This is a genomic window from Rhizorhabdus sp. P4_G6, from assembly GCF_056401045.1.
Window position 1 is genome coordinate 113,591 of the sequence record NZ_JBFUKC010000001.1, and the last position, 113,567, is coordinate 227,157.

General features: G+C 64.6%; 110 protein-coding genes, 3 tRNA genes and 1 pseudogene (2 of these 114 running past the window's edge). 59 read left to right on the forward strand and 55 right to left on the reverse strand.

Going from position 1 to position 113,567, the window contains the following annotated elements:
* The 6 genes from metG to AC1DPF_RS00540 form a co-directional block, all read right to left on the reverse strand.
* Positions 1-92, reverse strand: the beginning of a protein-coding gene (gene metG, locus AC1DPF_RS00515; protein ID WP_477866484.1) for a methionine--tRNA ligase. The gene continues 1,468 nt to the left of window position 1, outside the view; only the first 92 of its 1,560 coding nucleotides appear in the window; it begins with the start codon at positions 90-92; the stop codon falls past the left edge of the window.
* A 100-nt stretch (positions 93-192) separates the two neighbouring features.
* Positions 193-1,164 carry an AAA family ATPase gene (locus tag AC1DPF_RS00520; RefSeq protein WP_477959167.1) on the reverse strand — a complete coding sequence of 324 codons (972 nt, stop codon included), beginning with the start codon at positions 1,162-1,164 and terminating at the stop codon, positions 193-195.
* Complete coding sequence (gene tmk / locus AC1DPF_RS00525) at positions 1,161-1,787, reverse strand: dTMP kinase (RefSeq protein WP_477959169.1); 627 nt, start codon at positions 1,785-1,787, stop codon at positions 1,161-1,163. The genes AC1DPF_RS00520 and tmk overlap by 4 nt, the downstream gene beginning before the upstream one ends.
* A 4-nt stretch (positions 1,788-1,791) precedes the next feature.
* Positions 1,792-2,970 (reverse strand): D-alanyl-D-alanine carboxypeptidase family protein, encoded by a 1,179-nt coding sequence (locus tag AC1DPF_RS00530; protein WP_477959171.1) that lies wholly within the window; start codon positions 2,968-2,970, stop codon positions 1,792-1,794.
* Positions 2,967-3,887 carry a septal ring lytic transglycosylase RlpA family protein gene (locus AC1DPF_RS00535; RefSeq protein WP_477866476.1) on the reverse strand — a complete coding sequence of 307 codons (921 nt, stop codon included), beginning with the start codon at positions 3,885-3,887 and terminating at the stop codon, positions 2,967-2,969. Before AC1DPF_RS00535 ends, AC1DPF_RS00530 begins: the two co-directional genes overlap by 4 nt.
* Entirely contained in the window at positions 3,871-4,986 is a 1,116-nt protein-coding gene (locus AC1DPF_RS00540) for a lytic murein transglycosylase (RefSeq protein WP_477959173.1), read from the reverse strand. Before AC1DPF_RS00540 ends, AC1DPF_RS00535 begins: the two co-directional genes overlap by 17 nt.
* Positions 4,987-5,111: 125 nt before the next feature.
* On the opposite strand from AC1DPF_RS00540, the gene AC1DPF_RS00545 reads away from it, so the two are divergent.
* Positions 5,112-5,201, forward strand: a tRNA-Ser gene (locus AC1DPF_RS00545).
* Here AC1DPF_RS00545 and AC1DPF_RS00550 read toward each other — a convergent pair.
* The 14 genes from AC1DPF_RS00550 to rpsB all read right to left on the reverse strand — a co-directional run bounded on the left by AC1DPF_RS00550 (position 5,168) and on the right by rpsB (position 17,776).
* Positions 5,168-5,995, reverse strand: a complete 828-nt coding sequence (locus AC1DPF_RS00550; RefSeq protein WP_477959175.1) for a class I SAM-dependent methyltransferase — start codon at positions 5,993-5,995, stop codon at positions 5,168-5,170. The two genes, AC1DPF_RS00545 and AC1DPF_RS00550, sit on opposite strands and share 34 nt — an antisense overlap.
* Positions 5,992-6,360: a VanZ family protein gene (locus tag AC1DPF_RS00555; protein WP_477959177.1), complete on the reverse strand. Its 369-nt coding sequence runs from the start codon at positions 6,358-6,360 to the stop codon at positions 5,992-5,994. The genes AC1DPF_RS00550 and AC1DPF_RS00555 overlap by 4 nt, the downstream gene beginning before the upstream one ends.
* Before the next feature lie 70 nt (positions 6,361-6,430).
* Positions 6,431-6,661, reverse strand: coding sequence for a 50S ribosomal protein L31 (rpmE, locus tag AC1DPF_RS00560; RefSeq protein WP_340315886.1), 231 nt, complete (start codon positions 6,659-6,661; stop codon positions 6,431-6,433).
* A 103-nt stretch (positions 6,662-6,764) separates the two neighbouring features.
* Positions 6,765-7,238 carry a 3-hydroxyacyl-ACP dehydratase FabZ gene (fabZ, locus tag AC1DPF_RS00565; RefSeq protein WP_477959179.1) on the reverse strand — a complete coding sequence of 158 codons (474 nt, stop codon included), beginning with the start codon at positions 7,236-7,238 and terminating at the stop codon, positions 6,765-6,767.
* A 10-nt stretch (positions 7,239-7,248) separates the two neighbouring features.
* Positions 7,249-7,887, reverse strand: a complete 639-nt coding sequence (locus AC1DPF_RS00570) for an OmpH family outer membrane protein (protein WP_477866466.1) — start codon at positions 7,885-7,887, stop codon at positions 7,249-7,251.
* Complete coding sequence (gene bamA, locus AC1DPF_RS00575) at positions 7,887-10,541, reverse strand: outer membrane protein assembly factor BamA (RefSeq protein ID WP_477866969.1); 2,655 nt, start codon at positions 10,539-10,541, stop codon at positions 7,887-7,889. Before bamA ends, AC1DPF_RS00570 begins: the two co-directional genes overlap by 1 nt.
* Positions 10,542-10,667: 126 nt before the next feature.
* Positions 10,668-11,801, reverse strand: a complete 1,134-nt coding sequence (gene rseP / locus AC1DPF_RS00580; RefSeq protein WP_477959181.1) for an RIP metalloprotease RseP — start codon at positions 11,799-11,801, stop codon at positions 10,668-10,670.
* Positions 11,798-12,961: a 1-deoxy-D-xylulose-5-phosphate reductoisomerase gene (locus AC1DPF_RS00585; RefSeq protein WP_477959183.1), complete on the reverse strand. Its 1,164-nt coding sequence runs from the start codon at positions 12,959-12,961 to the stop codon at positions 11,798-11,800. The genes rseP and AC1DPF_RS00585 overlap by 4 nt, the downstream gene beginning before the upstream one ends.
* On the reverse strand, positions 12,958-13,764 hold the full coding sequence (locus AC1DPF_RS00590) for a phosphatidate cytidylyltransferase (protein WP_477959185.1): 807 nt from the start codon (positions 13,762-13,764) through the stop codon (positions 12,958-12,960). Before AC1DPF_RS00590 ends, AC1DPF_RS00585 begins: the two co-directional genes overlap by 4 nt.
* Before the next feature lie 6 nt (positions 13,765-13,770).
* A complete protein-coding gene (locus AC1DPF_RS00595; protein WP_477866458.1) occupies positions 13,771-14,517 on the reverse strand; it encodes an isoprenyl transferase in 747 nt (248 codons plus the stop codon).
* A complete protein-coding gene (gene frr, locus AC1DPF_RS00600) occupies positions 14,514-15,071 on the reverse strand; it encodes a ribosome recycling factor (RefSeq protein ID WP_477866456.1) in 558 nt (185 codons plus the stop codon). Before frr ends, AC1DPF_RS00595 begins: the two co-directional genes overlap by 4 nt.
* A gap of 2 nt (positions 15,072-15,073) precedes the next feature.
* Positions 15,074-15,796 carry a UMP kinase gene (pyrH, locus tag AC1DPF_RS00605; RefSeq protein ID WP_477866454.1) on the reverse strand — a complete coding sequence of 241 codons (723 nt, stop codon included), beginning with the start codon at positions 15,794-15,796 and terminating at the stop codon, positions 15,074-15,076.
* Between the two features lie 184 nt (positions 15,797-15,980).
* The gene (tsf, locus tag AC1DPF_RS00610; RefSeq protein ID WP_477959187.1) at positions 15,981-16,904 is read right to left on the reverse strand and encodes a translation elongation factor Ts; all 924 of its coding nucleotides are present in this window, start codon (positions 16,902-16,904) and stop codon (positions 15,981-15,983) included.
* A 116-nt stretch (positions 16,905-17,020) separates the two neighbouring features.
* Positions 17,021-17,776: a 30S ribosomal protein S2 gene (gene rpsB / locus AC1DPF_RS00615; protein WP_340315899.1), complete on the reverse strand. Its 756-nt coding sequence runs from the start codon at positions 17,774-17,776 to the stop codon at positions 17,021-17,023.
* Positions 17,777-18,000: 224 nt separating this feature from the next.
* Here rpsB and AC1DPF_RS00620 point away from each other — a divergent pair, with 224 nt between their 5' ends.
* Positions 18,001-18,222, forward strand: a complete 222-nt coding sequence (locus tag AC1DPF_RS00620; RefSeq protein WP_477959189.1) for a hypothetical protein — start codon at positions 18,001-18,003, stop codon at positions 18,220-18,222.
* Here AC1DPF_RS00620 and AC1DPF_RS00625 read toward each other — a convergent pair.
* Positions 18,170-18,958, reverse strand: coding sequence for a CDP-alcohol phosphatidyltransferase family protein (locus AC1DPF_RS00625; protein WP_477866448.1), 789 nt, complete (start codon positions 18,956-18,958; stop codon positions 18,170-18,172). The genes AC1DPF_RS00620 and AC1DPF_RS00625 overlap by 53 nt on opposite strands.
* Before the next feature lie 31 nt (positions 18,959-18,989).
* Complete coding sequence (locus AC1DPF_RS00630; RefSeq protein WP_477959191.1) at positions 18,990-19,724, reverse strand: phosphatidylserine decarboxylase; 735 nt, start codon at positions 19,722-19,724, stop codon at positions 18,990-18,992.
* Between the two features lie 164 nt (positions 19,725-19,888).
* Here AC1DPF_RS00630 and AC1DPF_RS00635 point away from each other — a divergent pair, with 164 nt between their 5' ends.
* A complete protein-coding gene (locus AC1DPF_RS00635; protein ID WP_477959193.1) occupies positions 19,889-21,109 on the forward strand; it encodes an NADP-dependent isocitrate dehydrogenase in 1,221 nt (406 codons plus the stop codon).
* A gap of 66 nt (positions 21,110-21,175) precedes the next feature.
* Here the strand turns inward: AC1DPF_RS00635 and AC1DPF_RS00640 are convergent, their stop codons facing one another.
* On the reverse strand, positions 21,176-22,432 hold the full coding sequence (locus AC1DPF_RS00640) for an FAD-dependent oxidoreductase (RefSeq protein WP_477959195.1): 1,257 nt from the start codon (positions 22,430-22,432) through the stop codon (positions 21,176-21,178).
* A 59-nt stretch (positions 22,433-22,491) separates the two neighbouring features.
* Between AC1DPF_RS00640 and AC1DPF_RS00645 the strand changes: the two genes are divergently transcribed.
* The 3 genes from AC1DPF_RS00645 to AC1DPF_RS00655 all read left to right on the forward strand — a co-directional run bounded on the left by AC1DPF_RS00645 (position 22,492) and on the right by AC1DPF_RS00655 (position 28,771).
* A complete protein-coding gene (locus AC1DPF_RS00645; RefSeq protein WP_477866440.1) occupies positions 22,492-24,249 on the forward strand; it encodes a cation:proton antiporter domain-containing protein in 1,758 nt (585 codons plus the stop codon).
* A 248-nt stretch (positions 24,250-24,497) separates the two neighbouring features.
* A complete protein-coding gene (gene polA / locus AC1DPF_RS00650) occupies positions 24,498-27,287 on the forward strand; it encodes a DNA polymerase I (RefSeq protein WP_477866438.1) in 2,790 nt (929 codons plus the stop codon).
* On the forward strand, positions 27,284-28,771 hold the full coding sequence (locus AC1DPF_RS00655; RefSeq protein ID WP_477959197.1) for a lipopolysaccharide biosynthesis protein: 1,488 nt from the start codon (positions 27,284-27,286) through the stop codon (positions 28,769-28,771). Before polA ends, AC1DPF_RS00655 begins: the two co-directional genes overlap by 4 nt.
* A gap of 29 nt (positions 28,772-28,800) precedes the next feature.
* Here the strand turns inward: AC1DPF_RS00655 and AC1DPF_RS00660 are convergent, their stop codons facing one another.
* From AC1DPF_RS00660 to eno, 3 genes are all read right to left on the reverse strand, one after another.
* The gene (locus AC1DPF_RS00660) at positions 28,801-30,465 is read right to left on the reverse strand and encodes an MFS transporter (protein WP_477959199.1); all 1,665 of its coding nucleotides are present in this window, start codon (positions 30,463-30,465) and stop codon (positions 28,801-28,803) included.
* A 47-nt stretch (positions 30,466-30,512) separates the two neighbouring features.
* Positions 30,513-32,114: a bifunctional phosphoribosylaminoimidazolecarboxamide formyltransferase/IMP cyclohydrolase gene (gene purH, locus AC1DPF_RS00665; protein WP_477866432.1), complete on the reverse strand. Its 1,602-nt coding sequence runs from the start codon at positions 32,112-32,114 to the stop codon at positions 30,513-30,515.
* Between the two features lie 111 nt (positions 32,115-32,225).
* Positions 32,226-33,509: a phosphopyruvate hydratase gene (gene eno / locus AC1DPF_RS00670; protein ID WP_477866430.1), complete on the reverse strand. Its 1,284-nt coding sequence runs from the start codon at positions 33,507-33,509 to the stop codon at positions 32,226-32,228.
* Positions 33,510-33,663: 154 nt separating this feature from the next.
* Between eno and AC1DPF_RS00675 the strand changes: the two genes are divergently transcribed.
* The 5 genes from AC1DPF_RS00675 (at position 33,664) to AC1DPF_RS00695 (ending at position 36,483) form a co-directional block, all read left to right on the forward strand.
* Positions 33,664-34,206: a hypothetical protein gene (locus tag AC1DPF_RS00675; protein WP_477959201.1), complete on the forward strand. Its 543-nt coding sequence runs from the start codon at positions 33,664-33,666 to the stop codon at positions 34,204-34,206.
* Positions 34,207-34,213: 7 nt separating this feature from the next.
* Positions 34,214-34,942 (forward strand): DUF3618 domain-containing protein, encoded by a 729-nt coding sequence (locus tag AC1DPF_RS00680; RefSeq protein WP_477959203.1) that lies wholly within the window; start codon positions 34,214-34,216, stop codon positions 34,940-34,942.
* Complete coding sequence (locus tag AC1DPF_RS00685) at positions 34,939-35,442, forward strand: hypothetical protein (protein ID WP_477866424.1); 504 nt, start codon at positions 34,939-34,941, stop codon at positions 35,440-35,442. The genes AC1DPF_RS00680 and AC1DPF_RS00685 overlap by 4 nt, the downstream gene beginning before the upstream one ends.
* Positions 35,443-35,544: 102 nt before the next feature.
* Positions 35,545-36,141 (forward strand): MlaC/ttg2D family ABC transporter substrate-binding protein, encoded by a 597-nt coding sequence (locus tag AC1DPF_RS00690; RefSeq protein ID WP_477959205.1) that lies wholly within the window; start codon positions 35,545-35,547, stop codon positions 36,139-36,141.
* Positions 36,142-36,267: 126 nt separating this feature from the next.
* Positions 36,268-36,483 (forward strand): DUF4170 domain-containing protein, encoded by a 216-nt coding sequence (locus AC1DPF_RS00695; protein WP_477866420.1) that lies wholly within the window; start codon positions 36,268-36,270, stop codon positions 36,481-36,483.
* A gap of 8 nt (positions 36,484-36,491) precedes the next feature.
* Here the strand turns inward: AC1DPF_RS00695 and AC1DPF_RS00700 are convergent, their stop codons facing one another.
* The 5 genes from AC1DPF_RS00700 to carA form a co-directional block, all read right to left on the reverse strand.
* Positions 36,492-37,118 carry a rhomboid family intramembrane serine protease gene (locus tag AC1DPF_RS00700; protein ID WP_477866418.1) on the reverse strand — a complete coding sequence of 209 codons (627 nt, stop codon included), beginning with the start codon at positions 37,116-37,118 and terminating at the stop codon, positions 36,492-36,494.
* 17 nt (positions 37,119-37,135) lie between these two features.
* The gene (greA, locus tag AC1DPF_RS00705) at positions 37,136-37,612 is read right to left on the reverse strand and encodes a transcription elongation factor GreA (protein WP_477866416.1); all 477 of its coding nucleotides are present in this window, start codon (positions 37,610-37,612) and stop codon (positions 37,136-37,138) included.
* Positions 37,613-37,695: 83 nt separating this feature from the next.
* A complete protein-coding gene (gene carB, locus AC1DPF_RS00710) occupies positions 37,696-41,028 on the reverse strand; it encodes a carbamoyl-phosphate synthase large subunit (protein ID WP_477959207.1) in 3,333 nt (1,110 codons plus the stop codon).
* Positions 41,028-41,294, reverse strand: a complete 267-nt coding sequence (locus tag AC1DPF_RS00715) for a hypothetical protein (protein ID WP_477866412.1) — start codon at positions 41,292-41,294, stop codon at positions 41,028-41,030. The genes carB and AC1DPF_RS00715 overlap by 1 nt, the downstream gene beginning before the upstream one ends.
* 17 nt (positions 41,295-41,311) lie before the next feature.
* A complete protein-coding gene (gene carA, locus AC1DPF_RS00720; protein ID WP_477866410.1) occupies positions 41,312-42,481 on the reverse strand; it encodes a glutamine-hydrolyzing carbamoyl-phosphate synthase small subunit in 1,170 nt (389 codons plus the stop codon).
* A 141-nt stretch (positions 42,482-42,622) separates the two neighbouring features.
* Here carA and AC1DPF_RS00725 point away from each other — a divergent pair, with 141 nt between their 5' ends.
* The 11 genes from AC1DPF_RS00725 to AC1DPF_RS00775 all read left to right on the forward strand — a co-directional run bounded on the left by AC1DPF_RS00725 (position 42,623) and on the right by AC1DPF_RS00775 (position 52,070).
* Positions 42,623-43,078, forward strand: a complete 456-nt coding sequence (locus tag AC1DPF_RS00725) for a GatB/YqeY domain-containing protein (RefSeq protein ID WP_477959209.1) — start codon at positions 42,623-42,625, stop codon at positions 43,076-43,078.
* 127 nt (positions 43,079-43,205) lie between these two features.
* Positions 43,206-43,556, forward strand: a complete 351-nt coding sequence (locus AC1DPF_RS00730) for a GIY-YIG nuclease family protein (RefSeq protein WP_477959211.1) — start codon at positions 43,206-43,208, stop codon at positions 43,554-43,556.
* On the forward strand, positions 43,553-45,439 hold the full coding sequence (dnaG, locus tag AC1DPF_RS00735; RefSeq protein ID WP_477959213.1) for a DNA primase: 1,887 nt from the start codon (positions 43,553-43,555) through the stop codon (positions 45,437-45,439). The genes AC1DPF_RS00730 and dnaG overlap by 4 nt, the downstream gene beginning before the upstream one ends.
* Before the next feature lie 53 nt (positions 45,440-45,492).
* Positions 45,493-47,517, forward strand: a complete 2,025-nt coding sequence (rpoD, locus tag AC1DPF_RS00740; RefSeq protein ID WP_477866403.1) for an RNA polymerase sigma factor RpoD — start codon at positions 45,493-45,495, stop codon at positions 47,515-47,517.
* Between the two features lie 164 nt (positions 47,518-47,681).
* Positions 47,682-48,350, forward strand: coding sequence for a PepSY-associated TM helix domain-containing protein (locus tag AC1DPF_RS00745; RefSeq protein ID WP_477866401.1), 669 nt, complete (start codon positions 47,682-47,684; stop codon positions 48,348-48,350).
* 10 nt (positions 48,351-48,360) lie between these two features.
* Positions 48,361-48,843, forward strand: a complete 483-nt coding sequence (locus AC1DPF_RS00750; protein ID WP_477866399.1) for a DUF2271 domain-containing protein — start codon at positions 48,361-48,363, stop codon at positions 48,841-48,843.
* 11 nt (positions 48,844-48,854) lie between these two features.
* A complete protein-coding gene (locus tag AC1DPF_RS00755) occupies positions 48,855-49,721 on the forward strand; it encodes a DUF4198 domain-containing protein (RefSeq protein ID WP_477959215.1) in 867 nt (288 codons plus the stop codon).
* Positions 49,722-49,816: 95 nt separating this feature from the next.
* Entirely contained in the window at positions 49,817-50,680 is an 864-nt protein-coding gene (locus AC1DPF_RS00760) for an FAD:protein FMN transferase (protein ID WP_477866967.1), read from the forward strand.
* Between the two features lie 68 nt (positions 50,681-50,748).
* Positions 50,749-50,979 carry a phosphoribosylformylglycinamidine synthase subunit PurS gene (gene purS, locus AC1DPF_RS00765; RefSeq protein ID WP_477866395.1) on the forward strand — a complete coding sequence of 77 codons (231 nt, stop codon included), beginning with the start codon at positions 50,749-50,751 and terminating at the stop codon, positions 50,977-50,979.
* A gap of 15 nt (positions 50,980-50,994) precedes the next feature.
* On the forward strand, positions 50,995-51,660 hold the full coding sequence (gene purQ / locus AC1DPF_RS00770; RefSeq protein ID WP_477866393.1) for a phosphoribosylformylglycinamidine synthase subunit PurQ: 666 nt from the start codon (positions 50,995-50,997) through the stop codon (positions 51,658-51,660).
* Positions 51,657-52,070 carry a GFA family protein gene (locus AC1DPF_RS00775; protein WP_477866391.1) on the forward strand — a complete coding sequence of 138 codons (414 nt, stop codon included), beginning with the start codon at positions 51,657-51,659 and terminating at the stop codon, positions 52,068-52,070. The genes purQ and AC1DPF_RS00775 overlap by 4 nt, the downstream gene beginning before the upstream one ends.
* A 6-nt stretch (positions 52,071-52,076) precedes the next feature.
* On the opposite strand, the gene AC1DPF_RS00780 is transcribed toward AC1DPF_RS00775, so the two are convergent.
* Complete coding sequence (locus AC1DPF_RS00780; protein ID WP_477866389.1) at positions 52,077-52,835, reverse strand: queuosine precursor transporter; 759 nt, start codon at positions 52,833-52,835, stop codon at positions 52,077-52,079.
* Between the two features lie 59 nt (positions 52,836-52,894).
* Here AC1DPF_RS00780 and AC1DPF_RS00785 point away from each other — a divergent pair.
* From AC1DPF_RS00785 to AC1DPF_RS00805, 5 genes are all read left to right on the forward strand, one after another.
* A tRNA-Arg gene (locus tag AC1DPF_RS00785) sits at positions 52,895-52,971 on the forward strand.
* Between the two features lie 85 nt (positions 52,972-53,056).
* Complete coding sequence (gene cofE, locus AC1DPF_RS00790; RefSeq protein ID WP_477866387.1) at positions 53,057-53,830, forward strand: coenzyme F420-0:L-glutamate ligase; 774 nt, start codon at positions 53,057-53,059, stop codon at positions 53,828-53,830.
* Positions 53,827-54,750, forward strand: coding sequence for a 2-phospho-L-lactate transferase (gene cofD, locus AC1DPF_RS00795; protein ID WP_477866385.1), 924 nt, complete (start codon positions 53,827-53,829; stop codon positions 54,748-54,750). The genes cofE and cofD overlap by 4 nt, the downstream gene beginning before the upstream one ends.
* Before the next feature lies 1 nt (position 54,751).
* Entirely contained in the window at positions 54,752-55,333 is a 582-nt protein-coding gene (gene cofC / locus AC1DPF_RS00800) for a 2-phospho-L-lactate guanylyltransferase (protein WP_477866383.1), read from the forward strand.
* Between the two features lie 243 nt (positions 55,334-55,576).
* A complete protein-coding gene (locus AC1DPF_RS00805; RefSeq protein ID WP_477866381.1) occupies positions 55,577-56,080 on the forward strand; it encodes an energy transducer TonB family protein in 504 nt (167 codons plus the stop codon).
* Between the two features lie 110 nt (positions 56,081-56,190).
* Here AC1DPF_RS00805 and AC1DPF_RS00810 read toward each other — a convergent pair whose 3' ends face one another.
* Positions 56,191-57,660 (reverse strand): leucyl aminopeptidase, encoded by a 1,470-nt coding sequence (locus AC1DPF_RS00810; RefSeq protein ID WP_477959217.1) that lies wholly within the window; start codon positions 57,658-57,660, stop codon positions 56,191-56,193.
* 48 nt (positions 57,661-57,708) lie between these two features.
* On the reverse strand, positions 57,709-57,900 hold the full coding sequence (locus tag AC1DPF_RS00815) for a hypothetical protein (RefSeq protein WP_477866991.1): 192 nt from the start codon (positions 57,898-57,900) through the stop codon (positions 57,709-57,711).
* On the opposite strand from AC1DPF_RS00815, the gene AC1DPF_RS00820 reads away from it, so the two are divergent.
* From AC1DPF_RS00820 to rsmA, 4 genes are all read left to right on the forward strand, one after another.
* The gene (locus AC1DPF_RS00820) at positions 57,833-60,079 is read left to right on the forward strand and encodes an LPS-assembly protein LptD (RefSeq protein WP_477866965.1); all 2,247 of its coding nucleotides are present in this window, start codon (positions 57,833-57,835) and stop codon (positions 60,077-60,079) included. The two genes, AC1DPF_RS00815 and AC1DPF_RS00820, sit on opposite strands and share 68 nt — an antisense overlap.
* A 71-nt stretch (positions 60,080-60,150) precedes the next feature.
* Positions 60,151-61,497, forward strand: a complete 1,347-nt coding sequence (locus AC1DPF_RS00825) for a peptidylprolyl isomerase (protein ID WP_477959219.1) — start codon at positions 60,151-60,153, stop codon at positions 61,495-61,497.
* 4 nt (positions 61,498-61,501) lie between these two features.
* The gene (gene pdxA / locus AC1DPF_RS00830) at positions 61,502-62,497 is read left to right on the forward strand and encodes a 4-hydroxythreonine-4-phosphate dehydrogenase PdxA (RefSeq protein WP_477866375.1); all 996 of its coding nucleotides are present in this window, start codon (positions 61,502-61,504) and stop codon (positions 62,495-62,497) included.
* The gene (gene rsmA / locus AC1DPF_RS00835; protein WP_477959221.1) at positions 62,494-63,327 is read left to right on the forward strand and encodes a 16S rRNA (adenine(1518)-N(6)/adenine(1519)-N(6))-dimethyltransferase RsmA; all 834 of its coding nucleotides are present in this window, start codon (positions 62,494-62,496) and stop codon (positions 63,325-63,327) included. The genes pdxA and rsmA overlap by 4 nt, the downstream gene beginning before the upstream one ends.
* A gap of 28 nt (positions 63,328-63,355) precedes the next feature.
* On the opposite strand, the gene AC1DPF_RS00840 is transcribed toward rsmA, so the two are convergent.
* The 6 genes from AC1DPF_RS00840 to AC1DPF_RS00865 form a co-directional block, all read right to left on the reverse strand.
* Complete coding sequence (locus AC1DPF_RS00840; protein ID WP_477866371.1) at positions 63,356-63,886, reverse strand: hypothetical protein; 531 nt, start codon at positions 63,884-63,886, stop codon at positions 63,356-63,358.
* A gap of 35 nt (positions 63,887-63,921) precedes the next feature.
* Positions 63,922-65,091 (reverse strand): RsmB/NOP family class I SAM-dependent RNA methyltransferase, encoded by a 1,170-nt coding sequence (locus tag AC1DPF_RS00845; protein ID WP_477959223.1) that lies wholly within the window; start codon positions 65,089-65,091, stop codon positions 63,922-63,924.
* A 6-nt stretch (positions 65,092-65,097) separates the two neighbouring features.
* On the reverse strand, positions 65,098-66,555 hold the full coding sequence (gene guaB, locus AC1DPF_RS00850; RefSeq protein ID WP_477866963.1) for an IMP dehydrogenase: 1,458 nt from the start codon (positions 66,553-66,555) through the stop codon (positions 65,098-65,100).
* Positions 66,556-66,706: 151 nt separating this feature from the next.
* The gene (locus AC1DPF_RS00855) at positions 66,707-67,837 is read right to left on the reverse strand and encodes a GGDEF domain-containing protein (RefSeq protein WP_477866367.1); all 1,131 of its coding nucleotides are present in this window, start codon (positions 67,835-67,837) and stop codon (positions 66,707-66,709) included.
* A gap of 64 nt (positions 67,838-67,901) precedes the next feature.
* Positions 67,902-68,342, reverse strand: coding sequence for a hypothetical protein (locus AC1DPF_RS00860; RefSeq protein ID WP_477866365.1), 441 nt, complete (start codon positions 68,340-68,342; stop codon positions 67,902-67,904).
* A gap of 90 nt (positions 68,343-68,432) precedes the next feature.
* Positions 68,433-70,031 (reverse strand): phosphoenolpyruvate carboxykinase, encoded by a 1,599-nt coding sequence (locus AC1DPF_RS00865; RefSeq protein WP_477866363.1) that lies wholly within the window; start codon positions 70,029-70,031, stop codon positions 68,433-68,435.
* Between the two features lie 267 nt (positions 70,032-70,298).
* On the opposite strand from AC1DPF_RS00865, the gene AC1DPF_RS00870 reads away from it, so the two are divergent.
* From AC1DPF_RS00870 to AC1DPF_RS00925, 12 genes are all read left to right on the forward strand, one after another.
* Positions 70,299-71,006, forward strand: coding sequence for a response regulator transcription factor (locus AC1DPF_RS00870; protein WP_477866361.1), 708 nt, complete (start codon positions 70,299-70,301; stop codon positions 71,004-71,006).
* Entirely contained in the window at positions 70,975-72,582 is a 1,608-nt protein-coding gene (locus tag AC1DPF_RS00875; protein WP_477866359.1) for a sensor histidine kinase, read from the forward strand. Before AC1DPF_RS00870 ends, AC1DPF_RS00875 begins: the two co-directional genes overlap by 32 nt.
* A gap of 3 nt (positions 72,583-72,585) precedes the next feature.
* Positions 72,586-73,023: an HPr kinase/phosphorylase gene (locus AC1DPF_RS00880; RefSeq protein WP_477866357.1), complete on the forward strand. Its 438-nt coding sequence runs from the start codon at positions 72,586-72,588 to the stop codon at positions 73,021-73,023.
* Entirely contained in the window at positions 73,020-73,946 is a 927-nt protein-coding gene (gene rapZ, locus AC1DPF_RS00885; protein WP_477866355.1) for an RNase adapter RapZ, read from the forward strand. Before AC1DPF_RS00880 ends, rapZ begins: the two co-directional genes overlap by 4 nt.
* Before the next feature lie 19 nt (positions 73,947-73,965).
* Positions 73,966-74,373, forward strand: coding sequence for a PTS sugar transporter subunit IIA (locus tag AC1DPF_RS00890; protein WP_477959226.1), 408 nt, complete (start codon positions 73,966-73,968; stop codon positions 74,371-74,373).
* The gene (locus AC1DPF_RS00895; RefSeq protein ID WP_477866351.1) at positions 74,370-74,639 is read left to right on the forward strand and encodes an HPr family phosphocarrier protein; all 270 of its coding nucleotides are present in this window, start codon (positions 74,370-74,372) and stop codon (positions 74,637-74,639) included. The genes AC1DPF_RS00890 and AC1DPF_RS00895 overlap by 4 nt, the downstream gene beginning before the upstream one ends.
* Positions 74,640-74,745: 106 nt before the next feature.
* A complete protein-coding gene (locus AC1DPF_RS00900; protein WP_477959479.1) occupies positions 74,746-75,549 on the forward strand; it encodes a TrmH family RNA methyltransferase in 804 nt (267 codons plus the stop codon).
* On the forward strand, positions 75,546-76,034 hold the full coding sequence (locus AC1DPF_RS00905) for a GreA/GreB family elongation factor (RefSeq protein WP_477866349.1): 489 nt from the start codon (positions 75,546-75,548) through the stop codon (positions 76,032-76,034). Before AC1DPF_RS00900 ends, AC1DPF_RS00905 begins: the two co-directional genes overlap by 4 nt.
* 116 nt (positions 76,035-76,150) lie before the next feature.
* A complete protein-coding gene (locus AC1DPF_RS00910) occupies positions 76,151-76,690 on the forward strand; it encodes a LuxR C-terminal-related transcriptional regulator (RefSeq protein ID WP_477866347.1) in 540 nt (179 codons plus the stop codon).
* 50 nt (positions 76,691-76,740) lie between these two features.
* Positions 76,741-77,085: a hypothetical protein gene (locus AC1DPF_RS00915; RefSeq protein ID WP_477866345.1), complete on the forward strand. Its 345-nt coding sequence runs from the start codon at positions 76,741-76,743 to the stop codon at positions 77,083-77,085.
* 52 nt (positions 77,086-77,137) lie between these two features.
* A complete protein-coding gene (locus AC1DPF_RS00920; RefSeq protein WP_477866343.1) occupies positions 77,138-77,566 on the forward strand; it encodes a hypothetical protein in 429 nt (142 codons plus the stop codon).
* The gene (locus tag AC1DPF_RS00925) at positions 77,563-78,138 is read left to right on the forward strand and encodes a JAB domain-containing protein (RefSeq protein WP_477866341.1); all 576 of its coding nucleotides are present in this window, start codon (positions 77,563-77,565) and stop codon (positions 78,136-78,138) included. Before AC1DPF_RS00920 ends, AC1DPF_RS00925 begins: the two co-directional genes overlap by 4 nt.
* 51 nt (positions 78,139-78,189) lie before the next feature.
* Here AC1DPF_RS00925 and lon read toward each other — a convergent pair whose 3' ends face one another.
* Positions 78,190-80,592 (reverse strand): endopeptidase La, encoded by a 2,403-nt coding sequence (gene lon / locus AC1DPF_RS00930; RefSeq protein WP_477959228.1) that lies wholly within the window; start codon positions 80,590-80,592, stop codon positions 78,190-78,192.
* 133 nt (positions 80,593-80,725) lie between these two features.
* Here lon and opgC point away from each other — a divergent pair, with 133 nt between their 5' ends.
* Together opgC and AC1DPF_RS00940 are read left to right on the forward strand one after the other, a co-directional pair.
* Positions 80,726-81,847: an OpgC domain-containing protein gene (gene opgC, locus AC1DPF_RS00935; RefSeq protein ID WP_477959229.1), complete on the forward strand. Its 1,122-nt coding sequence runs from the start codon at positions 80,726-80,728 to the stop codon at positions 81,845-81,847.
* Positions 81,848-81,965: 118 nt separating this feature from the next.
* The gene (locus AC1DPF_RS00940; RefSeq protein ID WP_477866335.1) at positions 81,966-83,339 is read left to right on the forward strand and encodes a class II 3-deoxy-7-phosphoheptulonate synthase; all 1,374 of its coding nucleotides are present in this window, start codon (positions 81,966-81,968) and stop codon (positions 83,337-83,339) included.
* Positions 83,340-83,462: 123 nt separating this feature from the next.
* Here the strand turns inward: AC1DPF_RS00940 and AC1DPF_RS00945 are convergent, their stop codons facing one another.
* Positions 83,463-83,669 (reverse strand): hypothetical protein, encoded by a 207-nt coding sequence (locus AC1DPF_RS00945; protein WP_477866333.1) that lies wholly within the window; start codon positions 83,667-83,669, stop codon positions 83,463-83,465.
* A gap of 158 nt (positions 83,670-83,827) precedes the next feature.
* On the opposite strand from AC1DPF_RS00945, the gene AC1DPF_RS00950 reads away from it, so the two are divergent.
* From AC1DPF_RS00950 to AC1DPF_RS00960, 3 genes are all read left to right on the forward strand, one after another.
* A tRNA-Glu gene (locus tag AC1DPF_RS00950) sits at positions 83,828-83,903 on the forward strand.
* Between the two features lie 86 nt (positions 83,904-83,989).
* Positions 83,990-84,349 carry a hypothetical protein gene (locus AC1DPF_RS00955; RefSeq protein WP_477866331.1) on the forward strand — a complete coding sequence of 120 codons (360 nt, stop codon included), beginning with the start codon at positions 83,990-83,992 and terminating at the stop codon, positions 84,347-84,349.
* Positions 84,256-84,456, forward strand: a complete 201-nt coding sequence (locus AC1DPF_RS00960) for a helix-turn-helix domain-containing protein (protein WP_477866959.1) — start codon at positions 84,256-84,258, stop codon at positions 84,454-84,456. Before AC1DPF_RS00955 ends, AC1DPF_RS00960 begins: the two co-directional genes overlap by 94 nt.
* Here AC1DPF_RS00960 and AC1DPF_RS00965 read toward each other — a convergent pair.
* From AC1DPF_RS00965 to AC1DPF_RS00975, 3 genes are all read right to left on the reverse strand, one after another.
* Positions 84,449-86,311: a M10 family metallopeptidase C-terminal domain-containing protein gene (locus tag AC1DPF_RS00965; protein WP_477959231.1), complete on the reverse strand. Its 1,863-nt coding sequence runs from the start codon at positions 86,309-86,311 to the stop codon at positions 84,449-84,451. The two genes, AC1DPF_RS00960 and AC1DPF_RS00965, sit on opposite strands and share 8 nt — an antisense overlap.
* Before the next feature lie 162 nt (positions 86,312-86,473).
* Positions 86,474-86,791: a PilZ domain-containing protein gene (locus AC1DPF_RS00970; RefSeq protein ID WP_477866327.1), complete on the reverse strand. Its 318-nt coding sequence runs from the start codon at positions 86,789-86,791 to the stop codon at positions 86,474-86,476.
* Between the two features lie 90 nt (positions 86,792-86,881).
* Positions 86,882-87,439 carry an acyloxyacyl hydrolase gene (locus tag AC1DPF_RS00975; protein ID WP_477959233.1) on the reverse strand — a complete coding sequence of 186 codons (558 nt, stop codon included), beginning with the start codon at positions 87,437-87,439 and terminating at the stop codon, positions 86,882-86,884.
* A gap of 126 nt (positions 87,440-87,565) precedes the next feature.
* Here AC1DPF_RS00975 and AC1DPF_RS00980 point away from each other — a divergent pair.
* Positions 87,566-87,754 (forward strand): annotated as a pseudogene (locus AC1DPF_RS00980) (30S ribosomal protein S4); the annotation flags it as partial.
* A 244-nt stretch (positions 87,755-87,998) separates the two neighbouring features.
* Positions 87,999-88,673 carry a protein-L-isoaspartate(D-aspartate) O-methyltransferase gene (locus AC1DPF_RS00985; protein WP_477866323.1) on the forward strand — a complete coding sequence of 225 codons (675 nt, stop codon included), beginning with the start codon at positions 87,999-88,001 and terminating at the stop codon, positions 88,671-88,673.
* A gap of 30 nt (positions 88,674-88,703) precedes the next feature.
* On the opposite strand, the gene AC1DPF_RS00990 is transcribed toward AC1DPF_RS00985, so the two are convergent.
* Positions 88,704-89,003, reverse strand: a complete 300-nt coding sequence (locus AC1DPF_RS00990; protein WP_477959235.1) for a hypothetical protein — start codon at positions 89,001-89,003, stop codon at positions 88,704-88,706.
* 487 nt (positions 89,004-89,490) lie between these two features.
* On the opposite strand from AC1DPF_RS00990, the gene gltB reads away from it, so the two are divergent.
* The 3 genes from gltB to AC1DPF_RS01005 all read left to right on the forward strand — a co-directional run bounded on the left by gltB (position 89,491) and on the right by AC1DPF_RS01005 (position 96,171).
* The gene (gene gltB / locus AC1DPF_RS00995) at positions 89,491-94,134 is read left to right on the forward strand and encodes a glutamate synthase large subunit (protein WP_477959237.1); all 4,644 of its coding nucleotides are present in this window, start codon (positions 89,491-89,493) and stop codon (positions 94,132-94,134) included.
* Between the two features lie 13 nt (positions 94,135-94,147).
* A complete protein-coding gene (locus AC1DPF_RS01000) occupies positions 94,148-95,584 on the forward strand; it encodes a glutamate synthase subunit beta (protein ID WP_477866317.1) in 1,437 nt (478 codons plus the stop codon).
* Positions 95,585-95,907: 323 nt separating this feature from the next.
* The gene (locus AC1DPF_RS01005; RefSeq protein WP_477866957.1) at positions 95,908-96,171 is read left to right on the forward strand and encodes a TFIIB-type zinc ribbon-containing protein; all 264 of its coding nucleotides are present in this window, start codon (positions 95,908-95,910) and stop codon (positions 96,169-96,171) included.
* A 106-nt stretch (positions 96,172-96,277) separates the two neighbouring features.
* On the opposite strand, the gene typA is transcribed toward AC1DPF_RS01005, so the two are convergent.
* The gene (gene typA, locus AC1DPF_RS01010) at positions 96,278-98,101 is read right to left on the reverse strand and encodes a translational GTPase TypA (RefSeq protein ID WP_477866315.1); all 1,824 of its coding nucleotides are present in this window, start codon (positions 98,099-98,101) and stop codon (positions 96,278-96,280) included.
* Positions 98,102-98,484: 383 nt separating this feature from the next.
* On the opposite strand from typA, the gene AC1DPF_RS01015 reads away from it, so the two are divergent.
* Positions 98,485-99,672, forward strand: a complete 1,188-nt coding sequence (locus AC1DPF_RS01015) for a toxic anion resistance protein (RefSeq protein ID WP_477959239.1) — start codon at positions 98,485-98,487, stop codon at positions 99,670-99,672.
* A 5-nt stretch (positions 99,673-99,677) separates the two neighbouring features.
* Positions 99,678-100,391 carry a hypothetical protein gene (locus AC1DPF_RS01020; RefSeq protein ID WP_477866311.1) on the forward strand — a complete coding sequence of 238 codons (714 nt, stop codon included), beginning with the start codon at positions 99,678-99,680 and terminating at the stop codon, positions 100,389-100,391.
* Between the two features lie 43 nt (positions 100,392-100,434).
* On the opposite strand, the gene AC1DPF_RS01025 is transcribed toward AC1DPF_RS01020, so the two are convergent.
* Positions 100,435-101,310 carry an ABC transporter substrate-binding protein gene (locus tag AC1DPF_RS01025; protein ID WP_477959241.1) on the reverse strand — a complete coding sequence of 292 codons (876 nt, stop codon included), beginning with the start codon at positions 101,308-101,310 and terminating at the stop codon, positions 100,435-100,437.
* A gap of 45 nt (positions 101,311-101,355) precedes the next feature.
* On the opposite strand from AC1DPF_RS01025, the gene AC1DPF_RS01030 reads away from it, so the two are divergent.
* Entirely contained in the window at positions 101,356-102,360 is a 1,005-nt protein-coding gene (locus AC1DPF_RS01030; protein WP_477866307.1) for a FecCD family ABC transporter permease, read from the forward strand.
* Positions 102,354-103,127, forward strand: coding sequence for an ABC transporter ATP-binding protein (locus AC1DPF_RS01035; protein WP_477959243.1), 774 nt, complete (start codon positions 102,354-102,356; stop codon positions 103,125-103,127). Before AC1DPF_RS01030 ends, AC1DPF_RS01035 begins: the two co-directional genes overlap by 7 nt.
* Here AC1DPF_RS01035 and AC1DPF_RS01040 read toward each other — a convergent pair.
* A complete protein-coding gene (locus AC1DPF_RS01040) occupies positions 103,094-104,068 on the reverse strand; it encodes a glycosyltransferase family 2 protein (protein WP_477959245.1) in 975 nt (324 codons plus the stop codon). The genes AC1DPF_RS01035 and AC1DPF_RS01040 overlap by 34 nt on opposite strands.
* 21 nt (positions 104,069-104,089) lie before the next feature.
* Positions 104,090-105,196, reverse strand: a complete 1,107-nt coding sequence (locus AC1DPF_RS01045; protein WP_477959247.1) for an acyltransferase family protein — start codon at positions 105,194-105,196, stop codon at positions 104,090-104,092.
* A 144-nt stretch (positions 105,197-105,340) separates the two neighbouring features.
* On the opposite strand from AC1DPF_RS01045, the gene AC1DPF_RS01050 reads away from it, so the two are divergent.
* On the forward strand, positions 105,341-106,231 hold the full coding sequence (locus tag AC1DPF_RS01050; protein ID WP_477866299.1) for a LysR family transcriptional regulator: 891 nt from the start codon (positions 105,341-105,343) through the stop codon (positions 106,229-106,231).
* A gap of 5 nt (positions 106,232-106,236) precedes the next feature.
* On the forward strand, positions 106,237-106,968 hold the full coding sequence (gene mazG / locus AC1DPF_RS01055; protein WP_477866297.1) for a nucleoside triphosphate pyrophosphohydrolase: 732 nt from the start codon (positions 106,237-106,239) through the stop codon (positions 106,966-106,968).
* A 32-nt stretch (positions 106,969-107,000) separates the two neighbouring features.
* On the opposite strand, the gene hflX is transcribed toward mazG, so the two are convergent.
* From hflX to ntrC, 5 genes are all read right to left on the reverse strand, one after another.
* The gene (hflX, locus tag AC1DPF_RS01060; protein WP_477959249.1) at positions 107,001-108,317 is read right to left on the reverse strand and encodes a GTPase HflX; all 1,317 of its coding nucleotides are present in this window, start codon (positions 108,315-108,317) and stop codon (positions 107,001-107,003) included.
* Positions 108,314-108,835: an RNA chaperone Hfq gene (gene hfq / locus AC1DPF_RS01065; protein ID WP_477866293.1), complete on the reverse strand. Its 522-nt coding sequence runs from the start codon at positions 108,833-108,835 to the stop codon at positions 108,314-108,316. Before hfq ends, hflX begins: the two co-directional genes overlap by 4 nt.
* Before the next feature lie 141 nt (positions 108,836-108,976).
* Complete coding sequence (gene ntrX, locus AC1DPF_RS01070; RefSeq protein ID WP_477866291.1) at positions 108,977-110,365, reverse strand: nitrogen assimilation response regulator NtrX; 1,389 nt, start codon at positions 110,363-110,365, stop codon at positions 108,977-108,979.
* A gap of 3 nt (positions 110,366-110,368) precedes the next feature.
* Positions 110,369-112,621: a sensor histidine kinase gene (locus AC1DPF_RS01075; protein ID WP_477866955.1), complete on the reverse strand. Its 2,253-nt coding sequence runs from the start codon at positions 112,619-112,621 to the stop codon at positions 110,369-110,371.
* 92 nt (positions 112,622-112,713) lie between these two features.
* Positions 112,714-113,567: the 3' portion of a nitrogen regulation protein NR(I) gene (ntrC, locus tag AC1DPF_RS01080; protein ID WP_477866289.1), read on the reverse strand. It continues 604 nt past the right edge of the window; 854 of the gene's 1,458 nt are visible here — the last part of the coding sequence; the start codon falls outside the window, past its right edge; the stop codon is at positions 112,714-112,716.

The following is a 113,567-nucleotide window of genomic DNA, read 5'->3' on the forward strand; positions in this document are numbered from 1 at the left end:
GCATCGGCGGCGATCGCCTCATAGGCATGGCCGATATGCGGCCGGCCATTCGGATAGCTGATCGCCGTGGTGATATAATAGGGTGTCGACATGCGCTCAGCCATTAGGGACGCCAGCTACTATCCGCAACGGCGGTGATCGTTCCCTGTCGATCGAGCGACGGCGGAGTTCCGGCCTTCGCCGGAATGGCGATTATTTGTCCGGTGCCAGTTTCGCCAGCAGCGTCGCCAGCTCGAACACGGTCGTCGATGGATCGAGCGACAGATGGACCGCGCTTTCGCCGACGCGGCGCGCCTCCTCCCATAGCGCGATGGCATTTGCCAGCGCCGGCCCCTCGCGGCCCCGCGCCTCGGCGGCGATGCGGGCCGGAACGCGGCCGAGATAGGCTTCGTAGCGAGCCTGCGCCGCTTTGATACCGAGTTGCTTCGCCAGCGCCGAGCGGATCGCGTTGGTGGGGTCGCCCTCCCCCACCAGCCGGTCTATCGCCGCATCGAGCGTTCCGATGTCCAGGCCGGCAAAACCCAGCGCGCGACCGGGCGATCCTTCGCCCACCGCCACCAGCGCTTCGATCTCGTCGCGAGGCTCCTCCGGAAGCAGGCGCTGGAGCGCGAGCAGCATCTGATCGCCGCTCAACGCGCCGAAGCGCAGTAGCCGACAGCGCGAGCGGATCGTCGGCAGCAGCTTGCCGGGAGCATGGCTGATCAGCAGGAAGACCGTGCCCGCGGGCGGTTCCTCGAGATTCTTGAGCAGCGCATTGGCGCCGTTGCGCTCCAGGTCGTCGATCGCATCGATGATCACCACCCGGCGCGGCGACAGGCTGGGCGTTGTCGCGAACAGGCCCTGGAGCGACCGCACCTGCTCGATGTTGATCGACCGCGCCAGATCGTCGGATTTGTCCTTGGTCAACCGGGCGAGGATGCGCAGGTCGGGATGGCTGCCGGCGCGGATATAGCGTGCGACGGGATGATCGTCGGGCGTTTCGAAGCCGGGCAGATGCACGAGCGGCCCGGCGGCATCGGCGAGAAGCCGGGTGGCCGCCTGAAGCGCGAAGCTCGCCTTGCCGACACCCTCCGGGCCGGTCAGCAGCCAGGCATGATGGAGCCGCCCGGAGTCGGCCGCAGCGCGGAAGGCGGCGATCTGGCTGTCATGGCCGACCAGCTTCACGGCAGCAGGTCCGATAGCTCGGCCATCAGCCGTGCTGTCACCTCTTCGGGCTTGCCTTCCGCCGATATCAGCCTGATCCGCTCCGGCGCGGCCTGCGCCAACTCGCGAAATGCCGCCGCCACGCGGTCGTGGAAGCCGCCATCCCTCTTCTCGAAACGATCGCTCAGTCCGATGCCGGCGGCCGCCTGGCGGAAGCCGGCGTCGTAAACGGGCATATCCAGCAATAGCGTCCGATCCGGCAGGAAGTCCTTGCTGCCAATCTGGTGAAGCGTCTGGATCGCGTCGGCGCCCAGCCCGTCGGCGCCCCCCTGATAGGCCAGCGAGCTATCGAGAAATCGGTCGCAGATCACCCATTTTCCGACCTCTATGGCTGGCAGGATTGTCTTCTCGAGGTGATCGGCACGCGCCGCCGCGAACAGCAGCGCCTCCGCCCGCGCGCTCCAGCGGTCGCCGGCGCCTTCGAGCAGCAGTGCCCGGATCGCCTCGGCGCCGGGACTGCCGCCCGGCTCGCGGGTTTCGACCACGTCCAGGCCGCAGTCCCGCAGGGCCGCGGCGAGCGCGCGCGCCTGCGTCGACTTGCCGACCCCTTCTCCGCCCTCCAGCGTTATGAACTTGCCGGCCACGGCCTCAGGCGAGGCCGAACAGCCAGCGCAGCCCGGCCATGATCCGGTCGAAGAAGCCGGCCGTGCCGACATCCTTGTCGGCGACCAGCGGAAGCTTCTGCGGCACCATGTCCGGCCCGGTGACGACGAGGTCGGCGATATGATCGCCCGCCTTGAACGGCGCCTTGATCGGCCCCTGATAGACCACCTTGGTCTTCAGGTCCGATCCCAGGCCTGCCGGAATGGTAACGGTCAGGTTTTTCGGCGCGACCAGGCCGACCTCGCGCTCGTCGCCGAGCTGAACCTCGGCGGTCTGGACCTTGCGGCCCTTGGCGACGAGCGGCTTGGCCTGCCAGGCCCGGAAGCCCCAGTTCATGAAGGTGACCGACTGGTCGATCCGCTCGTTGAACGCGTGCAGCCCGGACAGCACCATCACCAGCCGGCGGCCATTCTGCTCGGCCGAGCCGGTAAAACCATAGCCGGCCTCCTCGGTGTGGCCGGTCTTGAGCCCGTCGGCGCCGGCGACACGGCCGAGCAATGGATCGCGGTTCGCTTGGGTGATCGCGGTGCCGCTGCCCATCGTCTTGCCCCAGGTGAAGTTCGGGCGGCTGTAGAAGGTCTTGTAGAGCTTCGGATGCTCCTCGATGGTCTTTTCGGCCAAGGTGGCGAGATCGCGTGCGGTGACATAGGTGACGCCCGCGTCGGGCCAGCCGTTCGAGTTGCCGAAATGGCTGTTGGTCAGGCCCATTTCCTGCGCGCGCCGGTTCATCAGCGCGGCGAAAGCCTGTTCGGTGCCCGAGATATGCTCGGCAAGCACGACGCAGGCGTCGTTGCCGGAGAGCGTCACGATCCCGAACAGCAGGTTGGCGATGCTGACCTGCTCGCCCGGGGACAGGAACATGGTCGAGCCGGCTGCAGGGCCGTGCCACTGCTTCCAGGTCTCGGGCCTGACCGTGGCCATCGCATCGAGCTTCAACTCGCCCTTCTCGATCAGGTCGAAGGCGACATAGACGGTCATCATCTTGGCCATCGATGCCGGCGGCATGCGCTGATCCGGGTTCTTGGCATAGAGAATCGCGCCCGACGACAGGTCCTTCATGAAGGCGACCGGTGCCGGCGTGTCGAAGACCGGAGCGGCGGCTTGGGCAGGCAGGCCGGCGAGCAGGAAAAGCGCGGGCATCAAGGCGATCGGGCGGCGCATCATTGTGGAATCGTTCCCTCTGGAATCTTGCTGTTGCTGGAGATCAGGACCAGCCTGGCATCCTGATAGCCGTCCGACCGGACCTGCGCCAGCGCGCTTGTCGCCTCGTCTTCGCTCTTATAGGGGCCCGTCCGCACCCGCCACAATGCGCCCACCGGCTCGATGCGGCCAGCGACCATTTCAGCGATCTCCTCGGCCCGGCTACGCAGGCCGACGGCCGTCACCTGGACGAACCAGCCGCCGACCGGCACGGCCGCATCGGGTATGGCGGCGGCGACCCGCGGCGGCGCAACCGGATCGGGCGCACGGGCCGCGAAGCGCTGGTTGAGGAGGGCAAGTTCACCGCCGTTGGCATTGGGCCTTGCCGAGGCGGGACGCCCCCAGCGCAGCGCCAGTCGGTCCGAATCGCCCGGGAAGACGCGACGGACGCGGACGCGCGATACGCCGGTGCGCTCGATGCCCAGCAACTGGGCCGAGCGGCGCGAGAGATCGATGATGCGATTGGTGACGAACGGGCCGCGATCGTTGATGCGGACGACAATGGTGCGGCCGGTGTCGAGCGCTGTCACCTCGACATAGCAAGGCAAGGGCAAGGTCTTGTGCGCCGCACCGACGCGATCCATGTCGAAAACTTCGCCATTGGCGGTCTGCCCGCCATGGAATTGCGCCCCATACCAGGAGGCCAGCCCGACTTCGTCATAGCCGACGGCATCGGCAGGATAATACCATATGCCGCCGACCTCATAGGGCTTGCCGAGCTTGACTGGGGTGTCGGAGGCGGGGCCGCTTGGCTTGGGTTGCGGGACGACACGGCCCGGCTTGTGGCGCGGCCGGCCGGAGGGATGCTCGGGCGGGGACAGTCCGCAACTCGCCAGCAGCAGGGTCAGCGCCAGCGCGGCAAGTCTACTGGACGATCGCATCGCCAAGCAGGCCCACCGACAGCGCGTAGAAATTCGAGCAGTTATAATCGAGGATCGAGCGGTAGTTGGTCGTGAGCAGATAGCCGGTTCGCCCGTTGCCGTCCGGCTCGATCAGGGTCGCCAGCTCATCCTCCGCCGGCACCCGGCCGCTGAGCATCGTCAGCCCCTTGTCGCGCCATTCCGAGATGGTGAGCCAGCGGCTTTGGCGTGCGAACACGCGCGGGCAGCGCGGCGACGATAGCGGCGAGCGGATCGCGGCCCGGTCGATCCCATCCGGTACGCGCACGGCCACGCCCCAGGGCACGCCGGGCTTCCACCCCGCATCCTTCAGATAATTGCCGATCGACGCCAGCGCATCCGGTTCGCTGCGCCAGATATCGACCTTGCCGTCGCGATCGCCATCGGTGCCGAGCCGCAGATAGACGCTCGGCAGGAACTGCGGATAGCCGGTCGCGCCCGCCCAGCTCCCTTTCAGTTGCGCGCGCGGCACCCCCTGCTGGAGCAGCAACAAGGCATTGAGGAACTCGTCGGCAAACAGCTCGCGGCGGCGGCCTTCGAAAGCGAGCGTGGCGAGCGAGCTCAGCAGGTCGAAATTGCCGGTGAAGGTGCCATAGCCGGTCTCGTGACCATAGATTGCGAGCATGATCTGCTCGGGGACGCCGCTATTCTGTTCGATCGACAGCAGCAGCGGGCGCAGCGATCCATAGCGCGAACGGCCCATGCCGATCCGCACCGCATCGACATGGCTGGCGAGGTATGGCGCGAAATCCGGCGGATTGACGACCGTGGCAGGCGTCGCCCCGGGCTGCGCGCGATCGAGCCGAACCACCCGCGCGCTGAAGTTCAGCGTCGGCAGGGTCGCGTCGAACAGCGCCGGGCTGACCCCCATCGCCAGCGCGCGCGGGCGCAGGCCCGCGACGTAGGTGCGCATCAGGCTGTCCTGCGACGGCGCGGCCGGCGCGGGGGCGTCGACGACCTGCGCAGCGTCGTCGGGCGCCTGCCCCTCCCCCGCGATCGTCTGCGCGATCGAAGGCGCTTCCATGGCGGCGAGCGCCATCATTGTCATGGCCGCGGCCGCGATACGCAACAGGCTTGGCATTACATCCCCTTTGTTCGCAATCTGCTTGCCACAGCTTGGACCGGTGGTGAAATGCTTTGATCGCGCCGCTTGCACGAAAGGCCGCACCGACGATATGGAGCCCTTCCGCTCGGACGTTCCGATGCGGAGAGGTGGCCGAGTGGTTTAAGGCAGCGGTCTTGAAAACCGCCGATGGTGCAAGCTATCCGTGGGTTCGAATCCCACCCTCTCCGCCATTGTGCGATTTGCGCAGCAGCAATTCGATATAGGGTGCGATCAAGCCCGGAGGGCAGTTTGCCAGCTTGCCGAGCGATGCGTATATCCTGCCTGCGATAGAATCACCGCCGTGGATCGCATGCCGTGCCGCCAGCCAGTTTGCGTCTCCATCCATGCTGAAACGCCCGCGCAGTGCGCGCATCAGCCGCCATGGAGACAGGCCGCGCTGCAAGACGCGGCCGGTGAGGCGATCTGCCGCGCGCGGCAGGTAGTTGACCAGCCATCGTCCCGAATGGCGCTCCCGCAGCGCGATGCGGCTTGCCGTGCCGCAGATGAAGAGGTGGCCGCCCGGCCGCAATGTCCGGTGCAGTTCGGCGAGCACGGCATCCAGCCGTACCGGATCGACATATTCGAGAACGCTGTTGGCGATGATGAGGTCGAAGCTCGCGTCCACCAGCGGAAGGCCCTGCCCCGCTGCAACATGGCGAACGGTTCCGGCCAGGCCGTGCCGCTGCAGATTGGTCTCGGCGACCGCTATGAGCGCCGGATCGATATCGACGGCTGTCACCCGCGCGCCGAGGGCGGCCAGCACCACGGCGGAGCCCCCGACGTTGCAGCCGAACTCAAGCACGTCGCGGTTCGCCGCCTCGATCCGGTAAGCCCGGAGCGCAGGGCGGAGATGTTCCCATTCATAATCGGCATAGCCGCCTACCCAGCGGTCTGCAGGGTCGAGGCCGGCGGCGCAGGCTGCCTGTTCGAAACGCCGCTGGGCCGCACCTTCGGGATCGAAGGTGGGACGCGGCGGAACGGTCATGCGGCGAACAGGATCGGGAAGCGCTTCTCGAGCAGTGCGGCCACGCCCATGGCGACGAGGATCGCCGCGCTGTCGGCGACCCAGTCCCACACGCTTGCATCGCGGCCGATGAACGGTATCGCCTGGCTGATCTCGATGAACGCGCCGAACAGCGACAGCCCCGTCACCAGCAGCCAGCCGGGGCGCGCCCGATAGGCGATCCGTCCGAGCAGGGTCAGCACCAGGAAGGCGGCGATATGATCGGTCTTGTCGCTGCCGCCCAGCGATGGCGCTTCATCGCGTGGCGCGATGGCGAACAGATAGACGATCAGCAGCACCGTCCAGAAGATCGGCAACCGATAGCGGCGGTAAAGCGTCAGAACCATGACAGCCCCAAAATGAAAATGGCCGGGCGATGCCCAGCCATGTCCATTGGTCCGAAGGAGGACGCCAGGCTCATTTCTTGCCGAGCGTCAGTCCACCGAAGCGCTTGTTGAAGCGAGCCACCTGGCCGCCGGTGTCGAGCAGGCCGGACTTGCCACCAGTCCAGGCCGGATGCACCGAAGGATCGATGTCGAGCTGGAGGGTGTCGCCTTCCTTGCCGTAGGTCGAGCGGCTGTCATAGACGGTGCCGTCAACGAGTTGCACCTTGATCCGATGATAATCGGGATGAATGTCTTTCTTCATGTCTTCTGGCTCCGAGAGAAAGGCTGGTTTCCGACCAGCCGGAGAAGCGAAGCGCGGCCTCTACAGGCTGAGGCGCTATATGGCAAGGGTCCGGCTGTGCGCCTTATTCCTTTGGTGGATCGGCGATCATGGCGGTGAAGTTCGCCTGGGCAGCAAGCTTGTCGCCGACATAGGCCTTGCCCTCGAACTTGCAGACGCTGGCACGTTTCTGGACAAAAGCGACCTCGAGGCGGAGCAGCACGCCCGGCTCAACCGGTGCGCGGAACTTCGCCTCGTCGATCGCCATGAAATAGACCAGCTTGCCCGACCCGGCGAGCCCGAACGTCTCCACCGCCAGCACGCCGGCAGCCTGTGCCAGCGCCTCGACGATCAGCACGCCCGGCATGATTGGGCGGCCCGGAAAATGCCCCTGGAAGAAGCTCTCGTTGATCGTGACCGCTTTCACCGCGGAAATCCGCTCGTCGACCACCAGTTCCTCGACGCGATCGACGAGGAGCATGGGGTAGCGATGCGGCAAAGCCGCCATGACCCGCCGGATATCCAGCGGGCCAAGCGTGGTGCTTACGGATTCGCTCATAGACTGGCGATCAGCGTCCCGTGGCGGCGGCGGCGGGCTGCTCGGCCTGGCCCGGCTGCCAGTTGGCCGGCGGCGTGATCGACGCGCTGGGGACGAGCGCGTTGAGCTGGGTCACGACATCAAGCGTCATGTCCGATCCGCCCTGCACCGCAACCACGGCGTCGGGAGAGAGCACGATACCGACGCGCTTGGCCGCCATCGCCGCCTTCAGCGCCTGCTCGACCTTGCTGCCGATCTGCTCCTTCACATAGGCTTCCGGGCGCGCGAAGGGCATCGTCATGCGCTGCAGCTCATTCTGCGCAGCCTGCCCGCGCGCCTGGAAGGCATTGATCTTGGCTTCCAGCGTCGCCTTGGGCGTCGCTGGGTTGCGCTGCAGTGTCTCGATCTCGGTCCGCAGCGGCGTCAGCTCGCTCTGGATCGCAGTCTGGCGGGTCTGGAAAGCGGTGATCTGTGCCTTGTAGGTGGTCTGGATCTGGCCGACGGCTGCCTTATAGGCTGCCGAATTGGCAACGGCTGCGTCCAGATTGACCACCGCAACGCCGGTATTCACCGTGGCAGCGGCGGGCGCAGCAGCAGCCTGAGCGTGCGCCGCCATCGGCATGAACGCAACGCCAGCCGCAAGCGCGGTCATCTTCAGAAGCGATTTCATCAGAACTGTGTCCCTACGTTGAAAGTGAAGAGTTTGGTGTTGTCGCCCTTTTCCTTCAGCAGGACCTTGGCGATATCTAGGCGGAACGGTCCGAACGGCGAGTTCCAGTTCACTCCGAAGCCCACCGACAGGCGCGGCTTGGGGGAGTCGCCGAGGAAATCCTCCCTGAAGGGCTGGATCGGGCTGGACGCCGGCGTATTCGCCAAGTTCCCGACGCACGGCCCGTTTGCGGTGTTCGAATAGCCGGTTTGGCACAAGGTCTGCGCCCCTGCATTTGGCGCGCCTACCGGAACCTGATAGATTTGCCGGCCCTTGCTGTCCACGATGTTCCGCAGGGAGGGCTCATAGGTACCGTCGGCATTCTGCTGGAAAGGATAGCCGGGGAGTCCTGGCGCCGTGAGCGGTGGACGGCTCACGCCGAATACCGCACCGACATCCATGAAGATCGAAGGCCTCAGCCCGAGTTCCCGGGCGCCGTTGCCCAGCGGCAACTCAAGCTCCAGTCGACCCTTGTAATAGGTGTCGCCGCCGAGCGCGTCGTCGACCGAATGATCCTTGTCGCTCAGGAAGGACTTGGTGGCCGTGTCGTATAGCGAACGCCTCACGCGTGGACCGACGCCGCGGATTCCGAACCCGCGCATTTCCGGCTCGCCAAGATAGAAACGATCGGTCAGGCGAACGTTCTGCCCGAGGCCCTTGATATAGCCACCCTCGATGCCGGCTGAGAAAACGAAGCCGCCGCCGAAACCCCAATATTTCGTCGCCTCGACAGACGTCTTGATATAGCGGACCTCGCCGCCCAGACCGGCGAAATCCTGGCTCAGCACGGCACGCTGGCCTCGAGTTGGGCGTAGGCGGTTGTTCAGGTTGTCGAACACCAGCGAATAACCGACCGACGAGGTCAGCCGCTTGCCGATCGCCTCGCACAGATAGCGGCCGGCAACGAGCGGATCGCAGGCGCCGTTCGTGTAGAAGGTGAACTTGTTCAGCGAAACATCGTCATAGCTGAGGCCGTAGCGCATCGCCATGGTGATGAACTCGGTCAGCGGCACGCCCGCACGCAGCTGGAAACCGGTGGTCGCCTGCTTGTAGGTGGTGTCGCGATCGCCGCTATTGAAATTGAACGAATTATAGTCGCGCCGGAACAGGTCGACGCCGACAGCGATATTCTTGTCGAACACATAAGGCTCGGTGAAGCCGAGCTCGACCGACTTCGAATAGGTCGAGTAGCTGACGCCGGCGCGGATCTCCTGGCCCTTGCCCATGAAGTTGCGTTCGCGGATCGACAGGTCGACGATGAATTTCTCGAGGCTGGAATAGCCCGCCGAAACCTGGAGTTCGCCGGTCGACTTTTCTTCGACATTGGCTTCCAGCACGACGCGATCGGGCGCCGAACCCGGCTTCTGCTCGACTTCGAACTTGTCCTGGAAGAAGCCCAGCGACTGGATGCGATCGCGCGACCGCTTGACCTTGAAGCTGTTGAACGCGTCGCCCTCGGCGAGGCGGAACTCGCGGCGGACGACCTTGTCCTTGGTGTGCGTATTGCCGTTGATGTCGATCCGTTCGACATAGACGCGAGGCGCCTGGTTGATCTTGAAGACGACGCCCATCGTCTTGCTGTCCTTGTCACGATTGAAATCGGGACGGACATCGGGGGTGAAGCCGAACAGACCGGTCACTTCGGTGATCGAGTCCACCGTATCCTCGACCTGCTTGGCGTTGTACCAGTCGCCCTTCTTCATCGGCAGCAGATATTTGAACTTGTCCGCCTTGATGTCGCGGATCTCGCTCTCGAGATCGACGTCGCCGAATTTGTAGCGATCGCCTTCCTCGACGACATAGGTGATGATGAAGTCCTTGCGGTCCGGCGTCAGCTCGGCGACCGCCGAAACCACGCGGAAATCGGCATAGCCATTGGTCAGGTAGAACTGCCGCAGCTTCTGCTGGTCATAGGACATGCGGTCGGGATCGTAGCTGGTGCCCGACGAGAAGATCTTGGTGATGCCGGTCTGCTTGGTCACCATCTCGCCGCGAAGGCGGCCATCGGAGAATTTCTCGTTGCCGATGATGTTGATCTTGCGGACCTTGGACTTGTCGCCCTCGTGGATCTCGAAAATGATGTCGACGCGGTTCTGGTCGAGCAGCACCATCTTCGGCTCGATCGTCGCGGCGAAGCGGCCTTGGCGGCGGTAGAGCTCGATGATCCGGTTGACGTCGGCGCGCACCTTCGAGCGGGTGAAGATCTGCCGCGGCGCCAGCTTGATCTCGGGATTGATCTTCTCGGCCTTGAGCCGCTTGTTGCCCTCCAGCACGATCCGGTTGATCACCGGGTTCTCGCGCACCTGCAGGATGATATTGCCGGCACCGTCATCGCGGATCTGAACATCCGCAAACAATTCGGTCTCGTAGAGATCCTTCAGCGCCTGATCGAGCGATTCGCGGGTATAAGGCTCACCAGGCGTCAGCTTGACGTAGGATCGTACCGTATCCGGCTCGAGGCGCTCCGAGCCGGCGACATTGACGGTCTTGATGATGCCCGATCCGGCAGGCGCCGCTGTGACGGCAGGTGGCTGAGCGGCGGGAAGTGACGGCGCAGATGCAGCGGGCTCTCCCACCGTCTGGGCCAGTACCGGTTGTGCCATGCCGCCGAGCATCGTGCCGACGAGGAGCGCCGGCACGAGCCGCGCCCGATTGATGTTCGCCGTCGCCGTCACGCGTTCCCCGCTTCATAGAATCCGTCCGCTCGTCAGGGAGCGTGCGCCTGCACTGCCCCAACAAGCTCAGCCGATCAACCCGGCAAGCCTCTTGAGGGCACCCAGCGACAGAATATCATTAAGCGTTACGAAGATCATGAAGGACAGAAGCACCGCCAATCCCGATCGGAACGCCCATTCCATCGCCCGCTCCGGCACCGGCCGACGCGCAATCCCCTCGAAAAGGTAGAAGACCAGATGTCCTCCATCGAGCATGGGGATTGGCAACAGGTTGATGAATCCCAGATTAATCGAAATGAGCGCCATCAGCATGACGAAGTTGAGCAGGCCGAGCGACGCCTGCTGGCCCGAAACCTGCGCGATCTTGATCGGACCGCCCAGTTCCTTGACCGAACGCCGCCCGGTCACGATCTGGCCGAGCGTGTCGACCATGGTCCGGACGATGCCGAAAGTCTGGCGGGTCGCCTCGACAGGCAGTTGCATCAACGGGACGGGCTCGATCACCTGCTGCCCCGACATCACGCCGATCGAGCCCTTGCGGAACTCGTTCCCGAACCGGTCCCGCTCGATGGTAGCCGCGGTGGTGACATAGACCGTCCGCCGCTCGTGATCGCGCGCGATCCGCAGCCGCAAGCGTTCGTCCGGGCGGAACCGGATCATTTCGGCGAGTTCGTCGAAGGTGTGAACCGGGCGGCCAGCGATCGATACCACGCGGTCGCCTGGCTGCAATCCCGCCTTGGCAGCCGGTGAGTTGGCCATGACCGCGGAGATCACGGATGGCGTCCTCGGCACGCCATAGACCGCGAAAAACGCCATGAAGATGCCGATCGCCACGAGGAAATTCGTCAGCGGGCCGGCAAAGACGATGAAGAAGCGCTGCCAGACCGACTTGGCCTGAAAAGTCTGCGCCCGCTCCTCGGGCGGTAGCGCAAGCCACTCGGCTGTCGGCTGGCTCGCCGGATTCATGTCGCCGGCAAATTTCACATAGCCGCCCATCGGCATCCAGCCGAGTTTCCAGCGGGTGCCGCGCGAATCAGTATAACCGGCGATCTCCCGGCCGAAACCGATCGAGAAGGCGTCGGCCTTCACCCCGCAGAGGCGTCCGGCGAGATAATGGCCGAGTTCGTGGACGAAGATCAGCGGGCCTATGACCAGCAGAAAAGCGAGTACAGTGAACAGGATGCCTGGGTTATCTGTCACGCTGTGATAATCTCCATCGCGGCCCGCGCGGTGGCGCGGGCACCGGCATCGATCGCAAAAACATCGTCGAGCGATACGGGCATCGGCGGATCGTAGCGCTCCAAGGCTTTGCGCACGATTAACGCAATATCGAGAAAGCCGATCCGCCCTTCCAGAAATGCTGCGACCGCAACCTCGTTGGCCGCATTCAGGATTGCGGGACGCGCGCCGCCGGCGGCAAGCACCTCGCGCGCGAGGGCAAGCGCGGGGAAGCGATCGAGATCGGGCGCGCTGAAATCGAGCCGCCCGACCATGGCCAGGTCGAGCGGCTTGCACGGCGTCGCCATCCGTTGCGGCCAGGCGAGGCTATGCGCGATCGGCGTGCGCATGTCGGGCGTACCGAGCTGGGCCAGCACCGAGCCGTCGATATAGTCGACCAGGGCATGAACCACCGACTGCGGATGTATGATCGCGTCGAAGCCGTCCGCCGGCAACGGGAACAGCTGATAGGCCTCGATGAGTTCGAGCCCCTTGTTCATCAGCGTCGCGCTATCGACCGAAATCTTCGCGCCCATCGACCAGTTGGGATGTTTTACCGCCTGGGCCGGCGTCGCGGCGCGCATCGCCTCGATGCTCCAGTCGCGAAACGGGCCGCCGCTGGCAGTGAGCGTTACCTTCCGGATGCTGCCTGGTGCGGCATGGTCGAAGCATTGGAATACGGCATTATGCTCAGAATCCACCGGAAGCAGCGTTGCGCCATGGACCTGCGCGGCTTTGGTCATCAGCGCGCCGGCAGAGACGAGCGATTCCTTATTGGCGAGCGCTACCGTCCCACCCGCGCTGAGCGCCGCCATCGCCGATCTCAGGCCGGCGATCCCGACGATCGCCGCCATCGTCCAGTCTGCGCCGAGCGACGCCGCGTCGATAATTGCCTGCTCCCCGGCCGCGACGCGCGTCGCGGTGCCCGAAAGAGCCTCCTTCAGCGCCGGGTACAGCGACGTATCGCCGATCACGGCCAGTCCGGCATTCGTGCGCCGCGCGGCATCGGCCAGGCCAGCAACGTCACGTTGGGCCGTCAGCGCCGCTACCGCGAAGCGCTCGGGCTCACGTTCGATCAGGTCGAGCGTCGAGGTGCCGATCGAGCCTGTCGCGCCGAGGATCGAGACGCTGCGAACCGTCATAACAGGCCCGCCGCGACGCCCGCAGCCACCAGCACGGCGACCGGCACCACGCCATCGAGGCGGTCGAGCACGCCGCCATGGCCGGGCAGCAGCTTGCCGCTGTCCTTGACGCCCGAGCGACGCTTGAGCCAGCTTTCGAACAGATCGCCCATCTGGGCGGCGATGGCCAGCGGAGCGCCGGCGATCCAGCAGAACAGCGGAAGATTTCCGGCCGAGGCGGTGCCCGCCCCGGCGAGCAGCGCGGCGGCCATGCCGCCGACCAGCCCGGCCCAGGTCTTGTTCGGGCTCAGCGCAGGCGCAAGCTTCGGGCCGCCGATCGCCCGTCCTGCGAAATAGGCGCCGATGTCGGTCGCCCAGACGATCACCAGCGTCCACAGCGCGAGCATCAGCCCCTGCCCAGGCTGCTCGCGCAGGAAAACCAGAGCAATCGCCGGGATTACGGCATAGAGCAATCCTGCGCCGAGCCGTGCCCGGAAGGTGATGACCGCGAGCAGGATCGCGCCGAGCCCGACAAGATCCAGCGTCTGCGCAATGATGCGATCCTCATAGGCGGCGAGCTGCGTCGCATTGGTGAAAGCCAGCGCCACGCCCATGATGGCAGCTGCGAGCGCCGCCCCAAGAACGGTCTGCCACCGGGCCGCCTTGGCCATTGCGGCCCATTCGATCATCATGAGGACCGCGAACAGCGAGGCGAGCCCCCAAAAAGCGACGCCGCCCAGCCAGAGCGCTGCCAGCGCGATGGTGATCATCACCATGCCCGACAGGACGCGGAGCTTCAGTTCGGAGGCCGCAGCCTGTGCCATGGCAGCTTATCGTCCGCCGAAGCGGCGCTCGCGCGTGCCGAAATCGGCGATGGCGGCGGCAAGTGCCTTGCCATCGAAGTCGGGCCAGAGCGTGTCGACGAACAGCAATTCGGCGTAGGCGGCCTGCCACAGCAGGAAATTGGAGAGCCGCCGCTCGCCCGAGGTCCGGATCAGCAGATCGAGCGGCGGAAGATCGCTGGTGTCGAGGCGCGCCTCGATCGCGGCGGCATCGATGTCGCCCGGGCAAAGCCTTCCGGCGCCGACCTCCATGGCGATCTCGCGCATGGCGCGAACCATCTCGTCCTGGGCGCCGTAGTTGAGCGCCAACACGAAATCGAGCCGGCGATTGTCCTTGGTGCGTTCGACGCCCTCGCGAACCAGATCGATCAGGTCGCCCTCGAGCCCGTTGATATCGCCGATAGTGCGCAGGCGGATGCCATTGCGATCGAGTTCGTCGACCTCCTTGCGGAGATAATGGCGCAGCAGCCCCATCAGGTCCGACACTTCCTCGGTCGAGCGCCGCCAGTTCTCCGACGAGAAAGCGTAAAGGGTGAGCGCCTGCAGCCCGAGATCGGCCGCAGCCTTCACGGTCGTGCGGACAGCCTCCGCGCCTGCCCTATGGCCTGCCACGCGGGGCAGGAAGCGGCGCTTCGCCCAACGCCCATTGCCATCCATGATGATCGCGACATGGCGCGGCCCGCTGCTCGTGGCGGCGACCGCATTGGCGACAGGGCTGGCCGAGAGGCCTTTCACTTGCCGAGGATTTCCTTTTCCTTGGCGCCCGCTGCGGCGTCGATCTCTGCGATGGTACTATCGGTCAGCTTCTGCACCTCGACCTCACGGCGCTTGCGGTCGTCCTCGCTGATGACGCCCTTCTTCTCGTCGACCTTGAGGCTGTCCATGCCGTCGCGGCGGACGTTGCGGGCAGCGACGCGGGCTTTTTCGGCATATTGGCTGGCGAGCTTGGCCAGCTCCTTGCGGCGCTCCTCGGTAAGGTCAGGGATCGGGATGCGCAGCGTCTGGCCGTCCATGATCGGGTTGAGTCCGAGCCCCGCCGAACGGATCGCCTTGTCGACGGGCCCGACATTGGACTTGTCCCACACCTGCACCGACAGCATGCGCGGTTCCGGGGCGGTGACCGTGGCGGCCTGGTTGAGCGGCATATGGCTGCCATATATCTCGACCGTCACCGGATCGAGCAGGTTCACCGAAGCCCGGCCGGTGCGCAGGCCGACCAGATCGCTCTTCAGCGATTCCACGGCTCCGTGCATGCGGCGTTCGAGATCGGCCTTGTCGTATGCGGGCATGTTTACCTCTCCTGGTTCTGGACGATCGTGGCAGTGCCCGAACCAGCAAGCACCTTGGCCAGATTGCCCTGCTCGCGGATGTTGAATACCACGATCGGAATGTTGTTGTCGCGGCACAGCGCGACGGCGCTTGCATCCATCACTTTCAGATTGTCGGCAAGGACGCGATCGAAGGTCACCGTGTCGTACCGCTTGGCGGTCGCGACCTTCTTCGGATCGGCGTCATAGACGCCATCGACCGAAGTGCCCTTGATCAGGGCATCGCAGCCCATTTCGGCGGCGCGCAGCGCTGCGGCGCTGTCGGTGGTGAAATAGGGATTGCCGGTGCCGGCGGCGAATATGACGATCCGGCCCTTCTGGAGGTGCCGTTCGGCGCGGCGGCGGATGAACGGTTCACACACCGTGCTCATCGGTATCGCCGACTGGACCCGGGTATCGACGCCGATCTGCTCGAGCGCATTCTGCACCGCCAGCGCGTTCATCACCGTGGCGAGCATGCCCATATAATCGGCGCTGGTCCGGTCGAAACCCTTTGCGGCAGCCGCCAGCCCGCGAAAGATATTGCCGCCGCCGACGACGAGACAGAGTTCGTAATTCGCGGCGACATCGGCGATCTCTCTGGCGACGCGGGCGACGGTATCGGGATCGATGCCGAAGTTCCCCTGCCCCATCAACACCTCGCCCGACAGCTTCAGCAGGATACGGTTGAAGCGTGGTCGGTCCATAGATTGGGATCTCATGCGTTACAGGAAGCGATGGGCACCTTAGGGGCAGCTTACAAGCCTGCCAAGCGCCAGCGCGCTTTCAAGGCGGAGGATGACATCCGCCGACTCGGAAAGCGGCTCATCCAAGACAAAAAGGCCCGCCCTCCGGCTTGAAAAGCAGGAAGGCGGGCCTCGCTGGAGAGGGTCAGCCCTTGGCCGCTGCGGCGACTTCCGCGGCGAAGTCGCTGGTTTCCTTCTCGATGCCTTCACCGAGCTGGAAGCGGACATAATCCTTGAGCGTGATCGAGCCGCCGGCGGCTTTCGCCGCATTGGCCACGACCTGTGCGATCGGGGTCTTGTTGTCGATCACGAAGACCTGGCTGAGCAGCGCATTTTCCTTGCGGAACTTGGCGACCGCGCCCTGGACCATCTTTTCCACGATCTCGGCCGGCTTGCCCGATTCGGCGGCCTTCTCGGCAGCGATCGCGCGCTCACGCTCGATCACGGCCGGGTCCAGTCCGTCCTCGGTCAGCGCATGCGGGAAAGCGGCGGCGATGTGCATCGCGATCTGCTTGCCCAGGGCTTCCATGGCGTCGACCGGGGCATCGCCCTCGAGCGCGACGAGCACGCCGATCTTGCCGAGGCCCGGCGATACCGCGTTGTGCATGTAGGACACGATCGCGCCCTTCGACACTTCGACGATCTTCGCGCGGCGCAGCGTCTGGTTCTCGCCGATGGTGGCGATGTTCGAGGTCAGCTTCTCGCTGACGCTGCCGCCGCCGGGATAGCCCGCTGCGCCGAGCGCCGCGACATCCTCACCGGTGGCAAGCGCAAGCTTCGAAACGGTGCGGACGAAATCCTGGAACTGCTCGTTCTTGGCGACGAAATCGGTTTCCGAATTGACCTCTACGGCAGCGCCGCGGGTACCTTCGACGGCCACGCCGACCAGACCCTCGGCCGCAGTACGGCTCGACTTCTTCGCAGCGGTGGCAAGGCCCTTGGTGCGGAGCCAGTCGATCGCGGCGTCCATGTCGCCGTTGTTCTCGGTCAGCGCCTTCTTGCAGTCCATCATGCCGGCACCCGACTTCTCGCGCAGGTCCTTCACGGCAGCAGCGGTGATCTCCGCCATATTCTCTTCCTTCTTGCTTACGGGACGGGGGAAGGAGCGTTGCCACCCCTACCCCCGCGCGTTCTCGGCTTGAGCCGAGACATGTTCATGACAGCAGCCCAGCAGGCCGTGCCGGATCAGTTCGCCAGAGCCTGCTCGACGGGTGGCTCGGCAGCAGCGCCGAAGTCTTCGCCGCGCGACTGGCGCGCGTCGTTGCCGCCACGGGTCGCCGCTTCGGCAATCGACTCGCAGTAAAGGCGAATCGCGCGAGCGGCGTCGTCATTGGCCGGCACCGGGAAGGCGATGCCGTCCGGGCTGACGTTCGAATCCAGGATCGCGACGACCGGGATGCCGAGCGTGTTCGCTTCCTTGATCGCCAGCTCTTCCTTGTTGGCGTCGATCACGAACATTACGTCCGGAATGCCGCCCATGTCGCGGATGCCGCCAAGCGAAAGCTCGAACTTGTCGCGCTCACGGGTGAGCTGGAGGACTTCCTTCTTGGTCAGGCCATGGGTGTCGCCCGACAGCTGCTCCTCGAGCGCCTTGAAGCGCTTGATCGACATCGAGATGGTCTTCCAGTTGGTGAGCATGCCGCCAAGCCAGCGATGGTTGACATAATGCTGGCCCGAACGGCGCGCTGCTTCTGCGATCGGCTCCTGCGCCTGGCGCTTGGTGCCGACGAACAAAACCTTGCCGCCATTCTGGACGGTCTGGGCGACGAATTCGAGCGCGCGTGCGAACAGCGGCACGGTCTGCGAGAGATCGATGATGTGAACACCGTTGCGGTCTCCGAAGAGATACGGCTTCATCTTCGGATTCCAGCGGTGAGTCTGGTGACCGAAATGTGCGCCGGCATCGAGCAATGCCTGCATGGAGACGGTGGGAGCCGCCATAGGATTTTCTCCTTACCCGGTTGAACCTCTGTGGAGCGGTAACCGGGAAACCCGGCACCGGATTATGTGCCCCACATGTGGAATGCCCGCGCCTTTATGCGAGCCGACACGCAAAATCAAGGCTTGACACGATAGAACAAATCATGAACATGTGGAACGGCACACCGTTTCAGGCGCTTTCGGCTATCCCCCGGTTCGAAGGAAACGGACGACAAAGGACGAACATGATGCTTCAGCTTCTTTCCTTCGCGTTGTTCAGCACGGTCCTGCTGGTTTCGATCGCGGCGATCGTCGCCACCGTCCAGGCGGAGATGGCCCATATTCTTCGTGCCCTCGGCATCGCCCCGGCGCCTGTACCGCCGCTGCGCTCCACCGGCGAGCGACGCGTGCGCGTCATATCCCAGGCGGCGCCGGCTGGTCCAAAGGCGCTCCGCGCTGCCGCCTGATGCGGCTATAGGCGATCACGCTAAATGGTATGGTGCTCAGGTAGAACAGCATCAGGAAACTGAGGGTATGCCAGGGCGCCGTGAACAGGGCCGCTCCGGCCATTGCGACCAGCAACAGCGCCGGCAAGCGCCAGGCGCGTGAGATGTGGAGCGACGACCAGCTATAGGTCGCCAGGTCCGAGATCATCAGGAAGCCGATGAGCGATGACCAGCCGCAGATGAAATAGGGATCGCGGAAGACGTCGAGCCCGCTCCACAGCCACATCGCCACCGGCACCAGCATCATGCCGGCACCGGTGGGCGCCGGAACGCCGGTCAGGAAGCCCGCTGCCTTGCGCGGATGTTCGGCGCTGTCGATCGAAGCGTTGAAGCGCGCAAGCCTGAGCGCCGCGCACACCGCATAGCCCAACGCGAAGATCCAGCCGAAGCGCGGAATCGCGTTGAGCGACCACAGGAACATGATGATCGCGGGCGACACCCCGAACGCAATGACGTCCGAGAGCGAGTCGAGCTCCGCGCCGAAGCGGCTTTCACCCTTGAGCAGGCGGGCAATGCGACCGTCGAGCCCATCCAATATGCCGGCGATCAGGATGGCGAACAGCGCGCGTTCCCAGTCCCCGGCAAGGGCGAAGCGCACCCCGGTGAGGCCCGAGCACAGCGCCAGCGCCGTCACGGCGTTGGGCGCCACCGCCCGCGCGGGTATGCCCCGCCTTATATTCTGGCGACGACCGCGCATCAGTTCCGCCCCTTCGCCCGTGACGCCCTTGTCATTGCGCCGCGCCGACAGTCCGCTCGGGCTCGCCGATCCTGGCGATGACGGTTTCGCCGGCGATGGTACGCTGGCCCAGCGCGACGCGATGCCCGGTTCCAGCAGGCAGATAGACGTCCACCCGGCTGCCGAAGCGGATCAGGCCGACGCGCTGGCCAAGCCCGACGATATCGCCGGCCTTGACGAACGGTACGATGCGCCGCGCCACCAGCCCGGCGATCTGGGTGAAGCCGATCCGGGTGCCGTCAGCGCCCTCGACCAATATATGCTGGCGCTCATTCTCCTCGCTCGCCTTGTCAAGATCGGCGTTGAGGAAGCTCCCGGCGATATAGGCCACCTTGCGGATCGTGCCGGGGATCGGCGTGCGATTGATATGGACGTCGAACACCGACATGAAGATCGAGACGCGGGTCATCGGCGCATCGCCAAGCCCGTCCTCGCCGGCCATCTCGCGCGGCGGCGGGACGGTGGTGATCATCGTAACGAGGCCATCGGCCGGCGCGATCACCAGCCCCTCGCCAGTCGGCGTGCTGCGGACAGGATCGCGGAAGAACGCGGCCACCCAGACGGTGATGCCTGCCATCGGCCAGGCGAGCGTCTCCCAGGCGAGCAACGCGAAGATCAGCGCGATCACCGCGGAGATGAGGACGAATTTGCGGCCTTCGGGATGAACGCTGGGCCAGCGCCACTTGACCGAAGTGGTTCCAATATCGGGCTTATCGATTGAAGTCATCGCACCTTCCTAGGGCCGAGGGGCGGGGCTGACAATCGTTGCCGCCGTAGCGGGGTTCCGCCAAGGCCTCCCGGAACGTCAAGAAAACCATGCCCGAACGGTTGATCCCACCGATTTCGTAGCATAGGGACGGCCGCAATATTCCTCCCCGGAGACAGAAAAGCATGGCGAAGATCAAGGTGAAGACCCCGATCGTCGAACTCGACGGCGACGAGATGACCCGCATCATCTGGCAGTGGATTCGCGAACGCCTGATCCTCCCTTATCTCGATATCGACCTCAAATATTATGACCTCTCGGTCGAGAAGCGTGACGAGACCGGTGACCAGATCACCATCGATAGCGCCAAGGCGATCCAGCAATATGGCGTTGGCGTAAAATGCGCGACGATCACGCCCGATGAGGCCCGCGTCGAAGAGTTCAAGCTCAAGAAGATGTGGAAGTCGCCGAACGGCACCATCCGCAACATCCTCGGCGGCGTAGTCTTCCGCGAACCGATCGTGATCAAGAACGTGCCCAGGCTGGTGCCGGGGTGGACCGATCCGATCGTGGTCGGCCGCCACGCCTTCGGCGATCAGTATCGCGCCACCGACTTCCGCGTGCCCGGCCCGGGCAAGCTGCGGATGATCTGGGAAGGCGAAAATGGCGAGAAGATCGAGCATGAAGTGTTCGATTACCCGTCCGCAGGCGTCGCGATGGGCATGTACAACCTCGATGATTCGATCCGCGATTTCGCCCGTGCGAGCATGAACTATGCGCTCGACCGCGGATGGCCGCTCTACCTGTCGACCAAGAACACGATCCTCAAGGCCTATGACGGCCGCTTCAAGGATCTGTTTCAGGAAGTCTTCGACGCCGAATTCGCCGCCAAGTTCAAGGCACGCAACATCGTCTATGAGCATCGTCTGATCGACGACATGGTCGCCTCGGCGCTCAAATGGAGTGGAAAGTTCGTGTGGGCCTGCAAGAATTACGACGGCGACGTCCAGTCGGACACCGTCGCGCAGGGCTTCGGATCGCTTGGTCTTATGACCTCGGTGCTGATGTCGCCCGACGGCAAGACGATCGAGGCCGAGGCGGCGCACGGCACCGTCACTCGCCATTACCGCATGCACCAGCAGGGCAAGCAGACCTCGACCAATCCGATCGCCTCGATCTTCGCCTGGACCCAGGGCCTGATGTTCCGCGGCAAGTTCGACGATACCCCGGACGTCATCAGGTTCGCCGAAACGCTCGAGCGGATATGCATCGAAACCGTCGAGAAGGGCGGCATGACCAAGGATCTCGCGATCCTGATCGGTCCGGATCAGCCCTGGATGACCACCGAGCAGTTCTTCGAGGAAATCCGCATCAACCTCGAAAAGGAAATGGCCAGTTGGGCATAAGCCCGGCTACGGCAATCATGATATCGTCGCGGCGGAGGCCGGGATCTCGGGAGGCAAATGCGCATGCTATTCTCCTGGGATTCCGGTCTCCGCCGGAATGACGCTGGAGGCCGCGCGCGAGACCTCCACCGCCGGCGAGCGGATATGCTCGCGCCTCACACCGAGGCCGACGATCCGCGCCGGGATACGCTGCAGCACCGGAAAGCGATCCAGCATCCTGAGCGCGAACGGCGCTTCCATCTGCACGGTAGCGCCGAGCGTCGGCCCGAGCACATTGGCATGAACGGCGCGCTGCATCGCCTGGATGACCCGCACCGGAAAGAAGCGACGGTCCTGTACGCTGGCGAGCAGCCGATCGACAGCCTCGCCCCGCGCCAACGGCGCCGCCAGAATGTTCGCCGCGGCGACCGCATCCTGTATTGCCAGGTTGATGCCGACCCCGCCGACGGGGGACATCGCATGTGCCGCATCGCCGATCGCCAGCAGGCCGGGACGGTGCCACCGCTTCAGCCGATTGAGCGATACCGACAGCAGCTTCACATCGTCCCATGAGCTGATCGCTTCCAGGCCATTCGCGATCCCCGGCACAGTGCCGGCCACCCTTGCCTTGAATGCGGCGATACCTTCGCTGCGGATCCGCTCGGCGCCGCCCTTGGCGAACACGAAAGCGCATTGCCAATAATCGCCGCGATCAATCATCGCGATCACGGTGCCCGGCGCAAACTGGCCGGCCGTGCGATTCTCCGGTGTCCGCGGCTTGGGCACTCGAAACCAGAACACGTCGATCGGAGCGCCGAGATCCTCTCGCGGCAGTTGCGCGGCCTCCCGCAGCACGGAGCCGCGCCCATCGGCGGCAATGACCAGATCGGCCGCGATGGTCGTGGCATCGGCCAGGCGAACGCCGGTCACCCTGCCCGCCTGCTCGACAAGGCCGGCCACCTCGGCGTCCATGCGCAGCGAGAAACCGGGCCATCGGCTTGCCTCGTCACGAACGAAGTCGAGAAACTCCCACTGCGGCATCATCATCATGAATTTGTGACGCACCGGCAGGTGGCGCAGATCGGCAACGCCATATTCGCTTCCGCCGACGCGCGCCTTGATCGCGGTCACCCGATCATGCGGCCGGGCCAGCAACGCGTCGGCGAGACCGAGTTCATCGAACAGGGCGACGGTCGACGGGTGAACGGTATCGCCGCGAAAGTCGCGCAGGAAATCGCCATGCTTCTCCAGCACCAGCGTTTCGATGCCCGCCCGTGCGAACAGCAGCCCCGCCATCATCCCGGCTGGTCCTCCGCCGGCGATCACCAATGCTTTGTGTGTCATGATCAGTTATCCCCTCCCGCCGGGTGGCATTTATACGCCGTTGCCGCCACTATCCCGCCATGGCCTTTTCACTCACCTCGGCAGCCTTCAGCGACACGCTTGTCATCCTCGGCACCGCCGGGCTCGTAATTCCGGCTTTTACCCGGTTTCGGATCACCCCTGTTATCGGATTCATCCTGGTCGGTGCGCTGATCGGGCCGAACGCGCTTGGCCATCTGATTGCCGATTTCCCCTGGCTGTATTTCGTCACGATCAGCGATCCGCATGCGATCGAACCCTTCGCCGAATTCGGCATCATCCTGCTGCTGTTCTCGATCGGACTGGAGCTGAGCTTCCGCCGATTATGGGGGATGCGGCGCGCGGTATTTGGGCTGGGCTCGTCGAAGCTCATATTGTCGGCACTGATCATCGGCGGCGGCCTGCTGCTCTTCGGCGAACGGCCGGGCGGCGCGCTGGGGCTCGGCCTCGCGCTCGCGCTGTCGTCGACTGCGCTGGTGCTGCCGATGGTCGGCACGACCGGTGCCGTCGGCAAACGCGCCTTCGCGATCCTGCTGTTCGAGGATCTGGCGCTGGTGCCGATCATCTTCATCCTCGGCGCACTGGCGCCTTATGGCGACAATGCCGGCTGGGATGGCCTGCTCCGGACATTGGGCCTCGGTGCGCTGGTGATCGGCGCGATGATGATCGGCGGCCGCTATCTGCTCCCCAAGCTGTTCGCACAGGCCGCCCGCGCCAAGAATCCCGAGTTGTTCCTGTCGGCAAGCCTGCTGGTCGTGATCCTGGCGAGCATCGCAACGACCGCAGCCGGGCTATCGCCGATCGTCGGCGCGCTGATCGCGGGGCTGCTCATCGCCGAAACCGACTATCATGCCGAAGTCGAGCTGGTGATCGCGCCGTTCAAAGGGCTCGCGCTGGGCGTCTTCCTGATCACGGTGGGAATGTCGCTCGATCCGGCGATGCTCCTGGAAAATTGGCACGAACTCGCTCTCGCCGTTATCGCCGTGGTGGTAGCCAAGGCACTTCTGACGGCGCTGCTGCTGCGCTTCTGGGGCGCGAAGCGCGCGGTTTCGGCCGAGACCGGCCTGCTGATGTCCTCACCCTCGGAAACCACGCTGATCGTGCTGGGGACGGCGGCGCAGGCGCGGCTGATCGGCGCGGATACCGCCGCGTTCTGGCAGGTGGTCACCGCGATCGGGCTGACCATCACGCCTATCCTCGCAAAGGTCGGCCACGATATCGCGCGCAAGTTCGACGAAGGCGAGCACAAGTCCGACGCCAAGATCCCGGCCACCGCCCAGGGCCGGGCGATCATCGCCGGTTTCGGCCGTGTGGGCCGGCTCGTCGCGCAGATGCTCGATGCCCATGGCCAGAATTATCTTGCCGTCGATGCCGACATCGATGCGGTCATCAGCGCGCGGCGGCGCGGCTATGAGATCATGTATGGCGACATCGCCCGGCCGGGGATGATCGAGCTGCTCGACCTTTCGAAAGCTACCGCGCTGGTCCTGACGATGGACGATCCGGTCCAGGTGGTGCGCATCACCCGTTATGCCCGCGAACACCATCCCGGCCTGACCATCGTCGCCCGTGCGCGAGACCCGAACCACGCGGCCGAGCTATATCGGGCAGGCGCTACCGATGCGGTGCCGGAGACCCTCGAATCCTCGCTACAGCTGTCGGAAGCGGTGCTGGTCGATCTCGGCATCGCCATGGGCCCGGTCATCGCCTCGATCCACGAGAAGCGCGCGGAATTGCGCGCCAAGATCATGGAGATGGGCGAAATCGACAAGGAGCCGCGCCTCGGCCGCCTGCGCTGACCCAGACCTTGATCGGTTCAGGCTGAATCACGCTTCCGGTGGAAGCGCGTAGCGCTTCGACAAAATGAGATAGGCGGCAGCGCCGAAGGCGAGCAACAGAGTGCGGCTCAAGGCATCCCCCTTGTCCTGCGCGGACGATAGTAGATTCGCGCCCGCGGACAAAGGCTGGCCGGGCCGGCGGCGATATCGTGCAATGTCCGCGCTACACCGGTTTCCCCCTGCCCCGACGCCTGCTATCCACCCGTCCCATGTCATCCAAGCATCTCTATCTGGTCGACGGTTCGGGCTATATTTTCCGCGCCTATCATCGCCTGCCGCCGCTCACCAACCGTCACGGTATCCCTGCCGGAGCAGTCTATGGCTTCACCACGATGTTGTGGAAGCTGATCAATGAGCTGCACCATGCCGACGGTCCCACGCATCTTGCCGTGATTCTCGACGCGTCGTCCAAAACCTTTCGCAACGACATGTACGACCTGTACAAGGCGCACCGCCCGCCACCGCCCGAGGATCTCGTCCCGCAGTTTCCGTTGATCCGCGACGCGGTCCGGGCCTTTTCGGTGCCCTGCATCGAAGAGATCGGGCTCGAGGCCGACGACATCATCGCCTGCTATTCCGAAGCCGCGATGGCGGCAGGCTGGCAGGTGACCATCGTCTCGTCCGACAAGGATCTGATGCAGCTGATCCGGCCGGGGCTGGACCTGCTCGACACGATGAACAACCGCCGGCTGGGCCGCGAGCATGTTCTGGAAAAGTTCGGCGTGGAGCCGGAGGCGCTGGGCGACGTGCTCGCGCTGATGGGCGACAGCGTCGACAATGTTCCCGGCGTTCCGGGCATCGGACCCAAGACGGCGAGCGAGCTCATCCGCCAGTTCGGCGATCTCGAGACGGTGCTCGCCAGCACCGACCAGATCAAGAAGCCGAAGCTCAAGCAGTCGCTGATCGACCATGCCGACAATGCGCGGCTGTCGCGCGAGCTGGTGCGACTGAAATGCGACTCGCCATTGCCGGAGCCGCTCGATGGCCTGGAGCTGAAGGGCCTGCCGCCCGAGCCGTTGCGCGCCTTCCTGGAAGACCAGGGTTTCAAGTCGCTGCTCGCCAAGGTCGGCGGCGGCAATGGCCCGGCCACGCTTCCCAATGGCGGTCCGACCATGCTCGCGCTGGCGCCCGGGCCGGAGGAGAAGCCCGCGCCGGTGGTTGAGAATATACCGTTCAATCACAAGGACTATGAGACGGTTGTCGAAGAAGCAGATCTAGACCGCTGGATTGCCGACGCTTTTTCCTGTGGACGAGTCGCTGTCGATACCGAAACCGATTCGGTGGACCCGGTACGCGCCGGGCTGGTCGGTGTCAGCCTGGCGATCGCGCCGGGCAAAGCCTGCTATATCCCGCTCGCGCATGTCGGCGACGGGCTGTTGTCGGAAACGCCAAAGCAATTGCCGCTGGCGCTGGCACTGGCCAAGCTGAAGCCGCTGCTGGAGGCGCCCGATATCCTCAAGATCGGCCAGAATATTAAATATGACATGGTCGTGCTCGCGCGGAACGGTATCCGGGTAGGGCCCTATGACGATACGATGCTGCTTTCCTACGATCTAGACGCCGGGCTCGGCGGTCATGGCATGGACGAACTCGCCAGGCGCCACTTCGAACATGCCTGCATCGAGTTCAAGACGGTCTGCGGTACCGGCAAGGCGCAGATCAGCTTTGACAAGGTGATGCTCGACACCGCCACCGAATATGCCGCCGAAGACGCCGACGTTACCTTCCGGCTGTGGCAGCGGCTCAAGGGTCGCCTCGCCGCCGAAGCCGCAACGCGCGTCTACGAATTGGTCGATCGACCGCTGGTGCCGGTTCTCGCCGACATGGAAATGGCCGGGATTCGGGTCGACCGCGAGGAACTGGCACGGCTGTCGCACGAGTTCGCGGGCGAAGCCGCTCGTCTGGAGGCGCTTATCCACGCCGAGGCGGGTACGCCGTTCACAGTCGGCAGCCCCAAGCAGCTCGGCGACATATTGTTCGACAAGATGGGCCTGAAGGGCGGCCGCAAGGGAAAGACGGGGGTCTATTCAACCGACGTCACCGAGCTCGAACGGCTTGCCGGCGACAATGTGGCGATCGCCCGACTGGTGCTCGACTGGCGCCAGATCACCAAGCTCAAGTCGACCTATACCGATGCCCTGCAGAGCCAGATCAATCCCCGGACCGGCCGCGTCCATACCTGCTTCTCGATGGCGGTGGCGCAGACCGGCCGGCTCTCCTCGACCGATCCCAATCTGCAGAACATCCCCATCCGGACCGACCACGGCCGGCGGATCCGCGACGCCTTCGTCGCCGAGCCCGGCAAGATCATCCTGTCGGCCGACTATTCGCAGATCGAATTGCGCCTCGCCGCCCATATGGCCGATGTCCCGGCGCTCAAGGAAGCGTTCGCCAACGGCGACGACATCCACTCGCTGACCGCGCAGGAGGTGTTCGGCGAGGTCAACCGCGACACCCGCGCTCGCGCAAAGACGATAAATTTCTCGATCCTCTACGGCATATCGGCCTGGGGCTTGGCTGGCCGGCTCGAAGTCTCGCGCGAGGAAGCGCAGGGAATGATCGACCGCTATTTTGCCCGCTTCCCCGGCATCAACCACTATATCGCGGCCACGCTGGGCCAAGTTCGCGAACAGGGCTTCGTGACGACCCTGTTCGGCCGCAAGACTCATTTGCCGTGGATCCGCAGCGCCAAACAGGGCGAACGGCAGTCGGCCGAGCGCCAGGCGATCAACGCGCCGATCCAGGGCACCTCCGCCGACATCATCAAGCGGGCGATGATCCGAATGAATCCCGCACTCGCGGCTGCCGGGTTGGGCGACGTCAAGATGCTGCTGCAGGTCCACGACGAACTGGTGTTCGAACTCGCGCCCGACCAGGCCGAGGCCGCGTCGGCAGTGATCCACGACGTCATGGCCAGGGCTGCGGAGCCTCTGGTCACCTTGTCGGTTCCGCTCGGCGTGGAGATCGGCACCGGCCAAAGCTGGGGCGCGGCGCATTGACGCCAGTTCCTGAGCCGCCGGAGGCAGGCGACGACATCAAGGCCCTGGCGAAGGGCGGCCGGACGAATTTCTTCGGCTTCCTGCTGCGCCTGGCCGCGCGCCTGCCCTTCCTGTTCATCGCCGGACGCTGGTACGGCGCCGACGCTCTCGGCCGCTTTGCCTATGCCGTGATCATCGTCGAATTCGTTGCGACGCTCGCCACGCTCGGCCTGAAGCGCGGCCTGGCGGCGCAACTCTCGGCGACCGATCGGCCCCATGTCCATGTCGTATGGGACGCGTTGCTCGTTGCGGCGGTCGCTTCGGCCATCGCCGCGACGGTGCTCGGCACGCTGCCTGAACTCATGTTCCCCAATAGCGGCATCAACGGCCTGGAATGGCTGCTGCCGCTGACGATATTCGCGCTCGCCTGGTCGGATATCTCGCTCGCGGCGCTGGCCTATCGCCTGGACATCGCCGCCACCGTGCGTGCGCGGTCGGTCATCGAGCCATGGACGATCAGCATCGCCGCCTTCGCATTGGCCTTCTACTCGCTCCGCGATGGTTTGATCATCGCCTATGTCATCTCAATGGCGGCAGCGCTGGTCGCCTCGATCTGGCCGCTGCTGAAAAGTTTCGGCCGGCCGCGCGGCTGGCGTCCCCGCCCCGCATCGCTGTTCTCGCTTGCTCGGCGCAACGTCCCGCTGGCCGCCGCCGATGCCATAGAATGGGGATCGCGCCGCCTCGACATCGCGATCCTGGGACTGTTCTTTTCCCCGGCGATCGTCGGCATCTATTATGTCGCGCAACAGGTCGCGTCGCTGCCGCAAAAGCTCAAGACGAGCTTCGATCCCATCCTCGGGCCGGTGATCACCCGCAATCTGGAGATCGGCAACCGCCAGGCAGTTGCGAAACAGGTCGCGCAGGTCGGCTTCTGGATCATCGCGGCACAGGCGGCGATCGGGCTGGCGCTCGGTATTCCGGGCGAGGGCGTCATGGGCCTGGTCGGCCCCAACTTCGTCGGGGGAACGGGCGCTCTCGCCTTCCTGTTGCTCGCCGAAGTGGTGGCGGCGACCGCGGCGGTGTCCGAAGCCGCGCTGATCTATGTCGCGCGCCACCTCAACCTGTGGATCTCGATCGGCATGATCGGCATCCAGATCATGCTCAGCTTCGCCATCGTGCTGATCTTGCGCGACGAACTCGGCGTGCCGCCGCTCTGGCAGGCGGCAGGTCCGGCGATAGCGCTGGCCATGGCATTGGGAATCGCCTCGATCATGAAGGCGCGGCTGCTCTCATTCCTGCTGCAGGCCCCGGTCTCGGGCTGGCGCTGGCCGCTGATCTGGGCTGCGCTAGCGGCCGGCATCACCGGAACTCTCGCGACGCACCTCCCCGAATGGCTCGAGCTTTCGCTGGGCATCCCCGCGATCCTGCTGACCTTCGGCATCGTGATCTGGCGCTTCGGCTTCACCAGCGAAGACCGCATGCTGTTCCGCCTGAAGCAAGCCTGAGCGCCTGAAACTACGCCGAGTGTCTAGGGCTAGCTGCCCTGAGGTGGGAGCGGCAGCAATATGCCCCGGTCAGGCACATCCTCGCTCCAGCGAACCGAGCCATAAGGCCGCTCCAGCATGCGGCGGATGGTCACCTCTCCCCCCTCGTGGAAGGCAAGGGCGCGGTCCCAGAGGGCGACATCCGCGGCGGTAAGGCGGCTGCGTTGACGCAGATAATCATGCCAGGTCGGGATGTGATAGCGCTCGATCCAAAGTTCCGGATCGCCAACGTCCCGCGACAGCGACCATGCATAGGCACCGGTGCGATGCCGGATCGGCTCCATGTCGAGCATCGCCGTATAGAATGCGCGCGCGCGATTGGCGCGAACTCGGTATTCGATGGTCAATATGACCGGCCCGCTGCGGCCGCTGACCTCCAATTGGACGTCCGGCTCGCTCGGAACGAGATCGGGATCGCGCTGCTCCTCGATTTCCGGCATCCGCAGCACCAGCCCCACGGTAGCCGAAAGGATCATCGTGCTACCGGACAACATCATCGCAAAACCGGTACCATGATCGGCTGCGACATGGCCCCAGACCCAGCCACCGATCGAGAGGCCGGCGCAGATGGCAGTGCTAAAGGCCGCGAGCGCTCTCGCGGTAACCCAGCGCGGCGACGACACCTGAATGCTGATGTTGCTGATCGCCATCAGGATCATCCACCCGGCCCCGGCGCCGAGCAGCAGCAGGCCAGTCATCAGGCGATCGCGGCTGAGCCCGATTCCAAACATGCACAGCCCGACGAGAACGAGGCAGGCCGCGGCGGTCTGTTCCTCGCTCAGCCGATCCTTGACCCGCGCCATCACCAGCGCGCCCAGCACCGCGCCGATACCGAAGCAGCCGAGCAATATCCCGTATAACGATGCGCCGCCGCGGAGCAGTTCGCGGCTGACGAGCGGCATCAGGGCGGAGATCGACGCACCGATCATGCCGACCATCAAGGTCCGCAGAAACACCGTCCGGATCGGCGGAGAATGGATCGCGAACCGCACGCCGGAAATGATGGCGCGTCCCAGCGCTTCGGGTGGCAGCCGCGATGTTTCCGGCGGCCGCCGCCACAAAAACATCACGATGATCATGGGAAGATAGGCAAGCGCGTTGAACACGAAAGCCGCCAGGACCCCGGCGATCGCCACCAGCAGCCCGCCAATGGCCGGACCGAAGCTGCGCGCGATATTATAGCTGATCGAGTTGAGCGTGATAGCCTGGGGAAGCGCACTAGGCGGCACCTGCTCGCCGACGGAAGCCTGCCACGCCGGCGACAGCAGAGCCGTGCCCGTGCCGACGATGAAGCAGAACAGCAGCAGCAAGCCCGGCGTGAGAAGTCCCAGGACGGTCACCAGGCTTAGACCGATCGCACCGAGAAAGGCGATGCCGAGCGCGACCAGCGCGATCTTGCGGCGATCATAGCTGTCTGCGATCGCCCCCGAGGGAAGAGAGATCAGCATCAACGGAGCGAAGGTGGCCGACTGTACCAGCGCAACCATATCCGCCCGTCCCGTCAGCTGCGTCATCGCCCAGGCGGCGCCTACGCCTTGGATCAGCGTGCCGAAGTTTGAAAACAGGCTGGCGGTCCAGATCCGGCGGAACAGCGGCTCACGCAGCGGCCCGAACGTCCCTTGGCGCTGGTTCGCTTCGCTATAGTCCTCGGCCATGTCCAACGCTCCCTGCCCTCTCCTAAAGGCAGGCGGCGTCGCCCGGGTCAATGCCGGAAGTGGCGCATCCCGGTGAAGACCATTGCCAGCCCAGCCTCGTCCGCGGCGGCGATCACCTCGGCATCACGGATCGACCCGCCGGGCTGGATGACGGCCGTGGCGCCCGCGTCCACTGCCGCCAGCAAGCCGTCCGCGAAAGGGAAGAATGCGTCGGAGGCGACCGCAGAGCCAATGGTCCGCGGTTCGCGCCATCCCGCCTTGTCGGCGGCGTCCTTCGCCTTCCAGGCGGCAATGCGGGCGGATTCGAGGCGGTTCATCTGGCCGGCTCCCACGCCTGCGGTCGAGCCGTCCTTGGCGTAGACGATGGCGTTGGACTTTACATGCTTGGCGACCGTCCAGGCGAACAGGCAATCCTTGAGCTCCTGCGCGCTGGGTTCCCGCTTCGTAACGACCTTGAGATCCGCTTCGGCGATCCGGCCATTGTCGCGCGACTGGAACAACATACCGCCAGCGATGGTCTTCATCGCAAGCCCAGGGCGCGCGGGATCGGGAAGCTCGCCGGTCAGCAACAGCCGGAGATTCTTCTTCTTGGCGAACACCGCCCTGGCGTCCTGATCGGCGTCGGGTGCTGCGACCACCTCGGTAAAGATGCCGCTGATCGCTTCGGCAGTCTTGCCGTCCAGCGGCCGGTTGACCGCGATGATGCCGCCGAAGGCCGACACGCTGTCGCAAGCCAGCGCAGCCTCATAGGCTTCGATGAGCGTCTCGCCGGTGGCAACGCCGCACGGGTTGGCGTGCTTGACGATCACCACCGTTGGCGGTCCGTCGCGAAACTCGCTCACCAGCTCGAGCGCGGCGTCGGCATCGTTGTAGTTATTGTAGCTGAGCGCCTTGCCCTGGACCTGGGTTGCCTGGGCGATGCCGCGCGCGCCCGGGCCGACCGGAACATAGAGCGCGGCCTGCTGGTGCGGGTTCTCGCCGTAACGCAGCTCTTCCGCCTTGCGGACTGGCACCGACAGCGTGTCGGGGAAGAACTGGCCCTGATCGGCATGCGCGAACCAGGAGGAGATCATGGCGTCATAGGTCGCAGTCGCGGCGAAGGCCTTGGCAGCGAAACGCTTGCGCATGTCGAAGCTGACCGTGCCGCCGCTCGCAATGATTTCCGCATAGTCGGCGGGATCGGTCGCGATCGTGACATAGGCATGGTTCTTGGCCGCAGAGCGCACCATGGACGGGCCGCCTATGTCGATATTCTCGATGATCTCGTCGCGCCCGGCGCCCTTGGCCACCGTCTGCGCGAAGGGATAGAGGTTGACCACCACCAGGTCGATCGCGCCGATGCCGTGCTCGGCCATCGCACGGGCGTGCTCGGGATCGTCGCGCACGCTGAGCAGTCCGCCATGAACCATCGGATGAAGGGTCTTGACGCGGCCATCCATCATCTCGGGAAAACCGGTGATGTCGGACACGTCCTTCACCTCCAGGCCGGCGTCCCGCAGCGCCTTGGCGGTGCCGCCGGTCGAAACGAGTTCGACCCCCCACCCGGCCAGAGCCCGGCCCAGTTCGACGAGCCCGCTCTTGTCGGACACCGATAGCAGCGCGCGCTTCAAGGTAACGATGTCGGGAGCGGCTGTGGTGGGGGTTTTCATGCGAAGATCCTGGTTGGGATGTTTGATATCGTCATCCCAGCGAAAGCTGGGATCTCACTCCATCTGTAGCGAGAAAGAGAGATTTCAGCTTTCGCTGGAATGACGTCGAAATCAGCGAAGCGCCTTGATCGCCCCGCGGCCGGCATAGGTCGCGATTGTGCCGAGTTCTTCCTCGATGCGGATGAGCTGGTTGTACTTGGCAAGCCGATCGGAGCGCGCCAGGCTGCCGGTCTTGATCTGTCCGCAGTTGGTGGCCACGGCGAGGTCGGCGATCGTCGAATCCTCGGTCTCGCCGGAGCGGTGCGACATCACTGCGGTATAGCCCGCGCGCTGCGCCATGTTGACCGCCTCGAGCGTCTCGGTCAGCGTGCCGATCTGGTTGACTTTGACGAGCAGCGAGTTGGCCAGGCCATCCTTGATCCCCTGCGCGAGCCGTTTGGGGTTTGTTACGAACAGGTCGTCGCCGACCAACTGGCATTTGTGGCCGATCTTGTCGGTCAGGATCTTCCAGCCCTCGAAATCATCTTCGCCCATGCCATCCTCGATCGACACGATCGGATAACGCGCGGCGAGATCTGCGAGATAGTCGGCCATTTCGGCCGGGGAGCGCTTCACGCCCTCGCCGTGGAAATCGTAGACGCCGTTCTTGAAGAACTCGGTTGCTGCGCAATCGAGCGCCAGCACGACATCGTCCCCGGGCCGATAACCCGCCTTCTCGATCGACTGCATGATGAAGTCGAGCGCATCGGGTGCCGAGGCGAGATTGGGCGCGAAGCCGCCCTCGTCTCCGACCGCGGTCGCCAGGCCCTTGTCGTGCAGCGCCTTCTTCAGGGTGTGGAAGATTTCCGAACCGCAGCGAACCGCATCGAACAGCGTCGGCGCACCGACCGGCATGATCATGAATTCCTGGAAATCGATCGGATTGTCGGCATGCGCGCCACCGTTGATGATGTTCATCATCGGTACCGGCAGCACCGACGCCGAAACCCCGCCGACATAGCGGTAGAGCGGTAGCGCGCGTGCTTCGGCAGCCGCACGGGCCACCGCGAGGCTCGCGCCCAGGATGGCATTGGCGCCGAGTCGGCTCTTGTTGGGGGTGCCGTCGAGTTCGATCATCCGGGCATCGATTTCGCCTTGGTCCTCGGCTTCCATGCCGATGATGGCGTCGGCGATATCGTCGTTGACGGCATCGACCGCAGTTTCGACGCCCTTGCCGAGCCACTTCTTCTTGTCGCCGTCGCGCTTCTCCACCGCCTCATAGGCGCCGGTCGAAGCGCCGGACGGTACCGCTGCACGGCCGAAACTGCCATCCTCCAGGGTCACGTCGACTTCGACGGTGGGATTACCCCGGCTATCGATGATCTGGCGGGCATGGACGTCGACGATGGCGGTCATGTGCGCGAATACCTTTGCTGGTGGACGGTAGGTTGCGCGCGCTCTATCCGCGCGGCTTGAGATAGGCAAATATGAAGTCGTTTCGGATCTGGAAAAGGAACGCTATTCTCCCCACGTGGTTGATGGACTGACTTCCCAAATGGAGACGATCGACATGGCGACCGACAATCTGAACGAGGGCAGCGGCAGCGCTGCCGAAAGCCCGTTCGAAAGCGCCCGCAAGGCGTTCGGCGACACCGCATCGAGCTTCACCGAGCAGGCCGCTTCCCGGGCGCGGGACTATGCCGGCCAAGGCAAGGACCGTGCGGTCGAGGCGCTCGACAATGTAGCGAGCCTCGTCGGCGACGCGGCGAACCAGGTCAGCGGCAAGCTCGGCGATCAATATGGCGGATATGTCCAGCAGGCTGCCGATGCGGTCAGTGGCCTCGCCAACACGCTGCGCGACAAGGATGCCGACGAACTGATCGACGATGCCCGCAACGCTGTCCGCAGCTCGCCTGCCATCGCGATCGCCGCGGCGGCGGCGGTCGGTTTCCTGGCGGCCAGGGTGGTGAAGTCGGGCTTTACGCCCAAGGCCGCGAAGGCAGCGCCCGAAGATGCTGCTGTCGCGCCGCGCAAGAACGCGCCGGAGACGGTCCACACGGGCGATCCCGTGTCAACGCCGGGCGCGCCGGACTTCATACCGCCGATCAGCTGATCCTTTGTTGCCGGGGCCAGAGCAGGAACAGGAAACGATCGGCGCGCTGCTCGCGCGGCTGTTCGACGACGCGCGCACGGTTGCCAAGGCCGAGCTCACCTTGTTCCGGACCGATTTCTATAGGCGCATCGGCCGCGCGCGCACTGGCGCGCTGCTGTGCCTGATCGGCGCGATCATGGGCCAGGCGGCGGCCGTGACCTTCCTTGTCACCCTGTCCTTCGTGCTGACGCCCTGGATCGGGCGCCTCGGGGGGGCAGCGGTGTCGGTGGCGCTGGGTGTCGGCCTCGCCGTCTTCCTGGTCCGTGCCGGCGTGAAGAAGTTGATGCTCGTCGTCGAGGATATCGACGACGAGCAGAATGACGACGGCAAGGGGGTAAGCCGGCTCGAAGAGCTCTTCGCCAGCATGCGGGAACGCTCGCACCTGGCGCGCGCCGAACTGGCCGAAACCGTGGGAGCAGCCCAGGCGCGACTGCATCCGCAGGCTCTGCTCGCCGATCTCGCCGACGAGGTGGTGGATCGGGCGCAGGCTTTGACTCACGCTGCGCTCGCCGCCGTCCGCCGTCGGCCCGCAAGGGCAACCGCTGTGGCCGTCACCATCTTGCTGCTGCTGGTGCGCCCGCCCATCTATCGGTTCGTGACCGGGCTTGGCCGTGCAACCCGGCGAAGCGCGGCGAGTTTGAAACGCCAACAAGCTGCGCGATCGTCCCGATCGCAAGACGAGGAGACAGGCTCATGAAGACGCCAGGCAAGGGTGAGCAGGGCAAGACCGGCCGGGGCAAGGCTGCCTCCGGCACGGAAAGCCGGAATAATCGGGCCAGGCCGGCAGCGAAAGGCGCAGCCGGCATCAAGGCGCGCGCCACCCGCGTTACGGCGGTTGCGGGCGAGAAGCTCAAAGGCAGCAGCGCCGCCGCACGCGCGGCGAGCCGGAAGGCCGTCGAGGGCGTCGACGCCTTTCCGGTGGCAGCGCTGGTGGGAGGCGTGGCGCTAGGCGCGGTGATCGGAGCGCTGCTGCCGCGCACGCGCCAGGAAGAGCAGTTGCTCGGATCAATCGGTGGCTCGATCAACGACAAGGCCAAGGGCGCGGTCACCGCGGCTCGGGAGGCCGGACAGGCGAAGCTGGACGAGCTCGGCATCAGCAGCAATTCGGCCGGCAAGACCGTCGGCAAGCTGATCGACTCGATCGCTCAGGTCGCGGAAACCGCCGGCAGCGCGGCCGTCGACGCCGTTCGCCGCTGATCGCTTCGGAACGGCCACGGTTCAATCAGGGTTCATGGCGCCGCTTCTAGGGCGGTCCCCAACGGCGCGCCTATGGCGAGCCCATGCAGAAGAAGGCACATAATGAAGACCATTTTGTATATTGCCGGCGCGGCGCTGATGTCCGGCACGATGATGACGGCCCCGATCGCGCCCGCACGGGCGGCCGTGGTCGCCAACCAGGACGCCGGCACGTTCATATCGTCGCTCGGCACCGAAGCTTTCGCAGTGCTCAAGACCGGGAACAAGACCGCCGTGCGCGCCAAGTTCCGCGATCTTCTGTCACAGCATTTCGCCATCGATGCGATTGGTGAGCGTCTCATCCGTCGCTGGTCCAGCCAGATCACGCCGGCCCAGAAGGCATCCTATAAGCAGGCAATCCCGACCTTCATCATCGGCACTTATTCCGATAATCTGTACGACTATGCCAATGCGTCGATGAAGGTGATCCGCACGGCGCCGGCAGGAAGCGGCTTCAACGTCACCACGCAGGTCCAGAAGCCCGGTGCCCAGCCGATTACTGCCGTATGGTCGGTCGCCAACGTCGGCGGCGCGTTCAAGGTTACCAACCTGACCGTCGCCAATATCAACCTGGCGGTAACCCAGGGGCAGGATTTCGACGCGATCATCCAACGCAAAGGCATCAATGGCCTGATCACCATGATGAAGGCGCGCGGCTGACCTCCGCTTGGTGACGGCAAGCTCGCGGCGCGCCGTCACCTTGCATAACGACCTTCCAATTGCGGCTGTTTTTCGACAGGAGGTGGCGGATGGCTTCGCCCCTGTGGCGATCAACGGAGTATCGGCATGAGCAAGATCCACCTGGTTTTCGGCGGGCGCGTCAAGGATCCGCGGGGCCTCGATTTCGAAGACCTGTCCAAGATCGACGTCGTCGGCTTCTTCGAGGACTATAAGAGCGCCGAGAAGGCCTGGCGCGGCGCCGCTCAGCGCACGGTGGATGACGCCGAGATGAAATATGTTGTGGTCCACCTCCACAAGCTGCTGGAGCCGGACCTGGCGTAGCTCTCACTTCAGGCTGGGCGCCGTTCCATTGCCAGCAGCGGCCGGATCAACGCCAGGCCTGCGATAAATCCGCCGACATGCGCGGCCGTCGCGATCGCCATGCCCATGATCCCCAATGCCATCCCCATCAGGAACTGCACGCCGACCCAGGCCACCGCCAGCCAGAGGATGTTGACGGCAAGCCCGATCCGCGGATGGGCCGCAAAGCCGCGCGGTCGGCCATAGAGCAGCGCATAGGCGCCGAACACCGCCGAAACGGCGCCACTCGCCCCGATCATCGGTGCCATGTCATAAGGGCCAACGAGATATTGCGCGCCCGCCGCCGCATAAGCGCCCACGACATATAGGATGGCGAGTCCGAGCGGCCCGATGACCGCCTCCACCATCCGCCCGCAGAAGACGAACATCAGCAGGTTGAAGCCGATATGGAACAGCCCGCCATGCAGCAAGGTGGCGGTCAGCGGGGTGATCCAGACCGGAAGCGCACCGGGCAGTTCGAAGCCGCTCACCCGCGCGGGCACGAAACCGCCGAGCAAATCGGCGCTGTCAGCCCAACCGGACAGCATCAACAACACATAGCTCGCCACCGTCGCGGCAGCGATCAAGCCGGTGGCGCGCGTTGGCGGCAATCGCATCGCTGCCGCCGTTCGGTTCAGATGAACTCGATCTTCGACACGACGTAGAAACGGTCACCCGACGGCACCGTCACCTCGACCTCGTCGTCCACGCGCTTACCGATGAGGGCGCGGCCGAGCGGCGAATTATAGGAGATCTTGCCCGATTTGGCGTCCGCCTCGGTCTGTCCGACAATCTGGTAGCGGACCGGCTTCTCGTCGTCGTCGAGCAGGGTGACGGTCGCGCCGAACACGATCTTGTCACCCGACAGATCGCGCGGATCGATCACCTGGGCACGGCTCAGCCGGTCCTCGATGTCCGCGATTGACGCTTCGATCTGTCCCTGGCGTTCCTTGGCCGCATGATATTCGGCATTTTCCGACAGATCGCCGTGCGCACGAGCTTCCTCGATCGCATCGATGATCGTCGGCCGTTCGGCCTTGAGGCGCGCGAGCTCTTCGGTGAGCATCTTCTGCCCCTCCGCCAGCATCGGCATCTTCTCAACGCTCGCCATCGTCCTCAAACCCCTTCGTCAAAAGCCGCAATCCCCGGCCGGCCCCATTCGGGCCGCCCGCACCGTCTCCTGCAATGTGGGGATCAGGCGTGCGATGCTGAATAATAGGATTGAAGCGCGCGTACTTCAAGCTTGCGCTCCCTGAGCGCCTCTATCGCCTGCGCCGCAGCGACGCTGGCCGCCGCGGTGGTGAAATAGGGCACCCGCCCATAGAGTGCCGACGTGCGGATCGCCTTGGAATCGAGCAGCGACTGCCAGCCTTCGGTCGTGTTGAAGATCAGGTCGACATCGCCGTCGACGATCCGGTCGACGATGTTGGGCCTGCCCTCGCGCTTTTTCAGGACCGTTTCGACCTCCAGCCCCTGCGCGCGCAGATAGGCGGCGGTGCCGCTGGTCGCGAGGATCGTGAAGTCCATCGCGATCAATTTCTGAACCGCCGGCAAGATCGGGCCCTTGTCACTCTCCTTTACCGAGACGAAGGCCGTGCCGCCGAGCGGAAGCTTGGTGCCTGCTCCCAACTGCGCCTTGGCGAAGGCGGTGGCGAAATCGCTGTCGATGCCCATCACCTCGCCCGTCGATTTCATCTCGGGGCTCAGCACCGGATCGACGCCGGGGAAGCGCGCGAACGGAAAGACCGCTTCCTTCACCGCGATATGGGCGATGTCGAGGCTGATCTTCGGCAGGTCCTTCAGCTTCTCGCCGGCCATCACCCGCGCCGCGAACTTGGCGATCGGCTCGCCGATTGCCTTGGCGACGAAGGGCACGGTGCGGCTCGCCCGCGGGTTCACCTCTATCAGGTAGACCGAACCATCCTTCACCGCGAACTGCACGTTCATCAGCCCGCGCACCGACAGCGCCCGCGCCAGTGCATCGGTCTGCTTCTCGATCTCGTCGACGATGTCGCGCGACAGGCTGTAGGGCGGCAGCGAGCAGGCGCTGTCACCCGAATGCACGCCGGCTTCCTCGATATGCTGGAGAACGCCGGCGACCACGACATCGTCACCGTCGCAGATCGCATCGACGTCCACCTCGATCGCATCACGCAGATACTGATCGATCAAAACTGGCGAATCACCAGATACTTGCACCGCAGTGTTAATATATTGATCGAGCTGCACCGGATCCTCGACGATCTCCATGGCGCGGCCACCCAGCACATAGGACGGGCGCATCAGCACGGGATAGCCGACCCGCTCGGCGACGGCGAGCGCCTCCTCGCGGCTGCGGGCAAGGCCATTGCGCGGCTGCTTTAGCCCCAGCTTGCCAACCAGATCAGCGAAGCGCTCGCGATCCTCGGCGAGGTCGATCGCGTCGGGCGAGGTGCCGAGAATCGGGATGCCCGCATCCTCGAGTTCCTGTGCGAGCTTGAGCGGAGTCTGGCCGCCGAACTGGACGATCACGCCCTTCAGCGTCCCGTTCGACTGCTCGACATGCAGGATCTCCAGCACGTCCTCGGCGGTCAACGGTTCGAAATAGAGCCGGTCGGACGTGTCGTAATCGGTCGAGACGGTCTCGGGATTGCAGTTGACCATGATCGTCTCATAACCTGCATCGGCCAGCGCGAAGCAGGCGTGGCAGCAGCAATAATCGAACTCGATGCCCTGCCCGATCCGGTTGGGACCGCCGCCGAGAATGACGATCTTCTCACGGTTCGTCGGCATGCTCTCGCACTCGGGCGTGCCGAAGCTCGGCGCCTCATAGGTCGAGTACATATAGGGCGTCTTCGCCTCGAACTCGGCCGCGCAGGTATCGATCCGCTTGAACACCGGGCGCACGCCGAGCCGGTGGCGCAGCGCGCGCACCTCCTTTTCGGTGATGCCGCCGGTCAACGCCTTCGCCGCATCGTGGACTATGCCCGATCCGCGCGCCTGCTCGCGCGCCATGCCCGCGAGATTGGCCGATTGCAGCGCCAGCCAGGCGAGCCGCTTGTCCGAGAAGCCCATCGCCTTGAGACGGCGCATCCCGGCGGCATCCCGCGGCAATCCATCGCGGCAGACCCGCTCTTCGGCAGCGACGATCTCGGCGAGCCGTTCGAGAAACCAGGGATCGAACTTGGAGATGCGGTGGATCTCCTCGACGGTCATCCCCTCGCGCAGGGCCTGGGCCGCGACGAGGAAGCGATCGGGCGTCGGCCGGGCGAGCTCCTCCTCGATCGCCGACCTGGACGCACCGCACAGGCTTTCGACGATGTTGAAGCCGGCAAGGCCCGTCTCCAGGCCGCGCAGCGCCTTCTGCATCGATTCGTGGATGTTGCGGCCGATCGCCATCGTCTCGCCGACCGATTTCATCGCCGTCGACAGCAGCGGCTCGGCCCCCTTGAACTTCTCGAAGGCGAAGCGCGGGATCTTGGTGACGACATAATCGATCGTCGGCTCGAACGAGGCCGGGGTCGCCCCGGTGATGTCGTTCATGATCTCGTCGAGCGTATAGCCCACGGCAAGCTTGGCGGCGACCTTGGCGATCGGGAAGCCCGTCGCCTTGGAGGCCAGCGCCGAGGAGCGCGACACGCGCGGGTTCATCTCGATCACGACGAGCCGCCCGTCCACCGGGTTCACCGCGAACTGGACGTTCGATCCGCCGGTTTCGACGCCGATCTCGCGCAGCACCGCGATGCTCGCGTTGCGCATGATCTGATATTCCTTGTCGGTCAGCGTCAGCGCTGGGGCGACGGTGATGGAATCGCCGGTATGAACGCCCATCGGGTCGATATTCTCGATCGAACAGATGATGATGCAGTTGTCGTTGCGATCCCGCACGACCTCCATCTCATATTCCTTCCACCCGAGCACCGATTCCTCGATCAGCACTTCGGTGGTCGGCGAGGCATCGAGCCCGCCGGTCACGATCTTGAGGAATTCGTCCTTGTTATAGGCGATGCCGCCGCCGGTGCCGCCCATGGTGAAGCTGGGCCGGATGATCGCCGGCAACCCGACATTGTCGAGTGCACGCAGCGCCTCGTCGAGTGTGTGGGCGACGTCCGAGCGCGGGCTTTCGAGGCCGATCTTGTCCATCGCCTGACGGAACTTCATCCGATCCTCGGCCTTGTCGATCGCCTCGGCATCGGCGCCGATCATCTGGCAGCCATATTTCTCGAGCGTGCCGTCGTTGAACAGCGCGAGCGCGGTGTTGAGCGCGGTCTGGCCGCCCATCGTCGGCAGGACCGCGTCGGGCCGCTCCTTCTCGATGATCTTGGCGACGATCTCCGGCGTGATCGGCTCGACATAAGTGGCGTCGGCCATGTCCGGATCGGTCATGATCGTCGCAGGATTCGAATTGACGAGGATGATGCGATAGCCCTCCTCGCGCAGCGCCTTGCAGGCCTGCGTTCCCGAATAATCGAACTCGCACGCCTGCCCGATCACGATGGGGCCCGCGCCGATGATCAGAATGGAGGATATGTCGGTGCGTTTTGGCATTATCGGGCTTTCGAACGAGGCGCTTTGTCGGGGAAGATGATCCGCGTACCGGGATGGTCCTGCACGATCCTGGTCAGCAGGCAGCCGGTCGTCTTGCGGCGAGCAACCTTTCGCGACTTGAACTTTATATTACCTGTTTTCAATAACTTGTAGGACAATCTATCCACGGCGCAGAGATCGGCCATGGTGTCGAGCTCGCCCTGGGTGATGCGGCTCGCGCTACGCTCAACCGCTCCCGCCGGCATGGCGATGCCGACCAGCGCCACTGCTGCAAGCCACGCCTTCACCTGAGCTGGCTCACGAACTGCTCGAACAGATAGTGGCTGTCCTGGGGCCCAGGGCTGGCCTCGGGGTGGTACTGCACGCTGAACGCCGGCTTGTCGGTGAGCCGAAGCCCCGCCAGCGAACCGTCGAACAGCGACACATGGGTCGCCTCGGCATTGGCCGGCAGCGTCTCCGCGTCGACCGCGAAGCCGTGGTTCATCGATGTGATCTCGACCTTGCCGTCCTGGGCGCGCTTGACGGGATGGTTCGCGCCGCGGTGGCCCTGGTGCATCTTGAAGGTCTTCGCGCCCACCGCCAGGCCCAGCATCTGGTGGCCCAGGCAGATGCCGAAGATCGGCTTGCCGATCTCGAGCAGCTGGCGGATCACCGGCACCGCATATTCGCCGGTGGCGGCCGGATCGCCCGGCCCGTTGGACAGGAACACGCCGTCCGGTTCGTGCGCCATCACCTCCTCGAAGGTCGCGGTGGCGGGCACGACGGTGACACGGGCGCCGGCGGCGACGAGATTGCGCAGGATGTTGCGCTTCAGGCCGAAATCTATCGCGACGACATGGGGAGCATCGGGCTGTGCGGCGTCGACGTCATAGCCCTCGCCCAACGCCCACAATCCGTCAGACCATTTGTAGCTCTGGGTGGATGAGACCTGTTTCGCGAGATCCATGCCTTCGAGGCCCGGCCAATCGCGGGCCTTCTTCTGCAGGGCGGCGATGTCGAACCTGCCGCTCGGGCTGTGCGCGATGACGCCGTTCGGCGCGCCGCCGATCCGGATCGCCCGGGTCAATGCGCGGGTGTCGACCCCCGACAGGCCGATCCGGCCATTGGCTTTCAACCATGCGTCGAGATGCTGGGTCGAGCGGAAATTGGCGGGGTCGGTGACATCCTCACGCACCACCATGCCCAGCGCATGCGGGTTGATCGCCTCGATATCCTCGACGTTGGTGCCGACATTGCCGATATGCGGGAAGGTGAAGGTGATGATCTGCCCGGCATAGGAGGGATCGGTCATCACCTCCTGATATCCGGTCATCGCGGTATTGAAGCAGACCTCGCCAACCGCGTCGCCGGTTGCGCCGAATCCCCTGCCCCAGATTAAAGTGCCGTCTCCCAACACCAAAACGCCCGTTGCGCCCTCGGGGGGTGTCAGACGCGCGTGATCGGTTTCGGCCACGATCGGGCTCTCCTCTTGGCAACAGGGTGCGGGGCAAACGGCGGCGTAACTAGGCACCGGTCCCGGCAGGGTCAATTCTATTAAAATAAGAATCTCTGTGCTAGCACTCCGCCTTTCCGATCCAGCTGCGACAGGCCCCCCATGATTCGAGACGATATCAAGACGGCGCTCGTCGTCGCAATGAAGGCGCGCGACGCCTCGACGACCGCGGCGATCCGGCTGATCCAGTCGTCGATCAAGAACCGCGACATCGAGCTGCGCACCGCCGCCAGCCAGCCCGACGACGATCTGCTGATCACCGAAGTGCTGCAGAAGATGATCAAGCAGCGCCGCGAATCGATCGACATGTACGAGAAGGGCAACCGCCCCGAACTGGCCGCCGCCGAAGCCGCCGAGGTCGCGGTGATCGAACGCTTCCTGCCGCAGCAGATGAGCGAAGCGGAAGCGACGGCCGCCGTCGACGCGATCGCCACCGAGCTGGGGGCGGCGTCGGTCAAGGACATGGGCCGGGTAATGGCGGCGCTGAAGGAACGCCACGCCGGCCAGATGGACATGGCGAAGGCCAGCGGCCTGGTGAAGGCGCGACTGGCGGGGTAAGCGAACAAAGGTAGGACGCCGATCCTCCCCTCCCGCTTGCGGAGAGTCCATTTTTCCGTTCGTCCCGAGCGAAGTCGAGGGACGTTGTCGGCTCGACAGGCCCGTAGCGCTGTAGCAGATTCACCCGATGGCGTTCTGGGTCTACATCCTGCAATGTGACGATGGCCGCTTTTATACCGGCCATACGGATGATCTGGATAGACGTGTGGCGGAGCATCAGGCAGGCGGATTCTGCGGGTTTACGAGCAGGCGGCGCCCGGTTCGATTGATGTGGTTTGAGAATTTCCAGACGCGGATAGAGGCGCTGGAGGCGGAGCGGCGTATCAAGCCGTGGTCGCGAGCCAAAAAGGACGCGTTGATTCGGGGCGATTGGGCATCTCTCTCCCACTTCGCGCGTCCCCCTCGCGAACGTCCCTCGACTTCGCTCGGGACGAACGGGCTTCAGGATGTCCCCGTTGGCGGGAAGGAGGAGCGTTGAGCCTCTCCCCGCAATTCCTTGACGAACTACGCCAGCGCACCACGCTCTCGACGCTGATCGGGAGGTCGGTGAAGCTCGTCAAGGCGGGTCGCGAGTTCAAGGCCTGCTGCCCGTTTCATAACGAGAAGTCGCCCAGCTTCTACGTCAACGACGACAAGGGCTTCTACCACTGCTTCGGCTGCAGCGCGCATGGCGACGCGATCCGCTTCCTGACCGAGGCAAAGGGCCTGCCGTTCATGGATGCAGTCAAGGAGCTCGCCCAGGCAGCGGGAATGGAGGTTCCTGCCCCCGATCCCCGCGCAGCCGAGCGCAACGACCATCATGCCGGGCTGCATGAAGTGATGGCCGGTGCCGCTACGTGGTTCGAGGAACAGCTTGCCGGCGTGGAGGGTGCGGAAGCGCGTGCCTATCTGAAGCGGCGCGGCATCGATGATCGGCTGGCGAAGGCCTTCCATATCGGCTTTGCGCCCGATTCGCGCGGCAAGCTCAAGAGCGCTCTCAAAGCGTTCGGCGAGAGCAAACTGATCGAGACCGGCCTGCTGATCCTGGTCGAGGAGAAGGAGCCCTATGACCGGTTCCGCGGCCGGTTGATGATCCCGATCCGCGATCAGCGCGGCCGGGTGATCGCGTTCGGCGGCCGCATCCTCGACAGCGGCGAGCCGAAATATCTGAACTCTCCCGACACACCGCTGTTCGATAAGGGCCGTACCCTGTTCAACATCGATCGCGCTGGCCCGGCCTCCCGCAAGGCGGGACGGATCGTCGCAGTCGAGGGCTATATGGACGTGATCGCGCTCGCCAGGGCCGGCATCGAGGAAGCGGTCGCTCCGCTCGGTACCGCGTTGACCGAGATGCAGCTCGAACGGCTCTGGCGGATGGCGGAGGTGCCGATCCTGTGCTTCGACGGCGACAAGGCCGGGCAGAAGGCGGCGATCCGCGCCGCCCAGCGCGCACTGCCGATGATCGCGCCAGGCCGCACGCTGCGCTTCGCATTGCTGCCGGGCGGACAGGATCCCGACGATCTGGTCAAGACCGGCGGCGCTTCCGCGGTCGAGGCGGTGTTCGGCCAGGCGATCAGCCTCGACGAGCTGCTGTGGCGCAGCGAATATGAAGCGCAGCCGCTCGACACGCCCGAGGCGCGGGCGGGCCTGCGCAAAAGGCTGGGCGAACTGGCCGGCACGATCCAGGACCGCGATGTCCGCGAACAATATCAGGGCGAGTTCCGCCGTCGCTTCGACGACCTGTTCGCCGCCCCGCCGCGTCGTCCGTTCGAGCGTCAGTTTCAGCCCCGCGGTGGCGGTGCGGGTGGCGGTGCCGCTGGCCGCCGTCCCGGCAAGCCCTGGAAGCCCGAATCACTGCCGCCGTCGCGCGCCGCCCATGCCGTCAACCTGTCGGGCATCGACCGGATGCTCGTCCGCGCGATCCTGTCCGGCTTGTTGCGCTATCCCGCGCTGTTCGCCACCGATATCGAGGCGATCGGCCGGCTCGAGTTGGGCGATGAGCGGCTGGAGCGCCTCCGTTCCGCCGCTTTCGAGGCCAGCCTCGCCGGAGCCCCGCTTGAAAAGGACCGTCTTGAAACCATATTGCGTGAGGCGGGGTTTGGGGTCGTGATCGAGGAGCTCAAGGCAACGAACGCTCTTGCCTTTTCCTTCTTGCGCGGCAATGCCGATCCTGACCGTGCTGTGCGCGATCTTTCGGCGGCAATCGAGGCCCTGGCGGCGCGTCCCATGCTGGATGCGGCGCTGCGGGAGGCGACCGAGAGATTGGGTATGGCAACCGACGAGGCGGGACTGGACGAGCAGCATAGACTGCTTATGGCCCGTGACGCGGCGGATCGCGCGCTCACCGATCTCGCCCAGGGCGGGGACGGCGAGGGCGCTTAAACTTGTTTGGGCCGGGTTCGGCCTGGGTTATTCGAATTTGAGGGCTGGTCTTAATGGCGAAGACGAACGGGAGCGATGGTGGCGATCGGACTGATGGCGATGCCCCGCTCATCGATCTCAACGAAGGGTCGCTGAAGAAGCTGATCGCCCGCGCGAAGCGCAAGGGCTACATCACCTATGAGCAGCTCAACGAAGCGCTGCCGCAGGATCAGATGACTTCCGACCAGCTCGAGGACGTCATGTCCGCGCTCAACGAGATGGGCGTGAACATCGTCGAGAACGAAGAAGGCGGCGAGGACGAGCAGCCCGAGGACGATAGCGCCGACGAGGCTGCCGCGTCCGAGGAGGCCGACGCCGGTCCTACCCTTACCACCACCGTCAAGAAGGAAACCGTCGATCGTACCGACGATCCCGTGCGGATGTATCTGCGCGAGATGGGCGCCGTCGAGCTGCTCAGCCGCGAGGGCGAAATCGCCATCGCCAAGCGCATCGAGGCCGGCCGCGACACGATGATCCTGGGGCTGTGCGAGAGCCCGATCACCTTCAACGCGATCATCGACTGGTCGAACGCGCTCAACGAAGGCACGATGCAGCTGCGCGAGATTCTTGATCTCGACGCCATGCTGTCGAAGGGCCCGACCGCCGAGCAGGTCGAGAACGAGGACGAAGGGGGCGAGATATCCGCCGAGACCGCCGGGCCGACCTTCAAGGAGGAGGAAGAGCCCGAGGAGGAGCCCGCCGCCGACGAGGACGAGGAATCGATGACCGAACGGCGCGCGCCGCGCCCGCAGGAAGACGATGACGAGGACAACACGCTCAGCCTCGCCCAGATGGAGGAGCAGCTCAAGCCACTGGCGCTCGAGCGGTTCGCGACGATCACCGATCTCTACAAGTCCTTTTCCGCCGTTCAGGCGGCGCGCGTCGCCGCGCTCAGCGTCGGCGACGATTTCCCGTCGTCCGAAGAAGATCGCTACCAGGAACTGCGCGAACAGCTGACCGCCGAGGTCGAGAGCGTCCAGTTCCACGGTGCCAAGATCGAATATCTCGTTGATCAGCTCTACTCGTTCAACCGCCGGCTCACCACGCTGGGCGGCCAGATGCTCCGCCTCGCGGAGCGCCACAAGGTGCCGCGCAAGGACTTCCTCGACGCCTATATCAACCACGAGATGGAAGAAGGCTGGCTGGAGCGGGTCGCCAAGATCGACAAGAAGTGGGCGAATTTCGCGGTCACCGAGGCCGACTCTGTCGAGCGGATTCGCAATGAGATCAACGAGATCGCCCAGGCGACCGGCATGGCGCTCAGCGAGTTCCGCCGCATCGTCAACATGGTCCAGAAGGGCGAGCGCGAAGCACGCATCGCCAAGAAGGAGATGGTCGAGGCGAATCTGCGGCTCGTGATCTCGATCGCTAAGAAATATACCAACCGCGGATTGCAGTTCCTGGATCTGATCCAGGAGGGCAATATCGGACTGATGAAGGCCGTCGATAAATTCGAATATCGGCGCGGCTATAAGTTCAGCACTTATGCGACCTGGTGGATCCGGCAGGCGATCACCCGCTCGATCGCGGATCAGGCGCGGACTATCCGCATCCCGGTCCACATGATCGAGACGATCAACAAGCTCGTTCGTACGAGCCGCCAGATCCTCCACGAGATCGGCCGCGAGCCGACGCCCGAAGAACTGGCCGAACGGTTGTCGATGCCGCTCGAGAAGGTCCGCAAGGTGATGAAGATCGCCAAGGAGCCGATCAGCCTCGAGACCCCGATCGGCGACGAGGAAGATTCACATCTCGGCGACTTCATCGAAGACAAGAACGCGATCATTCCAGTCGACGCGGCGATCCAGGCAAACCTCAAGGAGACGGTTACCCGCGTCCTGGCGAGTCTCACCCCGCGCGAGGAGCGCGTGCTGCGGATGCGCTTCGGCATCGGCATGAACACCGATCACACGCTCGAGGAAGTCGGCCAGCAATTCTCGGTGACGCGCGAGCGCATCCGCCAGATCGAGGCGAAGGCGCTGCGCAAGCTCAAGCACCCGAGCCGCAGCCGCAAGATGCGCAGCTTCCTGGATCAATAGCGAAGCGATCCCGCTCAACCGGAGGAGACCAAGCTTCGGCGAGTGGTTCCCGAGGATAAACGGTCGAGACGATCGGTAGCGGCACGCACTCATCGCCTGTCCTGTATTGCGAATTATTCGCATTAGCTATTGCGGCGCGCCAGCCTTCGCGTTACTCGGCGGTGGTGAACCGGTCGCCCGATCCCGCCACCTTCGTCGAGAGGCGCAAGCCTATAGCGCGGCCCTGGTATCGGTCGCGGGGCTGGTGGCTCAAGCAGCTGCACAAATGGCATTGGATGAGCGCAGCCGTGTCGATGATCGGCATGCTGCTGTTCGCCGCAACCGGCATCACCCTCAACCACGCGGCGACGATCAACGCGGTCCCGCAGACGCGCGCGCTCAAGGGCCAGCTTGCTGCCCCCCTGCTGTCCCGGCTGGCCAAGCCTGCCTCGGACGCGGCCAGCCTGCCCGCTCCCGTAGCGGATGAACTCCGCAGCAGCACAGGACTGGACGCCAGCGGCAAGGCCGGCGAATGGTCCGAAGGCGAAGTCTATATCGCACTCCCTCGCCCGGGCGGGGATGCGTGGGTCAGCATCGATCGGCGCAGCGGCGCGATAACAGCCGAAGTCACCGACCGCGGCTGGATCAGCTGGGCAAATGATCTCCACAAGGGACGCAATACCGGCGCCGCGTGGAGCTGGTTTATCGACATCTTCGCGGGCGCCTGCATCCTCTTCACGCTCAGCGGGCTGTTCCTGCTCTACATGCATTCGAAGCCGCGCCCTCTGACCTGGCCGCTGATCGGCCTCGGCATGGTCGCGCCGCTGCTGCTCATCCTCCTCTTCGTCCATTGAGAGTATATCGATGCGTTATACGTCCTTCCTGACTTTGAGCGGCATGGTTGCGGCACCTGCCATGGCGGCCGGCACCGTCAACGTCACCATCCCTCGCCTGAACGTCGCCGAATATCACAAGCCCTATATGGCGGTGTGGATCGAGCCGGCCGGTGGCGGCGCGCCGCGCACAGTGGCGATCTGGTATGATCTCAAGAAGGGCGGCAACGAGCCAGGCACCAAATGGCTGTCCGAACTGCGCGCATGGTGGCGCAAGGGCGGCAAGAGCCTGAACATGCCCGCCGACGGTATCAGCGGCGCGACCCGCGCACCCGGCAGCTATGCCATCCCCCTGCCCGCCGATCTCAAGCCCGGCGCCTATGTCCTCAATGTCGAGGCTGCGCGGGAGACCGGTGGCCGCGAGGTCGTATCGATGCCGATCAGCATACCCGCCAAGGCCGCCAAGGCGGGGGGCAAGAGCGAACTCGGCACCATCACCCTCTCCGCCCGCTGATAGGAACGGCCATGAAGCGCCTCGCCGCCCGCCTGCTTGCCGCAGCCGCCCTGTTGTCGCTGCCGGTCGCCGCCTCGGCGCATCGCCAGTGGCTGCTCCCCAGCGCCACGATCTTCTCCGGGACCGACAGCTGGGTCACCGTCGACGCCGCCGCCTCGAACGACCTGTTCTTCGCCGACCATCAGCCGATGCGGCTTGACGGGCTCAAGGCCTGGGCTCCGGACGGCAGCGAGGCCAGGATCGAGAACGCGTCGACCGGCCGCTACCGATCGACGTTCGACGTCAAGCTCGACAAGCCGGGCACCTGGAAGATCGGCACCCAGGGCACCAACGTGATGGGCAGCTTCAAGCTGAATGGCGAAGAGCGCCGCGTCGGCGGGCGGCCCGGCGGCGCGCCGGCCATGGCTGCAGGTGCGCCGGGCGCCCCTCCCCGCGCGCCTGCGGTATCGGTCACGGAAATCCCGCCCGAGGCAACCGATGTGAAGCTGATCGAGGTGGTCAGCCGCAACGAGATCTTCGTGACCGCCGATGCGCCGAGCACGACGGTTTTCAAGCCGATCGGCAAGGGTCTCGAGCTCGAGCCGATCACCCACCCCGACGAACTGGTGACCGGCGAGACGGCGAGCTTTCGCTTCCTGGTCGACGGCAAGCCCGCCGCGGGCCTCAAGGTAACCGTCGTGCCGGGCGGCAAGCGCTATCGCAACGACGATGGCGCGCGCGAGCTGACCGCTGGCGCCGATGGTGTCGTTCGGATCGACTGGCCGGCGGCGGGGATGTACTGGATCAACGCCACGGCCACCGACGACAGGACCTCCGAACCGCGGGCCAGCCAGCGCCGGCTCACCTACATGACGACCGTCGAGGTGCTGCTCCCCTGAGCCAGCCGCGCATTGCCCTGCCCAGCGAGATAGCGATCGGCGCCTTTGCCGATCGCGATCCGTCGCGTCCCGTGAGGACATTGGGGGGCGAGACGATGGGGACGCGCTGGTCGGTTCTTTTCGCCGCACCTGCCGCTTGCGATATCGCCATGGTCGAGGCTGCGCTCCTGGAGCGGCTCGAGCGGATCATCGCGGAGATGAGCCATTGGCGCCCGGACTCGGTGATCTCCGCCTACAACCGCGCGGCACCCGGAACATGGGTCGAACTCCCACCGGATTTCGTCGCCGTCATCGACGCCGCTCTGGACATCGCCCGGCGCAGCCGGGGCGCGTTCGATCCCGCGATCGGCCGGCTCGTCGATCTGCGCGGCTTCGGTCCCGAACCGGCGAACCGGAGCGACGACGCGCGCATGATCGAAGCGGCCCGCGCCGCGGCGGGTTGGCAGCGCCTGCGCCGGGACGGTGGGCGCCTGCTCCAGCCAGGCGGCCTCGCGCTTGACCTTTCGGGCATCGCCAAAGGCTATGCCGTCGACGCGCTCGTCGCTCAGCTGGCCGAGCAGGGCATCGGCCATGCACTGGTCGAGATCGGCGGCGAACTGGCCGGACGCGGCGTGCGCCCGGACGGCGACCCCTGGTGGGTCGAGCTGGAAGATCCGCCGGGCCTCGCCCTTCCCCGCCTGCGGATAGCGTTGCATGGCCTGGCCGTCGCGACATCGGGCGACTATCGGCGCGGGGCGCACAGCATCGACCCACGCACGGGCAGGTCGATCGACAACGGTATCCGCTCGGTCAGCGTCATTCACGAAAGCGCCATGCTGGCCGACGCCTGGGCGACCGCGCTGACCGTACTGGGGGAGGAACAAGGTCTGGCGCTGGCGGCGCGCGAGGGGCTGGCGGCCCGGATCATAAGCGATATCGAGCTTCTCAGCCCCGCGCTCGCGGCGATGCTCGATTATTAGCCGACGCCCCTTGCCCGCTGCCGCCTTCGTCGTCATAGGGGCGGCACATTCCAGATTATGAGGCCGCGATGAAAACCCGCGTCTATGTGACCCTGAAGGGCGGCGTGCTCGATCCGCAGGGCAAGGCGATCCACCACGCGCTGGGCTCGCTCGGTTTCTCGGGCGTGAACGATGTCCGTGCCGGCAAGCTGATCGAACTCGACCATGACGAGGGTGTCAGCGACACCGATATCGAGGCGATGTGCAAGAAGCTCCTTGCCAACACCGTCATCGAGAATTTCCGGATCGAACGCAGCTAAAGCGGAGACCAGGCCATGAAGAGCGCCGTCATCGTCTTTCCCGGATCGAACTGCGACCGCGACCTCGCCGTCGCGATCCGCGACGTCACCGGCCACGCGCCGGAGATGCTGTGGCATGGCGAAAGCGAACTGCCGGACGGCATCGGCCTGATCGCGGTGCCCGGCGGCTTTTCCTATGGCGATTACCTGCGTTCGGGCGCCATGGCGGCGCGCTCCCGCATCATGCGCGCGATCGTCGAGGCGGCCGGCCGGGGCGTACCCGTTCTGGGCATCTGCAACGGCTTCCAGATCCTGACCGAGGCGGGGCTGCTGCCCGGCGCGCTGATGCGCAACGAGGGGCTGAACTTCGTCTGCCGCGATGTCGCCCTGACCGTCGAGAACAGCCAGTCGACCTTCACCGCGCGCTACGACGCGGGCGAGACGATCCACCTGCCGGTGGCGCATCATGACGGCAACTTCACGGCGGACAGCGGAACGCTCGATCGCATCGAAGGCGAAGGCCGCGTCGCCTTCCGCTATGCCGAGGCTGTCAACGGCTCGGCGCGCAATATTGCCGGCATCCTCAACGATTCCGGCAATGTCCTGGGCATGATGCCGCATCCCGAGCGCGTCATCGAAACCGCGCATGGCAAGACGGACGGCCGTCGGCTGTTCGAAGGGCTGCTCGAGACCGTGGCGTGAGCCACGGGGCCGGCTGCCTCTGCGGCGCCGTCCGCTTCACGATCGAGGCCGAGCCGATGGCGGCCCGCACATGCTGGTGCCGGCTGTGCCAATATCTCGGCGGCGGCACTGCGACCGCGAATATCTGCTTTCCGTCTGACAAGGTCAGCTCAAGCGGCGAAATCCGATATTTCGACCGCATCGCCGACAGCGGCAACCTGATGCGCCGCGGCTTCTGCCCGACCTGCGGCACGCCGTTGACCAGCCAGGCGCTCAGCCGCCCGACCCTGATCTTCCTGCGCATCGGAACCCTCGACGACCCGAACCTGATGGGTCCGCAGATAACGATCTGGACCTCGCAGGCGCCCGACTGGGCCTGCATCTCAGCCGATATACCGAGCATCGAGAAACAGCCCCTGCCGGTTGGCTGATGCTCGTCAGATCGCCGCTTTGAACGGCGTGAAGTCGGTCTTTCCATCGAAGATGTCGATGCCCTCGCGCCGCTTGAGGAAGTTGACGACGGCATAGGTCGCCGGGGTCAAAATCACTTCCCAGCTCACCTTGAGCACCCATTGCGTGACGAGCACCTTGAACACCAGCCCGGTCGTCCAGCCCTGCGCACCGAGGAAGGCGAGAGGATAGAAAATGATGCTGTCGACCGCCTGCCCAACCACCGTCGAGCCGATCGTCCGCGTCCAAAGATGCTTGCCCTGCGTCATCACCTTCATCTTGGCGAGTACGAAGCTGTTCGCGAACTCGCCTGACCAGAAAGCGACGATCGACGCGAAAACGATGCGCGGCACCTGTCCGAAGACCTGCTCATAGGCCGCCTGGCCGCCCCAATCCGCGGCGGGAGGCAGGGCCACGACCACCCAGCTCATGAACGCCATGAACAGCAGCGCCACCGTTCCCGCCCAGATGCAGCGGCGCGCGCGGGCATAGCCATAGACCTCGGTCAGGATATCGCCGAGCACGTAGCCGATCGGGAAGAACAATATGCCGGCGCCGAATGGCCAGGCGCCGATCCCCGGCAGGTCGACGGTTGCGACCTTGCCCGCACCCAGCACGTTCGACAGCAGCAGGATCGTGACGAACGCCGCCATCACGAAATCGAAATAGCGTAGCGGGCGTCCCTTCAGGGCTTCGGCGTCGATCGCGGTGAGCGTTCCGGGTGTAACGTCGTGCAAATCCTTCATCGGGGCTGACTAACCTCGTTCCATCGCGGCGCAAACCACGCTATCTGGCGGCCTTATGCGCGCCCGTAGCTCAGTTGGATAGAGCACGAGCCTTCTAAGCTTGGGGTCACAGGTTCGAATCCTGTCGGGCGCGCCATTTCTCGCATGCTGATCCGTCCTGGGCGCGCTGGCTCGCGCCCACTGATGTTGCGCCGCTCCGCGGTGGACCCTAAGGCGCTCGCATGACGGACCATTGCACTGCGCTCACGCTCTTCGCCCTCGGCGACGTACCGATGATCGACGAGGGCGCCGATCTCGCGGAGATCGTCCTGGCAGCGGTCGGGCATGACGGGCAGGTGCTCATCGACGGCGATGTCATTATCCTCGCGCAGAAGATCGTCTCCAAGGCCGAGGGCCGGTTGGTTGATCTCGCCACGATTGCGGTATCACCCCGGGCGGTCGATCTCGGGGAAGAGTCCGACAAGGATCCGCGGCTCGTCGAACTTATCCTGCGGGAATCGCAGGAAGTCATGAGGGTGCGCAAGGGCGCGCTGATCGTGCGCCACAGGCTGGGACTGGTGCTGGCCAACGCCGGTATCGACCAGTCCAACATCGATCATGGCGGCGCAACCTTCGCCTTGCTGCTGCCTGAGGATCCCGATGCCAGCGCGCAACGGATCCGCCGGGCGCTGGTGGAGCGCACCGGCGCAGACGTTGCGGTGCTGATCATCGACAGTCTCGGCCGCGCCTGGCGAACCGGGACCATCGGTACCGCGATCGGCGTGGCCGGCATGCCCGGGCTGGTCGATCTGCGCGGCCAGCCCGATCTTCACGGCCGCACGCTTGCGACCAGCGAGCTTGGTCTCGCCGATGAGGTTGCCGCCGCCGCCTCGCTGATCATGGGCCAGGCCGACGAAGGTCGACCGATCGTCCTCGCACGCGGCGTGGGCTATGGACGGCGCGACGGCACTGCCGCCGAGCTGATCCGCCCACGCCACATGGACATGTTCCCATGATCCTCGCGCTCGCAGGCGGGGTCGGCGGCGCCCGGCTCGCCAATGGTCTGGCGGCTATCCTCCCACCAGAACAGCTCATGATCGTCGTGAATACCGGCGATGATTTCGAGCACTTGGGGCTGTTGATCTGCCCCGACCTGGACACCGTCTGCTACACGCTGGCAGGCATCAACAACCCCGCGCAAGGCTGGGGTATCGAGGGGGAAAGCTGGGCGTTCATGGAGGCGCTCGGGCGTCTCGGCGGCGACACATGGTTCGCCTTGGGCGACCGGGACCTGGCGACCCACGTCACCCGAACCGGCATGCTCGGGCAAGAAAGTCTTTCCGGGATAACCGCCCGTCTCGCATCGTCCCTCGGCATAACCCATCTTATCGCACCGATGAGCGACGACCGGGTGCGCTCCATGATCGATACCGACGAAGGCGAGCTTGCCTTCCAGCATTATTTCGTCCGCCGTCGCGCGGCGCCGCGCTTCCGCTCCATCCGGTTCGAAGGGATCGAGGTTGCGAAACCCTCCCCCGCACTTCTCCAGGCGCTCGACGATCCCGCTCTCGAGGCGATCATCCTGTGCCCCTCCAACCCGGTGCTGAGCATCGCGCCGATCCTCGCCATTCCGGGCATCCGCGCGCGTCTCGACGCACGCAGGGTCCCTGTCGTGGCAGTCTCGCCGTTCATCGGTGGCAAGGCCGTCAAAGGCCCCGCCGCGAAGATCATGGCTGAGATCGGCGTCGCCCCCAGCGCGGTCGGTCTCGTGGATTATTATGGCGGCCTGCTCGACGGCATCGTCGTCCACCATGCCGATGCAGGCGATCCTGTGGCCTCGGCCAAGCTGCACGTCACCGACACGCTGATGCGCGGACGCCAAGACCAGCATCAGCTTGCCGCTACGACGCTGGCCTTCGCCCGCGCCATCGGCTGACATGGCCTGCCATGTCCTTCTTGCGGTTCGCCCACCTGGCGAGGGCAAGAGCCGGCTCGCCGGCGTACTCAACGATACGGCCAGAGAATTGCTGAATTACAGAATGTTCCAGCATATTCTTGATGTAGCGCAAAAAGTGGTCTTGCCCGCGCACATCACAGTCGTCAGCCGGTCCGCGGCGTTGCTCGATCAAGCGCGCGCGGCGGGCTGCCATGCCGAGCCGGAACACGGCAACGATCTCAACCAGGCCTTGTCGCAAGCGGGACGGGCTGCGGTCGACAGGGGAGCGACGGAATTGCTGTCGCTAAGCAGCGACCTGCCCTTTCTCACGGTCGAGGATGTAACGACGATGCTTGCGGCCGATGGCGACCTCGTGATCGCGACCGATAGGCTGCACAGCGGCACGAATGCCCTGTTGATGCGGCGGCCGTTCGCGATCCCGTTCTGCTACGGACCAGGCAGTCTCGCGGCACATCTCGTAGCCGCCAAGAAAGCCGGGCTGAAGGCGGTCGTGGTGGATTCGCCGGGTCTGGCGCGCGATATCGACACCCCCGCAGATCTCGCGGAGCTTTCGAGGGGCTGACCGCAAGCGATGGAGAGGACCTCGTCGCACCCCCCGCAACATGGATCAAGATCTGCCTAGGAAGTTGTAATACATGGGTTAAATTTACGCGATTTGGAGTTGCACTCATCTCGCGGAAGCATAACGCTCCGGATTGGGCGTGCCGACTCGGCGCCCCCTTCGACCATAAGCGTGAAGTGACGTCAGAAACGTCGCCGGACAGCTCATGCGAGCGGCCGATCGTCCTTTATCGGGGAGATCGAGATGAAACGCTTTTTGTCCATGGTGATTGCGGGAGCATGTCTCTTCGCACCGACATCTCGGGCAACAGCTCAATCGACCGGCACGGCGGAAGAGCATGTTACCCTGGCACAATGGTCTAGTCGCGTAACGCGTGCATTGGAACATGGGCTTTCCTACCCGCCTGGCCTCCTCGGCAAGGCGAGCAACGAAGGCGTCGTCACTGTAAAGTTCAACTGCAGCGACAGTGGATCTCCGGCCGCGGTCGCACTGGAGAAATCGTCAGGTTCACGAGATCTGGACGCCGCCGCCCTGCGCGCGGTTTCCCACATCGCCACGCTACATCCCCTGCCTGACGGCATTGACCACGGCCAGAAGTTCCAAGCGCTGGTGCTGTTCGCGACGAGCGAGGACAGCAGGGATGCCATTATGAAGAAGATATCCAAGGAGGTAGCACTGCGTAACGCGTGGTTCGGGAAAGACGCGCGGTTCGCGAGTGTGGGCATAGTGCCCATTCATTCCCGATAGTCCCTCGCCCTGACCTCCAGCGGGGCGAAAAGGCGTAACCGGAAGACATCTGTTACTGTTGGCGTATATTTGGGGGATCCAGGCTGCCGGATCCCCCAAATACCCTTTCGCTATTTCTCGATGCTGTCCGCGATGAACCGATCGAGCAGGCGGACGCCATAGCCGGTGGCGCCCTTGTCCCAAGTCGCGCCGGGCTTCGAGGCCCACACCATACCCGCGATGTCGAGATGCGCCCAGCGCACGCCATCGTCGATATAGCGCTTGAGGAACTGTGCGGCGGTGATCGAGCCGCCCTCGCGGGGGCCGACATTCTTCATGTCTGCGATCGGGGAGTCGATCAGCTTGTCATAGGCCTCGCCCAGCGGCATCCGCCACAGCTTGTCGCCGACGGACGTGCCCGCCGCCAGCAACTGCCCGGCGAGTTCGTCATCATTGGCGAACATGCCGCCATATTCATAGCCGAGCGACACGATCATCGCGCCCGTAAGGGTGGCGAGATCGATGATCGTCTTCGGCGAATGGGTCTTCTGGACCCAGGTCAGCGCATCGCACAGGACAAGCCTGCCCTCGGCGTCAGTGTTGATGACCTCGATCGTCTGTCCCGACATCGAGGTCACTACGTCGCCCGGCCGCTGCGCATTGCCGTCGGGCATATTCTCCACCAGCCCGCACACGCCGATGACATGCGCCCGGGCCTTGCGCAGGGCGAGCGCCTTCATCGTGCCCGCAACCGCGCCGGCGCCGCCCATGTCCCATTTCATGTCCTCCATGCCGGCTGGCGGCTTCAGCGAGATGCCGCCGGTGTCGAAGGTGACGCCCTTGCCGACCAGCGCGATCGGCGGCTCCGCGCCATCCGTGCCGTCCCAGGTCATGACCAGGAGCCGGGCCGGCCGCACCGATCCCTGAGAAACGCCGAGCAGCGCGCCCATGCCGAGGGCCGCCATCTCCTCTTCGCCCAGCACGTCGATCCTGACGCCGAGATCGGCAAGCGGACGGCAGCGTTCGACGAAACTTTCCGGATAAAGGATGTTGGCCGGCTCGGTGATCAGCGTGCGGGTGAACATCACCCCTTCGGCGACAGCCTCGCGGGCGGCCCACAGCGATGCCGCGTCGGCGCCGCCGCCGATGATCACGATCTCCTCCAACGAAGGCCGCTGCTTGGCATCGAGCTTGGTGCGATAGATGTCGTGCCGCCAACTCCGCAGCGCCGCCCCGAAGGCAAGCGACACCGCCGCCTCGGCCTGATCGCTGCCAGAAGCGCCCGAAATGTCGACCACCAGGCTCTTCTCTCCCGAGGTCAACAGCTTGGCCGCCAGCGCCGCGCCGGCGCGCTCAAAATCCTTCTTGGCGCCGATCCCGACGAGCAACAGGCGGCGATGCGCGCCGTCGGTTTCGCCGAAGAACTCCACTACCGCGCCATTGTCGCCATCGAAGCGATTGGCCGCGCCGGCCGCGCGTGCCAGCGCCTGGATCGGAGCCGGCAAAGCCGAGACGCCCCCGCCGCCCAGGGTGCCGGGCGCAACGACGATTGCCAGAGCATGAGTCGCGGCCGGCCGATGGTCGGCAAAGCTGATACGCATTTATGAGATTTCCTTATTTGGTTCGTGCACCACATCTAGGATGGCGATTCACGCGCCGCAACGGTGGTGATCGTCATCGCCGCACCAGAGGATTGCAGCGGAGCGCCGGGTGCGATAGGCGGCGCGAACGCGATTGAAGGCCTTGCCCGTCGCACCCGTCCTGTGGGGTAGTGTGAAGAAGCCGAGATTTTTCCTGCTGGCGACCACCCTTCCCTTGCTCTGCGCGGGAACGCCGCTCATCGCACAAAGTCTGGCCACCCCTGCTGCACCTCCCCCGCAACGCGGCGACGCGCCGATGCCGGCTAACGAGCAGGAGGTGACCTTCGCCGCCGATACGCTGGCCTATGACAGCAATGGCGAAGTCGTGACGGCGACCGGTAACGTGCAGATGATGCGCCGCGGCGATCGCCTGCGTGCCGACAAGGTCGAGTGGAACCAGGCGACGGGCGTGGTCCGCGCCACCGGCGATGTCGCCGTGGTGAACTCGGGCAATGACACCGTCTACGGAGACTCGGTCGAACTGACCGACTCGCTGCGCGACGGCGTCATCGAGAATCTGCTGCTGGTGCTCAATGATGGCGGCCGCCTGGCCGCTGTCCATGGCGTGCGCAAGGACGGGGTCTCGACGCTCGACAAGGCGGTCTACACGCCGTGCGCCGTGGTCGACAGCCATGGCTGCCCCACAGAGCCGATCTGGAAGATCAGCGCCGTCCGCGTGGTTCACGATCCCGTCAAGCATCGCATCAGCTATGACGGCGCCCGGATCAGCTTTCTTGGCGCGCCCATCCTGTGGTTGCCTGGCCTGTCCCACCCCGACGGCAGCCAGGGAGGCGGCTCCGGCCTGCTGCTCCCGAATATCCAGTATAATCGGGTCAACGGCGCCGAATTGTCGGTGCCCTACTATATCCAGCTCGCGCCCAATCGCGACCTGACGATCACCCCGCATGTCTACAGCGAAGTCCTTCCCGCCCTCGAAGCCCAATATCGGGCGCTGACCGATCATGGCGCGTGGCAGGCTACGGCCATGGCCACCTATAGCTCGCGCTTCGCCGCGACCGCTGCCGGCACTGCTGCGCCCAACGGCAACCGCGACCTCCGTGGCTATGTCGATGCCAACGGGCAGTTCCAGTACGGCCCCTATTGGACCTTGTCCGGTTCGATCAGGGCGACGACCGACCGCACGTTCCTGCGCCGCTATGATATCTCGCGCGACGATCGGCTGCGCAACCAGGTCAATGCCGAGCGAATCACCCCCGACAGCTATCTGTCGATCAAGGGGTGGGCGGTGCAGACCTTGCGCACCAATGACCCGCAGGGCCAGCAGCCGATCGCCCTGCCCGCGATCGACTATCGCCTTCGACTGACCGACCCCTGGGTTGGCGGTCGCCTTCAGCTCCAGGCCAACACGCTCGCGCTGCTGCGCACCAATGGCCAGGACACGCAGCGCGCCTTTGCCGCGATCCAGTGGGACCTGCGCCGCTACACGCCGCTGGGGCAGGAGTTCTCCCTCACCGCCTATGGCCGCGGCGATGCCTATCATACCGATCAGGTCGGTCGGACGGCGACGATAGTCTATCGCGGCAATCCAGGCTGGAGCGGACGCGGGATCGCCGCCCTCGCCGCCGACATGCGCTGGCCGCTGATCGGCAATTTCCTCAACGGCACGCAGCGCCTCACGCCGCGCGTGCAGATCGTCGCGAGCCCCCGGACGCGCAACCTGAGCCTGCCCAACGAGGATGCGCGCTCCATCGATCTCGAGGATAGCAACCTATTCGCGCTGAACCGCTTCTCCGGCTATGATCGGTGGGAGGACGGCAGCCGCATCACCTATGGCGCCGAATGGGCCGTCAACGTGCCCGGCATCGCGTTCAGTACCGTGATCGGCCAAAGCTACCGGCTGTCGAGCAAGCCGAGCATCTTGCCGGTCGGCACCGGCTTGTCCGACCGGACATCGGACATCGTCGGCCGGACGACCCTGCAATATGGCCGTTTCCTAGAAATCACGCATCGCTTCCGTCTCGACAAGGATAATTTCGCGGTCCGCCGCAACGAGCTCGATGCCACCATCGGTACCACCAGGACCTACGCGACCATCGGCTATCTGAAGCTGAACCGGGACGTGGTGGCGAGCATCGAAGACCTGCGCGACCGGGAAGAAGTGCGCCTCGGCGGCCGAATTCAGATTGCGCGCTACTGGTCGATCTTCGGATCTACGGTCATCGACCTGACGAGCCGCCAGGAAGATCCGCTCACCTTATCCGACGGTTATCAGCCGATTCGGCACCGGCTGGGCATACTCTATGACGACGACTGCATCGAACTCGGCGTCACCTGGCGGCGCGAATATGACGCAATCGGCGACGCGCGGCGCGGGAATACCTTCCTGTTGCGGCTGGCGCTCAAGAATTTGGGCCGCTAAGCGTTCATTCAGCGGGCGAGTGCCAGGAGAAGCCCACCCCATATGATCGAGGATGTGACTAGGTGCGCGGAATGAAGTTGAGCCAGGGCAAATTCCTCCTGATGGCGGTTGCCGGTGCGGTCGCGATGTCGGCTCCGCTGATCGGCCAGACGGTGTCCGGCGACGAGCCCGAAATGTCCGGCGGCCTGAACCTGCCGAAGGACATCACCGTCTTCGGCAATCGCGATCCCAATGTCCGCACCGCCACCGCGATCGTCAATGGCACCATCATCACCCAGACCGATGTCGACCAGCGGCTCGCGCTGGTGGTCGCGGCCAATGGCGGCAAGCTGCCCGACGAAGAGAAGGAGCGGCTGCGCCTCCAGGTGCTGCGCAACCTGATCGACGAGACGCTTCAGATCCAGGAAGCGACCGCGCAGAAAATCGAGATCGCACCGGAGGAAGTGGAGCAAACCTATCAGCGGGTGGCAGCCAACTTCAAGAAAACGCCGAAGGAGTTCAGCAAATTCCTTCGCGAGCAAGGCTCATCGGAAGCGTCGATCAAGCGCCAGATTCAGGGCGAAAACGCCTGGCGGCGCGTGCTCAGCCGCAGGGTCGAGCCGTTCGTCGCGGTCAGCGACGAAGAGGTTAACGCCATCATCTCGCGCCTGAACGCCACCAAGGGCGCGGACGAGTTCCACGTCGGCGAGATATTCCTGTCCGCAACGCCTGAAAGCATGGCGGACGCCAGCGCCAATGCGGAGCGGATCATCGACCAGATCCGCAAGGGCGCCTCCTTCCCCGCCTATGCCCGGCAGTTTTCGGAAGCGTCGACGGCGGCTGTGGGCGGCGATCTCGGCTGGGTGCGTGCCGAACAGCTTCCCGAGCAGCTGGCCGGTGTCGTCGCCGGTCTCTCCCCAGGCCAGATCAGCTCCCCCATACCGGTCCCGGGCGGCTATTCGATCATCCTGCTGATCGACAAGCGCCAGGTGCTCGGCACCGATCCGCGCGATGCGATCCTGGCGCTCAAGCAGCTCACCATCGCCTTCCCGGCGGGCATGACGCAGGCGCAGGCGACACCGAAGGTCGAGGCATTCGCGCGCGCGCTGCAATCCCTCCAGGGTTGCGGCAAGGCCAACGAAGTCGCCGCGACCGTAGGCGCGGATGTCGTCAACAACGACCAGATCAAGGTCCGCGATCTCCCGCCCCAGCTGCAGGATCTGATGCTCACGCTCCAGGTCGGCCAGGCCACGCCGCCGTTCGGTTCGCTCGCCGATGGCGTCCGCGCCCTGGTGCTGTGCGGCCGCGATGATCCACAGCCCGCTTCAGGCCCCTCGTTCGAGCAGATTCAGTCGCAGATCGAACAGGAGCGCGTGAACCGCCGCGCCCAGCGTTATCTGCGGGATCTGCGCCGCGATGCGGTGATCGAATATCGGTAACGCGATGGAGATGAGCCCGCTTGCCGTCGCGCTGGGCGATCCCGCCGGGATCGGACCTGAAATCGCCGCGAAGGCATGGGATGCGCGCACGCAATATGGCTTGGCGCCATTCTTTGCCGTGGGTGACCGGCGCTCGATCCAGGCAGTGTGGAACGGCCCGATCCAGCTTATCTCCAGCCCCGATGAGGCCGTCGCCTATTTCGACCGTGCACTGCCGCTGATCCAGATCGAAGATACCGGCCTCATCATCCCAGGCGAGCCGGACCTCGCCGGCGCCCGCTGTGCGCTGGACTCGCTCGAAATGGCCGCCGGGCTGGCCCGCTCGCCGATGGTCGGCGGGCTTGTCACCGCACCGGTCGCCAAGGCACAGCTCTATGCGATCGGCTTCACGCATCCTGGCCAGACCGAGTTCGTCGCCGAGCGGTGCGGCATCGCGTCCGCCAATGCAGTGATGCTGCTGGCCGGGCCTACGCTGCGCGCGGTGCCGATCACCACGCACATGCCGTTGCGCGACGTCGCCGACTTCGTAACGGTCGACCTCATCGTCGCCAAGGCGCGCGCTACGGACCGCGGCCTCGCCCGCAACTTCGGGATCGAACGGCCGCGGCTCGCGATTGCCGGCTTCAACCCGCACGCCGGGGAGCAGGGCTCGATCGGACGCGAGGAAATCGAACTGATCATCCCGGCTGTGGAAATTCTGCGTGCGGAGGGGATCGACATCGTCGGCCCGCTGGCGGCCGATACCATGTTCCATGCCCGCGCCCGCGCGCTCTACGATTGCGCGCTGTGCCTTTATCATGACCAGGCACTGATTCCGCTGAAGACGCTCCATTTCGACGAGGGGGTCAACATGACCCTGGGGCTGCCGATCGTGCGCACCGCCCCCGACCATGGCACGGCCTTCGGCATAGCCGGGCAGAACAAGGCGAACCCCGGCGCTATGATAGCCGCCATCGCGCTCGCCGCCGAGGCCGCGCGGAACCGCCTCATCTACGCATGAATCGCGCATTGCCGGATTTGCCGCCGCTGCGTGACGTGATCGCGCGCCACGGTCTGAGTGCCAATAAGGCGCTCGGGCAGAACTTCCTGCTCGACGGGCAGCTTCTCGACCGGATCGCGCGGGTGCCCGGCAATCTCGACGGGCAGACCGTGTACGAGGTCGGCCCCGGGCCGGGCGGCCTGACGCGCGCGCTGCTCGGCGCGGGGGCTTCCGTGGTGGCGGTCGAACGCGATGACCGCTGCCTGCCTGCACTCGACGAACTGAACCGGGCTTCGGACGGAAGGCTGCGGGTGATATCCGCGGATGCGATGAAGATCGATGAGCGTGCGGAGGCGGGCGAAGGCGCGCATATCGCCTCAAACCTTCCCTATAATGTCGGAACCGCTCTGTTCGTGCGTTGGATGACGCTCGATTGCTGGCCTCCCTGGTGGCGCTCGCTAACCCTGATGTTCCAGAAGGAAGTCGCGGAGCGGATCGTCGCCAGGCCCGGCGGCTCGGCCTATGGACGGCTGGCGGTGCTGGCGCAGTGGCGCGCCAGCCCGGCCATAGCGATGAACGTGCATCGTTCGGCGTTCGTACCGCCACCCAAGGTAATGTCAGCCGTGGTGCATGTCGTTCCAGGCCGCCAGCCTGACGGCGTGTCGGTGCACACCATCGAAGCCCTGACCGCCGCCGCATTCGGGCAGCGCCGCAAGATGCTGCGGCAGAGCCTGAAGGGGTTGGCCGGCGCCGTCGAGGCGCTCGGCGCAGTCGGGATAGATTCCGAGCGGCGCGCCGAAACCCTGTCAGTGGAGGAATTCGTGACTATCGGGCGGGCGCTCGAGGCCTGACCCTCGATGACTCTCCGCCGGTAGCCCCTCAGTTCTCGCCGGCGGTGCTCTTTTCCTGGCCCTTCGGCGGAACCTTGTCACTCTGCTGTGCCGCCAGCACCGGCGCCGGAGGCCCCTTGGCAATCGCCGCGGCAAGTTGCATCGCGGGAGCACATTCGGTCTTGCACAGCGTCTTGACGCGGGCGAGATTGGCACGGGCGCGCTCGACGGCACCCTTCTGCACCATGGCCTCACCCTGCGCCGACAACGCATTGACGTCGTTCGGCTCGAGCGACAGAGCCTCGAAATACATGCGGATCGCCTTGCCGGGCAGTTGCTGCGCCTGCGCGACACGGCCCAGCGAGACGAATGCCGCGCGATTGCGCGGGTCTATCGCCAAGGCTGTCTCCAGCGCGTCGTTGGCGGCAATCAGATTGCCTGCCTTCAGCGCCGCCTGCCCCTCGGCGAGCAGCGCCATCGACTTCGGATTGATCTCGTCATCGGCCTTCTGGCCGTTTACCCCGCTCGAAACCGCCAACAGGGTCAGCGACAAAGCAATCGCAACAGGCGAAAAACGCATCAACATCTCCAACACAGAAGCATGCTGGCCTTCTATCATGCGCGGACGAACCTGGCGATGAAAAAGCCATCGGTACCGTCGCGCGCCGGACTCAGCAGCTTGCCGGGGCCTTGGTAGCAGCCGGGGGTGAACAGATCCTTTTCAGGGCGGAATCCCGATGCACGGCTGAGAAATGCCGCCGCCTGCCCTGCGCCCTCCTCGTCGAGCAGCGAGCAGACGGCATAGACCAGAGCGCCGCCCGGCTTGACCAGCGGCGCGGCGATATCGAGCAGCCGCGCCTGGGTTTCCGCCAGCTTCGCGAGCCGGTCCGGGGTCAGCCGCCAGCGAGCTTCGGGATTGCGCCGCCAGGTGCCGCTGCCCGAGCAGGGCGCGTCGACGAGAACGACATCGCAGGCCCCCTCGAGATCGGCCAGCGCTGCGCTTTCGCGGCCGGGGTCGAGTAGCCGGGCCTCGATTAATTCGGCGCCGACCCGCGCGGCCCGCGGTGCGAGGCGCGAAAGCCGCGCGCGATTGGTGTCGCTGGCGATCAGCCGTCCTTCTCCCGCCATGTCGTCGGCCAGCGCCAGGGTCTTGCCGCCGGCACCCGCGCAAAGGTCGAGCACCGTCATGCCCGGCCGCGCGCGCGCCGCCTGCACGATCAGCTGGCTGCCTTCGTCCTGGATTTCGATCAGCCCCTGTTGCCAAGGCTCGCTCGCCTCTACCGCCGTTCCTTCGGGTAGGCGCAGGCCATGCGGCGCGAAGGGCGTCGGCGTGGCATCGGGTAACAGCGCCGCCACGCTGTCGCGATCGGCCTTGCGTCGATTGACGCGGATATCCAGCGGGGCGCGCTCCAACAGCGCGTCATGCTCGGATGGGGCGATGCGGGCAGCGAGCCAGGTCGGCAGGATGCCGCCCGTCGCGCCGATCTCCCTTGGCTCGATGGGCGCCGGCGTATGCGGCGATCCGTCAAAGGCGGCTGCGAGGTCGATATCGCTGCGGGCAACGCCAATCAGGGCCGCGCGGCCGTTTTTGGGTGGGTCGCCCGCGCGTCGGATCGCCCGGTAAACCAGTTCACGGATCGCCCGCCGGTCTTTGGATCCGGCATAGCGTCGTGTCTTGAAATAGCGCGCGATCAGCGTGTCGGCCGCGGCCCCGCCGTCGCGCGCGGCGATGATGATCTCGTCGAGAAGCTCGATCGCGGCCTGCGCCCGCCCGCCTGGGGTCATGCGGGCCTACCGCGTCGGATAATTCGGTGCCTCGCGGGTGATCGATACATCGTGAACATGACTTTCCTGGAGGCCCGCATTGGTGATGCGGACGAACTGCGCGCGCTTCTGGAGATCAGGAATGGTGCGGGATCCGGTATAGCCCATCGCTGCTTTGACGCCGCCGACAAGCTGGTGGATGACGTCGCGCGCCGCGCCCTTGAACGGCACCTGACCTTCGATCCCCTCGGGGACCAGCTTCATCTGATCCTTGATATCCTGCTGGAAATAGCGGTCTGCCGAGCCTCGCGCCATTGCACCGACCGAGCCCATGCCGCGGTAGCTCTTATAGGCGCGCCCCTGGTACAGGAAGGTCTCGCCGGGGGCTTCGGCGGTGCCCGCCAGCAGCGATCCGACCATCACCGAGCTCGCGCCGGCGGCCAGCGCCTTGGCGAGATCGCCCGACGTCCTCAGCCCGCCATCGGCGATGATCGGGATGCCCGACTTCGCGGCCTCTTCGGCGGACTCCATGACTGCGGTGAGCTGCGGCACGCCAACGCCCGCGACCACCCGTGTCGTGCAGATCGAACCGGGGCCAATGCCCACCTTGATGCCATCGGCGCCGGCGTCGATCAGCGCGCGCGTGGCCTCCGCCGTGGCGACGTTGCCCGCGATCACCTGGACCGAGTTGGAGAGTCGCTTCACCCGCTCGACCGCGCGGGCGACGTCGCGGTTATGGCCATGCGCGGTATCGATGACGATCAGGTCGCATTCTGCGTCGACCAGCGCCTCGGTGCGCTCGAAACCCTTGTCGCCGACCGTCGTCGCGGCCGCGACGCGCAACCGCCCCGTGCCATCCTTGGTGGCGCTGGGGTAATTCACCGCCTTCTCGATATCCTTGACCGTGATCAGGCCGACGCAATGATAGCTGTCGTCAACCACCAGCAGCTTTTCGATGCGGCGCTGGTGCAGGGTCCGGCGCGCCTCTTCCTGCGACACGCCGGTGCGGACCACCGCCAGATTCTGGCTGGTCATGAGCTCGGCGACCGGCTGCTTGGGATTCTCCGCGAACCGCACGTCGCGGTTGGTGAGGATTCCGAGCAGCTTGCCGCTCGCCTCGACCACTGGAATGCCGGAAATCTTGTGCCGCGCCATCAGTTCAAGCGCCTCGGCGAGGCTCTGCTCCGGGCGCATCGTGATAGGGTTGACCACCATCCCCGATTCGAACCGCTTGACCGCACGGACCGCGGCGGCCTGCTCTTCCACGGTGAGGTTGCGGTGGAGCACGCCGAGGCCGCCGAGCTGGGCCATCACGATCGCCATATCGGCCTCGGTAACGGTGTCCATCGCCGAGGACAGCACCGGGATATTAAGGCGAATCGATTTCGTTACCTGCGTGGCGGTATCGGCCTGGCTCGGCAGGACTTCGGACTCGGCGGGCCGGAGAAGCACGTCGTCGAAGGTAAGGCCGAGGCTGATGTCCATGAAGTCGAATCCCAGCGAGGTGGTGAAGGATTCGAGGCCATATATGGTGAGAGCGCGGGGATAACCAGCGGGTTGTTCGCTTTCGCCTTCGAACACCGGGCGGAGGCGGATGTCCCGCGCCCGGCGATCGAAGGGCTGAGCAAGGGCTCCGTCAATCTTCTCCGTGGATGATAACGCGGTTCCGCCCGCTGTTCTTGGCGTTGTAAAGCGCCTCGTCGGCACGCCGCAGCATGTCGCCATCGGCTTCCCCGGGCAGGAGTTGCGCGATCCCGGCCGAGAAGGTGACGGTACCCAGGGGTTCGCCCGTCGTCCTCGAAACCAGATGGCGGCCAGATAGCTCGTCGCGAATCTCGTCGACGCGCATCGCCGCACGGCGCGCCATGATGCCGTCGAACAGGATCAGGAACTCCTCACCGCCAAAGCGTCCGACAAAGGCATCCTCTCCCGCACCTTCCGACAAGGCATCCGCGACCATCTTGAGGATCCGATCGCCGGTGTCATGGCCGTGGTTGTCGTTGATCGACTTGAAATGATCGATGTCGCAGAACGCCACCGATAACGGATAATTCTCCGCCTGGGCCTGCGTCATCGCGCGGGCGAGACGGGACTGGAAGGCCCGGCGATTCGCGAGCCCGGTCAGCGGATCGCTCTCGGCCACGGCCTGCGCCTCGGCCAGGTCGCCCTGCAAGGATTCCATCTGCGCGCCCATGTCGGCGAGACGGCGCTCTGCATCCTGGGTCTTGCCGATCATCGTGCGCGTCAGCTCGACCATCAGCTCCAGCGCCCTTGCGGCAGATTCGCCGCCAGCGTCGATTGCGGACGCCCCCTTGTCGAGGGCTGTGCCGAAAACCTTCACGTCGGTCCGCGACTGGCCGACGAGGCTGGCTGCCAGCGTCATGCTCTGGTGTGCCTGGTCGATCAGCTTCCCGACCAGTTCGGAGGAGACTTGGTTAGCGGCAGCCTCGGCGATCTGCTCCGCCACTTCGGGGCGAAGAAGGCCGTCGCGCACGATCGCGGTGTCAACCGAGGCGACCAGCGTCGGATCGTTGCCGCTCAGATATTTATAGGCGAGATCATAGTTGATCGGCGTCGGATCGAGCCGATGCGCGCGCAGGAACCCGCCAATGCGGGAGAAGATGTCGGTGGCCGCCGGGGCAGGTTCTAGCGCCGGAGCGATCAGCGGTGACGGGGTCGCCGCGGCTTGCTCGACGGAGCGCCCGAACAGGGCGTCGAGGCTCCAGCCCTTCCGGCCGCCAGACGAAGGTGGTTTGGATTCGTACATTGCATCCGCCCAGGAGATTTCCTGATCGGTTTAAGGGCCGCCGCCTTAATTTTTAGTAGGAGATTCATGGTAAATATTTCACGTCCGGAGCGATTTTTCCGCGCCTCGCTTCGACCGAAAACAGCGTTTCGCGATCGTAGAAGTGCAGAGGCCAGTCGCGCTGCCCCTCCGGTGCCAGCAGCAGCCCGTTGACCCGCTCGAGCAGCGAGGGCGCGTCGGTGCGATCCAACCATCTCCTGACGCCGGCGATGAAGCAGTGGGTGATCGTGTCATGATAGCCGCTGCTGTCGTCGTTCACGCCGCCCATAGCTGCATTATAGCCGCTTATGATCTCGCGCATGTCGCGTTCCGGCAGGATGTCGGGGCGTTCGGTCAGGATCCACAGGCATGCCGCCAGGTGCGCCTCATGCGTCCACTGCTCCTTCGGCAAGCTGCGATCGAGCAGGCCCAGGCCGATGCGACGGATCTCGCGCTCGTCTCCGAACAGCCGCGGCGCTTCGAACATCGTCATTTCCTGTCCCTCAAATGCAAGAAGGGCGCCCCGGCCGAAGCTGGGGCGCCCTCCTGAAGGCCGCCGGCCCTTTCCGGACTTGCGTCAGGCCGCCTTCGGCGCCGCCTGACGAACGCCTTCGTCGACATGGTCCGCGAATTCCGCGAAATTCTCGATGAATTGGCCGACCAGCTTCCGCGCGGTCGCGTCATAATCGGCCTTGTCCGCCCAGGTGTCCCGGGGCTGAAGGATCTTGCTGTCGACACCGGCGACCGCGAGCGGCACCTTGAACCCGAAATTGGGATCGGTGACGAACTCGGCATCGTTCAGGCTGCCGTCGAGCGCAGCGTTGAGCAGCGCGCGGGTGGCCTTGATCGGCATGCGATTGCCGACGCCGTATTTGCCGCCGGTCCAGCCAGTGTTGACCAGCCAGCAGTCGACCCCGCCCTTGGCGATGCGCTCCTTCAGCAGGTTGCCATAGACCGAGGGATGGCGCGGCATGAACGGGGCGCCGAAGCAGGTCGAAAAGGTCGCCGACGGCTCGGTCACGCCGATTTCGGTGCCAGCGACGCGGGCGGTGTAGCCTGACAGGAAATGGTACATCGCCTGATCCGGGGTCAGCTTCGCAATCGGAGGGAGCACGCCATAGGCGTCGGCGGTGAGGAAGATGATGTTCTTCGGGACCGGACCGAGATTATCCTTCGAGGCATTGGGAATGAAATCGATCGGATAGGAGCCGCGGCTGTTCTCGGCCAGGCTGCTGTCGTTGAAGTCGAGTTCGCGCGTTTCGGGATCGATCACGACATTTTCGAGCACCGTGCCGAAGCGCTTCGAGGTCGCATAGATCTCCGGCTCGGCTTCCGGCGAGAGATTTATCATCTTGGCATAGCAGCCGCCTTCGAAGTTGAAGACCGCCTCATCCGACCAGCCATGCTCGTCATCCCCGATCAGGGTGCGGCTGGCATCGGCCGACAAGGTCGTCTTGCCGGTGCCTGACAGGCCGAAGAACACCGCGGTATCGCCCTTCGGGCCGATATTCGCCGAACAGTGCATCGGCATCACGCCGTTCACCGGCAGCTTGTAGTTGAGGATGCCGAATACCGACTTCTTCATCTCACCAGCATAGCGGGTGCCGCCGATCAGGATCAGCTTCTCGGTGAAATTGACGGCGATCACGGTTTCGCTGCGCGAGCCGTGGCGCGCCGGATCGGCGACGAAGCTCGGCAGATCGATGATCGTGAACTCGGGCACGAACGATGCCAGTTGGGCCGCTTGCGGGCGCACCAGCAGGGTGCGGATGAACAGGCTGTGCCAGGCGAACTCGGTGATCACGCGGACATTGACGCGATGCGCCGGCTGCGATCCGCCGAACAGGTCCTGCGCGAACAGCATGTCCTTCGTCTTGAGATGGGCCAGGAAATCGGCCTTCAACGCCGCGAAATGCTCGGGCGTCATGCCCTTGTTGGTCTTGCCCCACCACACGGTGTCTTCGGTCTCGGCGTCGCGGACGATGAACTTGTCGTTCGCCGAACGCCCGGTATGGGCACCGGTCTTGACCACCAGCGGGCCGTCCTTGGCAAGAAGGCCCTCGCCACGCTGGATGGCCAGCTCTACGAGCGGTGCGGTTCCGAGGTTCCAGTGAAGCTGAGCGTCGACATCAAGACCCTGCTTGTCGAGGCCAAAGGCGGGCGGGAGCTTAGGCACATTGTTCTCCTATACGGGTTAGACCGCAACGGGCGGCCGCCCTCCTAATGATTGGGTGCGTCTATGGGGCTCGAACTCGTCGATCGAGCCTCATCCGCGCCTTTAGCTGTTTCTCTCGCGCATAGTTTCAAAGCGGCTGATCGTAAAGAGTGTGCGCGGCATAGTTGAACGCGCATAAGGGCTAGGCTAGTCAGGGTGCACAGTTTCCGGGCCATGGCGTGTAGGCCAATTCCTTTCGCCCATTTTCTCGGGGAGGCCATCCGGCCCATGTCGCCTACCATCGCTCTGGTCGATGACGATCGTAACATCCTCACTTCGGTCTCGATCGCGCTGCAATCCGAAGGATTCAGCGTGCGGGTCTATTCCGACGGCGAAGCCGCGCTGAAGGCCCTGCTCGACAATCCACCGGATCTTGCCGTGCTGGATATCAAGATGCCGCGCATGGATGGCATGGAATTGCTGCGGCGCCTCCGCGAGAAGAGCAGCATCCCGACGATCTTCCTTACCTCGAAGGACGACGAGCTCGACGAGGCGCTGGGTCTCGCCATGGGCGCCGACGACTATATCACAAAGCCCTTCTCGCAGCGGCTCCTGATCGCGCGGATCCGCGCGATATTGCGGCGCACCGAGGCTCGCGCCGAAGCCGAGGACCAGCCCGATGCGCCGCCGGCCGAGAAGATCGTGCGCGGGCGGCTCGAGATGGATCCCGCCCGGCACCGGGTCCAGTGGAACCGGCAGGACGTGACGCTGACCGTCACTGAATTCCTCATCCTGGAAGCGCTTGCGCAACGGCCCGGTTTCGTCAAATCGCGCGACCAGCTGATGGACACCGCCTATCAGGACGATGTCTATGTCGACGATCGCACGATCGACAGCCACATCAAACGCCTGCGCCGCAAATTCCGGCAGGTCGACAACGACTTCAAGGCAATCGAGACCCTCTATGGCGTGGGCTACCGCTTTGCCGAGGAATGACAGCGCGCTGGGCACTCCCGAAGCCGCCGCACGGACGTCGCTCACCACGCGAATCCTGGCCGTCAACATCTTCGCGCTGGCCATGCTGGCCGGCGGCTTCTTCTATCTCGACAGCTACCGATCGCAGCTGATCGACGCCAGGCTCGAGGAGACGGCGACCCAGGTGCGGCTGATCGCCGAAGCCTATTCGGTGACGCCTCCCGGTGGCCGGCCGGCGCTTCTCGCCAAGCTGGGGACCGTCACCGACACCAGGCTGCGCGTCTATCATTACCCGTCGCGCCGCGCCCGCGCTGCCAAGGTTCCTGCCACTTTCGACAGCTGGGCGATCTCCGGTCCCACCTATCAGCTGCGCGATCCGACGCTGGAGGAATGGCAGAAACGCGCCGCGCGCTTCCTCGATCGGTCGATCGATGTCGTCGTGGGGGCTGATCGCCCCCGCCACTACCGCGAGCCTCAGGTCGACACGCTGGCCGCCTGGCCCCAGGCGATCGAGGCCGTGCGAAGCCGCAACATCGTGACCGACGTGCAGCGCGCGCCAGACCGCACGCCCATGATCATTGCCGCGATCGATGTGCAAGGTCCGGATGGCGGCGGCAATGTGCTGCTGTCGACCGAGAACCAGCGCGACATCACCCGTATCGTGCGCGCGGAACGGCTGCGGTTGAGCGTGGTCCTGCTGCTCGTGGTACTGGTGTCGGTCAGCCTGTCGCTGTTCCTGGCCCGCACCATCGTCCGCCCGTTGCGCCGTCTCGCTTTGGCTGCGCACCGCGTGCGGCTCGGCCGCGCGCGCGAAGTGCAGGTTCCCCGCCTGCCCGACCGCCGCGACGAGATCGGCACTCTCGCCAGAGCCTTGTCCGACATGAGCCTGGCGATTCGGCAGCGGATCGACGCGACCGAGGCGTTTGCCGCCGATGTCACCCACGAGCTCAAGAACCCGCTCGCCTCGCTGCGTTCTGCGGTCGACAGTCTCGGGCTGGTGCAGGACCCTGCCCTGCAAAAGCAGCTGATCGACGTGATCCGCGACGATGTCGGGCGACTGGACCGGCTGATCACCGACATTGCCGAAGCGTCGCGGGTCGACGCCGAGCTGGCCCGGGCCCGATTCGAGTCGATCGACCTCGGCATCATGATCGAAGGGCTGCTGACGACGCGCGAGGAACGTGGCCGCAACGGCAATGTTCGCGTCGCCTTCGCGCGGCCGCACCGGGGGACGGCAGTGGTGTTCGGAGATGGCTCGCGCCTTACCCGAGTCGTCGAGAACCTCGTTGAAAACGCAGTATCTTTCTCCCCACCCCAGGGGCTCGTTCAGGTTGCAGCCACCCGCGATGGCGATGATGTGGTGATCCGGGTAGAGGATGAGGGGCCCGGCGTGCCGCCCGAGGCGCGCGAGGCGATCTTCAACCGATTCCACAGCGATCGCCCGGACGGCGAGGAGTTCGGCCGGCATAGCGGGCTCGGCCTCGCCATCGCGAAGGCGATAGTCGAAGGGCATAACGGCACGATCATGGCTACCGACCGGGACAATGCCCCCTCTGGCGCGCGATTCGTCATTCGCCTGCCCGCCTGGAGCCGATGAGCCGTGCCGCACACCAATCCGCTGCACGCGACCAGCGTCCTGATAGACGGCCGCGTGCTGCTGTTGTCCGGCCAGTCGGGCAGCGGCAAATCCGACCTGGCGCTGCGCCTGATCGACCGCGGTGCGCTGCTCATTGCGGACGACTATACCGGGCTCGAGGCGCGCGGCGGGATCCTATATGCGAGCTCACCGTCCCAGATTGCCGGACGGATCGAGATTCGAGGCATCGGTCTCGTCGATATAGGTTTTGGCGGAGAAGGTCCGGTGGCGCTGATGCTTGACCTCGACACCGTCCCCGCACGGATGGCCGGCGAAACTCTGCCGACCGATATGCTTTGCGGGATCGCCGTCCCGGTCCTTGCTTTCGCCGCCTTGGAAGCATCGGCACCGATCAAGGCCGAACAGGCGCTCCGGATGTTCGGACTGGACGCGAGGCCATGAGAGTATCGCCGGGTCCGCGCCGCATCCTGTTCGTCACGGGAATGTCGGGGGCGGGCAAGAAAACCGCCCTCAAGGCGCTCGAGGACATGGGCTGGGAAACGGTCGACAATCTTCCCGTGTCACTGCTCGACAGGCTGCTTGCCGCCAGCCCGCCGGAAGGCAGCGTCGACGACCATCGTCCATTGGCGGTGGGCATCGACAGCCGTACGCGCGACTTCGACAGTCACCGGATCGTCCGCCGGGCACAGTCGCTGCGCGACGATGGGCGCGATACCTCAATTCTGTTCCTGGACTGTTCAGGCGCAGAGCTTAGCCGCCGATATTCGGAAACCCGCAGCCGGCACCCGCTCGCACAGGACCGTCCCGTGGAGGATGGGATCATCTACGAACGCGAGTTGCTCGCGCCGCTGCGCGAGGCTGCCGACGAGCTGGTCGAGACTAGCCGGCGCTCGACCAACGACTTGCAGGCCTTGCTGCGCCAGCGCTTCGGCAAATCTGGTCCGGGCAGCGCTACGCTGACGGTGATGTCCTTCGCCTTTTCACGCGGCGTTCCCCGCGACGCCGACCTGATGTTCGACATGCGCTTCCTGCGTAATCCGCACTGGGTCGCGGAGCTCAAGCCTCGCACCGGGCTCGACACGGAGGTGGCCGCCTATATCGCCGGCGACCCCGTCTATTCCGAGGCCAAGGCGCGGATTGAGGAGCTGATCCTGCTGCTTCTCCCGCGCTATGAGGCGGAGGGAAAGAATTACATCACTGTCGCGATAGGCTGCACCGGCGGGAAGCACCGATCGGTGCATTTCGCGGAATCGCTCGCAATGCGGTTGCGCGAGGCGGGATTTTCGCCCACGGTTCGCCACCGCGATCTGGCTCAGCCGAAGCCGGACGTCGGGGAGAGCACCTTGCCAGGCTTAGGATCGTGACCATTGGGTTGTTAGTCGAATGATCGGATTGGTGCTCGTTACTCACGGTCGTCTTGCGGCCGAATTCGTTACCGCGATGGAACATGTYGTGGGGCCGCAAACTGCCATTGAGGCGATCTGCATAGGTCCGGACGACGACATGGAAGGCCGCCGCGCCGACATCGCGCGCGCGGTCAAGTCGGTGGACGACGGATCCGGCGTCATTCTGCTCACCGACCTGTTCGGTGGCACACCGTCCAATCTCGCCATTTCGCTGATGGAGCCGGGAAGGATCGAGGTTATCGCGGGAATCAACCTGCCGATGTTGATTCGCCTTGAAGGCGCGCGAAAGATGATGAAGATAAAGGCTGCAGTCGCAGCAGCACGCGACGCAGGGCGTAAATATATATCGGTTGCATCCGAAGTGCTGGGGGAAGCTGCTGCATGACGCTCCAGCGTGAGGTCAAGATTACCAATATCCGCGGCTTGCATGCCCGGGCGAGCGCCAAGTTCGTGACACTGGCGAGTTCGCACAGTGCCGATGTCGAGGTCGAGAAGGACGGTTCCAAGGTCGCGGGCACCTCGATCATGGGGCTGATGATGCTGGGCGCCGCGAAGGGCGACAGCGTCATCATCTCGGCTCGTGGCGACGGTGCGGAAAAGGCGCTGAGCGCGCTGGTCGAACTCGTCGAGGGCAAGTTCGGCGAGGAATAGCAACTTAGGTTGCGCTCGTACCGAGCGCAGTCGAGACATGTTTCGCCAGAACGGCGCTCCTCGACTTTGCTCGAGATGCGCGGAACATCAGCCGAGAGTCTTCACCCTGCCCCGCCAGATCACCGCCTTTTCCAACCCGTTGGTCAAACGCGTGCGTTCGCTGCGCGAGAAGCGGCATCGCCGTGAAGCGGGGCTGTTCCTCGCCGAAGGATTGCGCATTCTGACCGAGGCCGCCGACAGCGGCACCCTTCCGGAGATGATCTTCTTCGCCAAGGATGGCGCTGGACATCCGATGACGCAGCGGCTGATCGGTCTGGTCGAACAAGCCGGCGGCGACGCGATCGAGACCGATCGCGACATTCTCGCCAAGCTGTCGGGCAAGGACAATCCGCAGACAGTCATCGGTGTGTATCGGGAGTTCGATACCACGCTGGACCGGCTAGACCGTAGCGCCGCCGATATCTGGATCGTCGCGCAGTCGCTGCGCGACCCAGGAAATCTCGGAACGATCCTGCGCACCGGCGACGCCGTGGGAGCCGGTGGACTCATCCTTGTGGACGATTGCGTTGACCCCTTCTCGGTCGAGGCCGTACGGGCGACGATGGGAGCGCTGTTCACCCAGCGGATCGCGACGGCGCGCTGGCGCGACTTCCTGGCATGGCTGCGCGCCGGCCCAGGACAGCTCGTCGGAACCAGCCTCAAGGCCGCCCAGGATTATCAGGCGCCCAGTTATGCGGCCCCGACCTTCATCCTTGTCGGCAACGAAGCGCAGGGGCTGCCGGCCGAATATGAAACCGAATGCGACTTGCTGGTGAAGATGCCGATGCTGGGGAAGGCCGACAGCCTGAACGCGGCGGTGGCAACCGCGGTGATGGCTTATGAGGTCCTCAACCAGCGGCGCGAGCGGTGACCGAGGAGCGCGTCAACTATATCACGCCAGAGGGCTTCGCGGCGATGCGCGAGCGTTACGAGTTGTTGTTCGGCACCGAGCGGCCGGCGCTGGTCGAGGTGATAAGCTGGGCCGCCGGCAACGGCGACCGATCCGAAAACGGGGATTATATCTATGGCCGCAAGAAGCTGCGCGAAATCGATCGCGAGCTTGGCCATCTCTCGCGGCGAATGAAATCGGCGAAGGTGGTTGACCCAGCCCGCCAGGCCGATCGCAGCAGGGTCTTCTTCGGCGCGACGGTGACCATCGTCGATGACGACGATGTCGAGCGGGTGCTTACGCTGGTCGGCGAGGACGAAGCCGATGCCAGTCAAGGTCGGATCAGCTGGCGCTCCCCTCTTGCCCATGCGCTGAAAGGTGCTGCGGTCGGAGACGTCCGGCGCGTGACGCTACCGGCCGGCACCAGGGAACATGAAGTGCTCGCAATCAGCTATCCCATCGACTGAAGACAAGGGGCTGGGAGGGCCGATTCGCCCCCTGTCGTCCCGCCACGGATCATCCGAAAGTATAAAGCTGTTCAGATTCGCATCGACTTGGCGGAGCGATCGAGTAATTTCAGCGCATGGGACATGAGGCCATCACCAAGTTGACCGCGCGGCAGCGCGACTGTCTGCGCTTGGTCCTTCAGCACAAGCAGTCAAAGGAAATCGGCCGCGAACTCGGCATTTCGCCGATGACCGTGGACAATCATTTCCGTAGCGCGATCCAGACCCTTGGGGTGAGCAATCGCCTCGAAGCCGCGCGATTGCTGGATTCCTTCGAGCGCGAGGAGCCTAGTCAGCGGTTGACTAGTCAACCGCACTCCGTTGCCTCGCGGTCCGAAACGCTCATCATGCAGTCACCGGCTTCGGTCGGTAACGGGCATGGAGATGCCATGAGCGCGCTTCGAGAGGATCAGGTTCCCTACCTGACCTACGGCGAAGCAACCTTCATAGATTTCCCGCTGCCCGTGCCTACCAGAGGGAAACCACGCAACGATCTGACGATCGCCCAACGCCTGTTCTGGATCGCAGTGTTGATCATCGGAATTGGCTTGGGAACCGGCGCGCTACTCTCTGGCTTCGCTGCTCTGTCGAATATTGTCCTGGCGCTGAAGCGCTAGACATCCCTGCAATCGATCTGAGGCGCCCTATCCGGCGCATGGGGAGAATTATGTCCAAGAACCGTGATGATGCGACGCTACGCGTCTATGCCGCGCTCGAGGAATATGAGCGTGCGCTAGACATCGCAGCTAACAGGGGTGCCATGCTCGCGGCGGAACTGCCGATGGCGCGCCTCGATGGCAACTTTGCCATGGAGGTGGCGCAGGGCGCCTTCTCCAACTTATTTGGTTCGCTTTCGACCATCATCGCTGCGCGGGGACAGGTCGTGGAAGGCCATCGGCAGCTAGCGGTGGTCCAGCGCAAGTTCAACCTGCCGGTGGTCGCCGGCGGTGACAAGATCCCGGCCCCGCCGGTAATCGACGATCGCGAGGTCGCGCCGCTGCGCGCAGCGTGAGATGACGGGTCACCCCTTGACGTCAGGCCCCTGGCCGTGATGGGCTTAGCGGGTGACCCGGCAACTAATCTATGGCGCCCTGATGTGGGCCGTTTGCGGCTACGCCTTGCTTCGAGGTGGCAAGGCTGAGCGGATAGCGGCTGTCGGCATCATAGCCATGACCTATTTGAGCTTGCTCTTCGTGAGCTCGGTGGCCTTGCGGTTTCGCCACATGGAGTTGCCGGTCTTCATGGTCGACGGCTCGTTTTTCGTGGTTCTGCTCTGCCTTTCGATGACGACGGAAAAATATTGGCCACTATGGCTTACGGCAATGCAGGGACTCACGGCCCTCACTCATTTCGCGCCTTATGTCCCGCATGTCATTCCGTGGGCATATGCGAATGCGATAGCCATGTGGGTCTATCCGATGCTCGCCACATTGGCCTGCGCGACGTGGCGCCATCATCGGCGCAAGAGGGGCGAGACCTTCTTCACCGATTGATCCATACGGTCGAACGCCCTGGGGCCGCGCGACTGGCCGACCGGCTCATCGCCGAATTCGGCACATCCTCCTCGGCCCTGTCCGCAAGTCCGGAGCGGCTGAAACGGGCTCTGCCGGATGCCACCCACGTCGTCGAGTTGTTGCTGGCCGCCCGGCAGCTTCTGCTGCATTCGCTAGGCCAGGAAATCCGGCAACGCACGATCCTCGGAGACGATCGCGCTGTTCAACAATATCTCTTCGCGCATATGGCCCATATGCCTGTCGAACAGGCGCGCATACTCCACCTCGACGCCAAGAACGGGCTGATACGCGACGATGTCGTCGCCTATGGCACCGTCGACAGGGTCAGTCTGGCGCCTCGCGAGCTGGTGCGTCAGGCGCTGGACATCGGCGCCACAGGCATGATCCTGGCCCATAACCATCCCTCTGGCGATTCCACGCCAAGCAACTGCGATATGGCCGTTACCCGCGCGATTTTCGCGGCGGCGAAGCTCTTCGATATCCGCCTGCTCGACCATATCATCGTCAGCCGGTCAGGCTTTTACAGCTTCCGGGCCAAGGGACATTTCTGACCGGGCAGTGAAGCGGCTCGGCATTCCACTTGGCCGCTTCGCTGCCACCGGTCAGTGACGGACGGCGACTTCCGTCCCGTCGGGGCTGGTTGYGCCCCGAAGGGTGAGAGCCAACTCGTCCGCCTCGGTCCAGTCGATCGCCGTAAGCTTGCCCGCCAGGGCCAGCGCCAGCACTTCATCGACATGGCTCACCGGGATGATCGTCAGCCCCTCGCGGATATTGGCCGGGATCTCGACAAGATCCTTTTCATTCTCCTTGGGGATGAGAACGGTGGTGATGCCGCCGCGCAGCGCCGCCAGTAGTTTCTCCTTGAGGCCGCCGATCGGCAGCACCCGGCCGCGCAGCGTCACCTCGCCGGTCATCGCGATCTCCTTGCGCACCGGGATACCGGTCAAGGTCGAGACGATGGCGGTGGTGATACCGATGCCCGCCGAAGGGCCATCTTTCGGAACCGCGCCCTCGGGCAAATGGATATGGATGTCCTTGCGGCCGATCAGGCTCGGCTTGATGCCGTAGGCCGGCGCGCGCGCCTTGACGAAGCTGAACGCCGCCTGGACGCTTTCCTTCATCACATCGCCAAGCTTACCGGTGGTGCTGATGCCGCCCTTGCCGGTGACCGTCACCGCCTCGATCGTCAGTAGCTCGCCGCCGACCTCGGTCCAGGCAAGCCCGGTGACAGCGCCCACCTGGTCCTCTTCCTCGCCAATGCCGAAGCGGAACTTCCGCACGCCGGCGAAGTCGGACAGGTTATCCGGCGTGATCACCACCCGGCTCTCCTTGCCTTCCAGGATCCTGCGCAGGCTCTTGCGTGCCAGCTTCGCGATCTCGCGTTCGAGCGTGCGGACGCCGGCCTCGCGGGTATAATAGCGGATCAGGTCGCGCAGGCCCTCGTCGGTGAGCTCGAACTCGGCGGGTTTCAGGCCATGCGCCTCGATCTGCTTGTCGAGCAGATGCGCCTTGGCGATCTCGACCTTCTCATCCTCGGTATAGCCTTCGAGCCGGATGATCTCCATGCGATCGAGCAATGGCTGCGGCAGATTCAGGCTGTTCGCGGTGCACACGAACATCACATCCGAAAGATCGATATCGATCTCCAGATAATGATCCTGGAAGCGGCTGTTCTGCTCCGGATCGAGCACCTCGAGCAACGCCGACGCCGGATCGCCGCGGAAATCCTGGCCAAGCTTGTCGATCTCATCGAGCAGGAACAGCGGGTTCGAGGCGCCGGCCTTCTTCAGGTTGGTCACGATCTTGCCCGGCAGCGAGCCGATATAGGTGCGGCGATGGCCGCGGATTTCGGCTTCGTCGCGCACGCCACCGAGCGACTGGCGGACGAATTCGCGGCCGGTTGCCTTGGCGATCGAGCGGCCGAGCGAGGTCTTGCCGACGCCGGGAGGACCGACGAGGCACAGGATCGGCCCCTTGAGCTTGTTGGTGCGCGCCTGCACGGCGAGATATTCGACGATGCGATCCTTGACCTTTTCGAGGCCATGATGATCGGCATCGAGCACCGCCTGCGCCGCCGCGATGTCCTTCTTGAGCTTCGACTTCTTGCCCCAGGGCAGGCCAAGCAGCACATCGAGATAGTTGCGCACGACGGTGGCCTCTGCAGACATCGGCGCCATTGTCCGCAGCTTCTTCAGCTCGGCATTGGCCTTGCCGCGAGCCTCCTTGGACAGCTTGAGCTTGGCGATCTTGCCGGCAAGTTCCGCCAGTTCGTCGCCGGCGTCCTCGCCCTCGCCGTTGCCCAGTTCACGCTGGATCGCCTTGAGCTGCTCGTTGAGATAATATTCGCGCTGGGTCTTCTCCATCTGCCGCTTCACGCGGCTGCGGATCTTCTTCTCGACCTGGAGCACACCCAGTTCGCCCTCCATCAGGGCGAACGCCATTTCGAGCCGCTTGGCGGGATCGAGTTCGACAAGCAGCGCCTGCTTGTCCGATACCTTGATCGAGATGTTCGCGGCGACCGCATCCGCGAGCTTGGCGGCGTCTTCGATCTGGCCGAGCTGGACCGACGTCTCCGCCGGCAGCTTCTTGTTGAGGCGTGCGTAGTTCTCGAACTGGTCGATCACCGACCGCATCAGCGCCGACACTTCGGTACCTTCGGCCTCGGCTTCCTCGATCAGCTCGACGGTCGCGGTGAGATGCGACTCTCCGCTCGACAGCTCGTCCAGGCGCGCGCGCTGCTTGCCTTCGACCAGGACGCGCACGGTGCCGTCCGGCAGCTTGAGGAGTTGGAGAACGGTCGCCACCACGCCCAGGTCGTAGAGCGCGTCTCGATCGGGATCGTCCTCCGCCGGATCAAGCTGGGCGACCAGGAAAATAGACTTGTCGGCGGCCATCGCGCTTTCCAGCGCGGCCACCGATTTCTCGCGTCCAACGAACAGCGGCACGATCATGTGGGGGAAAACGACGATATCGCGCAATGGCAATACGGGCAGATTCTCAGTCATGTATTCTCCGATCGGAGCGCCGCCAGGCGCATCGCTTGGCACCTATATGGGCCCGCCCATCTTCATGATCAATGAACAGCGACATGGCATGCGTCCACATTGTATTTTTCCGCGCGCGCAGTAAGGCCGCGGCGTGACTTCCATCGATTCCAGCCAGACCGGCGGGCCGCGCCCGAGCCAGCGCGACTCCAGCATCGACATATTGCGCGGACTGGCGCTGATCACCATTACGATCAACCACATAACCGGGTTCACCGACCGGATGCACATGGTCGGGATGCAGTTCCCGACACTGACGCTATGGGGCTTTTCCAGCGCGGCCGAAGTGTTTTTCCTGCTTTCCGGCTATCTGGTCGGCGCTGTCTATCTGCGTGCCGACCGGGACGTGACGCTACGCGGATTCGCCGCGAAGGTATGGCCACGGGCCGGCAAGCTCTATGTCTACAATCTCGGCCTGTTCCTGGTGCTGCTGCCGCTGTGCATCGAATCCGCCGACCTGGCCCGGCTGAGCTTCTACAGCTGGTTCATCCAGCGAGGGCCGGCCTCCTTGATCGACTTCCTGATCCTCTACATCCAACCGTACTGCCTGGAGATTCTTGTCACCTATATGGCGCTGCTCGCCACCGCGCCGCTCTTCGCACTGCTGCTGCGGGTCCATGTACTACTCGGGCTGCTCGCCTCGATCGGGCTCTACTGGTTCGCGCATGAGAATGCCTGGTTCAACATTATTGGCGGCTCGCCCGTCGGCGACTGGCTGTGGAACTTCAACCCTGCATCCTGGCAGTTACTGTTCTTCGGCGCGATGACAGCCGGCCGCTACCGGCTGCTGGCGAGAATGGAGCGGCGCGCTGAAGGCGACTGGCGCTGGCTGGTGCCGCCGGTCCTGATCTTCGCGGGGCTTACCATATTGTTCCTGGCCCAGGGCTGGTTCTCGTTCGAGGTCCTGTACCAGAGCAAGATCAGGATCGGGCCGATCCGGGTGGCGCACGCGATGTCGGTCTGCTGGCTGATCATGAGCATCTTGTGGATGTGGCCGCGCCTGCAGCGGCTATGGCTGATGCGGCAGTTTGCGATAATCGGGTCCAATTCGCTGCAGACTTTCGTCGTGTGCGTAGCGCTCAGCTATGCGGCGGGCTTTCTCTGGATCGAATATCTGCCGACCCATGCCGCCTATATCAGTCTCTGCATCGGCAGCGCGATCCTGCTCGGCATCTTCGCCAATCTCTATATGCGCTGGAAGGTTCAGCACCGCTGAGGTCGGCTGCCTGCCAGCGCGTGACGAGTTAATCTTGCGCTGCCCCAATCCACCCTGCCCTTGCCTTTCGCGGGCCCCGCGCGCATTGGGAGCGCCCTAAAAGGAAGTGGGACTGGGAATGGCGACGAACTGGACGCCCCAAAGCTGGCGTCAACAAAAAGCGGTGCAGATGCCGGATTATCCGGACGCGACGGCATTGGCTGCGGCCGAGAACGAACTGTCGAGCTATCCGCCGCTGGTGTTCGCGGGCGAGGCGCGCGAACTGACCGCGACGCTGGCCGAGGTCGCGGCCGGCAAGGCCTTCCTGCTGCAGGGCGGCGATTGCGCTGAGAGCTTCGCCGAGTTCCACCCCAACAACATCCGCGACACGTTCCGCGTCATCCTCCAGATGGCGGTTGTACTGACCTATGCTTCCAAAATGCCGATCGTGAAGGTCGGCCGCATGGCGGGCCAGTTCGCCAAGCCGCGGTCTACGCCGACCGAGGAGCAGGGCGACGTGTCGCTGCCGAGCTACCGCGGCGACATCATCAACGACATCGCTTTCGAAGCGGCAGGCCGTACTCCGGACCCGCGGCGCATGATCCGCGCCTACAGCCAGTCGGCCGCGACGCTCAACCTGCTGCGCGCCTTCGCCCAGGGCGGCTATGCCAATCTCCACCAGGTTCATGCCTGGACGCTCGACTTCATGGGCCGCAGCCCCTGGGCGGCACAATATGGCGAGGTGGCGAGCCGGATCGGCGACGCGCTCGACTTCATGGCCGCGTGCGGGATCAATCCGGAGACGGTGCCGCAACTCAAGGGCACCCAGTTCTACACCAGCCATGAAGCGCTGCTGCTCCCCTATGAGCAGGCGCTGACCCGAGAGGACAGCCTGACCGGCAATTATTTCGATTGCTCGGCCCACTTCCTGTGGATCGGCGACCGCACCCGCTTCGAGGGCTCGGCGCATGTCGAATTCCTGCGTGGCGTCGGCAATCCGATCGGCCTCAAATGTGGTCCGAGTCTCGAACCCGACGTGTTGCTGCGCCTGCTGGACACGCTCGACCCTGGCCGCCAGCCGGGCCGCATCACGCTGATCACCCGCTATGGGCATGACAAGATCGAGAAGCATCTGCCCACGCTGGTCCGCGCCGTTAAGCGTGAAGGCCGCCAGGTGGTGTGGTCCTGCGACCCGATGCACGGCAACGTCGTCAAGGCGGGCAACGGCTACAAGACCCGGCCGTTCGACCGCATCCTGGCCGAAGTGCGCGGCTTTTTCGCGGTCCATCGCGCCGAGGGCACGCATGGCGGCGGCATTCATGCTGAGATGACGGGCCAGAACGTCACCGAATGCACCGGCGGCGCCATGGCGGTGACCGACGAGAATCTCGCCGATCGCTATCACACCCATTGCGATCCCCGGCTCAACGCCGGCCAGAGCATCGAACTGGCGTTCCTGCTAGCCGAGATGCTCAATCAGGAGATGAAGGAGCGCGATCGGGCAGCCGCCTGATCGCGCTCCAACCGGCCAGAGCGATAGGCTCGGCCCGTTCAACCAGAACCGGGTCGAGTCGCGCTTCTTTTGATCTGCAGTGACGTCCGGGCCGCAGGTGATGCGGCCCGACCCGAGTTCATTTTAATCCGCTCTGGCGGCAGGCAGGCGCCAGGGCTCTTCGAGCCGGGCTTCGACCAATTGCAGCATATGGTCCAGCTTGCGCACCGCCTGATCGTCACAGAGGCGGACCGCGTCCGAAATCTGGCTGACGAGCGCGCCGATGGCGCCGGTGCCATGCACCAGCATGAGGCTCTCCGCCTCGTCCTGCCATATGAGCTCTGCCTCCATCCTCCGAGCTTAGCGGTGCCGGCCGGGGAGGCCAGTGCGTAGATTCACGGAAAGCATGGCGGAGCGGGAATAGCGCTTTTCGACCATGGAAAGCGCTCGCTTCCGATCCGCCTTGACTTGCCCCACCCCGCCCCATAATGACGCCGCTCCGCTCGCACGGCCCCTTCGTCTAGCGGTCTAGGACGTCGCCCTCTCACGGCGAAAACACGGGTTCGAGTCCCGTAGGGGTCACCAAGCCTTAAGGACGTCAAGCTCACCGACGCAGACATCCCGGCGTCGCGCAGGTATTCGCCGCCTCGCCGCGTCCGGGAGGGCATGAAATGGCGAGCGTATTCCAGATCCCAACCGCCACCAGCGCGGTAGAGCGCATCCTGTCTCGCTTGGACCGCAAGCAGATCGAGGACTTCATTGAGGTGGCGATCAGCCTGCTCGCTGTCGCCAATGATCCCGATAGGGAGGACGACGACCCGGCGGAAGATGATGATCCCGCAGGCGGCAGCGTCGATGATGAGGGCGAGAAGACCTATATCGCCCGCATCCTGCCTCGCTCGCGATTCTCGGCGCGGTTGCCGAGTTCGAAAACGACATCAGACGAGAGCGGCAGCGTAACGGGATCGAGAAGGCTAGGGAGCGCGGGACCTACTGCGGCTGGCCGCCGAACATATCCGTCAACGGCATAGAAGCTCTACGGGCCAATCAAGTAGGAGCAACTGAGATCGCCAAACGACTGGGCATCTCCAGAGCGAGCGTTTATCGACTATTGAAGACTTCCCCGAGGGCTAAATAAAGTCTGCAGCATTAAAGGCGCTCGATCCGACATTTGCCACAAGGATCGCTGAGTCCGCCGTCGCTCCGCCGTTGCTGGAATAGAACACATAGGTGTCGGTACCGACTCCCAGCACAGCAATCTCTCCATTGCCTTCGCGAGCGTCGAACAGCTGCTGTGCGGCCGTAGCTGCAGCCATGAGACTCGATCGCGCTGCTCCGGTGAGCACGATGGCGGGGGTATAACCCACCGAGATGCGATCAGTACCGTCGACAAAGTCGGTGATGCGGTCAGGGCCTGCGACCACGGTCGATGCCTGGCCGGACACCATGAAGATGTCTGAGCCTGCGCCCCCCGTGAGGGTGTCGGTGCCGAGATCTCCGGACAGAAGATCGTTGCCGGTGCCGCCAACGACCAGGTCATTGCCCTGCCCACCCCGCAGCGAATCGTTACCGTCACCGCCGTCGATCGTGTCGTTGCCGAGGTTCCCGTTGGCAGTGTCATTGCCACCGCTGCCGCGGATCAAATCATCGTCGCGGCCGCCCTGGATGCGATCCGAACCATCGCCTCCGTCTAGCGTGTCATTCGCGGCATTGCCCTGGAGATAATCGCTGCCGCCGCCCCCTGAGAGGCTGTCGGCGCCATCGCTGCCACCGCTCGCGCTCTGACCGTAGAGATGGTCATTACCCGCGCCTCCCTCCAGCGTATCCGTACCCGCTCCCCCGAACAAATTGTCGTGTCCGTCATCGCCGCCAAGCGAATCGGAGCCGTCATCACCCAGGAGATAGTCATTACCCGTTCGTCCGATCAGAACATTGTTCAGCGTATTGCCCACGATAAGATCGTCGCTAGCTGAGCCGTTAGCATTTTCATATTCGCCATAAAGCCAACGTAGACTGTCAGGGTTTCCCCCATTCAATATAGTTGTTTCAGCATCTAGCTGACTCATCACGATGCCTACCAGATGATCAGCTCCGGTGATGGACACACCCAGGTTGATGTAGACGCCATCCTCGTAGAATTGGGCTTCGATCGTGTCAATTCCGCCCTTATCGAAATACGTACGATACCCAATATTCCCGGCTTCTATGATGTCATTTCCCGCCCCACTAGTCCCAGAACCTTCACCATATACCTGTTGAAGAGCGATCACATCCAAGATCATCGGAGTATATGCGTTGAGATACGGGTCCTCATGTTCATCATCATAGGACATGATGGTGAAATATTCTTTGTTCAGGCTAGCGCCGCTGGTGATTGAAAACCCCAGCTTCTGAAAGCCGGCGCTTACAAGGGCTGAAAAGTCGGACGTGACTTGGTCAACGCCGAACGATGAGACAAACGGGTGGGACAAGCCGAAAGAATGTCCCAACTCATGCATCAGGACCTCCTTGACCTTGCTGAACTCGCCGAAGGAGAGATCTTCGCCAAAAATTGACGAGTCCGGATTTATAAAGATGTCACCCCGGGAACCGGAGTATCCAAAGCTGTCCGTGGCCAAGGCGGATTCGCCGAGTATGTCCGGATTGGAAGGGCGGTAGAACGTGATGTTGATATCGGAGAGATCGAACGGGCCGACGCTTGATGGATCGGCGATTGAACTGATCGAGGTCGTATCGTAGTCGACTACCGTGGCGAAGTTCAGGTTCGCGAACTGCTGGAATACTCCTAAGATTCCTTGAATGTTGGACAGATTGGTAGACTGCCACGGGACCTCATTGTCGAGCCCGAGGGCGTAGGGTCCAGTGGCAAATCCGTCCGACACGCTGACGCGGATCTGGCCATTGATGCGGAAGTCACTGATCCCGCTTGCATCAAGATTGAACATCGCGCGCGTGAACAGCGAAGTTGGAGTGTATGCTGAATAAAGCGCCATCCAACTGCCCCCGGTCGATCCCTAATGCCCCGACCCCTTGGTTGGCCCCAGGGTCTCGCCAGTGTCAACGATGGCGCTGAAACGAATCCTCCGATTTGGATGATGTGTGACGCGCGCGGATTATTGGATGGACCTGAACCAACTGCGAGACAAGTTGGCGGATCAGGCGTGACCCTTCATGAAGATCGACGCCAGTTCCCGCTCGTTCAGCGGTTCGATGAACTTGCAACCGGCTTCGAAATCCTTCGACCAGATCACGCTTGCGCGCACGATGTCGGCATTGGGCAGCTTCAGCGTAATCTTGGTACCGCGCGGCAGGTCGCAAAACACTTCCAGCCGGGCGCCGCGCGTCGTAACGTCGAGCACGCGGCACAGCGCACGCTCAGGGCGGCCGCCGGTGCCGTAACGCGCCCGCACATCAGCGGGGAGCCGCTCCTCGCCGCGGCGATGTTCCAACACGGTAACCTCTGATGAAAACATCCGCATTCCTTCCGCGATGGAAGCATGCCTAACACGGCGTTTATTACTGCGCGGTAAAACGCTACCGGAATGACCGTTGCAGCCAGTCGATTATCGCAATGTCAGCAAGGCGCGCACGCCCAAGCTGTCGATGCCGCGATTTTGCCGGCTGAAAATGGTGGCGTGGCTGAGGTGTATCCAGGACGCCTCGACAGACATATGCTCGTTGGCCCGCCAGCCCAGCGCCAATTCCGGCTCGAAGGTGACGGGTGAACCAAGATCAACCCGCCGCCCCTCGCGATAGGCACGCGATGGCCCGTCGTTGACCGAAACGCCGATCCCGGGCCGAACATAGACCCGCGTTCCGAATGTCCAGTTGAGTCCCGCAGCGACATAGTCGGTCCCCCCGTTCAGGCTTTTCGAAACCAGCAGATGCGGCGCGGGCCGGCCGATTGATCGAAACGACTGGATGGGATCGCCGATCCATCCGGCCTTGATGTCCTGTCCGGTTTCGAACTTGGTTTCGGACATAGTAACATCGTGCTGATACACGCCGAGCCACAGCTGGTCTGCGCGTGCGCCGGATGCCAATGGAAGCAGGGCGATGGTCAGCGCGGCAGGAATTGCTTTCATCGCGGGCACAACGCGCACCGCTCGTGACCGATCCATGCCATCACAGCAACAATCACCCCCTGGAAAGGCGCACTGCCGATCCGGCAACAGAGTCTTAATCTATGTGGCTGTGATCAGTTCGGGAAAACCTAAACTTCAGGCAGATATCCGTGGGAGCGGCACATGTCGAAACGGCACGGCGCCAGGCACAAGCTCGATCGCAGAATCGCTGAGCATATCTGGGGGCGCGCCAGGAGCCCGGTCAATACCCGCCCCTATAGCCCCGGCCAACATGGCCAGCGCCGCAAGAGCAAGATCTCGGACTATGGCCTCGAGCTGAAGGCCAAGCAGAAGCTCAAAGGCTATCATGGCAAGTTCCATTCGCGCTGATCAACGCTTCGTCCGGCTTTCCGGCAGAATCGATGGCCCTTGCAGTCTTTTGCTCCTCCCATTTGGCCGTGCTCACCGAGACATGATCTCCTTCAAGTTCGAACCGCCCGGGCGCTTTCGTCACGGCGGTATCGGGCCGGGTCGAGCTGAAGGTGCACGCTCGGGAATGTCGATCGTCGACGGCTCGCGTCGTGCGTTTCTGTAGAGGCAGCAAAGGCACATCCGCATGAAGCAGTTGACCGAGGAGCATATGTCCATCCTTCGCCGCCATATGGTCGAGGTGATCGAGATCGAATATGACCTGATGAGCGAGGAAATCGGGCATCTGCGCCCCGCCCCGCCGATTCGCGCCGCCCTGCTCAAGGTACCGCGTCACCATTTCGTACCGCTTCAGTTCACCCTGATGGCCTATCAGGACCGCCCGCTGCCGATCGGCTTCGACAAGACGATCTCACAGCCCTTCATGTCGGCCCTGATGGTCGACATGCTCGAACTCACCCCCGCCTCCAAGGTGCTCGAAGTGGGCACCGGCTTGGGCTATCAGACCGCCCTGCTCGCCGAACTGGCAGGAGAGGTCTGGAGCGTCGATGTGGTGGAGGAATTCATCGCCACGGCGGCATCGCTTCTGGAGCAGTTCGACTATGCCAATATCAGCCTTCGGGTGGGCGACGGAACGCGCGGCTGGGCGGACGCGGCGCCCTTCGACGCGATATTGGTCAGCGCCGCAGCGCGTGAAATCCCCGAGGCGCTGATCCGCCAGCTCAAGCCCGGCGGCCGCCTTGTCCTGCCCGTCGGAGACGAAAACGGGCAACGGCTCGCCCAGATCCGCTGGGACGGCAGCAGCCAAGCTTCGGTACGCGAGATCATGGGCGTGCTGTTCACGCAGCTGGAAACCCTGTGACGCACCGGCACCGCGATCCAGTGAATGCCTTCATTCATCCTCGTCATCCGGATCGGTGGATCCGAACGAACTCTCTTCGTCATCATGGACAGGCTCGCCCGCGAAGGCATCAAAGTCGAGGCGGCCGCTTGCGATCATATCGTTCATCTTTTCCACCAGATCGGGCACATCGTCCGGAATCAGCGACGCCGGATTGGACCCGCTCCCACGCTCGGTGTCGATGACCGCGAGATGCTCGATGTCGAGCGCGTCGGATGCGACATCCTGCGCCTGCCCTTCATCGCGCTGCTCGCTGTTGGGTTCGATATCGGCGGGATCACGTGGCATCATGGGAAAGTCCTCCTGCGGTGCTAAACTGCGGGAGGTTTTCCCGGTTCCGAGGGATGTCGAATGCAGGGCTCGATCCCGTCCGGATTGTTCTGCGGGCCGGGCAGCTCCCGCATGCGAAGCTTCTCCCTGCCGGGGGCGGCGGCGGGCCAGTCCACCTCCTCCAGCTTCAAGACGCGTTCTTCGCGACCAGCGGCTATCCGCCGCATCCGCTCCGGCCGGGCCTGGGTCATCGGACATATGCGCTTGCAGCCGTGTTGCTGGCCTTCGTCGGCCTGATGCCTTCGGCCGCGATTCGCCGGAGCGGCACCCTCCGTTCATCGAGTAGCCAAGGCGCGTCGCGGCTTGCGCGATCTGGCTACGCAACATGATTGCTGAAAGCTGCGCTAGTTGGGCAAGGGACTTTTGTAGGCTTCACTCCGCGGGTCATATATGTATAGCAGCCACCGCGAAGGTCCGTCGGTACGGACCAGGGGGAGCTTGCCGCCGGATGACCTATCCGCCGAATCAGGGTTTGTACGATTTCCGCAATGAACATGATGCTTGCGGCGTCGGGTTCATCGCCAACATCCGTGGCGCCAAGTCCAACACGGTCGTACAGCGCGGCCTCGAGATCCTCCTCAAGATCGACCATCGCGGTGCCGTGGGCGCGGATCCGCTGCTCGGCGATGGCGCCGGTATCCTGATCCAGATCCCGGATGCGCTGCTGCGCGACTGGGCGGCCGGCGCCGGCCTCACCCTTCCGCCCGCCGGTGATTATGCGGTCGCTATGTGCTTCCTGCCGCAAAATGATTCCGCGCGCGCATTCGGCATCGCGCATTTCGAGAAGTTGATCGTCAAGGAAGGCCAAAGCCTGATCGGCTGGCGCGACGTGCCCGTCGACACGACCGGCCTGGGTCAGGCCGTTCTCGATGAGATGCCGGTCATCCGGCAAGCCATCATCGGCCGCGGCCCGGACTGCGCCGATCAGGATGCTTTCGAGCGCAAGCTGCTCTCAATCCGCAAGCAAACCCAGAATCCGCTCGCCGAACTCGAAGCCACGCACGGCCTGCCGGGTCTCACCGACTTCTACATGCCGTCCTTTTCGAGCCGCACGGTCGTCTATAAGGGGCTGCTGCTCGCCGGCCAGGTCGGCAGCTTCTATCGCGACCTCGGTGATCCGCTCACCACCTCGGCGATCGCACTGGTCCACCAGCGCTTCTCGACCAACACCTTCCCAAGCTGGAAGCTGGCGCACCCCTATCGCTTCATCGCCCACAATGGCGAGATCAATACGGTGCGCGGCAACGTCAACTGGATGAACGCGCGCCGCCGCACCATGGAATCGGAGCTGCTGGGCTCCGATCTCGACAAGATGTGGCCGATCATCCCGCACGGCCAGTCGGACACCGCCTGCCTGGACAATGCGCTCGATCTTCTCGTCGCCGGCGGCTACTCGCTCGCCCATGCGGTGATGATGCTCATTCCCGAAGCCTGGGCGGGCAATCCGATGATGGATCCGGCACGGAAGGCCTTCTACGAATATCACGCCGCGCTGATGGAGCCATGGGATGGCCCCGCCGCCGTCGCCTTCACCGACGGCCGCCAGATCGGCGCCACGCTCGATCGCAACGGCCTGCGGCCGGCGCGCTTCTGCGTGACTGACGACGATCATGTCGTGATGGCCTCCGAGTCGGGCGTGCTGCCAATCCCCGAGGAGAACATCGTCCGCAAATGGCGGCTGCAGCCGGGCAAGATGCTGCTGATCGACATGGAGCAGGGCCGAATCATCGAGGACGAAGAGATCAAGGCCAGCCTTGCCAGCGCCAAGCCTTATGCCAAGTGGTTGGAGGCGGCGCAGTACAAGCTCAAGGATCTCGAGGCGCTGGAGACGGCCGAGGCTCCCGCCCTGCCGAATGATCCCCAGACCCTGCTCGATCGCCAGCAGGCGTTCGGCTACACGCAGGAGGATATTGCCAAGTTCCTCGAGCCGATGGCCCGCAACGGCGAGGATCCGATCGGGTCGATGGGAACCGACACGCCGATCGCGGTGCTCTCGAGCAAGTCGCGGCTGCTCTACGATTATTTCAAGCAGAACTTCGCTCAGGTCACCAACCCGCCGATCGATCCGATCCGCGAGGAGCTGGTCATGTCGCTGGTGTCGATGATCGGTCCGCGTCCCAACCTGCTGGGGCGCCAGGCCGGCACCCACAAGCGTCTTGAGGTCGATCAGCCGATCCTCACCAACGGGGATCTGGCCAAGATCCGTTCGGCCGAGGCCCAACTCGACGGCGCCTTCCGCACCCAGACGATCGACATCACCTGGGAGGCTGCAGCCGGTGCTGCCGGACTTGCCGCTGCGATCAAGGAAATGTGCTGGGCCGCCACCGAAGCTGTCCTGGCCGACAAGAATATCCTGATCCTGTCCGATCGGGCGCAGGATGCGCACCGCATCGCGATGCCATCGCTGCTGGCGACCGCGGCTGTCCACCATCATCTCGTCAAGCAGGGGCTGCGCATGCAGACCGGCCTGGTCGTCGAGAGCGGCGAAGCGCGCGAGGTCCACCATTTCTGCGTCCTCGCGGGCTATGGCGCGGAAGCGGTGAACCCGTATCTCGCCTTCGACACGCTCGAAGAGATCCGCGTCCGCCAGGCGCTGCCGCTGTCCGGCTACGAGGTTCGGAAGAACTATATCAAGGCTGTCGGCAAGGGCATTCTCAAGGTCATGTCCAAGATGGGCATCTCGACCTATCAGAGCTATTGCGGCGCACAGATCTTCGACGCGATCGGGCTGTCCTCGTCGTTCGTCGAACGCTATTTCACGGGCACGGCGACCACCATCGAAGGCATTGGCCTTGCCGAGATCGCGGTGGAGACAGTCCGCCGCCACGCCGCTGCCTATGGCGACAATCCGATCTATCGCAACATGCTCGATGTGGGCGGGGTCTATGGCTATCGCGTCCGTGGCGAGGACCATGCCTGGACGCCCGAAAACATCGCCTCGCTTCAACATGCGGTGCGCGGCAACAGCCAGGATCGCTACGCCGAGTTCGCCCGGTCGATCAACGAGCAGAGCGAGCGGCTGCTGACGATCCGCGGTCTGATGCGGCTGAAGCCGGCCGATCGCCCGATCGATATCAGCGAAGTCGAGCCGGCGTCGGAGATCGTCAAGCGCTTCGCCACGGGCGCAATGAGCTTCGGCTCGATCTCACGCGAGGCGCACACCACGCTGGCGGTGGCGATGAACCGCATTGGCGGCCGCTCCAACACCGGCGAAGGCGGCGAGGAGCCGGATCGCTTCGTGCCGCTGGCCAACGGCGATTCGATGCGCTCGGCCATCAAGCAGGTCGCCTCGGGCCGGTTCGGCGTCACCGCCGAATATCTGGTCAATGCCGACGACATCCAGATCAAGATGGCGCAGGGCGCCAAGCCCGGCGAAGGCGGCCAGCTGCCCGGCGACAAGGTCGACAAGAACATCGCCAAGGTGCGCCACTCGACCCCCGGCGTTGGCCTGATCTCGCCCCCGCCGCACCATGACATCTATTCGATCGAGGATCTGGCGCAGCTCATCCATGACCTGAAGAACGTCAACACCGGTGCGCGGATCTCGGTGAAGCTCGTCTCCGAGGTTGGAGTCGGCACGGTCGCTGCCGGTGTCTCGAAGGCGCGCGCCGACCATGTGACGATCTCCGGCTATGAAGGCGGCACCGGCGCCTCGCCGCTCACATCGCTGACCCACGCCGGCAGCCCATGGGAGATAGGCCTGGCCGAAACCCAGCAGACCCTGCTGCTCAATGGCCTGCGCAGCCGTATCGCGGTGCAGGTCGACGGCGGCATCCGCACCGGCCGCGACGTCGCGATCGGCGCGCTGCTCGGTGCCGACGAGTTCGGCTTCGCAACCGCGCCGCTGATCGCCGCCGGCTGCATCATGATGCGCAAATGCCATCTCAACACCTGTCCGGTCGGCGTCGCCACGCAGGATCCGGTATTGCGCGCGCGCTTCACCGGCCAGCCAGAGCACGTCATCAACTACTTCTTCTTCGTCGCCGAGGAACTGCGCGCGATCATGGCCGAGATGGGCTTCCGCACGGTTCAGGAGATGGTCGGCCGGGTCGATCGGCTCGAAACCCGCGCCGCGCTGGATCACTGGAAGGCGCATGGGATCGATCTCAGCCGCCTGCTCCACCAGGCGCAACCGGCGATGGGCAACACGCTGCACCATTCCAAGTTCCAGGACCATGGCCTCGACGGGGCGCTCGACAACGACCTGATCGCCGCTGCGGCGCCCGCGCTCGAACGTGGCGAGCATGTCGTGATCGAGCGGCCGGTGCTGAACGTCAATCGTACCGTCGGCGCGATGCTGTCGGGCGAAGTGGCGCGGCGCTACGGACATGCCGGACTGCCGGAAAACAGCATCACCATCCGCCTTACCGGCGTCGCCGGGCAGAGCTTCGGCGCGTTCCTCGCCCATGGCGTCACGCTCGAACTGACCGGCGATGGCAATGACTATGTCGGCAAGGGACTTTCCGGCGGCCGCGTCGTCGTCCGCCAGCCTGGGCATGTCAGCCGCGATCCACTGGAGAATATCATCGTCGGCAATACGGTGCTGTACGGCGCGATCGCCGGCGAAGCCTATTTCCAGGGCGTCGCCGGCGAGCGCTTCGCCGTGCGCAACTCGGGCGCAATCGCGGTGGTAGAGGGCACCGGCGATCATGGCTGCGAATATATGACCGGCGGCGTCGTCGCGGTGCTGGGCCAGACCGGGCGCAACTTCGCCGCTGGTATGTCGGGGGGCATCGCCTATGTGCTCGACGTCGATGGCCGCTTCCGCGACCGCTGCAATCCGGCGATGGTCGATGTCGAGCCCATCAACGCTGCCCCCGACGCGGATGAGGGTACGGGCCGGCCGCAGCAGCGCCCCGCAAGCGTCCACGATTATGGCATGGGCGACATGCTCCGCCATGACGCGGATCGGTTGCGCATCCTGCTCGAGCGACATCATCTGCACACCGGCAGCGCCCAGGCGCGTGCCCTCCTCGACGACTGGCAGACCACCATCACCCGGTTCGTGAAGGTGATGCCGCGAGACTATCGCCGCGCGCTGCAGCAGCTGGAGGCCGAGCGCCTCGCTGCCGCTGATATCGCCGCGGAATGACCGGAGAATAAAGATGGGCAAGGCAACCGGTTTTCTCGAGATCGAGCGCAAGGAGCGCAGCTATCTGAAGCCTGCGGAGCGGCTGAAGACCTGGAACGAGTTCGTCCTGCCAATGCCGGACAAGGAACTGCGAGATCAGGCTTCCCGCTGCATGAATTGCGGCATCCCGTTCTGCCATACCGGCTGTCCGGTGAACAACATCATCCCGGACTGGAACCATCTGGTCTATGAGTCCGATTGGAAGAACGCACTTGAAGTGCTTCATTCAACAAATAATTTTCCGGAATTTACCGGCCGCATCTGCCCTGCGCCGTGCGAGGCGGCATGCACGCTGAACATCCAGGACACACCGGTCGCGATAAAGTCGATCGAATGCGCTATCGTCGATCGGGGATGGGAGGAAGGCTGGATCGTACCAATGCCGCCGGCTCGCAAGACCGGCAAGTCGGTGGCCGTCGTGGGATCGGGACCCGCCGGCATGGCATGCGCGCAGCAACTCGCCCGCGCCGGACATAGCGTCACGCTGTTCGAGAAGAACGATCGGATGGGAGGCCTGCTCCGTTATGGCATCCCCGACTTCAAGATGGAGAAGCACCTCGTCAATCGGCGCCTGGTGCAGATGGAGGCCGAAGGGATCACCTTTCGCACCAGCACCGAGGTCGGTGTTCAGGTTTCCATCGATTCGCTCCGGGAGAATTTCGACGCGGTCGTGCTTTCCGGCGGCGCTGAAAAGCCGCGCCCGCTGGAGATCCCGGGCTTCGAGCTCCCAGGCGTCCGCTATGCGATGGAATTCCTTACCCAGCAGAACAAGCGTAACGCCGGAGACGACGAACTCCGCGCCGCCCCGCGCGGCACGCTGACCGCGACCGGCAAGCATGTCGTCGTGATCGGCGGGGGTGATACCGGATCGGATTGCGTCGGCACCTCCAACCGCCATGGCGCCGCATCGGTCACCCAGCTGGAGATCATGCCGCGGCCGCCCGAGAAGGAGGCGAAGGCGCTGTCCTGGCCGCATTGGCCACTCAAGCTGCGCACTTCCTCGAGCCACGAGGAAGGCTGTGAGCGCGACTGGTCGGTGGTGACGAAACGCGCCGTCGGGACCAACGGCCAGCTGACCGCGCTCGAATGCATCCGCGTCGAGTGGGTCGGCGGCAAGATGCAGGAAGTMGCCGGCAGCGAGTTCACGCTCAAAGCCGACCTGGTGCTGCTGGCGATGGGCTTTGTCGGCCCCAACACCGCCGGTCTCATCGAACAGGCAGACGTCGAACTCGATGCACGGGGCAATGTGAAGGCGGATACGAGCGGATACGCGACCAGCCAAGACGGCATCTTCGCCTGCGGCGACATGCGCCGCGGTCAAAGTCTGGTCGTGTGGGCAATCCGTGAAGGCCGCCAGTGCGCCCGCGCGGTCGATCTTCACCTGATGGGCAAGAGCGACCTGCCGAGCTGAAAGGTCGGGATAGGGAGGATCTGCTTTCCTAGTCTGATCCGTCAATCCAGCGAAAGCTGGAATCTCGGCAAGGCTCCTGCCTCGACATCTTCTCCTAATGCCTGAGACTCCAGCTTTCGCTGGAGTGACGATAAAAGGGAGGATGCGAAACCCCTTGTCGAACCCGGCCGCGCCCTTATCTTGGTTGCGCGGGCCGGGCCCCTCTGGCGATCGAAACCGATCGTGATGTCGGACCGCATCGAGCAATGCTCGGTGCCGCGGGGTCCCCTCTTCCTCAGCGCCGAGCGCGAAATCGAGGGAGATACAAGTTGACCCATCCGAATATGAATTGCCCTGTCTGCGCGGTACCGCTGACGATGAGCGAACGTCAGAATGTCGAGATCGACTATTGTCCGCAATGCCGCGGCGTCTGGCTCGACCGCGGCGAGCTCGACAAGATCATCGAGCGATCGGCCGCAGAAGCCGTGCCTGCGCCGCAGGGACGCGAGCAGCACTATGCGCCGCCGCCCCAACAGCAGCCCTTTGGCTATGATCCGCGCTACAAGCACAAGCGGAAGAAGTCGTTTCTGGAAGAGCTTTTCGACTGACCCGCGCGTCAGACGCCTGAGAAGCCGGGCTCCACCGGAGTAACGCCATAAGGAAAAAGAAGAGGGGCGCCGGATCTCTCTGGCGCCCCTCTTTCCGTCAGGCCGATTACGCCGCCTGCTTGGCCCGGCTCGCGCGCTTGCGCTCATGCGGGTCGAGGTGGCGCTTGCGCAACCGGATCGACTTCGGCGTCACTTCCACCAGTTCGTCGTCGTCGACATAGGCGATCGCCTGTTCCAGCGTCATCCGCTTCGGCGGGGTCAGCCGGATCGCGTCGTCCTTGCCACCCGAAGCACGGAAGTTGGTAAGCTGCTTCGCCTTCATCGGGTTGACTTCGAGATCGTCGGTCTTGGCATTCTCGCCGATGATCATGCCCTCATAGAGAGCCTCGCCATGCGCGACGAAGAGAATGCCCCTCTCCTCGAGCGGGCCAAGCGCATAGCTGTTCGCCTCGCCAGCACCGTTCGAGATCAGCACGCCGTTCTTGCGGCCCTCGATATTGCCCTTGTGGGGGCCATATTTCTCGAACAGCCGGTTCATGATGCCAGTGCCGCGGGTGTCCGACAGGAACTCGCCATGATAGCCGATCAGGCCGCGCGATGGCGCCGAGAAGGTGATGCGGGTCTTGCCGCCGCCCGAGGGGCGCATGTCGAGCAGCTCGGCCTTGCGGATCGCCATCTTCTCGACGACGGTCCCCGAATATTCCTCATCCACGTCGATGACCACGGTCTCGTACGGCTCTTCCTTGCCGCCCTGCTCATTCTCGCGGAACAGCACGCGCGGGCGCGAAATGCCGAGCTCGAACCCCTCGCGGCGCATCGTCTCGATCAACACGCCGAGCTGGAGCTCGCCGCGACCAGCGACTTCGTAGCTGTCCTTGTCGGCGCTCTCGGTCACCTTGATCGCGACGTTCGATTCCGCTTCGCGGAACAGGCGGTCGCGGATCATCCGGCTCGTCACCTTGGTGCCTTCGCGACCAGCCATCGGGCTGTCGTTGACGGCGAAGCGCATCGACAGCGTCGGCGGATCGATCGGCTGCGCATGCAGCGGCTCGGACACGGTCGGATCGGCGATGGTGTTCGCCACCGTCGCAACGGCGAGACCGGCTATCGAGATGATGTCGCCCGCATTGGCTTCTTCGACCGGAACCCGCTCCAGGCCACGAAACGCCATGATCTTGGACGCACGGCCGGTCTCGACGATCTTGCCGTCCGGATCGAGTGCGTGAATCGCCTGGTTGGTCTTGACCGAACCCGAGAATACCAGGCCAGTGAGGATCCGACCGAGGAAATTGTCGCGGTCGAGCAGGGTCACCAGGAACTTGAAGGGTCCGTCCGGATCGGCGGCCGGCGCCGGCACATGATCGACGATCTTCTGGAACAGCGGCTTGAGGGTGCCCTCGCGCGCCTGCGGGTTTTCGCTGGCATAACCGTTGCGGCCGCTGGCGAAGAGAACCGGGAAATCGAGCTGCTCGTCGGTGGCGTCGAGCGAGACGAAGAGGTCGAATACTTCGTCCAGAACTTCCTGGGTGCGCTCGTCGGGCCGGTCGATCTTGTTGACGACCACGATCGGGCGCAGGCCCAGCGCCAGCGCCTTGCCCGTCACGAACTTGGTCTGCGGCATCGCGCCTTCGGATGAATCGACCAGCAGAATCACGCCGTCAACCATCGACAGGATGCGCTCGACCTCACCGCCGAAGTCGGCGTGGCCGGGCGTGTCGACGATATTGATGCGCGTGCCTTCCCACTCGACCGAAGTGCATTTCGCCAGAATGGTGATCCCGCGCTCCTTCTCGAGATCATTCGAATCCATCGCGCGTTCTTCGATGCGCTGGTTGTCGCGGAAGGTGCCCGACTGACGGAATAGCTGGTCGACGAGCGTGGTCTTGCCATGATCGACGTGCGCAATGATCGCCACGTTGCGGAGGCTCATGATTCTGATGATCCTGATTGGAGGTATTTGCCGGCCGCATAGCTGAATTGGCGCAACGCAACAAGGCCGGAACCGAGTGAGCGATGCGGCGGCGCTGATCTCGCAACCGCAATGCGCGCCGCGACGGGCAAAAAAAGGGGCCGGTTCGTTGGAACCGACCCTTGAGTTATTAGGAGAGGATGCCTGAAAGGCCCGTTCCTTTTGCGGTGCAGCGTTCGATTCGACAACTGCTCATGCAACAACGATAGATGCAATTTTTGCAATCATTGCATTTTGAGCATTTGCACCAGCTGGATCGGAGTAGGGCCGCAGACCGTATCGCTTGAATAATGCACCTCTTGCCGCCATCTTCCGCCTCGTCAAAACATAGGGAGATGCCGGCAATGGCCAGCACGACGACGACCGAAGAACCTGATCTCGTCCTGCAGGCGCCGGCACCCGTCAAGGTGCTCGCTCCCGATAAGGCCGCCGGCCTCGTCCCTCTGAAGGACGAGCAGCGCAGCCAGCTCGATGAAAAGGTCGACAGCTTCGTCGACGAGCTGGTGGCGCAGGACGTCAATAGCCCCGAGTTCGGCAAGCGGGTTGATTCGATCAGCAACATGGGCCGTCGTGAAATCGCCGAGGCCGCGGGTCAGTCGAACCGTTTTCTCGATCGCCCGGTGCGCGCGATCGACGCCGACACCGGCGTCGGCGCCGATCTCGCCCAGCTGCGGCGGACGATCGAGGATCTCGACCCGGGCAGCAAGGGCGACCTGTTCACGCGCAAGAAGCTGTTCGGCATCTTTCCGTTCGGCAATCGAATGCGCGACTATTTCGACAGCTACAAATCGGCGCAGAGCCATATCTCCTCCATCCTGCGCAGCCTTGCGTCGGGCAAGGACGAGCTGATCAAGGATAACGCCGCCATCGATGTCGAGCGGCAGAATCTCTGGGCGGCGATGGGCAGGCTCGAGCAGATGATCCATCTCTCGAAGACGCTCGACGAGCGGCTCGAGACCAAGGCGCTCGAACTCGACAGCAGCGATCCCGAAAAGGCCAAGGCAATCCGCGAAACGGCGCTCTTCTACGTGCGCCAACGCAGTCAGGACCTGCTTACCCAGATGGCGGTGACGGTGCAGGGCTATCTGGCGCTCGATCTCGTCAAGAAGAACAATGTCGAACTGGTCAAGGGTGTCGACCGCGCCTCCACCACGACGGTAGCGGCGCTGCGCACGGCGGTCACCGTCGCGCAGGCCCTGACCAACCAGAAGCTGGTGCTCGAGCAGATCACCGCTCTCAACAGCACGACTGCGAACATGATCGATTCCACCGGGGAGATGCTCAAGAACCAGACCGGCGAGATCCACAAGCAGGCGGCCGCCTCGACCATTCCGGTCGAGACGTTGCAGCGGGCGTTCCAGAACATCTACGACACGATGGACGCGATAGACCGCTTCAAGGTCGAAGCGCTGTCCTCGATGAAGCAGACCGTCGGCACGCTTACTACCGAAGTCGAGAAGTCGCGCGGCTATATCGCGCGGGCCGAGGGCGCGGCGCAAAGCCAGGCCGAGCCTTTCCGGGCGCTGGAATAGCCGCCATGGTCGACAGCCGCGGCACCATGGATCGCGCCGAGGAAATCCTCGAAAGGGTCCGCGCGCGCACCTCGCCCCGGCAGATCAAGGCGCATCGGCGGCGCGTGGCCGGCTTCTTCCGCCGCGTGAAATATGCGTTCTTCGCGGTGCTCGGCGTGATGCTAGCCGCCGGATTGATCGGTACGTTCATAACTCCACTGGGTATCGGCGGCTTTTTCCTGATGCTGGTCGCGATGGCGATCGTCTTCTTCGGCATCCTCGGCTGGCCGCACGCTGCCGAGCCGACCCCGGAGCAGATGGCGAAGAGCGATCTGCCGCTGCTGCCCTCGCAGACCGAACGCTGGCTCGAAGCGCAGCGCCCTGCCCTTCCCGCCCCGGCGCAGCGGCTTGCAGACGAGATCGGCATCAAGCTCGAGGCGATCGGTCCGCAGCTTGCCACGCTCGACGCCCGTGCGCCCGCGGCCTACGAACTGCGCAAGCTGATGGCGGAGGAACTGCCGGAACTGATCGACGGCTATAAGCGCGTGCCCGAAGCAATGCGCCGCGCCGACCGCAACGGCAGTTCGCCCGACAAGCAGCTTGTCGAGGGCCTGCGGGTTGTCGACGAGCAGTTGGTACGGATGGCCGAACAACTCGCGAGCGGCGACCTCGACAAGCTCGCCACGCAGGGGCGTTATCTCGAGCTGAAATATCGCGGAGAGGACGGCGAGACGAGGTAAGCCATTCCGTCACAGGGACGGAGCGGGTCAAGGGGGCGAACCTCTACTGAGATCCCGGCATCCGCCGGGATGACGAGCCTGGCTGGTCGACCCTGTCCGCCTGTCTGATCCCCGTCACAAGCCTTTCGATCGCATCGGGATAGGATGGGCCGCCGCAGGTCGTCAGCGCCTCGGGGATATCGATCCGCCGCGCCTTCGGGATCGACCGCGACAGCAGCGGATGCTCCAGCATCTCGGTGCCCTTGTCGGTCACGCGGCCGCCATTGTCGACGATCAGGAAGTCGGGCCGGGCCATCGCCATCTCCTCGATCGACAGATAAGACAGCATCGGCCGGTTCAGTCGCGTCGCAAGGTTCACCAGCCCAGCGCGGTGCATGATCTCGTCGATCAGGGTGCCCTGCCCGGTCAGATAGCCGCGCCGCTGATAATAAGCCGCGGTCCGGCCCCTGCCCGGCGGGTTGCCCGGCTTCGCCAGGCGGCTGCGCATCGATGCGATCAACGCCTCGCCGCGCGCCGGGTGGCCGATCGCCGCGGCGACCATCCTGGTGGTGCTCTCGATGCTCGCCAAATCATCGTCCCGGGGCAGGTCGATGATCGTGACCTTGTGGCTTCTAAGCACCGCCAGCGCCGCCGGAGTGCCGAAACCGGACGTAAATACAAGGTCGGGCTTCAGCGTCAGCATCTCCTCGGCGCTGCCGCGGATCGCCGGGAAGCGGCGCGCCTTCGCCACGCCCCACGACATCGCCGGATCGTGCGAGAAGCGATTGAGCGCGACGATCTGCGAAGGATCGGCGAGCGCGAGCAGATATTGATCGGCGCACAGGCTCAGCGACACGATCCGCTTCGGAGCGGCGGTGGCGGGCGCCGCGCAGAGCAGTGCCGCGGCCAGCAGGAACCAGCGATGATTTCGGAACCGCATCGCCTTCTCAATCGAAGATCGGGCGGCTAGGGTCAAGCGAGCGCGATGACCATCAGCCCCCTAACCCGACGCATGTTGCTGATTGCCGCTCTCGCGCTGGCCGCGACGCTGCTTGGCGTCGGATCGCTGCTGACCGGGCCGACCCGCTTCGGATCCCGCGAGATCATCGAGATCCTCTCCGGCAGCGGTGACCCCATGCTGCGCGCCGTGCTGCTGGAGCTGCGCTTGCCGCGAGCGTTGCTGGGGCTGCTGGTCGGTGCGATGCTTGGCCTCGCCGGTGCGGTGCTGCAGGGCTATCTGCGCAATCCACTCGCCGAGCCTTCGGTGCTCGGCACCTCCAACGCGGCCGCCCTCGGCGCGGTGGTCGCCCTCTATTTCGGGCTGACGCAAGCCCATCCGCTGAGCCTGCCGCTGCTGGCTATCGGTGGCGCGCTGATCGGTCTGGCGCCGCTGATGCTGCTCGCCGGCCGCGCCGAAAGCCCGCTGTCGCTGATCCTCGCCGGCATAGCGGTCGGCACGCTGTCCGGCGCCGGGATCAGCCTTGCGCTCAACCTCGCGCCGAATCCCTTCGCGGCGATGGAGATCATGAGCTGGCTGATGGGCTCGCTGGAGGATCGCTCCTTCGTCCATCTCTGGCTTGCTCTGCCGTGCATCGCCATCGGCGCGGTGCTGCTGTTGTGGAACGGCCGGGCGCTCGATGCGCTCACCCTTGGCGAGGATGCGGCGCAAACCCTCGGCGTCGACCTGCGCGCCCTGCGCTGGCGACTCCTCGGCGGGATCGCGATCGGCGTCGGCGGAGCGGTGGCGGTGTCCGGGGCGATCGGGTTCGTCGGGCTGATCGTGCCGCATCTGCTACGTCCGCTCGGCGATCGTTCGCCATCGGCGCTGCTGCTGCCTTCCGCTCTAGGCGGAGCGGCACTGCTCAGCGCGGCCGACATCGCCGTCCGGCTGATCCCGACCGACAGCGAACTCCGCCTCGGCGTGCTGACGGCGCTGCTCGGGGTCCCGGTGTTCCTCTACCATCTGGTTCGCGAGCGACGGCTATGGTGAGTCTCACCATTTCAGCGCTGCAGGTGGTGCTTGGCAAGCGCACCGTCCTCCATGCTGTCGATGCCCGGATCGAACCCGGTGCGCTGGTCGGGGTGATCGGGCCCAACGGGGCGGGCAAATCGACGCTGGCGCGGGCCATCACCGGCTTGATCCAGCCTGCTGCGGGACAGGTCCTCATCGACGGATCAGACGTGCAGCGCGTGCCGCGCGCGAGGCTTGCGCGTCGCATCGCCTATCTGCCGCAGGGGCAGATGGTTCATTGGCCGCTGACTGTGGAGCGGCTGGTGTCGCTAGGCCGCCTGCCGCACCTGGCGCCGTTCTCCTCGGTTGGCGGTGCCGACCGGGCGGCGGTTGAGCGTGCGATGGCGCGCGCCGAAATACTCGAGCTGCGCGATCGCGTCGTAACCGAATTGTCCGGCGGAGAGCGCGCCCGCGCGCTGATCGCGCGTGCGCTTGCCGTCGAAGCGCCCGCCCTCATAGCCGACGAGCCGCTCGCGGCGCTCGATCCAGGCCATCAGCTGCAGATGATGGAGCTCCTCAAGGCGGAGGCCGCTGCCGGGACGCTGGTGATCGCGGTGCTCCATGACCTGGCGATGGCAGCGCGCTTTTGCGACAGGCTGATCCTGATCCACGAAGGCCGGCTGGTCGCCGATGGCCCTGCCTCGACCGTGCTGACCCCGGAACATCTGAGCCGCTGCTATAATATCCGGGCCTGGACCGGGACGATCGAAGATCAGCCGGTGGTGCTGCCCTTGTCGCGATCCTGACCGCCCGGCGCCGCGAAACTCAGATAGGCGAGCCGCCGCACCTCGCGCCGCCCGCGCACCACCGTAGCAAGTATCAGGCCGCAGAAGAAATTGAGCACGGCCAGGATGATCAGGCCGGTCGCGAGCAAGGCCGTCGGCAGTCGCGGTACCAGTCCGGTCTGCAGATAGGTGATGCCCAGCGGTATCGCGAGGATGATCGCGAGCAGGGCGAGCAGCCCTCCGATCGCTCCGAAGAAGAGCACCGGTTTCTCGATCCGGAACAGCGTACCGATCGTCGACAGGATCCGCCAGCCATCGCGATAGGTCGACAGCTTGGAGGTCGAACCCTCCAGCCGGGCGCCATAATGGGTGACGACCTCACCGACCGGCATCTGCAGTTCCAGCGCATGGATGCTGATCTCGGTCTCGATCTCGAAGCCCGCCGAAAGCACCGGGAAGCTCTTAACGAACCGTCGCGAAAAAACCCTATAACCTGATAAGATATCGGAGAAAGTTCTCCCAAAAAGGCGCGCCAGAAGACCTGTCAGCATCGCGTTTCCGAAGCGATGGCCACGGCGATAGGCCGCCTCCACCTCGGATCGCCGGGCGCCCACCACCATGTCGAGGCGCTCGTCGAGCATCATCCGGATCATCTCCGGCGCTGCCGATGCATCATAGGTCGCGTCACCATCGGCCATGACGTAGATCTCGGCTTCGACATCGGAGAACATGCGCCGGACGACGTTGCCTTTCCCCTGCATCCGCTCCGTGCGGACGATTGCCCCCGCCGCCCGCGCGACCTCGACGGTGCGGTCCTTGCTGTTGTTGTCGAAGACGTAGATGCGTGCGTCAGGCAGCGCCGCCTTGAAGCTGGCGATCGTCGTGGCGATCGCCGCCTCTTCATTGTAGCAAGGTAGGATCACGGCGATATCGGCTGGCATGGCGGCAGTGATAGAGGTCATTTCGGCTATTGTCATCGACCCTCAGGCGGTTGCCAGTCTGGCATGTAGTCGTTGTTGCCGACCAAGGCGCCGCGATAACGGCTTCTCGACGAGCAGATACAACAGGCAGCCCGCCGCTACGCTGATCGCGATCGACAGCAGCGCATATAGCGCCAGCGCCCGCAAGTCGGTGGCGAGGCCCAGCGCGCGCCACAGCTGGCTCGTCGCCGACAGCGTGATCATGTGCGACAGGTAGATCGAATAGGAGGCGTCGCCCAGTGCATGCAGCAGCGCCGAGCGAAACAGCCCTTGATGCGCTTCCACCACCAGCAGGCCTGCCAGCAGCAGCGCCGATGGCAGGCCGCTGGCGAGCAGGCGTGGAAGGGCGACAACCTGTGGCAGCATCATGACCCCCGCGGCGCCGATGGCCAGCATGGCCCAACCGGTAGCGGAGGATAGCCGCGCCAGGCCAGCGCCCCGGGTTGCGATCACGCCAACCGCGACGCCCAGCCCGAACTCTAGCAGCATGCCCGATGTGTAGAAGCCGCCAACGCTGTCGGGCGCCTGGCGGCTGATCGAGCCGAGCAGCACCAGCAACGCCAGGGTCGCGATCATGCCGGCGAAACGCCATGACGCCGGCACCAGCAGGAACAATCCGAACAGCAGATAGAAGAACATCTCATGATTGAGCGTCCAGCCGGGGATGACCACCGGCTCGATCATATGCGTGAGCGGGTGGCTGTAGCCGACGAACAGGAATGATGCCGCGACATGAGCAAGATCGAACCGCGAGGATTGCAGCAGGCCGGGCGAGACCAGCATGAGCGCCGTGACGAAGCCGGTAACCGCCCAGTAGAGCGGGACGATGCGCAGGATGCGGCGACGCCAGAAGGTCAGTGGCGTGTCCTGCGGACGCCCCACCGTGGTCACCCACATGATGAATCCGCTGATGACGTAGAAGATGTCGACTCCGCCCGCCAGCCCTGCCGGCCAGGGCCCGGCATAGCCCATCCGGCCAAGCTGTACGGGGACATGATAGATGAGCACCATGATCGCGGCGACGCCGCGCAGATACTGGACTCCGGCCAATTCGCCGACATCCCGCAACGCCGTGCGGCGTCGGTCGCTCTGGTCCACGGACGCGTTCAAAGATCCACCCGCCCCCGGGGCCTCCTGCCTGTAATGCCAGGCGAGCCGGCGCACGCTACGCCCCCGTCTCCTGCCCGCCACTCCTGCGCCGTCATCAGGGATTAGCGATGGCATTGCAACGCATGATCGGGCTAGCTCTCCGCCATGCACGAAGATTATGCGCTGTTCGTAGCCATCGTCGAGGCCGGCAGCCTCTCGGCCGCCGGGCGGCGCCTGCGAATCTCACCGGCGATGGCGTCCAAGCGGCTCGCGCGCCTCGAAGCCCGCCTCGGCTCTACGCTCGTCCACCGCACCACCAGGCGGCTGGTGCTGACAGACGTCGGCCAGGGCTTCTACGAGGATGTCCGCCGCATCATCGAGGAGACGCGCGCAGCGGAGGCGCGCGTCGCCGGTCGGATCGGCCAGCCCGGCGGTCGACTGCTCGTATCTGCGCCGACGTCCTTCGGCCGGCTGCACATCGCACCCCACCTCAAGGGCTTTCTGGATCTCAATCCTCGCATCGAAATGTCGCTGGAACTGGATGATGGATTTTCCGACCTTCTCGCCGAACGGGTCGACATCGCCATTCGCATCGCATCCGAGCCCGCGGGGTCGCTGGTGGCGCACCGGCTTGCCGACAACCACCGCATCTTATGCGCTGCGCCCGTCTATCTCGCCGAGCATGGCACGCCCGCCGGCATCGCCGATCTTGCCAGCCATCGACTGCTCGCTGCCGCCCATCAGCTGCCCTGGCGGCTCGAGGGCCCTGCCGGCCCGGTCACTGTCGATGGCGCCAGTGCCGTTCGCACCAATTCGAGCGAGGTCGCCCGCGAACTGACTATCGCCGGGCTTGGCATCGCGCTGCGCTCGACCTGGGACATCGGCCCGGCGCTGCGCAACGGCACATTGGTCCGCGTTCTTCCCGATGTCTGCGGGGCAACCGACGTCGCGATCTACGCGGTCCACCCGCGCGGCGCGGAAACCGCCCCGAATGTGCGGGCGTTCATCGAGTATTTCCGGGCACTCTTCTCGCCGCTGCCACCCTGGGATAGGTGACCGACATGATCGAACGACTCCGCGACATAATGGCGCGGCTGCGCCACCCCGAAACAGGCTGCCCGTGGGACGTCCAACAGGATTTCCGCACGATCGCCCCCTATACGATCGAAGAGGCCTATGAAGTCGCCGATGCCGTCGAGCGCGACGACATGCCGGCCCTGTGCGACGAGCTCGGCGATCTTCAACTCCAGGTCGTCTTCCACGCGCAGATAGCCGAGGAAAGGGGGGCTTTCAGCCTCCAGGACGTGCTCGACGGCATTAGCGACAAGATGACCCGGCGCCATCCGCATGTCTTCGGCGAGGGCGCAAGCCCCGGCTGGGAGGAGATCAAGGCCGCCGAGCGAGCCGGAAAGTCCGACGACCGGAGCGCCCTGGCCGGCGTCGCGGCCGCCCTGCCCGCGCTACTGCGCGCCGAAAAGCTCCAGAAGCGGGCGGCGCGAACCGGTTTCGACTGGCCCGACCCAGCGGGGGCCCTCGCCAAGATTGAAGAAGAAATCGCCGAAGTCGCCGAAGCGCGATCCGACGAACATCGCGCCGAGGAGATGGGAGATCTTCTGTTCGCGGTGGTCAACTGGTCGCGCAAGCTGGGAATCGATCCGGAAGCGGCACTGCGTGGCGCGAATGCCAAGTTCGAAAAACGATTCCGGACGATAGAGGCGATGGCAGGCGATACCTTCGCGGGTCTTTCGCTGGACGAGAAGGAAGCACTTTGGGTGGAGGCGAAGCGAACATAAGAGCGAGCCTCCGGAACGGCGCTCAATCCAGTCTACCGCGCCTCGAACCGGGCGAGATCGCTGTTCGAAAGCCGCACCTCGACGGCTATGCGGTCGCCGTCGACCTCCTGCCCGAGCACCTCACCATTCTGGTGCAGCCAGGCGAGCGCCGAGCCGTCCTGTAGTGAAACCGACAAGGTCCTTACGCGGTTTCCGGTCGAGAGGCGTTCGGAAACGACCCGACGTAGGGTATCGACGCCCTCGCCCGACAGCGCCGACAGGGTCACCACATCCTCGCGACGCATCGCCTCGGCTTCAATCGCGGCGCGTGATTCGGCATCGAGCATGTCGATCTTGTTCCAGATCTCGATGATCGGGGCGCCCTCTCCGGCGTCATGGTCCGGCGCGCGGGGGCCGACCCCGATATCCCCCAGCACGCCGAGCACGTCGGCGGCCTGGGCGTCGCTGTCGGGATGAGCGATGTCGCGGACGTGGAGGATGAGATCGGCGCCGGTCACCTCCTCCAGCGTCGCGCGGAACGCTGCAACGAGCTGCGTAGGAAGGTCCGAGACGAAGCCGACGGTGTCCGACAATATCGCCTTGTCGATGCCGGGGAGGCTGATCTGGCGCATGGTCGGGTCGAGCGTGGCGAACAGCAGGTCCTCAGCCATCACCTTGGCGCCGGTCATCCGGTTGAACAGGGTCGACTTGCCGGCATTGGTGTAGCCGACCAACGCGATAACCGGCCAGGGCGCGCGCTGCCGCCGGGCACGATGGAGCCCGCGGGTGCGCCGGACCTGCTCCAGTTCACGACGCAGCTTGGCCATGCGGTCCCGGATCAAGCGGCGGTCGGCCTCGATCTGGGTTTCGCCCGGACCACCGAGAAAGCCGAAGCCGCCGCGCTGGCGTTCGAGGTGGGTCCAGCTGCGGACGAGCCGGCCGGCCTGATAATCGAGATGGGCCAGCTCGACCTGCAGGCGGCCTTCCGCTGTCGCCGCGCGTTCCCCGAATATCTCAAGGATCAGCCCGGTTCGGTCGATGACCTTGGCTTCTATCGCTTTTTCGAGGTTGCGCTGCTGGATAGGGGTAAGAGCCGCGTCGACGATGATCAGTTCGGCCTCGCCCATCCGTGCGGCCGTTGCGATCTGGTCAACCTGACCCGAACCGAACAAAGTGGCGGGCTTGGGATCGCGCAGCCGGAAGGCAAGCTTCTCCACGACGTCGACGCCGATGGCGGCGGCCAGACCCGCCGCCTCGTCGAGCCGTGCCTCGGCACTGCGCTGGCTGTCGCCGGAACGCTCGGGCAAAGCCACCAGCGCTCGCGCGCCGCGGCTCAGCCCGTCGTCATCTTCACGGTTGAAAACGCTCAATCGTCCTCATCTTCGTCGTCGCTATCGTCGACCTCGGCGAGGTTGATAGGATGCGCTGGCTGCACCGTCGATATAGCATGTTTGTAGACCAGCTGGCTCAGGCCGTCGCGCCGCAACAACATGCAGAACAGGTCATAGGCCGCGATCTCGCCCTGAAGCATCACGCCATTTACCAGGAACATCGTCACCGGCTCACGCGCCTTGCGCACTGCCGACAGGAACACTTCCTGCAGCAGGTGGGCCTTCTTCTCCTCGAAGCTCTTGTCGATCTCGCTCATGTCGATCGGATGCGCGGGCATGACCGTCGATATCGCGTGCTTGTAGATCAGCTGGGACTGGCCATCGCGGCGCAGCAGAACCGAAAAATTGTCGAACCAGGTGATGATGCCCTGGAGCTTCACGCCCTTGACGAGGAACATGGTGACGGGAGTCTTGGTCTTGCGGACCGAGTTCAGGAAGATATCCTGGAGATTATTGACCTTATCGGCCATTGCCGGTCTCCGGTCTTGGCGGGTCATGGCCCGCTGGTTGCGCCGTGCTTAGCGTCGTGCAGCCACGCCTTATGCGGGGCTACAGGGATGATAGCGAAGCGAATCGCCGGCGTCCATCTCGCAGTTGCAGCATTCAATTCGGCGCACAGATGCCGAGGAATCGCCGGCCTATTCCACCTCATCCTCGCGAGGATCGACCAGCCCCAGCGTCTTCAGCTTGCGGTGAAGGGCCGACCTCTCCATCCCGATGAACGACGCGGTTCGCGAGATATTCCCCGAGAAGCGCCTGATCTGGACGCGCAGATATTCGCGCTCGAAGGTTTCGCGGGCTTCGCGCAATGGCGTTCCCATGATCGATCGCGCCGCTTCGCCAGGTGCGAGGCGAGCCTGGTCGCTCAGCACCTCCGGCGGTAGCATGTCGAGCTCGATCCGGCCGATGCGGTCGCCTGGCGCCAGGATGATCGTCCGCTCGACGATGTTACGCAGCTGGCGGACATTGCCCGGCCAGTCATAGGTTTGCAGCGCGCCGACCGCGTCGTCGGTGACCATCGGCGTGGGCACGCGCCGCTCGGATGCGAATCGGGCAAGGAAATGCTCGACCAGTGCTGGGATATCCTCCCGGCGCTCGTTGAGCGCGGGTATATGAACCGGCACGACGTTCAGCCGGTAATAGAGATCCTCCCGGAACCGGCCCGCTTCGATCTCGTCGGCAAGGTTCCGCGCGGTCGCCGAGACGACCCGCACGTCGACCTTGACGATGCGCTGGCCGCCGACCCGGTTGAACGCCTGCTCGGTCAGAACCCGCAGGATCTTGGCCTGGGTCGTGAGCGGCATGTCGGCGATCTCATCGAGGAACAGCGTTCCGCCATGCGCCTGCTCGAGCAGGCCGGGACGGAGCAGTTCGCCATTCGCCTCGACGCCGAACAGCTCCTCCTCGACCCGCTCCGGTTCCATCCGCGCCGCGCTGACGACGATGAAAGGAGCCTGGGCGCGATTGCTCCACAGATGGAGCAGGCGCGCCGCCACTTCCTTGCCTACGCCGGCGGGGCCGCTGACCAGCACGCGGCTTCCGGTTGCCGCAACGCGCTTCAGGGTGGCGCGGATCGCGTTGATGGCCCCGGAATTGCCGGTAAGCTCTTCCTCCTGGCCAATCTGGGCCTTCAACGTCGCATTCTCGCGGCGCAGACGATCGGTCTCGGTCGCGCGGCCGACCAGCAACAGCAGCTGCTCGGCTTCGAAGGGCTTCTCGATGAAGTCGGTCGCGCCGCGGCGGATCGCCGCCACCGCGGTATCGAGATTGCCATGGCCCGAGATCATCAGCACCGGCAGGGTAGGATCGCGCCGCTTGATCTCCTCGAGCAGATCCAGCCCGTCGAGCCGCGAACCCTGCAGCCAGACGTCCAGCAGCACCAGCGACGGACGGCGTTCATCGAGCGCAGCGAGCGCGGCATCGCTGTCGGCCGCGGTGCGCGCGGAATAGCCCTCGTCCTCGAGGACGCCCGCCACCAGGTCGCGAATGTCTGCTTCATCGTCGACGATCAGGATTTCCAGAGCCATGGCTCAACCAGTTCCACTTCGCGTGAGTTCAGGAAATTTCGCGTCTTCATTGTCGTGCACGGCATCGTCGGCAACGCTCAGTCCGCGAAGCGATTCGAGGTCGAAATCCAGCTCGACCAGAGTGCCGCCGCCGGGCCGGTCGCGCAGCGCCAGCGTCCCGAGATGGTCCTCGACGATCTTGCGGACGATCGCGAGGCCGAGGCCGGTGCCGCGCTTGCGCGTCGTCATATAAGGCTCGGTAAGGCGATTGCGCTCGGCCGGCAGGCCGGGGCCATTGTCGGCCAGCAGGATGCGCAGCCGCCGGTCGTCGGCGCGGATCGTCATCGCGATCACCCCCGGCGCCTGCTGGGCAGGATTTTCCTCGATCGCCTCGACCGCATTTTTGACGAGGTTGGTGAGCGCCTGGCCCAGCTGGCGGCGATCGCACACCATCGTGGGTGCGAGCCCCTCGCTGTCCAGGCTGAAGCTGATGGCAGGATGCGCCACCTCGTGCAGGAACAGCGACTGGCGCGCGATGTCCACCACCGCCTCGGCGCGAAAGGCCGGCTTCGGCATGCGCGCGAAGGACGAGAATTCATCGACGATGCGGCGCATGTCGCCGACCTGTCGGATGATCGTCGCGGTGAGCCGCTCGAACACGCCGGGGTCCGACTGCACTTCATTGCCATAACGGCGTTGCAGCCGCTCGGCCGCAAGCTGGATCGGAGTGAGCGGATTCTTGATCTCGTGGGCAATGCGGCGGGCGACATCCGCCCAGGCGGCGCGGCGCTGGTCGGCGAGACGCTGGGTGATGTCGTCGAACGTCAGCACATGCGCGCCCTCTGCCGCCACGCACCGCACCGCCAGCGTTCGCGGCTCGCCATCGACGACGACCTGGACGACCACTTCGCGGTCGCCGCTGTCGATGACATGATCGAGTTCGGGCGAGATATCGGCGAGCGCCACGCCCTCCACCATCTGCTCGAGGTTGAGCAGGGCGACGGCCGACGGATTGACCAGCGTGATGTGGCGCGCGCGATCGACCGAGATGACTCCCGCGGTGACGCCCGAAAGAACCGCCTCGATGAACGCGCTGCGGCTTTCGAGCTGGCTGTTCGCGGCGACGAGCGCGCCGGTCTGCTCGCCCAGCTTGCGCGTCATGCGATTGAAGGCACTGCCGAGCGTGCCGATCTCGTCGGGCGTGGGGGCGCTATGGACCCGCGCAGACAAGTCGCCGGCGGCCACGCGCCGCGCCGCCGCGACCAGTTCGTTGACGGGGCGCACCAGCCTGTCCGCGACCGTCATCGCCACCCAGATGGCTATGCCGAAGATCAGCAGCGACATGATCATCAGCAGGATATTGAAGCGTAGCTGGAGCGCGCGAGCGCGATCCACCGTCGCGATATAGTCGCCCAGCGCGGAACGGGCGCGTGCCGCCTGGGACAGCACGTCGCGGTTGGATTGGCGCGAGATGTAGAGATAGGTCCGGCTCGCGGAATCGAGCAGGATCGTCCCCTCGATCCGGTCGCCCGATTCGGCCGTGACGCGCGGCTGGCCGCCTTGCAGGAAAGGCAGCGTAGCCGGCGGCAGCCGCTTGTCGAGCGGTCGCTTGTCGAGATTTGCGAGTGCGATCAGCTGGGGCGTGCCGTCACGGTCGATGCTGATGATGGCAGACTCCGACAGACCGCGATATGCCACCTGCCGCGCAAAGAACGGTGCGAAACGCGGATCGTCGACCGTCGTTGCCGTCAGCGCCCCGCGCAGGTCTCCGGACATTGCCAATATGTCGCCCAGCAGCCGTTCCTTGCTCTCGGTGACATAGGCGCGGGCAACGCTCTCAGAGCTTTTCAGCACCACGCGAGCCTTGTCCGAGAACCAGAACTGGGTGCCGACCTGGAACAGCAGCGATGCGAAGATGACGACGAGCAGCGTCGGAACGGTGGCGATCAACGAGAAGAAGGCGACGAGCCGGACATGCAGCCGCGCCTTGCCGCCGAGTTCCGACCGCGCGGCCCGATGTTGGGCCACGCGGCGTGCGACAAGCACCATGAGGCCCATGAACGCGATGAGGTTGGCACCCAGCAGCGCTGCCGCCACCGATGGCGAGATCGGCACCTCGGGCTTATCGCTGGCTGTGACGATGCGATAGCTGGCGACGAAGATGAGCAGCGCCGCGACAGGCACCGCGATTTCCAGGAGGGGGATCAGGCGGCGAGGCCGCAACGCTGCCGCCGCCCGTCGCTGCAAACGCTTATATGCGAGTCCCAAAGCCGCCATCGTGACCAGAATACCACAAGAGCGTGGCTTCTGGAACACAGTAAACCGGCAACTGGTCGTCCCGGCACGTCATTTCGACCATTGAGGCCGACTCAGTCGCCTCGGCGAGCCGCCACCGCGTCGATCGACAGATCGGTCAGCTTCTTGCGCAAAGTGTTGCGATTAATCCCCAGCAGCCGCGCCGCGCGCAACTGGTTTCCCTTCGACGCCGCCATGCTAAGCTCGAGCAGCGGCCGCTCCACCTCCGCCAGCACGCGGTCATAGAGCCCGTCGGGGGGCAGGTCGCGGCCGAAAGTAGCGAAATAGCGGGCGAGATGCTGCTCGACCGCGTCCGCCAGTCCGCCGCCATTGCCGCTGACCATGGGCCCGGTGTCGATCATCGCCGGCTGCTGGAATTGCTGCTCGACGAGCGCCGCCGTGATCACGTCCTCGCGGCTCAACACGGCCAGGCGGCGCATGAGATTTTCGAGCTCGCGGACATTGCCGGGCCAGCCATGCTGCATGAGACGGGTGATCGCGCCCGGATCGAGCGCCTTGCGCGGCAGTCCGTCGGCCGCTGCCCGCTCCAGGAAATAGCGCGCCAGCTCGCCGATGTCCTCGCCGCGCTGGCGCAGCGCCGGCAAGCGGATCGGCACGACGTTGAGCCGGTAATAGAGATCTTCGCGAAAGCCGCCATCGGCTATCAGCCGCGGCAGATCCTTATGAGTCGCGGCGATGATGCGGACATCGGCGCGGATCGAGCGGGTGCCGCCGACCGTCGTGAACTCGCCCGCCTGGAGGACGCGCAGCAGCCGGGTCTGCGCCTCCATCGGCATGTCCCCGATCTCGTCGAGAAACAGCGTGCCGCCCTGGGCCTGTTCGAATCGGCCGGCGGTGCGTGCCTGGGCGCCGGTGAAGGCGCCGCGCTCGTGCCCGAAAAGCTCGGACTCGATCAGTTCGCGCGGGA

Coding starts and splice junctions, on each gene's coding strand:
- AC1DPF_RS01040 (WP_477959245.1), bottom strand. CDS start 104,068: ATGACCTCTATCACTGCCGCCATGCCAGCCGATATCGCCGTGATCCTA.
- AC1DPF_RS00810 (WP_477959217.1), bottom strand. CDS start 57,660: ATGCGTATCAGCTTTGCCGACCATCGGCCGGCCGCGACTCATGCTCTG.
- AC1DPF_RS00940 (WP_477866335.1), top strand. CDS start 81,966: ATGGCGACGAACTGGACGCCCCAAAGCTGGCGTCAACAAAAAGCGGTG.
- AC1DPF_RS00550 (WP_477959175.1), bottom strand. CDS start 5,995: ATGACCGTTCCGCCGCGTCCCACCTTCGATCCCGAAGGTGCGGCCCAG.
- mazG (WP_477866297.1), top strand. CDS start 106,237: ATGATCGAACGACTCCGCGACATAATGGCGCGGCTGCGCCACCCCGAA.
- AC1DPF_RS00640 (WP_477959195.1), bottom strand. CDS start 22,432: ATGACACACAAAGCATTGGTGATCGCCGGCGGAGGACCAGCCGGGATG.
- AC1DPF_RS00870 (WP_477866361.1), top strand. CDS start 70,299: ATGTCGCCTACCATCGCTCTGGTCGATGACGATCGTAACATCCTCACT.
- AC1DPF_RS00975 (WP_477959233.1), bottom strand. CDS start 87,439: ATGGATCGGTCACGAGCGGTGCGCGTTGTGCCCGCGATGAAAGCAATT.
- AC1DPF_RS00805 (WP_477866381.1), top strand. CDS start 55,577: ATGAAACGCTTTTTGTCCATGGTGATTGCGGGAGCATGTCTCTTCGCA.
- AC1DPF_RS00690 (WP_477959205.1), top strand. CDS start 35,545: ATGAAGACCATTTTGTATATTGCCGGCGCGGCGCTGATGTCCGGCACG.
- AC1DPF_RS00915 (WP_477866345.1), top strand. CDS start 76,741: ATGTCCAAGAACCGTGATGATGCGACGCTACGCGTCTATGCCGCGCTC.
- AC1DPF_RS00895 (WP_477866351.1), top strand. CDS start 74,370: ATGACGCTCCAGCGTGAGGTCAAGATTACCAATATCCGCGGCTTGCAT.
- AC1DPF_RS01005 (WP_477866957.1), top strand. CDS start 95,908: ATGAATTGCCCTGTCTGCGCGGTACCGCTGACGATGAGCGAACGTCAG.
- typA (WP_477866315.1), bottom strand. CDS start 98,101: ATGAGCCTCCGCAACGTGGCGATCATTGCGCACGTCGATCATGGCAAG.
- purH (WP_477866432.1), bottom strand. CDS start 32,114: ATGAAAACCCCCACCACAGCCGCTCCCGACATCGTTACCTTGAAGCGC.
- AC1DPF_RS00635 (WP_477959193.1), top strand. CDS start 19,889: ATGGCGAAGATCAAGGTGAAGACCCCGATCGTCGAACTCGACGGCGAC.
- AC1DPF_RS00760 (WP_477866967.1), top strand. CDS start 49,817: ATGGGGACGCGCTGGTCGGTTCTTTTCGCCGCACCTGCCGCTTGCGAT.
- fabZ (WP_477959179.1), bottom strand. CDS start 7,238: ATGAGCGAATCCGTAAGCACCACGCTTGGCCCGCTGGATATCCGGCGG.
- carB (WP_477959207.1), bottom strand. CDS start 41,028: ATGCCAAAACGCACCGACATATCCTCCATTCTGATCATCGGCGCGGGC.
- AC1DPF_RS00585 (WP_477959183.1), bottom strand. CDS start 12,961: ATGACGGTTCGCAGCGTCTCGATCCTCGGCGCGACAGGCTCGATCGGC.
- AC1DPF_RS01075 (WP_477866955.1), bottom strand. CDS start 112,621: ATGGCGGCTTTGGGACTCGCATATAAGCGTTTGCAGCGACGGGCGGCG.
- pyrH (WP_477866454.1), bottom strand. CDS start 15,796: ATGGACCGACCACGCTTCAACCGTATCCTGCTGAAGCTGTCGGGCGAG.
- AC1DPF_RS00540 (WP_477959173.1), bottom strand. CDS start 4,986: ATGCCAAGCCTGTTGCGTATCGCGGCCGCGGCCATGACAATGATGGCG.
- AC1DPF_RS00750 (WP_477866399.1), top strand. CDS start 48,361: ATGCGTTATACGTCCTTCCTGACTTTGAGCGGCATGGTTGCGGCACCT.
- AC1DPF_RS00860 (WP_477866365.1), bottom strand. CDS start 68,342: ATGTTCGAAGCGCCGCGGCTGTTCGGAGACGAGCGCGAGATCCGTCGC.
- AC1DPF_RS00855 (WP_477866367.1), bottom strand. CDS start 67,837: ATGTACGAATCCAAACCACCTTCGTCTGGCGGCCGGAAGGGCTGGAGC.
- AC1DPF_RS00660 (WP_477959199.1), bottom strand. CDS start 30,465: ATGGCCGAGGACTATAGCGAAGCGAACCAGCGCCAAGGGACGTTCGGG.
- AC1DPF_RS00570 (WP_477866466.1), bottom strand. CDS start 7,887: ATGAAATCGCTTCTGAAGATGACCGCGCTTGCGGCTGGCGTTGCGTTC.
- AC1DPF_RS00965 (WP_477959231.1), bottom strand. CDS start 86,311: ATGGCGCTTTATTCAGCATACACTCCAACTTCGCTGTTCACGCGCGCG.
- ntrX (WP_477866291.1), bottom strand. CDS start 110,365: ATGGCTCTGGAAATCCTGATCGTCGACGATGAAGCAGACATTCGCGAC.
- AC1DPF_RS00630 (WP_477959191.1), bottom strand. CDS start 19,724: ATGACTTCAATCGATAAGCCCGATATTGGAACCACTTCGGTCAAGTGG.
- AC1DPF_RS01025 (WP_477959241.1), bottom strand. CDS start 101,310: ATGCGGTTCCGAAATCATCGCTGGTTCCTGCTGGCCGCGGCACTGCTC.
- AC1DPF_RS00730 (WP_477959211.1), top strand. CDS start 43,206: ATGGCGTTCTGGGTCTACATCCTGCAATGTGACGATGGCCGCTTTTAT.
- rapZ (WP_477866355.1), top strand. CDS start 73,020: ATGAGAGTATCGCCGGGTCCGCGCCGCATCCTGTTCGTCACGGGAATG.
- AC1DPF_RS00825 (WP_477959219.1), top strand. CDS start 60,151: ATGAAGTTGAGCCAGGGCAAATTCCTCCTGATGGCGGTTGCCGGTGCG.
- AC1DPF_RS00725 (WP_477959209.1), top strand. CDS start 42,623: ATGATTCGAGACGATATCAAGACGGCGCTCGTCGTCGCAATGAAGGCG.
- frr (WP_477866456.1), bottom strand. CDS start 15,071: ATGCCCGCATACGACAAGGCCGATCTCGAACGCCGCATGCACGGAGCC.
- purS (WP_477866395.1), top strand. CDS start 50,749: ATGAAAACCCGCGTCTATGTGACCCTGAAGGGCGGCGTGCTCGATCCG.
- purQ (WP_477866393.1), top strand. CDS start 50,995: ATGAAGAGCGCCGTCATCGTCTTTCCCGGATCGAACTGCGACCGCGAC.
- hfq (WP_477866293.1), bottom strand. CDS start 108,835: ATGACCCGCCAAGACCGGAGACCGGCAATGGCCGATAAGGTCAATAAT.
- AC1DPF_RS01020 (WP_477866311.1), top strand. CDS start 99,678: ATGGTCGACAGCCGCGGCACCATGGATCGCGCCGAGGAAATCCTCGAA.
- AC1DPF_RS00625 (WP_477866448.1), bottom strand. CDS start 18,958: ATGCGCGGTCGTCGCCAGAATATAAGGCGGGGCATACCCGCGCGGGCG.
- AC1DPF_RS00875 (WP_477866359.1), top strand. CDS start 70,975: ATGGCGTGGGCTACCGCTTTGCCGAGGAATGACAGCGCGCTGGGCACT.
- AC1DPF_RS01015 (WP_477959239.1), top strand. CDS start 98,485: ATGGCCAGCACGACGACGACCGAAGAACCTGATCTCGTCCTGCAGGCG.
- AC1DPF_RS00755 (WP_477959215.1), top strand. CDS start 48,855: ATGAAGCGCCTCGCCGCCCGCCTGCTTGCCGCAGCCGCCCTGTTGTCG.
- AC1DPF_RS00700 (WP_477866418.1), bottom strand. CDS start 37,118: ATGCGATTGCCGCCAACGCGCGCCACCGGCTTGATCGCTGCCGCGACG.
- AC1DPF_RS01030 (WP_477866307.1), top strand. CDS start 101,356: ATGACCATCAGCCCCCTAACCCGACGCATGTTGCTGATTGCCGCTCTC.
- rpsB (WP_340315899.1), bottom strand. CDS start 17,776: ATGGCGGCTCCCACCGTCTCCATGCAGGCATTGCTCGATGCCGGCGCA.
- pdxA (WP_477866375.1), top strand. CDS start 61,502: ATGGAGATGAGCCCGCTTGCCGTCGCGCTGGGCGATCCCGCCGGGATC.
- AC1DPF_RS01035 (WP_477959243.1), top strand. CDS start 102,354: ATGGTGAGTCTCACCATTTCAGCGCTGCAGGTGGTGCTTGGCAAGCGC.
- cofE (WP_477866387.1), top strand. CDS start 53,057: ATGACGGACCATTGCACTGCGCTCACGCTCTTCGCCCTCGGCGACGTA.
- AC1DPF_RS00985 (WP_477866323.1), top strand. CDS start 87,999: ATGAAGCAGTTGACCGAGGAGCATATGTCCATCCTTCGCCGCCATATG.
- AC1DPF_RS00955 (WP_477866331.1), top strand. CDS start 83,990: ATGGCGAGCGTATTCCAGATCCCAACCGCCACCAGCGCGGTAGAGCGC.
- rsmA (WP_477959221.1), top strand. CDS start 62,494: ATGAATCGCGCATTGCCGGATTTGCCGCCGCTGCGTGACGTGATCGCG.
- AC1DPF_RS01050 (WP_477866299.1), top strand. CDS start 105,341: ATGCACGAAGATTATGCGCTGTTCGTAGCCATCGTCGAGGCCGGCAGC.
- tsf (WP_477959187.1), bottom strand. CDS start 16,904: ATGGCGGAGATCACCGCTGCTGCCGTGAAGGACCTGCGCGAGAAGTCG.
- AC1DPF_RS00620 (WP_477959189.1), top strand. CDS start 18,001: ATGATGCTTCAGCTTCTTTCCTTCGCGTTGTTCAGCACGGTCCTGCTG.
- greA (WP_477866416.1), bottom strand. CDS start 37,612: ATGGCGAGCGTTGAGAAGATGCCGATGCTGGCGGAGGGGCAGAAGATG.
- AC1DPF_RS00645 (WP_477866440.1), top strand. CDS start 22,492: ATGGCCTTTTCACTCACCTCGGCAGCCTTCAGCGACACGCTTGTCATC.
- AC1DPF_RS00535 (WP_477866476.1), bottom strand. CDS start 3,887: ATGCGATCGTCCAGTAGACTTGCCGCGCTGGCGCTGACCCTGCTGCTG.
- AC1DPF_RS00970 (WP_477866327.1), bottom strand. CDS start 86,791: ATGTTTTCATCAGAGGTTACCGTGTTGGAACATCGCCGCGGCGAGGAG.
- eno (WP_477866430.1), bottom strand. CDS start 33,509: ATGACCGCCATCGTCGACGTCCATGCCCGCCAGATCATCGATAGCCGG.
- AC1DPF_RS00815 (WP_477866991.1), bottom strand. CDS start 57,900: ATGAGCGGCGTTCCCGCGCAGAGCAAGGGAAGGGTGGTCGCCAGCAGG.
- AC1DPF_RS00910 (WP_477866347.1), top strand. CDS start 76,151: ATGGGACATGAGGCCATCACCAAGTTGACCGCGCGGCAGCGCGACTGT.
- AC1DPF_RS00990 (WP_477959235.1), bottom strand. CDS start 89,003: ATGATGCCACGTGATCCCGCCGATATCGAACCCAACAGCGAGCAGCGC.
- bamA (WP_477866969.1), bottom strand. CDS start 10,541: ATGCTCGGCGGCATGGCACAACCGGTACTGGCCCAGACGGTGGGAGAG.
- AC1DPF_RS00675 (WP_477959201.1), top strand. CDS start 33,664: ATGGCGACCGACAATCTGAACGAGGGCAGCGGCAGCGCTGCCGAAAGC.
- AC1DPF_RS00695 (WP_477866420.1), top strand. CDS start 36,268: ATGAGCAAGATCCACCTGGTTTTCGGCGGGCGCGTCAAGGATCCGCGG.
- rpoD (WP_477866403.1), top strand. CDS start 45,493: ATGGCGAAGACGAACGGGAGCGATGGTGGCGATCGGACTGATGGCGAT.
- AC1DPF_RS00945 (WP_477866333.1), bottom strand. CDS start 83,669: ATGGAGGCAGAGCTCATATGGCAGGACGAGGCGGAGAGCCTCATGCTG.
- rpmE (WP_340315886.1), bottom strand. CDS start 6,661: ATGAAGAAAGACATTCATCCCGATTATCATCGGATCAAGGTGCAACTC.
- AC1DPF_RS00840 (WP_477866371.1), bottom strand. CDS start 63,886: ATGCGTTTTTCGCCTGTTGCGATTGCTTTGTCGCTGACCCTGTTGGCG.
- AC1DPF_RS00845 (WP_477959223.1), bottom strand. CDS start 65,091: ATGACCCCAGGCGGGCGGGCGCAGGCCGCGATCGAGCTTCTCGACGAG.
- AC1DPF_RS00555 (WP_477959177.1), bottom strand. CDS start 6,360: ATGGTTCTGACGCTTTACCGCCGCTATCGGTTGCCGATCTTCTGGACG.
- AC1DPF_RS00780 (WP_477866389.1), bottom strand. CDS start 52,835: ATGAAGGATTTGCACGACGTTACACCCGGAACGCTCACCGCGATCGAC.
- AC1DPF_RS00685 (WP_477866424.1), top strand. CDS start 34,939: ATGAAGACGCCAGGCAAGGGTGAGCAGGGCAAGACCGGCCGGGGCAAG.
- guaB (WP_477866963.1), bottom strand. CDS start 66,555: ATGGACATCAGCCTCGGCCTTACCTTCGACGACGTGCTTCTCCGGCCC.
- cofC (WP_477866383.1), top strand. CDS start 54,752: ATGGCCTGCCATGTCCTTCTTGCGGTTCGCCCACCTGGCGAGGGCAAG.
- gltB (WP_477959237.1), top strand. CDS start 89,491: ATGACCTATCCGCCGAATCAGGGTTTGTACGATTTCCGCAATGAACAT.
- AC1DPF_RS00590 (WP_477959185.1), bottom strand. CDS start 13,764: ATGGCACAGGCTGCGGCCTCCGAACTGAAGCTCCGCGTCCTGTCGGGC.
- cofD (WP_477866385.1), top strand. CDS start 53,827: ATGATCCTCGCGCTCGCAGGCGGGGTCGGCGGCGCCCGGCTCGCCAAT.
- AC1DPF_RS00530 (WP_477959171.1), bottom strand. CDS start 2,970: ATGATGCGCCGCCCGATCGCCTTGATGCCCGCGCTTTTCCTGCTCGCC.
- polA (WP_477866438.1), top strand. CDS start 24,498: ATGTCATCCAAGCATCTCTATCTGGTCGACGGTTCGGGCTATATTTTC.